The following is a 115,343-nucleotide window of genomic DNA, read 5'->3' on the forward strand; positions in this document are numbered from 1 at the left end:
TCATCATCCCGCCGATGGGCAACGAGACCATCAACATGCTCAAGACCACCGCCTACGTCTCGGTGATCCCCGCCCACGACCTGATGTCCAACATCCAGGACGTGTACGCGCAGAACTACCAGGTCATCCCGCTGCTCGTGGTCGCCGCCCTGTGGTACCTCGCCCTGACCACCGCCCTCAGCGTCCCCCAGGCCTGGCTCGAGCGCCGCTACGGCCGCGGCACCGGCCGCGGCTCCCACGTCTCCCCGCTGCGCCGGATGTTCGTCGGCGTCGCCGACTTCCTCCCGTCGAACCGCAACCGGAAGGGCTGATCAGATGGCCCAGCCCATGGTGCACGCCCGGGGCGTGCGCAAGCACTACGGCAAGGTCGAGGTCCTCAGGGGCATCGACCTCACCGTCGAACGCGGTCAGGTGTGCTGCCTGCTCGGCCCCTCCGGCTCCGGCAAGTCCACCTTCCTGCGCTGCATCAACCACCTGGAGAAGGTGGACGGCGGCCGGCTCTCGGTCGACGGCGACCTGGTCGGCTACCGGCAGGCGGGCAACCGGCTGCACGAGCTGCGCGAGTCGGAGGTGGCCGAGCGCCGCCGGGAGATCGGCATGGTCTTCCAGCGCTTCAACCTCTTCCCGCACCTGACCGCGCTGCAGAACGTCACGGAGGCGCCGGTCCGGGTCGCCCGGACGAACCCCTCGGACGCGAGGGCCGAGGCGCAGCGGCTCCTCGACCGGGTCGGCCTCGGCGATCGTGCCGACCACTACCCGGCGCAGCTGTCGGGCGGCCAGCAGCAGCGCGTCGCCATCGCCCGGGCACTGGCGATGAAGCCGAAGCTGATGCTGTTCGACGAGCCCACCTCGGCGCTCGACCCGGAGCTGGTGGGTGACGTCCTCGACGTCATGCGCGACCTCGCCGCGGACGGCATGACGATGGTCGTGGTCACCCATGAGATCGGCTTCGCCCGCGAGGTCGGCGACACGGCGGTGTTCATGGACGAGGGGGTCGTCGTGGAAGCCGGCGACCCGCGCAAGGTCCTGGTGGACCCGGAACAGGAGCGCACCAAGGCGTTCCTGTCCAAGGTCCTGTGAGCGCCCCCGCCGAACCGGCGAGCCGCACGGGCCTGGCCGAGCTTTCGGCCGCCGCGGCGGAGGTCCTTCCCCGCTACCTCGACGACCTCGCCGAGCTGGTCGCCGTCGACTCCGGGTCCCACAACGCCGACGGCGTGAACCGGGTCGCCGGCTGGTTCGAGCGCCGCCTGCGGTCGGTCGGGTTCACCACCGAGCGCATCGCCCCCGACGAGATCGACGGACGGCGGTTCGGGGACGTCCTCGTCGCCCGGCTCGCCGGCTCCGTGCCGGTCGAGGACGGGGGAGCGCGGATCGTCCTCGTCGGGCACATGGACACCGTGTTCGAGGACGGCACGGCCGCCGCCCGCCCGTTCGAGGCCTCCCGGGACCTCGCGCACGGGCCCGGCGTCAGCGACGACAAGGGCGGCCTGCTGGCGGGTGTCACCGCTGCCGAGCTCCTCGTCCGCCACGGCCGGACGGCCTTCGCCGAGCTGGTCGTCCTCGCCACCCCGGACGAGGAGATCGGCTCGCCGGCCAGCCGGGCGTTGACCGAGCGCACCGCGGCCGGGGCGGACTACGCGCTCGGCCTGGAGTGCGCCCGCGAGAACGGCGACCTGGTCATCGAGCGCAAGGGCGTCGCGGACCTGCTGGTGACCGTCACCGGCCGGGCCGCCCATGCCGGGATCGAGCCCGAGCGCGGCGCCAACGCCGCCCTCGCCGCGGCCCACCTGGTGGTGGCGCTGCAGGCGCTCAACCGCCGCTGGCCCGGCGTCACGCTCAACGTCGGGGTGGTGCGGGCGGGCACCCGGACCAACATCGTGTGCCCCGAGGCCGAGCTGCAGGTCGAGGTCCGCGCGGCGACCACCGCGGGACTGGCCACGGCCATCGCCGAGATCCGCCGGGTCGCCGCGCGCACGGCCGTGGAGGGCACCGCAGCCCGGGTCGACCAGCTGGACCTGTGCCCGCCGATGGAGCACACCCGGGAGGCGGCCGGCCTGCTCGCCGTCGCCCTGCGGACGGCCGCCGACCTCGGCCTGCAGGTCCACGGCGCCTCCACGGGCGGCGTCGGCGACGCCAACTTCCTCTCCGGCCTCGGGGTGCCCACCCTCGACGGCCTGGGCCCGGTCGGCGGCGCCGACCACACCCCCGAGGAGTGGCTCGACACCTCCAGCGTGCCGCCCCGGATCGCCCTCCTGGCCGCGCTGATCGAGCGCCTCGGTCGTCGCTGACACCCGGCGACCGACACCCCCGGGCCCGATCCGCTCCGGCCCCCATGGCCGGCCCGCCGGGCTCCTCGCCCGAACCCGAGCGGGTCACCGTCGCCGGGTGGGCGCTTCCCGTGGCGCCCGCCCGGCGATGCACGGTTCCGATCCCAAGACCCCTGGAGTTCCCCGGATGAACCGACACCTGCGCACCCGCAGCGGGCGCACCGCCCTCACTCCACCCCGCCGCGGACTGATCCCACGGCCCCGCGGACTGATCCCACGGCCCCGCGCCGCCCCGCGCCGCAGAGGCACTCCCGCTCGGTGATCTCCGCAGCCCGGCACTTCGCTAGGCTGCGGAGACAGGTTCCGCAGCGCACCACCCACGATCCACCCGCAGCCGGGAAGGGAAGCCCCGCCCATGCCCACCGTCACGCTCGCCGAGGACATCCGCCAACGGCTCGGCGACTGCAGCCCCGCCGAGCGCAAGGTCGGCAGGATCCTGCTCGCCGGGTGGCCGGCCGCCGGATTCGAGACCATCGCCACCCTCGCCGAGCGTGCCGACGTCAGCGCCCCCACCGTCATCCGGTTCGTCAACCGGCTCGGCTACCGGGGCTTCCCCGACTTCCAGGCGGCGCTGCGCGCCGAGCTCGACGAGCGCCACGCCTCGCCCGTGACCCTCTACACCAGCGGCAACTACGGCAACGCCGGAGCGGACACGGCCGACCCGCGGGCCGGCGCGGCCGGGCTACTGGCCCACAGCCGCGAGGTCTTCACCGCGGCCGTCGACCGGACACTCGCCGAGGTCACCCCGCACGACCTCGACCGCGCGGTCCAGCTGCTCGCCGACCCCAAAAGGCGCATCACGCTCGCCGGCGGCCGCTTCACCGACCTCTTCGCCCAGTACCTGGGTCTGCACCTGATGCAGGTCCGCGACAACGTCCGCTTCCTCCCCGACCGGGCCGTCGAGCGCACCGCGCTGCTCGCCTCGCTCGCCCGCCGCGACGTCCTCGTCGTCTTCGACTACCGCCGGTACGAGGAGGACAAGGTCACCGCCGCCGAGCTGGTCCGGGAGGCCGGTGGCCGCGTCATCCTGTTCACCGACACCTGGCTCTCCCCGGTGAGCACCCACGCGGAAGTCGTCTTCTCCAGCCAGATCGGCGCCCCGTCCCCGTACGACAGCCTGGTGCCCACGCTCGCGGTCGTCGAGAGCGTGGTCGCCGGACTGATATCGGAGCTCGGCGACCGGGCGCACGAGCACATGCGGCACAGCGAGGAGATCGCCAACCGCGCCGGCCTCACCTGACCGCTGCCTCCGGGGGAGCCGTTCGCACGGTCAGCCGACGGGGGGTCCCGGAGCCGGCGCCGTCCGCGCCGGACCCGGCCGGGCCGCCCGGGAGCGCCGCGCAGCCCGTGTCCCTTTCGCTGCACCAACGCGGCATGTGGGCGGGGGACGCCGTCCGTCGCAGCATGGGGGGTCGCAACTGCATCCGGTCGGGAGGGACACCCGTGATGATCGAACCGGTGACACGCGCGACGCCGCGGCGGGTGGGCTTCCCTCTGCTGTCGCAGTACTGGCGCAACGTGCTGTTCCTCCACTGGCCGGTCAACCCCCGGGCCGTCGCGCACCTGATGCCGCCGGGCGTGGTCCCCGACGTCTGGAACGGCACCAGCTGGGTCGGCCTCGTCGCCTTCGGCATGGAGAGGCTGGGGCCCGGCCGCTCGGGCGGAGTGCCCTGGTGCGGGACCTTCCCCGAGGTCAACGTCAGGCTGTACTCGGTGGACGGCCAGGGTCGCCGGGGAGTGGTGTTCCGCTCACTCGACTGCCCACGGCTCGCCGCGGTCCTCGTCGCCAGGGCGGCATTCGGTCTGCCCTACCGCTGGTCACGCACGCACTGGACGGCCGACGGCGACGTGCTGCACCTCGCCAGCCGGGTGCGGAGCCCTTCACGGCACCCGGCCGCCTGCGTGCTCGCCGCCGGCATCGGTCCGCGGCTCCAACCTCCGGGCCCGCTCGCCGACTTCCTCACCGCACGGTGGGGTCTCCACACCCAGGCCCTCGGCCGCACCGTGTACCTGCCGGTCGAGCATCCGCAGTGGCCCCTGCACGAGGCCGCCGTCCTGCAGCTGGACCAGGATCTCGTCCGGTCCGCAGGCGTCGAGGTCGACGGACCGCCGACGAGCGTGCTCTTCTCCCCGGGAGTACCGGTGAGGTTCGGCCCCTGGACCCCCTGACCTCGCTCCGCGGTCCTGTGCTGCTCAAGACGGCGGCGGGCGGTGCATCGAGGCGCCAGGCGGCCGGACCGCCCAGGGGAGCGGCCCAGGGCCCCCGTCGGTGCGAGCTCCCCCCCGCCCGCCGGGAACCGTCGAGGTCACCGCCGTACGGTGATGCCGTCGCTGCTCCGGTCAGCCCGCCGGGCGGGAAGACCCGCCGCCGGGGCGGTGCTGAAGGTCGATCGGGTTCTCCCCGTCGTTCGGAGGCAGGGTCGGAGCGGGCACGGTGCTCGGCGCCGTTGCGACGGGAGCACGGCTGCCTGCGGGTGCGGACCCCGGCGAGGCCGTCCGGGTCGGGGCTGCGGTGCTCCCGGGAGGCCGGAGGGCGGTCGTTCCTGCACCCGTCGAGGGCGACCCCGGTGCCGGTGCCGGTTCGGCGGGAGCCCCGGTGGACGTGGGGCTGCGGATGTCCGCCGCCGCCTGGGCCGTGCTCCGGGCGGGAGAGGTGGGCGAGGTGGTGGGTGTCGGCGACGCACCGCCGCCGGATCCGCAGGCCGGGGTCAGAAGCAGCAGGAGTGCGCCGGCCGGGGCGGCGAGGGTTCTCTTCACGGTCGGGCGTCTCCGGTCTCCTACGGTCCCGGGTTTGGACGTTGGTGGTGCCGCGCCGGTTCCGGAACGCCGGTGCCCGGCCCGCTCGGGGTGAGCGGGCCGGGCACCGGTCGGTCCACGCCGGAGGCGGTCAGTCCTGGTCGTCGTCACCCCGGTTGGCGTCGTCCTCGTTGAGGGCGCGCAGGTTGACGGCCCAGATGCCGCGCCCGAAGGTGGCAGCGTAGAGCTTGCCGTCGGGGCCGGTCTTCAGCTGCTGGACGGAGGTGGTGGGCAGTTCCTCCCCGAGCACCGAGAAGGTGGTCTCGCCGGGCGCGCGGTAGAACGCGGCCAGGTCGGTGCCCAGGGCGAGGCCGCCGTCGGGCAGGAGCTTGACCGAGGTGGCCGGGACGTCGGGCAGGTTGGCCGAGACGTCGGTCCAGGTGGCGCCGCCGTCACGGGTCTCGAAGAGGTGGCCGACACCCGCGCCGGGGCCCTCGGTCCACGTCCGCGAGAAGCCGTTGAAGGCGACGAAGACGTGCCGGGCGTCCTTCTCGTCCACTGCGAAGGAGGAGATGTAGCGGTTCGGCAGGGTGCCGTCGACCGGCAGGTCGAGCTGGTGCCAGCCGGTGCCGTCGGTCCTGCCGACCGCGATGCCGCGGCTGAAGCCCTGGTTGTTGCAGGGGCCGCACCAGCCCGCGTACACCGTGCCGTTGACGGTGGCGACGGCCGTGGCGACGTGCCCGGCGCCCAGGTCGTAGGCGCTGGTCCACTCGCTGCCGCTGCGGATCGCGTAGCCCTTGTGCTGCACCCAGACGTGCCGGCCGCCCGCGATCCAGGTGCCGACGTCCTTCGGGTCACTGGTGATCGGCGCGATGAAGCGGGCGGAGCCGGTGTCCTTGTCGGGCGGGGCGACCTCGTACGAGGTGGCCTTCGACGGGTCGGTGGACCAGCTGCCGTCGTTGACGGCGCAGTTCTGGGTGACCCACACGTCGAGGTAGACGTACTCCTCGGCGATGTTGCAGCCGTTGTCCGGGTCGACCAGGGTGTCGGCGCCGTCGCCGCCGAAGTCGGAGCCCATCACCTTGTCGTGGGCGCGCAGGACGGACTCGCCGTTGTCCTGGAGGCCGCCGCTGACGACGACGCCCTTGCCGGTGCGGTCCGCCGGGTCCTTGCCGACGCCGACCGAGTAGTACTGGAGGGTGTCGATGGTGCCGTCGGCGAGGGACTTCCAGTCCTTGGCGTGCCCGCCGGAGTCGACCGCGCCGTTCACGGGGCGGGAGTAGATGCCGCCGTCGTTGCCGACGTACACGCTGGTCTTGCCCTTGTACGAGCCGATGGCGACGGCGTGCTGGTCGGGGTGGGTGGTCGGTGAGCAGTCGCCGGTCTGCTTGGTGGGGTCGATGCTCCAGCACGGGAACGGGAAGTTCCAGTAGGGGCCGGGGACGGTCCAGGTGGAGCCGCCGTTCCTGGTCTCCAGCACCTCCTCCAGGCCGGCGTACAGGTGGTCCGGGTTGGCCGGGTCGACCTGGAGGAACTGGTTGTACCAGGACTGGATGCCCGGCTGGTAGCCGGGGCCCTGGAGGGCCGAACCGGAGTTCTTGATCTTGTCCTTGTCCGCGATGAGCGTCCACGGGCCGGACGGGGAACCGGACTTGGAGACGTAGATGCCCTTGAGACCGGTGTCCGGGTTGTGCGCCATCACGTCCGGCGACTGGTCGATCGCGTAGTAGCGCGAGCCGTCCGCCGAACGGGCGAAGGTCACGTTGCCGACGTTCGCCGCGTCCGTCGGAAGCTCACCCAGCGAGGCCACCCGCTGCCAGCTGCCGTCGGCGGCCTTGCTGTAGAAGCCGTTGTAGGTGTCGCCGCCGCGCCAGCCGACCGCCAGGATCACCTTGGACGGGTCCTTGGAGTCGATCGCGATGTCGTTCGCGATGTTCTTGTAGGGCGCGCTCGGGTCCTTGGCCTTCGAACCGCCCGGCAGGTAGTCCGGGTTGGGCGCGAACTCCAGCGTCCACGGGCCGGAGAGGTCGGTGGTGGAGTGACTCCACACGCCCCTGCTGGTCGCCGCCCACACCGTGCCGCCGCCGAAGCGCAGCGCGTGGACGATCGTCGACTCCAGCTCGGCGCCACCGACCCGGTTGCCGGGCTGGAACCGGCCGTGCTTCGGGTCGGCGAGCACGTACACGCCGGTGCCGACGTACGAGGTGGCACCCGTGTTCGACTCGCCGGTCGCGTACCAGAGCCGCCCGCCGCCGTCCAGGTTCAGCGTGCCCGTCGACAGCGACGGCAGGTTGTCCGCGATCGGCTCCCAGGCGCCGCCGCCGGTGCTGGAGCGGAAGACACCGCCGTTGGCGCCGCCCGCGTACACGTAGCCGTCGTCGTCGGCCGCGATACCGGTGATGCGGCCGGTGACGTTGCCGGCGCCGCCGCTGGAGTTGGAGTTGACGTCGCGGTACCGCGGATCGTCGGAGTTGTACGGCTTCTTGGTGACGTGCTTCCAGGTGCCGTCGGTGTGCGGCATCGACTGGAGCTGCGACCAGGCCGCGCCGTAGGCACCGGGTGCGACCACGCCGGGGGCCGTGCGGGCCTCGGTGTACTGCGCGACGCCCTCGGCGGAGTTCTCCGCCTCGTCCGCGCCGCCGTCGCCGTCGCCGCCGGGGGTGTCCGCCTTGGCGGAGAAGGCGGGCGAGGCGGTGCCCGTGCCCTGGACCTTCTCGGCGTGCTTCTGGCCGACCCGGGCCTGGTGCTCGGCCTGGTGCGGGCGCGGCTTGGGCGGCTCGGACGCGGCGAGGGCCTGGGTGGTGGTCAGTCCGAGCGCGGTCAGGGTGACGGCGGGCAGCAGCAGCCGTCGGCGTTGCCTGTTGGGCACGATGATGGTCCTCCCCATGCGGCGGGTCGCGCGGTCGCGCGGCTCCGGCGGATCCGGTCGAAGCTTCGCGGGTCGTGCCAGCCGGCGTGAAGGGATCGCGCATAACGAATCTCTAAAACCAAGTCAGTTGAGAGAGTTGAAGCGAAACAGAAGGCCCCGCCCTCCCGCGAGCGCGGCGGGAGGGCGGGGTGGGAACGGTCGGCGGCGGACGGTCGCGGGCGGAGTCGGAGTCCCTGCCCGGTCGGGCGCGGTGCGGAGCACCGGGCCCCTACGCGCCGTCAGAGACCGAGGATGCGGGCGGCGTTCTCCTTGAGGATCAGGGGGCGGACCTCCGGCTTGACGCCGAGGGCGTCGAAGTCCGCCAGCCAGCGATCGGGAGTGACGACGGGGTAGTCCGAGCCGAACAGCACCTTGTGCCGGAGGAAGGAACCGGCGGCCTTCACGAGCTGCGGCGGGAAATACGTCGGCGACCACCCCGACAGGTCGATGTACACGTTGGCCTTGTGCGTGGCGACGGAGATCGCCTCGTCCTGCCAGGGCACGGACGGGTGCGCCAGGACGATGGTCAGGCCGGGGAAGTCGGCGGCGACGTCGTCCAGGAGCATCGGGTCGGACCAGCGCAGTTTGATGCCGCGCCCACCGGGCAGGCCCGCGCCGATTCCGGTCTGCCCGGTGTGGAACAGGGCGGGGACGCCCAGTTCCTGGATCGCCTCGTAGAGCGGGTAGTGCTCGCGGGCGTTCGGCGCGAAGGCCTGGAGGCTCGGGTGGAACTTGAAGCCGCGGACGCCGTGGTCGAGGACGAGCGAGCGGGCCCGGGCGACGGCGTCGGGCCGGTGCGGGTCGACCGAGCCGAACGGGATGAGGACGTCGCGGTGGGCGGTCGCCGCCTCGGCGATCTCCTCGCTGGACAGGGCGGGATGGCCCAGGCCCGTGGTGGCGTCCACCGTGAAGATCACCGCGGCCATGCGGCGCTCGCGGTAGTACGCGGCCAGGCGCTCCACGGTCGGTGTGCGGTCCTGGCCGGACCTGAAGTAGGCGGCCGAGGCGTCCATCAGCTCCGCGTCGAGCGCGAGGTGGCCGTGGGCGTCCTGCTCCACGTGGACGTGGAAGTCGATGGCGACCGGGTCGGCGGGGTTCATCGGAGTGCTCACAGGTGGTCGGTCCGGTTCTTGGCGTCGAGGAGGAGGGAGAGGAGGGCGTCGCGTTCCGCGACGAGGTCGGCCTCCGCGGCTCCGGCCAGCTCGTCGACGACGCCTTCGGCTATCGCGCGCGTCAGCTCGGGCGTGAGTCGCGGGGCGCCGAGGTCGGCCCACCACTCCTCCATGGGCGGGCCGAGGTGCTCCAGGACGTGCGCGATGCCGCCCCGGCCGCCCGAGAGGTGCTGGTTGAGGAAGGGCCCGAGCAGTGCCCAGCGCAGGCCGGGGCCGTGGGCGACGGCCGCGTCGATGTCGGCGACGCTCGCCGCGCCGCGCTCGACCAGGGAGTACGCCTCCCGCCAGAGCGCGGCCTGGAGGCGGTTCGCGACATGGCCCGGCAGTTCCCGGCGCAGCCGGATCGGACGGCGGCCCAGACTGCGGTAGAAGCCCATGGCCTCGTCGACGGCGGCCTCGCCGGTCCGCTCGCCCGGTACCACCTCGACCAGCGGGATGAGGTGGGGCGGGTTGAACGGGTGTCCCACGAGGACCCGTTCGGGATGAGCCGGGCAGGCCCGCTGGATCCGCGACGGCAGCAGCCCGGAGGAACTGCTCGCCAGGATCGTCCCCTCCGGGGCGGCGGCGTCGAGGACGGCGAAGATCTCGTCCTTCAGGTCGGGACGCTCCGGGCCGCTCTCCTGGACGAAGTCGGCGTCCGCGACGGCCTCGGCGAGGTCGGGGGTGAACGACAGCCGGCGCTGGTCGGCGGCGACGGCCGCCCGGAGCCGCTCCTGCGCGCCGGGCGCGGGATCGCTGGCGACGACCTCGTGCCCGTACAGCAGGAAGAGCGTGGCCCAGGATGCCCCGATGACTCCGGTGCCGACGACGGCGACCCTCACGACGCACTCCCGCGCGCGGTACCGGCGGCCCGCCCGGCGGCGTACGCGACGAAGGGGTCGAGGGAGCGCGGGTCGGCGAGGACGTCGGCACCGAAGACGGACTGGGGAGGCGCGCCGAGCAGGATCCGCTTGACCGGCACCTCGAGCTTCTTGCCGGTGCGGTTGCGCGGGACGGCCGGCACCCGCTCGATCACGTCCGGGACGTGCCGCGGCGACAGTGCCGACCGCAGCGCGCGGGCGATCCTCGTACGGAGGGCGTCGTCCACCTCCGCGGGGCCGGAGACGAACAGCAGCAGCTCCCCGTTGCCGCCCTCGGGATCCTCGATGTGGACGACGAGACTGTCCTCGATCTCGGGAAGGTCCTCGACGACGGCGTAGAACTCGGCGGTGCCGAGCCGGACCCCGCCCCGGTTGAGGGTGGCGTCGGAGCGTCCGGCGACGACGCAGTGGCCCTCGGGCGCGAACCGGACCCAGTCGCCGTGCCGCCATACGCCCGGGTACTCCTCGAAGTACGCGGCCCGGTAGCGGGAGCCGTCGGTGTCGCCCCAGAAGCCGACGGGCATCGACGGCATCGGCTCGGTGATCACCAGTTCGCCCAGCTCGCCGACGACCCGCCGGCCCTCGCCGTCGTAGGCGTACGCGGCGACCCCGAGACAGGGGCCGGAGATCTCCCCGGCGCGCACGGTCTGGAGCGGGCTGCCCTGGAGGATTCCGGTGCACACGTCGGTGCCGCCGCAGCCGACGTTGAGGAGGACCTGCTCCCCGAACTGCTCGGCCACCCAGCGGAAACCGTCGGCGGCGAGCGGGCTGCCCGCCGCGCCGAGCTGCCGCAGGCGCGACAGGTCGAACTCCTCGGCGGGCCGGATCCCGGCCTTGCGGCAGGCCATGAGGTAGCCGGGGCTGACGCCCATCAGCGTCGTCCCCGTCTCCTGCGCGATCCGCCACTGCTCGCGCAGGTCGGGATGGACCGGATTGCCGTCGATCATGACGATCGAGGCGCGCACGAGCAGCGCCGAGACCAGGGTGTTCCACAGCATCCAGGCGGTCGTGCTGAACCAGAGCATCCGGTCGCCCGGCTTGAGGTCCCAGCTCAGCGCGTTGTTCTTCAGGTGCTCCAGCAGGATCCCGCCGTGCCGGTGGACGATCGCCTTGGGGATGCCGGTGGTGCCGGAGGAGAAGAGCACGAACAGCGGATGGTCGAACGGCACGGGCTCGAAGGCCGGTTCGGCCGGTGCGGCCAGCAGCTCCGGCCAGCCCAGCGCGTCGGGGAGGGCGTTCGGTCCGTACGGGACGTGGACGACCCGTTCGACGGTGGGCAGCCGGGAGGCGATCTCCGCCACCTCGGTACGGCGGTCGACGTCCCGCTCCCCGTAGCGGTAGCCGGCGACGGTCAGCAGCACCTTCGGTTCGAGCTGGGCGAACCGGTCCACCACGCTGCGCGGGCCGAACTCCGGGGCGCAGGCCGCCCAGACCGCGCCGATGCTCGCGGTGGCGAGGAAGGCCACCAGCGTCTCCGGGATGTTCGGCAGGTAGGCGACGACCCGGTCGCCCTTGCGGACCCCGAGGCGCAGCAGCCCGGCGCGGGCCCGGGCGACCTGGTCACGGAGCTCGCCGAAGGTCAGTTCGATCGGTGCCCGGGTCTGGGAGCGGGCGACGACCGCGACGGCGTCGAGGTCCTCCTCGCGGCCGAGCGCGTGCTCGGCGTAGTTGAGGGCGGCGCCGGGGAACCACTCCGTGTCCGGCATCGACCTGCGGCCCAGGGTGGCCGTGGGCGGGGTGTGGGGGCGGACGTCGAAGTACTCCCAGATCGACGACCAGAAGCCGTCCAGGTCGGTGACGGACCACTGCCACAGGCTGTCGTAGTCCGGGAAGCTCAGCTGCCGCCGGGACTCCAGCCAGCGGAGGTAGCGGCCGATCTCCGACGCGTCCCTGGCCGAGGGGCCGGGGGCGCTGAGGATCTCGCTCATCGGGCGTCCTTCCCGTGGGAACCGTGTGCGGCGGAGACCTTCGCGGCGCGGCCGTCGAGGAAGGCGCGCATCCGCTCCTGGGCGTCGTGGCTGCCGGCCGCGACGGCCGACATGAGGGATTCGAGCAGCAGGCCGCCGGCGGGCGAGGCTTCGGCGATCCGGGGGAGCGCCTGGAGGACGGCGAAGTTGGTCAGCGGTGCGTTGGCCGCGATCCGCTCCGCGAGCTCCAGGGCCCGGGCGCGCGCCCCGCCCTCCTCGGTCAGGTACTGCGAGAGTCCGGCGGCCTGGCCCTCGGCGGCGTCGAGGACGCGGCCGGTGAGCATCATGTCCGCCATCCGGTGGGCGCCGATCAGCCGGGGGATCCGGACGGAGCCGCCACCGCCGACGAAGAGTCCGCGCTGTCCCTCGGGCAGCGCGTAGAACGTGGACGGCTCGGCCACGCGGATGTGCGCGGCGGCGGCCAGCTCCAGGCCGCCGCCGATCACCGCGCCCTTGAGCGCGGCCACCACGGGCACGCGCCCGCCCTCGATGGTGTCGAAGACGCGGTGCCACATGAGGGAGTGCTCCAGCGCCTCCTCGGTGGACCGCTCGGTCAGCTCGGCGAGGTCGAGTCCGGCCGAGAAGTGATCACCCTCGGCGTCCAGGACGACGGCTCGGACGTCCGTGCCCGGCTTCCGGAAGAACTGCTCGACGCCCAGCACGGTGGCGTCGTCGAGGGCGTTGCGCTTGGCCGGGCGGCGGAGCGTCAGGATCGCCACCCCGTCGCGGCGGTCGATGGAAAGCGTGGTCAAGAAGGGCTCCTCGATTATCAGGAATCCTGAGTATCGAAGAGCGTCTCGCCGACAGGCAAGGGGATCGGGCTAGAATTTTCGACAGGTTTCCTGATGACGGTGGGAGGGCTTGTGACGGACGTGGCTCCGCCGTCGTTGCTGTACTCGGTGAAGCAGGTCGAGCTGGCCACCCGGGCCCGGCTCGACGAACTGCTCAAGCCTGCGGGCGTCACCGCGCTGCAGTACACCGCCCTGACCGTGCTCGAGCGCCGGGACGGCATGTCCTCGGCAGAGCTCGCCCGCAACTCCTTCGTCAGACCGCAGTCCATGTCCGACCTGGTCGGCGCGCTGGAGCGGCGGGGCCTCATCGCCCGGTCCCCGGACCCGGCGAGCCGGCGCCGCCACGTCATCAGCCTGACGGAGGAGGGCCGCACCCTGCTGGCCCGCTATGACCCGGCCGTCCGGGAACTGGAGGAGGAGATGCTCACGGGCTTCACGGCCCGCGAGCGCACGGCCTTCCGCGCCTACCTCAACCGCGCCCGCGAAGCACTCGGCTAGCCGGGGCGACCCTGCTACCCGATCGGCCGCATGCCCCTGGCGCGGGCGATCCCCGACGCCGTGTCGGAGGCCAGGAGGTCGAGGACCTCGCGGGCCCGGCCCGGTCGGCCGGACGAAGCCAGGACGCCCCCGCTGAAGACCGAGTCGATCGCGGTGTCGCCCGGCAGCGGGCCGACGACGACGACGCCTGGCAGGTCCGTCAGCTCGCTGCGCTGCTGGAAGGCCAGGTCGGCCCGGCCGGACGAGAGCAGGCTGCCGGCGGGCACCCCCGCCGGAGCCTGCACAAGCCGCTCCGAGAGCGCGCCGGTGAGCCCCAACCGGGTGATCAGCCCGATGAGAGCGGTCCCGCTGGGACCGGTGGAGTACGCGACCGCCGTCGCGGCCAGGAGCGCGGCCCGCAGGTCGGATTCCGAGTCGAGCGCCGGTACCGGCGCCCCGTCCGGTACCGCGGCGACGACCTGGGAGACCCACAGCGGGCGCACCGTGCCCCTGAGCACGAGTCCTTCCTCCTCCAGTTCGGCCAGTGCTCCTGCGGCGAGGACGAGCAGGTCGGCCTCGGCGCCCTCGCGCACCCGTCGTGCGACCTCGACGCCGCCTGCCGACTCGAAGCGCACCGGGATGCCGCAGGTGCGCCGGAGGTGTTCGGAGAGGTCGGCCAGGACCGGCCGCGTCGCCATCGAGGACAGCCCGCAGATCTCTTGTGTCACATCGCCTCCTTGGGATCCGGCAGCCGGTACGACGCGTGCCAGGGGGCTCGGCGCCGGTCTGCGAGACTGGCCGGATGATCACACCCCGGAGCACGGCGGCCGGAAAGGTCCTCGAGGTCCTCGCGGCCTTCGACCGTGAGCACCCGTCGCAGACACTGTCGGAGATCGCTCAGCGTACGGGCTTGGCCTTGAGCACCACGCACCGCGTGGTCACGGAGCTGGCGGGCTGGGGAGCGCTCGAACGCGCGGAGGACGGATCGTGGCACATCGGGCTGCGCCTGTGGGAGATCGCCTCGGGGTGTCCGCGGACCCAGATCCTGCGCGACGCGGCCCTGCCGTTCATGCAGGATCTCTACGAGGCGACCCATGAGAACGTCCAGCTCGCGGTGCGCGAGGGCACGGAGCTGGTCTTCGTGGAACGGATCGCGGGGCACGGGTCGGTCGAGGTGGTCACGATGGTCGGGTCCCGGTTTCCCGTCGGATCCACCGGGATGGGCCGGGTGCTGCTGGCGCACGCGCCCCGGGAGATCCAGGAGGAGGTCCTTTCGTCGCCGCTCCGGGCCTGGACCCAGCACACCGTCACCGACCCGAAGACGTTGCGGACGCAGCTGGACCGGATCCGCCGAGAGCAGGTCTTCGTCAGTGACCGGCAGCTCTCGGAACGCTCGGTCGCGGTGGCCGCGCCGGTGCGGATCGGCCGCGCCGGCCCGGTGAGCGCCGCCCTGGGGATCGTCATCGCGGCGCGGGGCGCGAGCCGTGCGCGCGGGCTGCGCGAGCCGCTGCTGAGGGCCGTGCGGGGGATCTCCGACGAGCTCGGCAGGCGGGCCCGCACGACGGCCTGACCGGCGGCCCGCACGACGGCCTGACCGGCGGTCTGGCCGGCGGCGGCTTCCGCCTGGCGGAAGGAGCGGCGACGCGGAGGGTGCCCGGATGTCAGCGTTCGGGGTGTTCGCAACCCCGCACCACCGCTCAGGAGATGCCATGGCCGACGCCATCGTCGACACCGTCGCCTCGGTCCCCGTCGCCGTCGTCGGCGCCGGTCCGGCCGGACTGATGCTGGCCCACCTGCTCGGGCGAGCCGGGGTGGAGACGATCGTGCTCGACACCCGCACCCGGCACGAGATCGAGACGACGCACCGGGCCGGCATCCTCGAAGCCGGCGCTGCCCGGGACCTGGTCGAGACCGGCGTCTCCGAGCGGATCCTGCTCGACGGCCACGAACACGAGGGCGTCGAGCTCCGGTTCGGCGGCCGGCCGTACCGCGTCGACTTCCGGGAGCTGGTCGGCGCGTCGGTGTGGCTCTACCCGCAGACCGACGTGTTCGTGGACCTGGCCGATGCCAGGGAACGGGACGGCGGCACGGTCCACTTCGGAGTCGGCGACACCGAGGTCCTCGACATCACGACCGGCACCCCGCGGGTCCGCTGGACCGCGCCGGACGGGACCCGCCACGAAGTCCGGGCACGGTACGTGGTCGGCGCCGACGGCTCGCGCAGCATGTGCCGCGATCTGGTGCCCGAGGACCGGCGGGCGCGCTACGGCAAGGAGTACCCGTTCGCGTGGTTCGGCATCATGGCCGAGGCTCCGACGAGCGCGCCCGAGCTGGTCTACGCCCACTCCGAGCACGGGTTCGCGCTGATCAGCCAGCGCACCGAGACCGTGCAGCGGATGTACTTCCAGTGCGCCCCCGACGAGTCCGTGGACGCCTGGCCGGACGACCGGATCTGGGAGACGCTCCAGGCCCGGGTGGCCGGTGAGGACGGCTTCCGGCTCAAGGAGGGGCCGGTCGTCGAGAAGACGGTGCTGCGGTTCCGCTCCTTCGTCCAGGAGCCCATGCGCTGGGGCTCGATGGCGCTGGCGGGCGACGCCGCGCACACCGTACCGCCGACCGGCGCCCGCGGGCTGAACCTGGCGCTGCACGACGTGAAGGTCCTCGCCGGCGTCCTGCTGCGGGCGCTCGGCGGCGAGGGCGCGGCCGCGCTGGACGACTACCAGCCGCGCGCCCTCCAACGGGTCTGGCGGGCACAGAACTTCTCGTACTGGATGACCCGGCTGCTGCACACCGCGCCCGGCGCCACGCCGTTCGACCTGCGGCGCCAGCTCGGAGAGCTCGACAACGCGGTGGGCACCCGGGCCGGGCGGACCTTCCTCGCCGAGCAGTACACCGGCTGGCCCGCCGCAGCCCAGGACTGAGCCGGACCCCCTCAGGAGAGCACGCATGATCATCGACTGTCACGGCCACTTCACCACCGCACCACCGCAGTTGGCGCACTGGCGGGACCGGCAGGTGGCCGCGGCCGGCTCCGCCGGCGACGCCCCCGACCCCGCCACCCTCGGCATCACCGACGACGACCTGCGCCAGGCCGTCGAGGGCAACCAGCTGCGGCTCATGGACGAGCGCGGCAGCGACCTGACGATCTTCTCCCCGCGGGCCAGCTTCATGGCCCACCACATCGGCGACTTCCAGGTCTCCTCGGTGTGGGCGCGGATCTGCAACGACCTGGTCCACCGCGTCAGCGCGCTCTACCCCGACCGGTTCGCGATGGGCGCGATGCTCCCGCAGTCGCCCGGCGTCGACCCCGCCACCTGTCTGCCCGAGCTGCGCCGAGCGGTCGAGGAGCTCGGTGCGGTGACGGTCAACCTCAACCCCGACCCCTCGGGCGGCAGGTGGACCGCTCCGCCGCTGACCGACCGCAGCTGGTACCCGCTCTACGAGGCGATGACCGAGTACGACATCCCGGCCATGATCCACGTCAGCACCTCGTGCAACCCCGCCTTCCACACCACCGGGGCCCACTACCTCAACGCCGACACCACGGCGTTCATGCAACTGGTCCAAGGCGATCTGTTCGCCGACTTCCCGACGCTGCGGTTCGTGATCCCGCACGGCGGCGGCGCGGTGCCCTACCACTGGGGGCGGTTCCGCGGCCTGGCGACGGCGCTCGGCCGGCCGGACCCCGGAACGCTGCTGGACAACGTCTTCTTCGACACCTGCGTCTACCACCAGCCCGGCGTGGACCTGCTGACCCGGGTCATCCCCAGCCGGTCGGTCCTCTTCGCCAGCGAGATGATCGGCGCGGTCCGTGACGTCGACCCGCGCACCGGTCACCACTTCGACGACACCAAGCGGTACGTCGACGCCACGCCGCACCTCTCCGACGAGGAGCGGGCCGCCGTCTACTCGGGCAACGCCCTGCGCGTCTACCCCCGCCTCGCCGCCCGCCTCGCCGCGGCCGGCCGCTGAACCCAGGAGAGCGAACGCATGGAGCACACCGAGATCGGCGTCGTCCACACGGCGGTCACCCGCGCCGCCCCCGAGGCGGTCGCCGCCCTGTCAGCCTTCGGCGTGGCGACGATCCACGAGGCCATGGGCCGGGTCGGACTGATGCGTCCCTACCTGCGCCCGGTCCACCCCAAGGCCCGGTTGTGCGGCACGGCGGTGACCGTCCTGCTGCAACCCGGGGACAACTGGATGCTGCACGTCGCCGCGGAGCAGATCCGCGAAGGTGACGTCGTGGTCGCCGCCTGCACGACCGAGAGCGAGGACGGGTTCTTCGGCGAACTGCTCGCCACGTCCTTCCGCGCACGGGGATGCAGGGGCCTGGTCATCGACGGCGGCGTGCGCGACGTCGCCGACCTGGAGGCGATGGACTTCCCGGTCTTCGCGCGGGCGGTCAACGCCAAGGGCACGGTGAAGGCCACCCTCGGCTCGGTCAACGTGCCGGTGGTCTGCGCCAACGCACTGGTCCGGCCCGGAGACGTCGTCGTGGCGGACGGCGACGGCGTCGTCGTGGTGCCTCGCGAGCGGGCCGCCGACGTCGCCGAGGCCTCGGCCGCGCGCGAGGCGGGGGAGGCGGGCAAGCGCGCGAGGTTCCGCGCGGGCGAACTCGGCCTGGACCTCTACGACATGCGCGGCCCGCTGGGCGCGCTCGGGCTGCGGTACGAGGACTGAGGATGACCACGACCTTCGAGAAGACCCCCGGCTGGCTCGACTGGTACACCGGTCCGAGCCGCCCGGCTTACCACCTGCCCCCGGGCGCCGTCGACGCCCACTGCCACGTCTTCGGGCCGGGCACGGAGTTCCCGTTCGCTCCCGAGCGCAAGTACACGCCGTGCGACGCGTCGAAGGACCAGCTCTTCGCACTCCGCGACCACCTGGGCTTCGCCCGCACCGTCGTGGTCCAGGCGACCTGCCACGGCGCCGACAACAGTGCCATGGTCGACGCCCTGCGAGCGGCGGGAGGCCTGGCCCGCGGGGTCGCGACGGTGCGTCCCGGCATCGCGGACGCGCAGCTGCGGGAGCTGCACGAGGCGGGTGTGCGCGGGGTGCGGTTCAACTTCGTCAAGCGGCTCGTCGACGCGGCGCCGCAGCAGGACCTCCGGGACGTCGTCGAGCGGATCGTACCGTTCGGCTGGCACGTCGTCGTCTACTTCGAGGCCCCCGACCTCCCCGACCTGCGTGAGTTCCTCCTCTCGATCCCGGTGCCGCTGGTCGTCGACCACATGGGCCGGCCCGATGTCACCAAGGACCCGTACGGCCCGGAGTTCGAGGCGTTCCTGGACTTCATGCGGGCCCGGCCCGACATCTGGTGCAAGGTCACCTGTCCGGAGCGGCTATCGGTGAGCGGCCCGCCGGCCCTCGACGGGGAGCGGACGGCCTACCGCGACGTCGTCCCGTTCGCCCGGCGCGTGGTCGAGGAGTTTCCCGACCGGGTGCTGTGGGGCACCGACTGGCCGCACCCCAACCTCACCGACCACATGCCCGACGACGGCCTGCTCGTCGACTTCGTGCCGGCGATCGCGCCGACGCCGCAGCTGCGGCACGGGCTCCTCGTCGACAACCCGATGCGCCTGTACTGGCCCGAGAAGGACTGAACCGTCCCACGAACGGAGGACCCACCCATGTCGCTGGACAAGAGCTACAAACTGGTCCCGGGGACGACCGTCTTCGACGCCGAGCAGTCGGCCAAGGGCTACCACCTCAACCAGTTCTGCATGTCGTTGATGACGGCCGAGAACCGGCACAGCTACCTCGCCGACGAGCGCGCCTACCTGGACGCGTGGCCACTGCGGGAGGAACAGAGGCGGGCGCTGCTCGACCGCGACCTCAACGCCGCGATACGTGAGGGCGGCAACATCTACTTCCTCGCCAAGTGGGGCGCTACGCTGGGACTTTCGTTCCAACAGATGGCCGGCTCGATGACCGGCATGACCGAGCAGGACTACCGCGACATGATGGTCGCCGGCGGCCGCTCCGTCGCCGGCAACCGGATCGATCACGCCGTCCTCGAAGCGGCTCACGCCGACCGGACGCCGCCGGCCGAGCACGCCGTGATCACCGGCGCCGTCTTCACCTCCCACGTGCCCGCGATCGGCGCGGCGATGGACCACCACAAGACCGACGAGCCCTACTGGCGGCCCGTCTTCGGCGGCTACGAGTACTCCAGGCGGTGGGAGCGGGAGAACCTCCCCGACGTGGTGTTCCTGGTCTACAACGACCACGCCACCGCCTTCGACCAGGCGGTGATCCCGACCTTCGTGCTCGGCACCGGCCCGGTCTACCCGACCGCCGACGAGGGCTACGGACCCCGGCCCGTCCCGGGCATCGAAGGCCACCCCGACCTCGCCGCGCACATCGCGCACTCGCTCATCAGGGACGACTTCGACCTCACACTCGTCAACGAGATGAGCGTCGACCACGGCCTGACCGTCCCGCTGTCGCTGATGTTCGGGGACGTCGAGGCCTGGCCGTGCAAGGTGATCCCGTTCCACGTCAACGTGGTGCAGTACCCGGTGCCCTCGGGCGCGCGGTGCTTCCGGCTCGGCCAGGCGCTGCGCAGGGCGATCGAGTCCTACGACCGGCCACTGAACGTCCAGGTGTGGGGAACCGGCGGCATGAGCCACCAGCTCCAGGGCCCCCGGGCCGGCCTCATCAACCGGGCGTGGGACAACGCCTTCCTGGACCGGCTGGTCGAGGACCCGACCGGCCTGGCGCGGGTGCCGCACCTGGAGTACGTCGAGGAGGCGGGCTCGGAGGGCATCGAACTGGTCATGTGGCTGATCGCCCGCGGTGCGATGAGCGACATCGACGGAAGCGGCGAGATCGAGGTCAAGCACCGCTTCTACCACGTCCCGGCGTCCAACACCGCCGTGGGACACCTGATCCTGGAGAACCACCCGCGGGCCGCGGTGCCCGCCGTGAAGGAGTGACATGACTGACGACCGGACCGTCCGGATCGCCCTCGCGGGAGGCGGCGCCTTCGGTGCCAAGCACGCGGCCGCGCTCAGGCGGATCGAGGGCGTCGAGGTGACCGCTGTCGTGAGCAGCTCCCTCGACAGCGCCCGGAAGTTCGCCGAGGAGCAGGGCGTGGGGCGAGGCGTCGCGACGCTGGAGGAGGCGCTGGCGATGGACGACGTCGACGCCGTCATCCTCGCCACGCCCACGCCGATGCACGCCGCGCAGACGCTGGCCTGCCTGGAGGCGGGCAAGCACGTCCAGGTGGAGATCCCGCTGGCCGCCTCGCTCGCCGACGCCGAGGCGTGCCTGGCCGCGCAGCAGCGCACCGGGCTCGTCGCGATGGTCGGGCACACCCGCCGCTTCAACCCCAGTCACCAGTGGGTGCGCCGGCGGATCGAGGCCGGGGGGTTCCGGATCCAGCAGATGGACGTGCAGACGTTCTTCTTCCGCCGCACGAACCTCAACGCGCTCGGGCGGCAGCGCTCCTGGACCGACCACCTGCTGTGGCACCACGCCGCGCACACCGTCGACCTGTTCGCCTACCAGACCGGCTCGCCGATCGTGCAGGCCAACGCGATCCAGGGGCCGATCCACCCCGAACTCGGCATCGCGATGGACATGTCGATCCAGCTGCGCGCGGCGAACGGAGCCATCTGCACCCTGTCGCTCTCGTTCAACAACGACGGGCCGCTCGGCACCTTCTTCCGCTACATCGGCGACACCGGCACCTACCTCGCGCGCTACGACGACCTGGTCACGGGCAAGGACGAGCCGATCGACGTGAGCGGCGTCGACGTCTCGATGGACGGCATCGAACTGCAGGACCGCGAGTTCGTCGCCGCCATCCGCGAGGGCCGGGAGCCGAACTCCTCCATCGCCCAGGTGATGTCCTGCTACCGCACGCTGGCCCGCCTGGAGACGCAGCTCGCCGCCGCCCCGGGCGCGTGAGCGCGGCGCCGTGGGCGGCGCCCGGCGCCGCACCGCTCGGGGCGCGGTACCGACGACGCCGGTACCGCGCCGCGAGCCCACCGGCGATCCTCTTCGAGGAGCGGCCGCCGTGCCGGTGCCCGGGCGTCCGCCGGTCGGCGGGTCAGGGCCGGGCCGGCGGCGCGAAATCGCACGGCACGGTCCGGTGCAGGCCCAGCAGCCGAAGCACCTTCGCGGGCTGTCGGGAGACGCCGCGCAGGAGCAGCCGGGTGCCCGCTGCCAGGCGCCGGTTCACCTGCAGGAAGGCGTTCGCCCCCGAGCTGTCGCAGAAGCCGACCGCGGAGAGGTCGAGCACGAGCTCGTGATCGCCTTCGCCTGCCAGGCCCAGCAGCGACGGGATCAGCTCGGATGCGGTGAGCACGTCCAGTTCGCCGGACAGCCGTAGGATCAAGCCGCCCGTCACCGGGGCGGGTGCGGTCCTGACCGCCTCTGCCGTTGTGCTCACCACAACCTCCTGGAAGTCTCGTCGTCCATGGCGGCCTGTCCGGCCGTGCGGTCGCCCTCGGGGCGGGTGGTCTCGTGCCGCACCGAAGCCGATCAAGGGGTGGGCGGTACGCGGCAGATCCGTTCGGGCCCGAGTGGGTGGGCCAGTGGTCCCTGCATCGAGGTGTTCCGCAGGCCGGGTGCCGGTGCGGAACTGCCAGGGTTGTGTGGTGTGGATGGACGGGGCGGCGCACGCGGCAGCGAGGAGGATCCGGTGGACGGGAGCCGTGACATCGCGGCTCCTGACGAGCCGTGCGGTCATGGGGGGTGGGTCGTCCCCTTCAGAGGCGCCGAAGTGGCTGAGCGTGGTCGGCACGGTCAGCCCGTCCGGTTGTCGCGTGAGGCCCGGCCGCTCCACACGGGCTCCAGCAGTGCCCAGGAGTGTTGCCAGGCCAGGTCGGCCCGGCGGTCCAGGGCGTCCAGGCGGATGCCGAGACCGGCGAGGACGAGGACGCCGAGGCTTCCGAGGAGGAACAGCCCGAGGCAGGCCGCCTTGGCGGCGACGGCGGCCGATCCGAGCGGGGGAGCCACGGAGTGGCCGGCGTCGTCGACCCAGATGCCGACGGTCGAACCGGGGGCCGTGCCGCCCGGTACCGGGACGTCGCCCGTGGTGCGCTGCCCGGTGGGGTCGGCCCAGGCGGCATCAGCCTCGTACCGCCACCCGCCGTTGTGGGCGCCGGACTGTCGCCGCGCCGGAGTGAGCACGACCGCCTCGACCTGGTGGAGGCGGGCGGCCGTCACCGAGGCCTGGTGCCGGACAACGGTGAAGTCGGCCGCCGCCGCGCCCGCGCCGCCGAGCACGGCGAGTCCGATGCCGAGGACGGCCAGTGCCAGGGCCCGGCTGCGCGAGCGGTCGATCGGGCGGACCATCGGGTTCAGGTCCTTCCCCAGCGCCTGCCGGAGGTGGCGGCGGAAGGGCGGTAGCGGGTCGGCTTGCTCGGGTGCGGTGGTCATTCCCGGTACTCCTTCGTGGACGGTCTGGCAGGTGGCGGCGTCCGGAGGGCGCTCGATCTCAGGAGTGGGGGATGACCGCCACCGGGACGGTGGAGTGGTGCAGCACGGCGTGCGCGACGGGCCCGAGCAGCGCGCCGACGTGATGACGGCGCTCGCGGCGGCCGATGACGACCAGCTCGGCACCGGCGGCGGCGTCCAGGACGGCCCTCGCCGCGCTCCCGAGCCGGATGTCCTCGACGACGTTGACGCCAGGGTGGCTTGCGCGCTGGCCGGCGAGGTGCCCGGACAGCACGGCGGACTCCGTCCTCTTCTGTGCCGGGAGATCCACGGGTGGCGGGACGACTCCTCCGAAGGCCCAGGCCGGGACCGGCTCCCAGCCGTGGACGGCGCGCAGGGTGGCGCCGCGGCGTTCCGCCTCGGTGAAGGCGAAGTCAAGGACGGCTTCGCCCGGTTGGCGCGAGTCGATCCCGACCACGATGTCGCCCGTAGCACGGGCGACATCGTGGTCGGGAGACCTTCCGCTGACGAGGACCGTGGGGACCGTGGCGCGGGCGGCGACCGCGAGGGAGACCGAGCCGACCAGCAGTCCGGCGAATCCCCCGAGCCCTCGGGTGCCGAGCACCAGCATCTCCTGGCCGGCTGCTTCGGCGATCAGGCCGTCGACCGGGTCGTCGGGCCGCACGGCGACCTCCACCGCCAGGCCCGGGTGGGCGACGCGGATGCGGTCGGCGACGCGGGCGAGGGCGTCGAGCGCGGCGGGCCTGAGGTCACCGGAGTTCGACCGGTCCACGTTCTCACCGCTCAGCCAGGGCCAGACGTGGAGAAGGCACAGTGCCGATCCCAGTCTCTGAGCCTCCTGCGCAGCCCACACGGCGGCGGCCTCGCTCTGAGGTGAGCCGTCGAGGCCCACCAGGACCTGTCGTGTCGTCACGATCGCTCCTCACTTGACGCTTCGGTAGGGCTGGGTGCCGACCGGCTGTGCACAAATCTCCCGTCGGGCCGAGCGGGAGCCAAGGGACTGACGGGACCCGGTGGTGGGCCGGTGGTCCCTGTGGGGCGCGGCGGACGGTGCGTCGCGCGCCGGTGCGCGCCGTGCCCCCACCTCCCCGCAGGGCCGGCAGTCCCCTCTCCGGGGTCGTACGTCCCGGCGGCGGGCCGCCCCCGTCGGGCCCTTTGCCGGCGTCAGGGAGCGACAGGGACCACCGGCCCCTCCCCTCAGGCGGAGTATGGCCTGTTCGGCCCTGCGCCGACGCAGGCCGCAGGGTGACGATGAGGGCCTGTCCACAGTCGGCGGTCGGTCGAGCCGGCAGATCCGGAGGGGAGCGCAGGGGGGCCGAACGTTAGGAGATCAGCACCATGGAGCTACCCGTCGTCGTCGGAATCGACGGCTCCGAAGCCGGCCTGGCCGCTGCCGACTGGGCCGCCCGCGAGGCGCTGCTGCGCGGCTGCCCGCTGCGCGTCCTGCACGCGCTGCCACTGATGCCTCATCTGCTCCCCAGTTGGTCGGCAGGACGGCAACCCGACCCGGGCGCCCTGCTGCACGAGGTCCGCCACATCCTGGCGGTGCGCTACCCGCAGCTGGAGACCCGCACCGACGAGGTTCACGACATCGCCACCGCAGCGCTGGTGGCCGCCGGGGAGGACGCCGAACTGCTCGTCGTCGCCGCCCGCGGCGCCGGCGGCTTCCCCGGACTGCGCATCGGGTCCACCGCCCTGCACCTGGCAGCCCGAGCCGGCTGCCCGACCGTGGTGCTCCCCGTGGACCCGCCGGGTCCGGAACCGCGCGAGCACGTCGTGCTCGGGCTGGACGCCCGCCGACCCGCCGAGGCGGCTCTGGAATTCGCGTTCGCCGCCGCGCACCGCCACCGAGTGCCGCTGCACGTCGTCCACGCCTCGGTGGCCGGCGCCCCGGACGACGAGACCGAACTCCTCGCCCGTGCCTTCGAACCGTGGCAGGCCGCCCATCCGGAGGTCGAGGTCGTCGCGGACACCTGGTGCACCGGAGCGGGCCCGGCACTGGTGGAGGCGTCGGCCAAGGCCCGACTGCTGGTGTTGGGCAGGCGGCCCGCAGCTCTGGCCGGCTCGCTCGGTCCGGTCGGTCACGCCGTCCTGCACCACGCCGCCTGCCCGGTGGCCGTGATCGCGGAGGCGTGAGCGGGACCTTCGGGCCGTGCCCGGGCTGTTCGGCCCCTGTGGCCGGTGCCCGGCAGACCGGGAGCCTTGGGAGAGGACGTCAGGTCGCGTGCAGCAGCGCCGCGACCGTCGAACGAGGAGGAGCGTCATCATGTCGCACGCCGTAGTGGTCGGAGTCGACGGATCGGAACCGAGCAAGGCCGCGGCCGAGTGGGCCGCTCAGCAGGCCTACCGCAGTGGCCGGCCGCTGCGGATGATCCACGCCGGGGCAGCGGAGCCCTTTGCGCCCACGGAGCCCGACGGCGGCGGCGAGCCCCTTCCGCAGCCGGTGCTCGCCGTGCGGGACCACATCGCGCGCGTGCTGCCGGGTCTGGAGACCACCTGCCGGCACCTCCCCGGCAATCCGGCGTACGTGCTGGCGGCTGCCGGCGGGCGGGACGGCCTGCTCGTCGTCGGCTCGCGCGGCTCAGGCGGGTTCACCGGTCTGCTGGTCGGCTCGACCGCGCTGCGCACGGCGACGCGTGCGCATTGTCCCGTGGTCCTGGTCCGAGCCGGGGCGGACGGACAGGGGGCCGCCTCCGGTGACGTGGTGGTCGGGCTGGACAGCGCTCTGCCCGGTGGCGAGGTGCTCGCCTTCGCCTTCGAGCAGGCCGCCGCGCGTGGCGCGACGCTACGGGCGCTGGAGAGCCGGACGCTTCCCGCCGGGCCGTACGTGACGGAGGCCCCGGTGGGGCAGCGTGAGATCAGGGAGTCCATGGCGGCGGCGGAGCTGGTGCGTCTTCAGGACGCGCTGGCGCCCTGGCGCGAGAAGTTCCCCGAGGTCCGCGTCGAGGCCGAGGTGACGGCCTGGCCGGCCGGGCGGGCCCTGGTGGAGGCGTCGCGGGGAGCCTCGTTGACGGTGGTGGGCCGCCGGACGTCCGGGCTGCACGCGGCCGCACCGTGGCTGGGCGGAGTGGCCCACGCCGTCGTGCACCACGCGCACAGCCCGGTGGCGGTCGTGCCGCACGACTGAGCCGTCCGCGCCGGTGGTGGCCGTGGCGCCGGCCCGCAGGTCGGCGCCACGGCCACCACCGGCGTTCCGGGCGCCGCCGGGCTCCAAGGTGCAGGGCTCCGGGGCGCCGGGGCCGGGTCGTGCGGGTGGAGCGGGGAGGCGGGTGGCGCCCGCCTCCCCGGGGCGGGCGTCAGCCGCCGTGACTGCGGAGCGTCTCCTTGACCTTGGCGATCGCGAAGCCCCACCCCTGCTCGACGGTCGGCTTGCCGGGGACCGCGAGTTCCCGGGGGTTGGTCAGGACGTCGAGCACCACCGGTCCCGGCGTCTCGAAGGCCCGCCGCACGCCGTCGAGCAGTTCGGAGGGGCGGGTGACCCGGATGCCGGTCAGGCCGAGAGCGGTGGCGACCGCGCTGAAGTCCGGGTTGTCCAGCTCCGTGCCGAACTCGGGGAGCCCGGCCTGCTCCTGCTCCAGTTTGACCATGCCGAGGCGGCGGTTGTCGAACACCACGAGCTTCACCGGCAGCCGGTGGGTCCGGATCGTCATCAGGTCGCCGAGGAGCATGCTCAGGCCGCCGTCGCCGCAGAACGCCACGACCTGCCGGTCGGGGGCCCAGAGCTGCGCGCCGATGGCCTGGGGCATGGCGTTGGCCATCGAGCCCAGGTTGTACGAGCCCAGCAGCCGCCGGCGGCCGTGCATGGTCACGAACCGGGACAGCCAGACGGTTGCCATGCCCGTGTCGGAGGTGAAGACGGCGTCGTCGCTCGCGCATGCGTTCACGGCGGCGGCCAAGGCCTCCGGGCGGACGTCGTGGGCCCGGTTGTCCAGCGCGCTGCGCAGGCGGCCGAGCAGGTGGTGGTCGTGGTCGGGGTCCGCCAGCCGCCGCTGGCCGGCGGTCCACTGCTCGAAGCGCTCACGAGCCGCTTCGAGGTGGGCTCGGTCCGCGACGGGCCGCAGGTGCGGGAGGAGGGCTCGGAGGGTGGCCCCGGTGTCGCCCGCCAGTCCCACGTCGAGGGGCACCCGGCGGCCGAGGTGGCGTTCGAGGAGGTCGATCTGGACGACCTTGCGGCCGGTGGGGTACCAGTCCCGATAGGGGAAGTCCGTGCCGAGCATGATCAGGGTGTCGCAGGCGTCCAGCGCCCCGGCGGCTGCGGGGTTGCCGATCAGACCGGTCTGTCCGACCTGGTAGGGGTTGTCCCCCTCGAATCCCTCCTTGGCCTTGAGGGTGAGGATCATGGGTGCGCACAGGCGTTCGGCGAGTTCCAGCACCTCCCCGCGGGCCTCCCTGGCGCCCTGGCCGACCAGGAGGGTCACCCGTTCGGAGGTGTTCACGAGGTCGGCGGCTTCCCGGATGCCGGCGTCGTCGGCGCGGGTGACCGGGCGGGCACGCAGGAAGCGGGCAGGGCGGTCGTCCGCCACCTCCTGGTCCCCCAGGTCGCCGGGGACCGTCAACACCGCCACGCCACGCTCGCTGATCGCGCAGCGGACGGCGGTCTCCAGCATCCTCGGCAGTTGGTCCGGCGAGGTCACGGTCGCCCGGAAGACCGCGACGTCCCGGAACAGCAGGTCGTTGTCGACCTCCTGGAAGTAGTCGCTGCCCAGCTCGGCGGAGGGGACCTGTCCGGCGATGGCCAGCAGCGGGGTCCGGCTCTTGGCCGCGTCGTACAGTCCGTTGAGCAGGTGCACCGATCCGGGCCCCACGGTACCCATGCACACGCCCAGGGTTCCCGACAGCTGGGACTGGGCGCCGGCCGCGAAGGCCGCGGCCTCTTCGTGGCGACAGCCGATCCAGTCGAGGCCTTCGGTGGTGCGGATGGCGTCGGTCAGCGGGTTCAAGGCGTCGCCGACGACGCCGAACACATGGCGTACACCCAGCTCCTGCAGGGCGTCGACGATCACGCGGGCGACGGTACGTGCCACGGGGTTTCCCTTCGGGGTGTCAGACGGTGAACCGGTCGGGGTGGGCGGCCTCCCAGTCGGGTGCCCAGGAGCGGGGCGGGTCCTGGAGCAACTGCCCTGGCGCCAGCCAGGGATGGAGGTCCGCGTACGAGCGGATGGTCTGCGGGTCGATGCGGCGCTGGAGCATGTGCGGCTGCAGCTGGGAGGGGTCGTCGACTCCCATGGCGGCCATGATCTGCAGGGCGCTCTTGACGGTGGCCTCCTGGTAGCGCCGCACGCGCTGGGACTTGTCGCCCACGTGCAGGGCGCGGGCCCGCCGCGGGTCATGAGTGGCCACGCCGACGGGGCAGGTGTTGGTGTGGCAGCGCTGGGCCTGGATGCAGCCGAGGGCGAACATCATGGCCCGGGCGGCATTGGTGTAGTCGGCCCCTTGGATCAGCCGCTTCACCAGGTCGCTGCCGGTGGCGACCTTGCCGCTGGCGCCGATCCGGATCCGGTCGCGCAGACCGGTACCGACCAGCGCGTTGTGGACCGTCATCAGGCCCTCGGTGAGAGGCAGTCCGACGTGGTCGGCGAACTCCAGGGGGGCTGCTCCGGTTCCGCCCTCCGCTCCGTCGACGACGATGAAGTCCGGTGCCACCCCCTCCTCCAGCATGGCCTTGCACACCGCGAGGAACTGGCTGCGCGAGCCGACGCAGAGCTTGAACCCGGTCGGTTTGCCGTCCGCGAGCGCGCGCATCCGACCGATGAAGCGCACCAGTTCGCGCGGGGTGGTGAAGACCCGGTGGTGGGGCGGGGAGACGACGGTCCGTCCCTGCGGGACGCCGCGGACCTTCGCGATCTCCGCGTCCACCTTCGGCCCGGGCAGGACGCCGCCGATTCCCGGCTTGGCGCCCTGGCTGAGTTTCAGCGACACGCACCTGACCTGCGGGTGCGCCGCCTTCTCGGCGAACAGAGCGGGGTCGAAGTCCCCGTTCCCGGTGCGACAGCCGAAGTAGCCGGTACCGATCTCCCACACCAGATCGCCGCCCGGCCGCAGGTGGTACTCGGACAGCCCGCCCTCGCCCGTGTCGTGGGCGAAGCCGCCCATTGCGGCACCGGCGTTCAGTGCCAGGACGGCGTTGGCCGACAGCGAGCCGAAGCTCATCGCGGACACGTTGAGCAGCGCCATGTCGTACGGCCGGGTGCAGTCCGGGCCGCCGATCCGGACCCGCGGGGCGCGGGTGGGCACGGCGACCGGGGCCAGCGATGGTACGAGGAACTCGCGCCCGCTCGCGTACAGGTCGAGTTCGGTGCCGAAGGGCTCCTCCGCGTCGATCCCTTTGGCCCGCTCGTAGACGATGCTGCGGGTGTCGCGGTCGAACGGGCGCCCGTCCACGTTCCGCTCGATGAAGTACTGCTGCAGCTCAGGCCGGATGCCCTCCAGGGCGAACCGCAGATGTCCCAGCACGGGATAGTTGCGCAGCACCGAATGCCGAACCTGCAGCAGATCGGCCGCGGCGAGGGCCGTCACCGCCCCCAGGGGAACGACCGCCAGCCACCACCAGGGTGACACCACGAAAGCCGCCGCCGCAGCGACGGTCGCCCCGCACACGATCCCGGCGATCCACAGAAGTCTCAGCACGAGTGCCGTCTATCCCCGATCACCGCCCGCAATCCCGCGCCGTCCCGGAGCTCGTGACGAACGCCCGCGGGCGCTGAGAGCCGGGGACCGGCCCTCAGGCCGGGTGCAGGCCGACGGCGCAGGCGGCCGGTCCTGACGGCCTGCCTGCGGCGCTCGTGCGCGTCTGTCAGCGCACGCGTACCCCGATGAGGCAGGTGTCGTCGTCGGTGTCCGCGTTGGTGTACCGCAGGAGCAGGTCGAGCTGCCGCTCCAGGTCCGGCGATTGCCCGCTGTGGTCGGGCCGCTGGGCGACGGCCAGCAGATTGTCCAGGGACTCCTGGACCGAGCGGTCCCTGCGCTCGATGAGGCCGTCGGTGTACATCATCAGGGTGTCGCCGGCCTTCAGCTGGACTTCCGCCTCCTCGTACTCGGCCTGGTCGATGGCGCCGAGGAGGATGCCGCCGGCGGTCGGCAGGGCGGTGGCGCGGCCGTCACGTACGAGGACGGGGGGCAGGTGGCCGGCCCGGGCCCAGCGCAACTGCCGGCTCCCGGGTTCGTAGAGGCCGCAGACGGCGGTGGCGGTGACGTCGTCGGTCAGGTGGTGGGTCACCGTGTTCAACCACGTCAGCAACTGGGCGGGGCCCGCGCCGGTGGCGGCCAGTCCGCGCAGGGCGTTGCGCAGGGCGACCATGCCGGTGGCCGCTTCGATGCCGTGGCCGGCCACGTCGCCCACGCACAGCAGCACCTGGCCGTGGGGGAGCACGACGGCGTCGTACCAGTCGCCGCCGACCAGGTGCTCCTTCTCGGCCGGGCGGTAGCGCACGGCGACGCGCAGGTCGTGGAGATCGCGGGGGCCGCGGTTGGGCGGCATGATGGCGTGCTGGAGCTGGAGGGCGAGGCGGCTGCGTTCGGCGGCCTGCTCCGCGGTCTGGGCGAGCTGGTCGCGGGTGGCGGCCAGGGCCACCTCGGTCCAGTGCTGGGCGGAGACGTCCTGGTAGGCGCCGCGAACGGCGATGAGGCGGGAATCGTCGTCCAGCACGGGTTCGGCGACCACTCGGATGTGGCGGGCGACGCCGTCGGGGCGCCGGAGACGGAAGGCCGTGGACGCGGGTCGCCTGTGGTGCAGAAGGGTGCGCAGGAATCGGCCGATGGAGTGCTCGTCGTCCGGGTGGGCGTGGGCGGCGAGCTGCTCCAGGGGGATGGGCTGCGCGGTGGGCGGCAGGCCGTGGAGGTCGTAGAGGGTGTCGTTCCAGGCGATCTCGTGGGTCAGGAGGTTCTCTTCGAAGCCTCCGATGCGGCCCAGGCGCTGCGCGTGCTGGAGGAGCCTGGCGACCCTGGGCGTGCCTTCGTCGAGGTGCCACAGGACGACGATGTGGTCACCGGACCGGGAGATGCTGACCTTGGCCTCGGTGGCGAGGGGTACACCGTCGACGATGGCGGCCAGTCGCATCCGGTCGGCACGGAAGGGCTCGCCGGTTGCGAGGACGTGCTCCACCTTCTCGAACAGGCCGCCGGGCTCGGCGGCCAGGGGGTAGGCCTCCAGGAGCCGGTGGCCGGCCACAGCGCTGCGCGGGCGCCCGGCGAAGTCGACGAACCGGACGTTGACGTGGCGGATTCGGAACCCGACCTGGTCCGGGGTCTGGCCGAGGATCGGTTCCAGGACCATGCACGGATCGTTCAGCCCGTCGGTGAGCTCCACGAGTTCGGTCAGCCGACGGTCGGCGGCCGGCCCGGCCGGCCCGGCCGGCCCGGCCGGACCCTGCGCCGGCGAGTCACCGCCTTCGACGACGGTGGCGCACAGGTTGGCGAGGACCTCGAACTGCCGCTGCACGGGTTGGGGCTGCTCGGGCAGCGGTCCGGCCCAGCAGATCTCCAGGGCTCCGATGATCCGTCCGCCGGAGCCGGCGGGCAGGACGACCCGTCCGCCCGTCAGGTCGCGCAGCCCGATGGACGGCAGAGCGGCGCCGGACAGGGTCTCGTAGCGGATGGGCGCCCGGTGGTCGAGCGCCTGCCGTGCCGGGGTGGGGACCCCGGGCGGTACGTGCCGCCACCGGCCCGACTCCTCGGCGGTGAAGCCGGCGCTGCCGGCCAGGGACAGCGACTGGTCCGGGTTGGCCGCCCAGATCGCCACCGCCTTGGCCTGGAGCGGGCGCAACGCGTGTTCCAGGATCGACCGGGCCACGGCGTGGGCGTCCTGGCCGGCGAGGGCGCCGGCCTCCGCGGTCCGCAGGCGCAGGCCCACGGACGGGGAGGCGGGCCGGGCCACGGCGTCCACGAAGTCCCGGGCGAGCTCGGCGATGTGGTCGCGGGAGGCCTTGTTGACCAGGTCGGCGGCCAGTTCGAGGGGCGTGATCCGGGCCTGTTCGGCCAGGCTCTTCAGCTGGTTGGCCGCCTCGGTGGGGCTACAGCCCAGCCGCTCCACCAGGACGCCCTTGGCCATGTCGATCAGGGCCCTGCCTTCGGCCTGGGTCTGGGCGTGCTGCAGTTCGCGGCGCAGCCGCTCGACGGTGTCGGCGAGGCGGCCGACGGCCGCGGAGTCGGGCGGGTCGCCCCCGGGCCGGCGCCGCGGTTCGTCCGCTGCAGGCCGGCCCGGTACCCGCCGTGCCGGCAGGCGGAGGGGGGCGGTGTCCGGCTGGTCGCCGGTGTTGCCGGGCTCGTGGGTGCTGAGCACGCTGGTTCCTCGGTGTGCGGGCGTCGGTGGATGGCCGGTGCGGCGGGCGTCAGGACGCGAGCTGCCGCTTGATGCGGGCGATCAGGTCGCCCGCGTCCACCGGTTTGGTGACGTAGTCGGAGGCACCGGAGGCCAGGCTCTTCTCGCGGTCGCCGACCATCGCCTTGGCGGTGACGGCGATGATCGGCAGGCCGGCGTGCTCGGGCATGGCGCGGATGGCGGCGGTGGCCGCGTAGCCGTCCATCTCGGGCATCATGACGTCCATCAGGATCACGTCGATCTCGCCGTGCGCCGCGAGGGCGTCGAGAGCGGCCCGGCCGTTCTCGGCCTGGAGCACCCGCACACCGTGGAGTTCGAGGATCCCGGTGAGCGCGTAGAGGTTGCGGTCGTCGTCGTCGACCACCAGCACGGTACGGCCCGCGAGTGCGTCGTCGGGGTCCTGGCCCGTGGCTGCCGGGGACCCTTCCGTGCGGACCAGCGGAAGCACGTCACCGGGCTGGTCCGCGCTCAGGTGCAGGGTGATCCGCTCGCGGAGCTCGTCGAGGCTGGAGATCAGCTCCAGGGGCTGACTGGCGGCGTACGCCTGCAGGGCGCTCTCCTGCTCGCTGCTCAGCCGGCGGTTGTTGTGGGCCAGGACCGGCACGCCGTGCAGCCCCGCGTCCCGGGCCATCTCGTCGAGGAAGCGCAGTGCGGCGCCGCCGGGCAGGTCGACTTCGAGGACGACGCCGTGGCAGGGCGTGCTGGCCAACGCCGCCGCGGCTTCCGAGGCGCCGATCGCGGTGATGATCTCCACCGTGGGCCGCGGGTCGCCGAGGCCCGCATGACCGGCCAGGTCACTGACGGCGCTCTCCGCGACCAGCGACAGCAGGCCGTGCGGCCGTTCCTCGATCACCAGCAGCCTCTTGGGCGGTGCCGGATCGGTGCCGGGCGTAGCGGTGGTGTGCGGGTCGAGCGCCTCCGTGCCGGCGGGCTCCTCGGACCCGCCGGGCTGCGGCAACGCGCGGCCGGCCTGGGCGCCCAGCTCGTCGAAGTCGGGCCGTGCGGCGGGCAGGTAGAGCGTGAACGTGCTGCCCTGGGCCGGGGTGCTCTCGGCGGTGATGATGCCGCCGAGCAGGAAGGCGATCTCGCGGCTGATCGACAGGCCCAGGCCCGTGCCGCCGTACTTGCGGCTGGTGGTGCCGTCGGCCTGCTGGAAGGCACCGAAGACGGTCTCCAGGTGCTGCGGAGCGATGCCGATCCCCGTGTCCACCACGCGGAAGGCGACCACGGGGCTTCCGCGGCGCGCCGCCTCGGGCGCCTGCGACTCCTCCACCAGTTCGATGCGCAGTTCGACGCTGCCCTTCTCGGTGAACTTGACGGCGTTGGAGAGCAGGTTGCGCAGCACCTGGCGCAGCCGGTAGTCGTCGGTGAGCAGTTCGGCCGGTACGGCGGGTTCGGTGTGGACGCTGAAGGACAGGCTCTTCTGGCTGGTCATCGGCCGGAAGGTGGCCTCGACGTAGTCCAGCAGCTTGCGCAGCGGGATGCGTTCGGGGTTGATGTCCATCTTGCCGGCCTCGACCTTGGACAGGTCGAGGATGTCGTTGATGAGCTGGAGGAGGTCGGAGCCGGCGGAGTGGATGATCCCGGCGTACTCGACCTGCTTGGCGGTGAGGTTGCGGGTGGGGTTCTGGGCGAGCAACTGGGCGAGGATGAGCAGGCTGTTGAGGGGGGTGCGCAGCTCATGGCTCATGTTGGCCAGGAACTCCGACTTGTACTTGGAGGCCAGGGAGAGCTGGTGGGCGCGGTCCTCCAGCTCCTGCCGGGCCTGTTCGATCTCCAGGTTCTTGGTCTCGATGTCACGGTTCTGCGCGGCCAGCAGCTCGGCCTTCTCCTCCAGCTCCGCGTTGGAGGACTGCAGTTCCTCCTGGCGGGCCTGCAGTTCCTCGGAGCGGGCCCGCAGTTCGGCGGTCAGGCGCTGGGACTCGCCGAGGAGTTCGTCGGTGCGGGCGTTGGCGACGATGGTGTTGACGTTGACGCCGATCGCCTCCCGCAGCTGCTCCAGGAAGTCACGGTGGACCTGGGTGAAGCGGTGCACGGTGGCGAGTTCGATGACGCCGAGGACCTGCTCCTCGGCCACGATCGGCAGCGCGACCAGGTGGACGGGCTCGGTGCGGCCGAGGCCGGAGGTGACCTTGATGTAGTCGGCCGGGAGCTGGTCGACGGCGATGGTGCGCTTGCTGCGGGCGGCCTGGCCGACCAGGGACTGGCCGAGCCTGAACCGGGTTCCGGCGCCCTCGTCCGGGTGGGCGTAGGAACCGATCAGGTTCAGGTAGGTCCCCTCGCCGGTCTCCTCGGCGAGGTAGAAGGCGCCGTACTGGGCGCCGACCAGGGGAGTCAGCTCGTCCATGATCAGCTCGGCGACGACCGCCAGGTCGCGCCGGCCCTGCATCAGGCCGGAGATGCGCGCGAGGTTGGACTTCAGCCAGTCCTGGTCCTCGTTGGCGCGCGTGGTCTCGCGCAGCGACTCGACCATGAAGTTGATGTTGTCCTTGAGGTCGGCGACCTCGCCGGAGGCGTCCACGGTGATCGATCGGGTCAGGTCCCCGGCCGCCACGGCGCTGGCGACCTCGGCGATCGCGCGAACCTGGCGGGTCAGGTTGCCGGCGAGCTCGTTGACGTTCTCGGTGAGCCGCTTCCAGGTGCCGGAGACGCCCTCGACCTCGGCCTGGCCGCCGAGGCGGCCCTCGCTGCCGACCTCGCGGGCCACTCGGGTGACCTCGGCGGCGAAGGAGGAGAGCTGGTCGACCATGGTGTTGATGGTCGTCTTGAGTTCGAGGATCTCGCCGCGAGCGTCGACGTCGATCTTGCGGGTCAGGTCGCCCTTGGCGACCGCGGTGGTGACCTGGGCGATGTTGCGCACCTGGCTGGTGAGGTTGTGCGCCATGAAGTTGACGTTGTCGGTGAGGTCCTTCCACGTCCCGGCGACGTTGGGAACGCGGGCCTGGCCGCCGAGAGTGCCCTCGGTGCCGACCTCCCTCGCCACGCGGGTCACTTCGTCGGCGAAGGCCGAGAGCGTGTCGACCATGGTGTTGATCACGCCGGCGAGGGCCGCGACCTCGCCCTTGGCCTCGACGTTGATCTTCTGCGACAGGTCGCCCTTCGCCACGGCCGTGGCGACCTGCGCGATGGAGCGGACCTGACCGGTGAGGTTGGAGGCCATCACGTTGACGTTGTCGGTCAGGTCCTTCCAGGTGCCGGAGACGCCCCGGACGGTGGCCTGGCCGCCGAGGTTGCCCTCGGTGCCGACCTCGCGTGCCACCCGCGTGACCTCGTCCGCGAACGCCCCGAGCTGGTCGACCATCGTGTTGATGGTCTCCTTCAGCTCCAGGATCTCCCCGCGCGCGTCGACCCGGATCTTCTGCGACAGGTCGCCCCGAGCGACCGCGGTCGTCACCTGCGCGATCGAGCGGACCTGTGCGGTCAGGTTGTCCGCCATGACGTTGACCGACTCGGTCAGGTCGCGCCAGGTGCCCGAGACATCGCGGACGTCGGCCTGACCGCCCAGCCGGCCCTCGGTGCCGACCTCGCGGGCGACGCGGGTCACCTCGCCGGCGAATGCACCGAGCTGGTCGACCATCGTGTTGATGGTGTCCTTGAGTTCCAGGATCTCGCCGCGCGCGTCGACGCGGATCTTCTGCGAGAGGTCGCCCTTCGCCACGGCGGTGGCCACCTGGGCGATCGAGCGGACCTGTGCCGTCAGGTTGCCGGCCATGAAGTTGACGGAGTCCGTCAGGTCCCGCCATGTCCCGGAGACGCCCTTGACGTCCGCCTGGCCACCGAGGATCCCCTCGGTGCCTACCTCGCGGGCGACCCGGGTGACCTCGTCGGCGAACGCCCCGAGTTGGTCGACCATCGTGTTGACGGTGTTCTTCAGCTCCAGGATCTCCCCGCGCGCGTCCACGGTGATCTTCTGCGACAGGTCGCCCCGGGCGACCGCCGTCGTCACCTGGGCGATGTTGCGGACCTGGTCGGTGAGGTTGCCGGCCATGAAGTTGACCGAGTCCGTCAGGTCGCGCCACGTCCCCGCGACACCGGGTACCTGCGCCTGGCCTCCCAACCGGCCCTCGCTGCCCACTTCGCGGGCGACCCGGGTGACCTCGTCGGCGAACGCCGAGAGCTGGTCGACCATCGTGTTGACGGTGTTCTTCAGCTCCAGGATCTCCCCGCGCGCAGCCACGTCGATCTTCTGCGAGAGGTCGCCCTTCGCCACGGCGGTGGCCACCTGGGCGATGTCGCGGACCTGGCTGGTCAGGTTGCCGGCCATCGCGTTGACCGAGTCCGTCAGGTCCTTCCAGGTACCCGACACGCCAGGCACCTCGGCCTGGCCGCCCAGCTGGCCCTCGGTGCCGACCTCGCGCGCCACCCGGGTGACTTCCGAGGTGAAGAGCGCGAGCTGGTCGACCATCCCGTTGAAGACGGTGGCGATCTCGCCCAGCAGCCCGTCGGCGTCCCCCGGCAACCGGGTGCCGAAGTCACCGTCGCGCACCGCCGTCAGACCCGCCAGGAGCTGGCGCAGCTCCGGCTCGCCCACCTGCGCCGGCGACGGGGCCCGTCGCTGCGGAACGGTCGTGGACTTCGTCGAACCAGCCATCGAACGCCTCCTCGGTAGAACGCCCGGCCCCCAGGCTGGTGCGCCGTAGCGGTGCGCCTGCACGCCCCCGGCGAATCCGCCCGGAAGTGAACGTACCGGCCAGGAGGCTATCCCAGCCCGCGTCCCGTATGCGAACCGCGCCCGTGATCGGCGGCGCGCGGTCAGGGGAAGGCCACGGGGGCGGTGCCACGCCGGCGGCGTGCGGCGACCCGGGGCGGCGGGGCGAAAGCCGGGGCGACTGGAGCGAGTCAACTACTCGCAGGAGGAGGGCCGTTGTCGCCCTCTGCCGCGGACCGGCGGAAGTCGACGCTCCTCGCAGGGCTTGAACGCGGCCGAGGTGGCGTAGGAGGTGCCGGCGCGGCGGTCCGCACCGGTCAGCGGGGAGCGTCGTCGCCGAAGGGGGCCGTGATGCCGCGCCGCCACAGGCGCCGGGTACGGGCCACGGTGCTTCCCGTGCAGAAGGCCAGATGGAGGGTCGAGGAGACGCGGTCCGCCAGTCGGCTGTGGCGCGCGCGCTCCAGTTGTGCCCCGACGGCCCCTGCGGCGCTGAGGATCCGTGGGCTGCCGTTGCGTGCCTTCTCGCGGGCGCGAGCACGGCCGGCCCGTACGGCACGTGCGGTCAGACCGGTGATGCTGTCGAGCGAGCTCATGGTGATTCCTTCCGGTTGACGGGGTGCGGCGCTGCGGGGCGCATCGAGACGATGCGCCCCGCAGCGGAATTGGCGGCTCAGGAGCGGGCGGACTACCAGCGGTACCAGCGGCCGCGGCTGCCGGAGGCACTGGTACCGCGGGCGACGAAGCCGAGAAGCCAGACGACGAGGACGGCGATGGCGACCCACCAGAGGATCTTGATGGCGAAGCCTGCCCCGAACAGGACGAGAGCCAGCAGGAGAACGAGAAGAAGGGGAACCATGGTGATTGACCTCCAGGTCGGGTGATGGCCTTCGGCTTCCCCGACCCCGCCCGGGTATTCCCGCGAGTTCGTGCGGCCGGGGCGACTTCGCTGCACCGGGGCAGTCCCGGCCGGCCGGAGACGGGCACCCGGCGGAATGCTGGTCGGTGGCCGTGCGGGCCCACCGGCGCGGGAGTTGGCGCTGCCGGCCGACGGGAGCCTGACCGGCCGGCAGCGCCGCGCATGCCCGTGTCCCGCCGGCCCCGCCACGATGACGGTATGACACCGACAGGAATGATCCGAGCGGGTCGGGGCAGGCGGCGTCCCGTCAGCTTCGACGAACCGGAGGTCGGCATGAGTGCCAGCGACAAGATCGAGAACATCGCGGAGAAGGCCAGGGGCGCGGTCAAGGAGGGTGTCGGAAAGGTGACCGGCAACGAGCGCGTGGAGGTCGAAGGCAAGGCCGACCAGGCGAAGGCGGACATCAAGCAGGCGGGCGAGAAGGTCAAGGACGCCTTCACGGACTGACCATTCGCGCCGGGGTGGTGGTGCCGCCGTACGCCGGCCTCACCACCGCCGTCACGCCGCCGCGCCCGGGGCCGCACGACACTTCGGCGCGGCGGCGTCCGGCACCCTGCGTCAGCGAGCAGTCGCCGTCCGCGCACCCCGGCTCACCAGGAACTCGTCGCGACCGACCCGACCGGCGGGGCGACGGTGAAGCAGATCGCGGCCCGCTGGGAATTCGCCAACCCCCGGCACGTTCGCGCTCCTGCGCCACGACGCCTACGGCGAGCCCCCCAGCCACACCCTGCGCAGCTGAGCACCCTGCCCGCCGCCGCAGGCCGGCCCGCCCACGACTGCGGGGCGGTTCTCCGCTGCGCCGCGGCCCGGCGACCCGCTTCGCGGCGCCGGCATCACGCCGGCTGCGGTGTGGGAAGCTGGAATCCCCCGGTCGTCGCGGGAAGGTCAGGGTTCCGGGTTGTGCGGGGAGGCTGATGTGGCGCGGGAGCGGATGGTGCTCGGGGACGTGCTGGCGGCGGCCGAGGCGGCGGCGCCGGTGGACTCCCTGGACGTGGTGGCGCGCGACCTGCGTGAGCGGTTCGACGCGCGGTACGTCTCCTTCCTGTTCCTCGACCTGATCGGCCAGAGCGTGGTGCGGGTGGCGGAGGCCGCCACCACCTTGCACGGGCGCGGCACCGAGCGGATCCAGCTCACCGGCAGTCTCTTCGAGCAGGTCCTGCGCACCCAGGGACTGGTCCGCGCCCAGGACGACGCCGTCGGGCACGGGCACCGGGTGATCGCCCCCGTCACCAACCGCGGCGACGCCATCGGCTTCCTGGAACTCTCGCTGCCCGAGTCCACCGACATCAGCGACGACACGCTGGAGCAGGTGGAGCAGGCCGCCCACGCCCTCGCCTGCATCGTGGTCACCGACCGCCGCTTCACCGACCTCTACCACGGGGCCCAGCGCACCGCCCCCGTCAGCCTGGCCGCCGAGATCCAGCGCCAGCTCCTCCCCACCGCGCCCTGCTGCGAAGCCGCGCAGTTCACCCTGGCCTGCGCCCTGGTGCCGGCTGAGAGCGTCGCCGGTGACACCTACGACTACGCGCTGGACCGCGAGACCCTGCACCTGTCCCTGACCGACGCGATGGGCCACGACCTCAACGCCGCGCTCATCGCCACCATCCTCGTCAACGCCTCCCGAGGCGCCCGCCGCGTCGCGACCTCCCTGGCCGAGCAGGCCGACCAGGCCCAGCACGCCCTCCTCGAACACAAACCCGGGGTGCTGGCCACCGGCCAGCTCCTGCGGATCGCCCTCGACGGAAGCGCAGCGCAGCTCGTCAACGCGGGCCACCCGCACCCGCTGAGACTGCGCAAGGGCACCGTCGAAGAAGTCCGCCTGCGCCCAGACCTGCCCTTCGGCATCGAGGCGCAAGGGCGGTACGGGGTGCAGGACATCGACCTGCGCCCCGGCGACCGGCTGCTGCTCTACACCGACGGGATGCAGGAACGCCGCGCGGAGTCCGTCGACCTGCCCGCCCTCCTGGCCGCCACCGCCGCCGAGCACCCGCGCGAGGTGGTGCGCGCCCTGGTCGCCGCCGTCACCGACGCCTGCGACGGCAAGCTCCAGGACGACGCCACCGTGATGTGCCTCGACTGGCACGGCCCCACCACCAAGGGACGCCACGCCCACGCCGGCGCCGACATCAAAGGCGGTCCGTGACCACCCCGACCTCCGCGCCTGTCACCGAGGCCCCAGGGCGCGACGGAACCCCCTCGCCGTGGTCGAGGACGCACACAGCGCCTCGGCCATGGCCCGGACGGACAGCGGCCCGCCTGCGCCGACCGGGGTTTCCAGGGCCTTGCAGGCGCACTCGCTCAGCGTGCTGCTCGGCAGATCGACGGTAGACCCACATCCCCGCCTTGACGGTCCGTCCTGCTCCTCCAGTGCACGGGTCGCTGAGTCAGGACTTGTGGTCGAAGACCGCCGTGACGGGCGCGTGGTCGCTCCAGCGTTCGGCGTGGGAAGCGGCTCGTTCGACGTAGGCCTCGATGGCCCTGTCCGCCAGACCACTCGTGCATACGATGAGGTCGATTCGCCAGCCGGAGTCGTTGTCGAAGGCGCGGCCGCGGTAGGACCACCAGGTGTAGGGGCCGGTGCGGTCGGGGTGGAGGGCGCGGACGACGTCGACGTAGCCGGCCTCGTCGTAGACGCGGGAGAGCCAGGCGCGCTCCTCGGGGAGGAAGCCGGCGGCCTTCTGGTTGGCCTTCCAGTTCTTGAGGTCCTCCGGGCGGTGGGCGATGTTCCAGTCGCCGCAGACGACGACCTCGCGGCCTTCGGCGGCGGCCCGGGTTCGGAGCCCGGTGAGGTGGACCAGGAACTCCGCCATGAAGCGTTCCTTCTCCTCCTGGCGTTCGGTGCCGACTTCGCCGGAAGGGAGATAGAGGCTGGCCACGGTGAGGCCCGGAAGGTCGATTTCCAGGTATCTGCCCGAATTGTCGAATTCCGTCGATCCGAAACCGACCGCGGTGCGCGACGGCTCCTGCCGGGACAGCACCGCGACGCCCGCCCGGCCCTTGGCGGCCGACGGGGCCCAGACCGTGTGCCAGCCCTCCAGGTCGCGCAGTTCCACCGGCAGCTGCTCGGGCTCGGAGCGGACCTCCTGCAGGCAGATGACGTCCGCCTCGGTGGCGGCCAGCCACTCGATGAAGCCCTTCTTGGCGGCCGCGCGGATCCCGTTCACGTTGACACTCGTCACCACAATCACCCGGGAAGCCTATCGGGGCCCACGGCCCCGGCCGGCGACGACGCGTCCGGTCGCCGGTCGCCGGTCGCCGGTCGCCGGTCGCCGGTCGCCGGGACGTCCGGGCGTCGGAATGTCGGTGTGACGTGAACGCGGCATGAATCCCGGTGGCAACCGCACCAACCGCCGTCATTGGTCTTGACCATCTCCGGACGCAGCCCCTAGGGTCGCTTACTGCAAAGACCTTTAATAAAGAAGGACGGATAAAGCCCGCTCTCCCACCTGCCGCAACAGCGGACAGCGGGCCGGCATCCGCCCTCCTTTCGGTAGGGCGGACAGAGGACGACACAGGTGGAGGCCACGGTGGGGACGACAGGGGAGCTCTCGACGGTTCCGGAACCGAAGTACTGGCACTTGCGCACGGTGCTGCTCCGCGCCATCGAGACGGAGTTCACCACCGGCCAGATCCTCCCGAACGAGCGCGAGCTCTCCGCCCGCTTCGGCGTGGCCCGGGCCACCCTCCGACAGGCGCTGGACCAGCTGGAGCTGGAAGGCCGGCTGGTCCGCCGCCGCGGCATCGGCACCCTGATCGCCGCCCCGCGCGTCGGCGTCCCGGTCAACCGGCACGAGGAGGGCTGGCCGGGCACCGCCCGAAGCCAGGCCTGGCGCATCGTCGACTGCACCACCGCCCCGGCAGCCCCCCAGCTCGCCAAGGCGCTGGGTGTCGCCGAGGGCGCCACCGTGCACACCGTGCGCCGGGTCCGCATGGTCCAGGGCCAGAACATGGCCACCGAGTCGCTGCACGTCCCCGCCGCCGTGCTGCCGCACCTGCCCGGCTTCCGGGCGGAGAGCGACCGGGCCCGCTCGGTGCTGCGCCAGCTGGAGCGCCTGGACGTCGACGGCGAGTCCCGCTCGGTCGAGCTGGGCGTCGCCGAGGCCGGGGAGGCCGCCCTGCTGGAGCGCCCGCCGGGCTCGCCGGTCCTGGTGATGACCACCCAGTACGCGGCGGCCGGCCGCCTGGTCGCCATCGCGGTCTCCACCTACCGCGCCGACACCTGCAAGCTCACCTTCGGTGAGACCGGTCTGGTCGAGGTCACCCCCGTCGCCGCCTCCTCCGAGGTCCGCAGCGCCTCCTGAGCCACCTCCCGACACCCTCGGGCCGCGGGCCCGGACGCACCCACAGGCGTCCGGGCCCGCGGCTGTCGGGGCGTTTGCCGGGTGAGGCGTAGAACGGCGCCGCACCGGGCCGGCGTACACCGCCCCGCCTCGGGTCGGGCCGCTCAGCTCCGGTGCGGGCCGCTCAGCTCCGGGCGCCGGTGCCCGTCGGGGGATCGACGGCGAACAGCTGCTCCTCGACCTGGTCCAGTGCCACCCGCAGGGCGCCCGTCGCGACCACCTCCGAGCCCAGCGCGGCCAGTGCCACCTCGGGTGCGCGCAGAGTGAGCTGGGCCAGGCGCTCGCGCAGTGGCTCCAGGACGCCGTCCAGGCCGGCCGCCCAGCCGCCGACCACCACCAGCTGCGGGTCGATCGCCAGCACCAGTGCCGCCACCCCCTGCACCAGCCGGGTCAGGAAGCGGTCCATCGCGACCTGCGCCACCTCGTCGCCCTCGCGGGCCAGCTTCAGCACCCTGGCGACGGCGGCCTCGTCCAGCGGGTTGAGCGGCTTGCCGGTGGTGGAGAGCAGCCGCTCGGGGGTGACCTCCTGGCCGAGCAGGTGCAGTGCGCCGATCTCGCCGGCCGCACCGCCGAATCCGCGGTGCAGCCGGCCGTTGATCAGCGAGCCGGCGCCGGGGCTGAGGCCGGCCATCACGAACACCACGTCGTCGGCGCCGATCGCCGCGCCCTGCCAGTGCTCGGCGATGGCGGCGAGGTTGGCGTCGTTCTCGATCATGACCGGGCAGCGGAACGAGCGGCGCAGCCGAGCGCCGAGGTCGAGGCCGGTCCAGCCGGGCATCGCGGTGCCGAGCTGCACCGTGCCGTCCCGGTCGACGATGCCGGGGGTGCCGACGCCGACCGCCCAGAGGTTGTCGCGGGAGACGCCGGCCTTGCGCAGCGCGTCGGTGACCACCGCGCGGACGGCGGCCAGCCGTTCCTCCGCGTCCAGGGCCTCCTCGACGGGGCGGTAGTGACGGCCCACCACCTCGCCGGTGAGGTCGGCGAGGACCACCCGGACGTCGTGGACTCCGATCTCGATGCCGAGGATGTGCCCGGCCTCGGCGCGGAACCGGAACCAGCGGGCCGGCCGGCCGCGCCGCCCGCCGCCGGGCTGGCCGCCGTTCTGCGGCTGCTCGACCTCGGCGACCAGGCCGGTCTCGACCAGGCCCTCGATCACGCCCTCCACCGTCGGCCGGGACAGCCCGGTGTCCCCGACCAGCTGAGTGAGGGTCACCGCATGGCCTGCCCGCAGCGCCCGCAGCGTCACCGCCGCATTGATCCGCCGCAGGAGAGAGGAGTCCCCACCGGTGAGTCGATCCGCCAAGACGCTGCCCTTCGCCGTTCGCGCGACTGCCCTGGCGCGCGTGCCGAGTGCGCGGTGACCGCCGGATGCCGACCACCGAGGGTCGACGCCGAGTGTCCCGCGAGAGTCCGCCGCCCGGCGCGCCGGCGCGGCAGCATCGGGGCCGCCTGCGCCAGGCCGGAGGGCATGTGCCGGATGCTACCCGGGCGCCACCGGGACGGGCGAGCATCCTCGCAGCTCACCCAGGCTTCGGTATCGAAATGGTACGCACCGGGTGGCGGTGGGTGATCCGGCCCGCCGCCGCCCCGGCACGGTCCTGGGATCGAGCCGCACCGAGCCGCACCGAGGCGGGCCCGGGCGGACGGGGCGCGGCGGTACGGGGAGGAGACGGGACCCCGGGGCGGTCCGCGCGAGCGCCGCAGAGCCTCTATGCTGCGGGCATGCCGAACGAGACGCACACGGTCCATCCGGGAGCAACTGCGGTGTCGGATCGAAGCTTTGTGCGGAGAGAGACCCGGCCCACGCCCGTCCCCTTCGTGCCCGAGGTGACGCTGCACATGGCGGAGGACGCCATCGCGCTCTGGGAGACCACCGAGGAGGCGCGCGGCGGGATCGGCATGCCGCCGCCGTTCTGGGCGTTCGCCTGGGCCGGCGGGGTCGGGGTCGCACGGTACGTGCTCGACCACCCGGAACTGGTGGCCGGGCGGAGGGTGCTGGACCTCGCGGCCGGCTCGGGACTGGTGGGGATCGCGTCCGCGCTGCGCGGTGCCCGCTCGGTGCGGGCCGCCGAGATCGACGCCTACGCGGTGGCGGCGATCGAGATCAACGCGGAGGCCAACGGCGTCCGCGTCGACGCCGCGGTGGCGGATCTGCTGGACGGGGACGGCGCGCCGGCCGAGGTGGTGCTGGCCGGGGACGTCTTCTACGAGCGGGCGATGGCCGCCCGGTTCCTCCCGTTCCTGGAGCGGGCGCGGGCCCGCGGCGCCGAGGTCATCGTCGGCGACCCCGGACGGGCCTACCTGCCGCGCGGGCGGTTCACCTCCCTGGCGGCATACGAGGTGCCGGTGGTGGCCGATCTTGAGGACGCGGCGCTCAAGACCACCACGGTCTGGCGCCTCGACCCGCCGCGCGGCTGACTCCCCGCAGGGCGGTGCGGCGGACGGGCGGTCCGCACACCGGAATTCCCGGCAGGACGGTCTGACGCCCTGGTAGACACGCCTGCATGACCGATCACCTGAGCGGGCACCCGAGGACGGGCCCGAGCGCCGACCTGCCCGGCGACGCAGCCGGAGAGGTGGCCCTGCGCGCCGCCACGCCCGAGGACATCCCCGCCGTGCTCGACCTCTGGGGGCGCGCGGCCAAGGGGACCAGCATCACGGACGACGCGGACGGCGTCGCGGGTCTGCTCGCCCGGGATCCGGAGTGTCTGCTCCTCGCGACCGGCGCCGACGGCGCCGTGGTCGGCACCGTGATCGCCGGCTGGGACGGCTGGCGTTGCCACCTCTACCGCCTCGCCGTCGACCCCCACCACCGCCGCCGGGGCATCGGTGCGGCCCTCCTGGCCGCCGCCGAGTCCCGGTTCGCCGCGCTTGGCGGGCGCCGTGCCGACGCGATGGTGCTGGACGACAACGCCCTCGGCCACCGCACCTGGCAGGCGGCCGGCTACGGGCCCCAGCCGGAGTGGACCCGCTGGGTGAAGCCGCTGGAGGGCCGGGTGTAGCCGCCGGCCCGGCACCGGTCGGTGCCGGGCCGGCGGTCGGCGCGCGCGGACGGGCGCGGGGAAGCGGGCGCGGCGAACGGGTGGGCGCGCCGACCGGTGCCGGCGTGGCGAAGGCGGCTCTCAAGCCTCCGACGGGCTCGGCGCGTACCGGTTGGCCGGCCGGGCGAGCCCGAGGTGGCCCCGGAGGGTCTGCCCCGTGTACGCCGTCCGGAAGGCACCCCGCTGCTGGAGCTCGGGGACCAGCCCGCGGGTGATCGCGGCGAGGTCGTGCGGCAGGCGGCCCGGGCGCAGGCGAAATCCGTCGAGTCCGGCCGTCCGCCGGTCGAGCAGCAGGTCGGCCAGCTCGGACGGCGTGCCGGTGAAGATCTCCGCGTCGGAACGGAGCGGTGCGCCGTCCAGCTCGTCCAGCCGCTCCTTCTGGCGGGCGGCCTCGCCGGGGCGGTCGTCCAGGAAGACCAGCAGGTCGGCGAAGACCTTGAGCGGCAGGTCGGCGGGCCGGCCGACGACCGCCTTGGCGGTTTCCAGCTCGGCCAGGATGGCCGCCGCGCCGGCGTCGGAGTGGGGTGTGACGAAGACCAGGTCGGCCCCCCGGGCGGCCAGCTCGTACGGGATGCTGGCGTGGGCGACGACGGCGACCGGCGGCTGTCCCTGGGGCGGGCGCGGGGTGATGGACGGGCCGCGGACGGAGAAGTGCTCGCCGGTGAAGTCGATCGGGTGGAGCCGGTTCCGGTCGAGGAAGCGGCCGGTCGCGGCGTCGCGGACCACCGCGTCGTCCTCCCAGCTGTCCCAGAGCCGCCGGACCACCTCCACCACGTCGGTGGCCTCCGCGAAGAGCGGGGCCAGCCGCTTGGCGATCAGCTCGGAGTCGCGGGCGTCGTCGGCGGTGAGCGCCGGCGTGGTGCGGCGTCCGAAGTGGGCGGCGTCGTCGGCGCGGAAGGACAGCTGGGGCCGCCATCCGGCCCGGCCGAGGCTGGTGAAGTCGAGGGTGGCGAGGGCCGTGGAGAGGTGGAACGGCTCGGTGTGGGTGACGTTGGTGGTCGGTATCAGGCCGATCCGCGAGGTCAGGGGGGCGACCCGACTGGCGATCAGGACGGCGTCGAGGCGGCCGCGGACCTGGTCGGTCCGCTCGTCCGGACCGGTGATGGCCGCGCCCTGCAGGGCCAGGGTGTCCTCGATGGTGACCAGGTCGAGCAGCCCGTGCTCGGCCTCGGTGACCAGGTCGGCCCAGTAGCCGGCGGTGAAGAGCTCGCCGGGACGGGCGTCCGGGGCGCGCCAGGCGGCCGGGTGCCAGCCGGCGCCGTCCAGGGCGACGGCGAGATGCAGTTGCGGCGACGGCGCCTGCGACGGCTGCGACTGGGGCCGGCTCATGCGGTGGCCTCCTGGATCGGTCGGCGGGTTTCGGGCAGCTCCGGGCGGGCCTGCGGCTGGGCGGGCCGGGCCGCCGTCAGGCCGAGGTGGTCGCGGAGCGTGCTGCCGGTGTACTCGGTGCGGTGCACGCCCTTCTCCTGGAGCAGCGGCACCACCCTGTCGACGAAGTCGTCCAGCCCGCCGGGGACGACGTGCGGGGCGAGGATGAAGCCGTCGGCGCCGTCGTTCTGCACGAACGCGTCCATGGCGTCGGCCACTTCGCGCGGCGTGCCGACGAAGTTCTGCTTCCCGGTGACCTCGGTGACCAACTCGCGGATGCTCAGCCCGCGTTCGCTCGCCAACGTGCGCCACTTCCGTACCGTCCCGGCCCGGTCGACGCGGAAGATCGAGTGCCCCTGGAGCAGCAGGCTGTCCGGGTCCGGGTCGATCTCGGGCAGCGGGCCGTCCGGGTCGTAGCCGGAGAGGTCGCGGCCCCAGAACGCCTCCAGGTAGGAGATGGCCTTCTGCGGGCTGATCCGCTTCCGGCGGAACTCGGCGGCCTGCTCGTGCGCTTCCTCGGTGGTGTCACCGAGCACGAAGGTGACGTAGGGCAGGATCTTCAGCTGCTCGGGGGAGCGGCCGTACGCGGCGAGCCGGCCCTTGACGTCGCGGTAGAACTGCTGGGCCTCGGCGAGTTCGCTGTACTTGCTGAAGATCACGTCGGCGTCGGCGGCGGCGAACTCCCGCCCCTGGGCGGACTCGCCAGCCTGGATGATCACCGGCTGACCCTGCGGGGACCGCGGCGTGTTGAACCGGCCGGTGATGTCGAAGTGGCGGCCGCTGTGGGCGAAGCGCCCCGCGCCGGGCCGGAGGAAGTGGCCGGCCGCCGGGTCGGCGAGCACGTCGCCGTCGGCCCAGCTGTCCCACAACTCGCGCGCGGTCTGCAGGAATTCGGCGGCGCGGGTGTACCGGTCCGCCTCGGCCAGGAAGCCGCCGCGGCGGAAGTTCTCCCCGGTGAACTCGTCCCAGCTGGTCACCACGTTCCAGGCGGCCCGGCCCTCGCTCAGGTGGTCCAGCGACGCCAACCGCCTTGCCACCTCGTAGGGTTCGTTGAAGGTCGAGTTGACGGTGGCGGCGAGCCCGATCCTGGACGTGACGGCCGCCAGGGCGCTCAGGACGGTGAGCGCCTCCGGCCGACCGGCGACCTCCAGCTCGTACAGCTCGCCCTTGTGCTCGCGCAGCCGCAGGCCCTCGGCCAGGAAGAAGAAGTCGAACCTGCCCCGCTCGGCGGTGCGTGCCAGATGGGTGAACGACGCGAAGTCGATCTGGCTGCCGGCCCGCGGGTCGGACCAGACGACCGGGTCCCCGATGCCGGGAAGAATCGTGGCGAGGTGGATCTGCTTGGCGGGCACGACGAACGATCGCCTCCTGTCAGCCCCTCGGCCGGGCCCGGTGGCCCGGCCCTCGGCGAGGACACGCCCATCCTGCGCAGGCCCCACGGAGCGGGGCAACCGTTGCAACCAACTGTTCACGGAGCGAAACACGGTGCCGCGCACCGGCGTTGGCCGAAATCCGCCGGCCCGGGGGACGCTGTCGGCGGGCCGACCGCAGCACCGCGCCGGGTCGCCGGGGGGGGCTAGGAGCCGGTCACGGGTGGCTGAGCGCGTAGGTGCGGAAGGTCGCCAGCAGCGGCAGCACGTCCGTCTTGCTCGGTTCCTCCGTCACCGCCCGCATGGCGTCGATGACCGTGCGGGCGATCACCTTGGTGACCGCCAGGTCGTCGGCCGCGGCCGCCTCCCCCCAGGCGCACAGGGTCTGGGCCAGCAGGGCGCTCATCCGGGCGCCGATGTTGGAGCTCACCGCGTCGGTGAGCTCCTCCAGTTCCTCGTCGGTCATGCTGGAGCGCAGCCCGAAGGCGAGTGCCATCAGGGTGTCGATGGCGTGCTCGCCGTAGGCCGCGACCAGGGCCGGAAGCGCCCGTTCGCCCGGGCCGCCGGCGGCCAGCGCGGTCAGTGCCTCGTCGTCGTCCTTCCACGCCGCTTCCAGCGCGGCGAGGGCCCGGAGGGCCTCGTCTACCGTCAGGCCGTCTGTCATGCCGAGAACGGTATTGAGCCCGGCCGGGCCGGCGACGCGCCGGGCGTGGATTCTCACTCCTTCGAGCGACACCGGCCCGGATTCCGCCGCCGCGCTGCCGCCGTGCTCCTCTCCGGAGCCCGGGCCGCGTGGTCCCCCGCTACCCGGGAGCGTTCGCGGCGGCGAACTCCGCCGCGTCCCAGCCGCCGTGCAGCTCCGGGGCCAGCGCGGCGTACGCCAGCGCCGCGAAGTCCCCGGCGCCGGCCGCCCGTTCGGGCAGGGCGCCGAGCAGCGCGGCGCCGGCCGCCTTCGGCAGGTCGGCCAGGTTGCAGCGGTCGGCGAGGCCGGGGGAGCCGGGCCAGGCGCCGATGACCACACCGAAGAGCGGCAGACCGCGAGCGGCGAGCGCCTCCGCGGTGAGCGCCGTGATGTTGAGGGTGCCGAGACCGGCCGTCGCCACCAGCAGGACCTCCGCCGGGAGGCCGAGCGCCCGGACGGCTGCCGCCTGGTCGGCGAGGGTGCGGCCCTCCTCGTCGTAGCGGACCAGCAGGCCGCCGGCGCCCTCGACCAGCACCAGGTCGTGCCCGTCGGCGAGTTCGGCGACCGCCGCCGCGGCCCGGTCCGGCGACAGGTACGGCCGGCCCGATCGTCGCGCGGCCGTGTCCGGGGCCAACGGCTCGGGGTAGCGCACGAGTTCGCGCGTCGTCAGCGGGGCACCGACCAGCCGGGTCACCTCGTGGACGTCTCCCGGCTCGTCCGGGCCGACGCCGGTCTGCCCGGGCTTGAGCACTGCGACCCGCCGGCCCGCGCGGACTGCCGCGGCGGCCACGGCCGCGGTCGTCACCGTCTTGCCGACCTCGGTACCGGTGCCGGTCACGAAGAGGATCCGGGCGCTCATCCGGCCACCGCCGCCGCCGTCACCGCGGCCGCGATCCGCGCCACGTCCTCGTCCTCCGTCACGTACGGGGGCATGGTGTAGATCAGGTCCCGGAACGGGCGCAGCCAGACACCCTCCCGAGCCGCCGCCTCGGTGGCCGCCACCATGTCCACCGGATGGTCCAACTGCACCACCCCGAGGGCGCCCAGGACGCGCACGTCCCGTACGCCCGGCAGCTCCGCCGCGCCGGCCAGGCCGGTCCGCAGGCCGGTCTCGACCCGCTTCACCTCGACCTGCCAGTCCTGTCCGAGCAGCAGGTCGATCGAGGCGTTGGCGACGGCCGCGGCCAGGGGGTTGCCCATGAACGTCGGCCCGTGCGCCAGCACCGGCATCTCACCGCGGCTGATCCCGTCCGCGACCGCGCTCGTGCAGAGCGCCGCCGCCATGGTCAGGTAGCCGCCCGTCAGCGCCTTGCCCAGGCACATCACGTCCGGCGAGACGCCCGCGTGGTCGGCCGCGAACAGCGCGCCGCTGCGGCCGAACCCGGTGGCGATCTCGTCGAACACCAGCAGCACGCCGTGCCGGTCGCACAGGTCGCGCAGCATCCGCAGGTAGGCCGGCGAGTGGAAGCGCATCCCGCCCGCGCCCTGGACCACCGGTTCGACGATCACGGCCGCCAGTTCGTCGGCGTGACGCGCCATCAGCGCGTCGAACCGCGCCGCGTAGTCCTCGTCCAGCGGCGCGTCGAAGCCGGCCGGCGGCTCCGGCGCGAAGAGCTGGCCGGGCAGCACCCCGCCCCAGAGGTGGTGCATGCCGCCCTCGGGGTCGCAGACCGACATCGGGTGGAAGGTGTCCCCGTGGTAGCCGCCGCGCCAGGTCAGCAGCCGGCGCTTGGCCGGGCGGCCGACGGACTGCCAGTACTGCAGGCACATCTTCATCGCCACCTCGACCGCCACCGAGCCGGAGTCGGCCAGGAAGACGTGCTGCAGCGGCTCCGGGGTGATCTCCACCAGACGGGCGGCCAGCCGGACGGCGGGCTCATGGGTGAGCCCGCCGAACATCACGTGGCTCATCCGGCCGAGCTGGTCGCGCACGGCCGCGTCCAGCACGGGGTGCCCGTAGCCGTGCACCGCCGCCCACCAGGACGACATGCCGTCGATCAACTCCGTTCTGCCCGCGACCGGTCGGGCGAGCCGCAGTCGCACCCCGGACGCGGACTCGACCACGTACGGGGTGACGGTGCCGGGCATCGGACCGTACGGGTGCCAGACGTGCGCCCGGTCGAGGGCGAGCAGGTCATCGGTGGGCAGGTGGGCCATGGCGGTGGAGCTCCTCGGGTTCCCGTGCGGTTGCGGTTCCGGTTGCGGTACGGCGATCAGGCGTTCGGCGCCAGCTCGGTGCCGGCGCCGCGGCGGCGGACCCGGACCAGGTCGCTGCGCAGCTCGCCGTTCGGGTTCCCGTCCGCCGCCCCGCCGTCCGCCGCCCCGCCGTCCGCCGCCCCGCCGTCCGACGCCCCGCCGTCCGCCGCCCCGCCGTCCGACGCGCCCGCGGCCGGCGCCTCGTCGCGCGCCGGTTCCGCACGGTGGCCGCCGCAGGGACCGCAGCCGTGCCCGCCCTGGGCGTCGCCCGGAGCCTCGGCCGGGCCGCCGGCCGGCTCCTCGCCGTGCCCGCCGCACGGGCCGCAGCCGCCGCCGGCCGTCCCGCACGCGCCACCGGCTGCGGCGGCGGCCGCGACGTCGGCGCGGTGGCGCGGCAGGGTGGCCTCGCCGGCGCCCTCGACCTCGAAGCCCGCGTCCTTGATCATGTCGAGGTCGGCCTGCCCGGCCTGGCCCTCGCTGGTCAGGTAGTCGCCCAGGAAGATCGAGTTGGCGAGGTGCAGCCCCAGCGGCTGCATGGTGCGCAGGTGGACCTCACGGCCACCGGCGATGCGCACCTCGGTGTCCGGGTTGACGAAGCGGACCATCGCCAGGATGCGCAGGCAGCGCTGCGGGGTGAGGTTCCACTCCTTGGCCAGCGGCGTGCCCTCGAACGGGATGAGGAAGTTGACCGGCACCGAGTCCGAGCCCAGCTCGCGCAGCGCGAAGACCACGTCGACCAGGTCCTCGTCGCTCTCGCCCATGCCCGCGATCAGGCCGGAGCAGGCCGACAGGCCGGCGCCGTGCGCCTTCTGCACGGTGTCCACCCGGTCCGCGTAGGTGTGGGTGGTGGCGATGTCGCCGTAGGTGCCCTCGGAGGTGTTCAGGTTGTGGTTGTACGCGTCGGCGCCGGCAGCCTTCAGCCGCTCCGCCTGGTTGTCGGAGAGCAGGCCCAGGCAGGCGCAGATCTCGACGGCGGGGTCGGCCTCCTTGATCGCCGAGATGGTGTCGGCCACCCGGTCGATGTCACGGTCGGTCGGCCCGCGGCCGCTGGCCACCAGGCAGACCCGCTTGGCGCCGCCCGCGACGCCCGCCTTCGCCGCCTCGGCGGCCTGGTCCGGCTTGAGCCAGGTGTACTTGAGGATCTCGGCCTTCGAGCCCAGCCGCTGCGAACAGTAGGAGCAGTCCTCCGGGCAGAGGCCGCTCTTCAGGTTCACCAGGTAGTTGAGCTTCACCCGGCGGCCGAACCACCGCCGGCGCACCCGACCGGCGGCCGCGACCACGTCCAGCAGCTCGTCGTCGGTGGTGGCGAGAACGGCGAGCGCCTCCTCGCGGGTGGGGGCTTCCCCGCGCAGGCCCTTGGCGGTGAGGGTATCGAGCAGATCCATGGGCCTGATCCTGCCTGGTGGCCGACGGCGGACGCCAGAGGAAACCCGCCAGAAGATCCCCGGGAGGATGTGCGAGTTGTCACAGTGTCGCCGCTCACGGTAGTGGCGCACGTCACTCCGGGGTCCGCTGCGGTTACCGATCGGTAGTCAGATGTGGCCGCAGACCGCCCACCCCGTGATCTGCGACACCTGTGACCTGCTTAGAATCTCCGCCATGACCACGCAGGGGGAGCGCACCCCGTCCTCGGGAGACCTGTCCTCGGAAGACCCGTCATCGGGAGACCACGGAATCGACCACCTGCCGTCCGGGACGTACCGGCGGCCCAGGAGGAGCATCGCGCGCCGCGCGGTGGGGTGGGTCGTGGTGGTGGGGGTGGTGGCGGCCGGCGGCTGGATCATCACCCGCCCGACGCCCGGCGACTACATACCCGGGCTCGGCCCCTCCAGGAAGGACGCCAGCAAGACCCCGCCGGTCGTCGGTACGCCGGCACGGCGCACCGTCGCCGACCCCGAGGGCCTCGACGTCGACACCCTCTTCCCCGCCCAGCGGCTGGTGGAGGCCGGTGGCTACAAGGGCAAGCGCTCCGGCGTCCGCCAGGGCGAGAACTGCACCGAGGCACTCCAGGACCGCACCCAGGACGTGTTGCGCGAGACCGGCTGCCAGGGCTACCTGACCGTCAGCTTCGCGGGGCAGGAGAAGCCGGTGCTCAGCAGTGTCACCGTGCTGCGCTTCGCCGACCAGGCCGGCGCCGCCAAGGCCGCCGACGCGCTGCGGGCCAAGCCCGGCGCCCTGGCCTTCATCCTCCCCGACGCCACCACGGCCCGCCCGCCGGCCGCCGGGGCCGCCCAGCGCGGTACGGAGGGGCGTGTCGAGGCCGTCGGCCGGCACGTGACCGTCACCAGCTCCCGGCTGCCCGAGGCTCACACCCCCGCGGCGTCGGCCCCCGGTACCGGTACGGGCTCCGCCACGCCGCTCACCGTCCCGTCCGCCCCGGCGGCGAGCCCGGAGCAGATCCTCGACGAGGCCACCAGGGCGGTCTCCTACGCGGCCGGCTCGCCGTTCGCCTGGATGTAGCCGCCCGGGCGGTGCCGAAGCGCCGCCCGCGCCGCCGGCCAGGACCTCCGGTGGCCTCCGGTGCCTTGTGCTGCACCTCCGGTGCCCTTCGGAACAACGCAGGACGGCGGGGCCCTACGCCCGTGGGCCCCGCCGTCCTCCCACGCTCACCCTCCGGCGCGCGCCGACGGGCCGGCGTGCGGACGGGCACCGCCGCGCCGGCCCCGCCCGCGAGCGGACCTCAGCCGCCCAGCCGGTCCACCGCCGTGACCCGCAGGACGGCGCGGCCCTCCTCGTCCGATCCGTACAGGTCGACCTCGGCGCTGATGCCCCAGTCGTGGTCGCCCTCCGGGTCGTCGAAGATCTGCCGCACCCGCCAGGCGGAGTCCTCCTCCTCGATGATCAGCATCTTCGGGCCGCGCGCGTCCGGACCGGTACCGAGGTCGTCGTACTCCTCCCAGTACCCGTCCATCGCGTCCGCCCAGCGATCCGCGTCCCAGCCGTACTCGCCGTCGAGCTCCGCGAGTTCCTCGTAGTGCTCCAGCGCGCAGAGCTCCACCCGGCGGAACATCTCGTTGCGCACCAGCACCCGGAAGGCCCGGGCGTTGGCCGTCACCGGCGCCGGCTTGTCGTCCAGCGCCACCTCGGCGGCCTGCGGGTCGGTCGGGTTGGCCAACTGCTCCCACTCGTCCAGCAGGCTGGAGTCGACCTGGCGGACCAGCTCGCCCAGCCAGGCGATGACGTCCCTGAGGTCATCGGTCTTGATGTCGTCGGGGACGGTCTGCTCCAGCGCCTTGTACGCGCCGGCCAGGTAGCGCAGCACGATGCCCTCGGTGCGCGCCAGCTCGTAGAAGCCGACGTAGTCCGAGAAGGTCATCGCCCGCTCGTACAGGTCGCGGACCACGGACTTCGGCTGCAGCTGGTGGTCGCCGATCCACGGGTGCGCCCGGCGGTACACCTCGTAGGCGTGGGTGAGCAGTTCCTCCAGCGGCTTCGGGTAGGTGATCTCCTGGAGCCGCTCCATCCGCTCCTCGTACTCGATGCCGTCGCGCTTCATCTCGCCGACGGCCTCGCCGCGCGCCTTGTTCTGCTGCGAGGCCAGGATCTGGCGGGGGTCGTCGAGCGTCGCCTCGACCACCGAGACCACGTCCATCGCGTAGGAGGGCGAGGCGGGGTCGAGCAGCTCGAACGCGGCCAGGGCGAAGGTGGAGAGCGGCTGGTTGAGCGCGAAGTTCTCCTGGAGGTCCAGGGTGAGCCGGACGATCCGGCCCTCGGCGTCCGGCTCCGGCAGCCGCTCGACGATGCCGCCCTCCAGCAGCGAGCGGTAGATGGCGATCGCGGAGCGGATGTGCCGGCGCTGGGCGGCGCGGTCCTCGTGGTTGTCGGTCAGGAGCTTGCGCATCGCCTCGAAGGCGTTGCCCGGCCGGCCGATCACCGAGAGCAGCATCGCGTGGCTGACCTTGAACCGGGAGACCAACGGCTCCGGGTCGGCGGCGATCAGCCGCTCGAAGGTCTCCTCGGACCAGCCGACGAAGCCCTCCGGCGCCTTCTTGCGGACGATCTTGCGCTTCTTCTTCGGGTCGTCGCCGGCCTTGGCGACCGCCTTGTCGTTCTCGATCACGTGCTCCGGCGCCTGCGCGACGACCTGCCCCACGGTGTCGAAGCCGGCCCGGCCGGCCCGGCCGGCGATCTGGTGGAACTCCCGGGCGCGCAGGATGCGCACGCGGGTGCCGTCGTACTTGGACAGCGCCGTGAACAGCACCGTGCGGATCGGCACGTTGACGCCCACGCCGAGCGTGTCGGTGCCGCAGATCACCTTCAACAGGCCCGCCTGGGCGAGCCGTTCGACCAGCCGCCGGTACTTGGGCAGCATGCCTGCATGGTGCACGCCGATGCCGTGGCGCACGAACCGGGACAGGTTGCGGCCGAACTTGGTGGTGAAGCGGAAGTTGCCGATCAGGTCGGCGATGGCGTCCTTCTCCGCCTTCGAGCACATGTTGATGCTCATCAGCGACTGCGCCCGCTCGACCGCCTCCTTCTGCGTGAAGTGCACCACGTAGACCGGTGCCTGACCGGTCTTCAGCAGCTCTTCCAGGGTGTCGTGCAGGGTGGTGCGCCGGTACTCGTAGAACAGCGGGACCGGCCGGGTCGCGGAGCGCACCACGGTGGTGGCCCGCCCGGTGCGGCGGGCGAGGTCGTCCTCGAAGCGGCGGACGTCGCCGAGCGTGGCGGACATCAGCAGGAACTGCGCCTGCGGCAGTTCGAGGAGCGGGATCTGCCAGGCCCAGCCCCGGTCCGGCTCGGCGTAGAAGTGGAACTCGTCCATCACCACCTGGCCGATGTCGGCCCGGTGCCCGTCCCGCAGCGCGATCTGCGCCAGCACCTCGGCGGTGCAGCAGATGATCGGGGCGGTCGGGTTGACGCTCGCGTCGCCGGTCATCATGCCGACCTGCTCGGTGCCGAACACCTTGCAGAGGTCGAAGAACTTCTCCGACACCAGAGCCTTGATCGGCGCGGTGTAGAACGTCCGCTTGCCCTCGGCCAGCGCCGCGAAGTGCGCGCCGGCCGCCACCAGGCTCTTGCCCGAGCCGGTCGGCGTCGCGAGGATCACGTTGTTCCCCGACACCAGCTCGATCAGTGCCTCCTCCTGCGCCGGGTACAGCGTGATCCCGCGCTCCTCCGCCCAGGCGGCGAACGTCTCGAAGAGAGCGTCGGGGGTGGCGGGCTTCGGCATCAGGTCAAGGAGGGTCACCCGGCTATCTTGCCTGCTCGCCGCCGCCCCGGGCAAAGCCCGCCCCTTACCGGCCCCGCCCCGGCGACACCGGGCCGGGCCGTGCGCGCCACCGCGCGGGAACGGTGGGCGGGGCGCCCACCGGACCGAGGCCCTGGCAGTGCTCGCCGACGATCGCCCGCTGCGCCGTCCGCCACGCGATGCCGACGCGCGATGCCGACGCGCGATGCCGACGTGCGAGGCCCGCAGCGGGCGATGCCCGCTTGGGGTTCGGATCCGGTCTCTTCGCTCGGCGCCCACCTGCCGGCCCGTCGCCGGTGTTGGCGGGCTGGGAGCCGCCTCGTAGCCTGCCATCGGGGCCTCACCGTGTGCCGCGACGCACATTGCCCGGGCCGCGCCGGACGTGCCAGAGTGCCGACCATGGCCCACCGCACCGCGCCCGAACCGCCCGCCCTCGTCCCCGCGGCCCCGGAAGAGGTGCCCGCCCCGGGCGCCGTCTTCGACTGGCTCGACGAGACGGCCGACCTGCGCGCCCGCGCCGGCCTGACCCGCACCCTGCGCAGCCGCCCCGCCGACGACCCCGTGATCGACCTCGCCGGCAACGACTACCTCGGGCTCACCCGGCACCCCGCCGTCACCCGGGCCGCCGCCGACGCCGCGCTCCGCTGGGGTGGCGGCGCCACCGGCTCCCGCCTGGTCACCGGCACCACCGCCCTGCACACCGAACTCGAAGGCGAACTCGCCGAGTTCTGCGGCGTGGAGGCGGCCCTGGTGTTCTCCTCCGGCTACACCGCCAACCTGGCCGCGCTCACCGCGCTGACCGACCCCGACACCCTGATCGTCTCCGACGCCTACAACCACGCCTCGCTGATCGACGGCTGCCGGCTCGCCCGCGGCGACGTCCACCGCGCGCCCCACGACGACCCCGACGCCGTCCGCGCCGCCCTCGCCGGACGGACCCACCGGCGCGCCCTGGTGGTGACCGACTCCGTCTTCTCCGTCGACGGCAACGCCGCCCGCCTGCCGGAACTCTCCGCCGCCGCTCGGGCCCACGGCGCCGCCCTGCTGGTCGACGACGCGCACGGGCTCGGCGTCCTCGGCCCCGGCGGCTCCGGCGCCCTGGCGGCCGCCGGCCTGGCCGGCGAGCCGGACACCGTCGCCACCGTCACCCTGTCCAAGTCGCTCGGCTCCCAGGGCGGCGCGGTCCTCGGCCCGCGCCGGGTCATCCGCCACCTGGTCGAGACCGCCCGCACGTTCATCTTCGACACCGGCCTCGCGCCGGCCGCCGCCGGCGCCGCCCTCGGCGCGCTGCGCCTGCTGCGCGCCGAGCCGCACCGCGCCGAACGCGCCCGCGAGGTCGCCCGCACCCTCGCCGACCGGCTCACCGCCGCCGGCCTGCAGGCCTCCGCCCCGGACGCGGCGGTCGTCTCGGTGCGCGCCCCCGGGCCCGAAGCCGCGGTCGCCTGGGCCGCCGACTGCCGCCGGGCCGGACTCGCCGTCGGCTGCTTCCGTCCGCCGTCCGTCCCGGACGGCGTGTCGCGCCTGCGCCTCACCGCTCGTGGTGACCTGACGGATGCTCAGATCGCTGACGCGGTGCGGACCATCGCCGCGCTCGCCCCGGCCGGAGCGCACCCGGCCTGAGCCGGGGACGGAGTGGGGCCCCGGGGCCGGTCGGCCCCGGCGCCCCGCGCCGGCTTCGCGGTCCCGCTCAGAGTCCGGCCAGCTCCAGCAGGAACGCCGTCTCCGTGTCCCGCCGGCCGGCTGCGGCACGCGGGACGGCCACCATCACCGCGCCCACCCGGCACCAGGCGAGCACGCGTTCCGGGTCCGAGCCCGGAACCCTCGCCGCGAGGGCTGCGATCCGCCGCTCCAGTCCGGGCCGGTCGGCGACTCCGTCGATCGCCCAGTCCACCAGGTCGAAGTCCGGATCCCCGAGCGACGGCCGGGGATCGATCGCGACCGGCCCGGCCGGGCCGTCCAGGACGTTGCCCGGGTGCAGGTCGCCGTGGACCAGCGCCGTCGGGCCGCCGTCGGCCAGCTGCGCGGCGAGCGCCCGGGCCCGACCGATCGCCGCGGCCGTCGCGGCCCCCGGTGCCCCGTCCGCACCCGGTGCCCCGCCCGACACCCGCCGCTCGGTGAGGTCGAACAGGAACCCCACGCGCTCCGCCAGCGTCCCCAGCGCGAGCCCGGCCACCGGCACCGACCGCAGTGCGCCGAGCAGCGGCGTCACCTCCTCCGGGTGCCACACCCGCTGCCGCAGCGTCGTGCCGGGCGGCACGTCGGCCAGCAGCAGGGCGCCCGCGGTCGGGTCCTCCTCCAACACCCTTACCACCGAAGGGAGTCCGGCCCAAGCCCGTAGCGCCACCGCCTCCTGCCGGGCCACCTCGGGGTCGGGGGTCAGCTTCAGCCAGACGCTCGCCCCGCCGTCTCCGGCGGACCGATCGTCCCCGGGCCCGTTCCCGCCGTCCCGGAATCCGTCTCCGCCGTCCCGGATCCCGTCCCTGCGCGTACAGCGGAAGACCCGGGCCGTCCCGCCCCCGCCCGCCGCGCGGACCGTCAGGCCCCAGCGCCCGGCCAGCTCCGCCACCAGGCCCGGCAGCGCGTCGCACCAGGCCTGCGCCGACGCGCCGAACCGCACCGCCAACCGTGCCCGCACGTCCGCCGGCACCGCTGCCACGTCCGCCGGCACGGCGGTCTCCGCCGCCGACGCCCCGTCCACTCCCACCGGAACCCCTCCGCTCCGCCCAACCGCCCCGGCACCGCACGGCACCGCACGGCACCTCGATGCACCGCGCACCCGTGCCCGGGCACCGCACCCCAGGGCGCGTCCGATCGAATGATCGAATGATCGAAAGCCATCAGCCTACGCGGCTGCCCAGCCCGAGTGATCAGGATTTCCGCGCCCGGCTGGGCTGCACGCGCCTCGGCTCACCCGCAGCCTTCGGATGGTCCGGCGGGTACGGCAGCTCGCCCAGCCCCTCGTCGCGCAGCTGCCGCTCGTACAGCTCCAGCAGCCGGTCCAGCCGGAACGCCTGGTCGTCCATCTCCGCCTGCAGGTCGCCGACCTCGGCGAAGCGGGCGGGCAGCGTCCGCAGGTCGAAGTCCTCCGGCGCGGCGTCGTCCAGCTCCTCCCAGCGCAGCGGCGCCGAGGCCGTGCCCCGCGGCCGGGCGCGGAGCGAGTACGCGGACGCGATGGTCCGGTCCCGGGCCATCTGGTTGTAGTCCACGAAGATCCGCTCGCCGCGCTCCTCCTTCCACCACGCCGTGGTGACCCGGCCCGGCAGGCGCTGCTCCAGCAGCCGGCCCAGTGCGATCACCGCGTGCCGCCCGTCGGTGAACGTCCACCGCGGCTCCAGCGGCACGTAGACGTGCAGGCCGCGCCCGCCCGAGGTCTTCGGCCAGCCGCGCAGCCCGAACTCCTCCAGCAGCCCCCGCAGCTCGTGGGCGGCCCGCACCGCGTCGCGGAAGTCCGTCCCCGGCTGCGGATCGAGGTCGATCCGCAGCTCGTCCACGTGGTCGGTGTCGGTGCGCCGCACCGGCCAGGGGTGGAAGGTCAGGCAGCCCAGGTTGGCGGCCCAGAGCACCGCGGCCGGCTCGGTCGGGCAGATCTCGTCCGCCGAGCGGCCGCTCGGGAAGCTGATCCGCGCCGTCGGCAGCCACTCCGGCAGGCCCTTCGGTGCGCGTTTCTGGTAGAAGAACTCGCCCTCCACCCCGTCCGGGAACCGCTGCAGGGTGGTCGGCCGGTCCCGCAGCCCGCGCAGCACCCCTTCGGCGACCGCCAGGTAGTACTGCGCGACGTCCATCTTCGTGAACCCGCGCTCCGGGTAGTACACCTTGTCCGGATTCGACAGCCGGACGCTGCGCCCGGCGACATCCAGTTCCACGGCCGATCCCGATCCCATGCCATTCACGCTAAGCGCGCCCGGCCCGACGCGCGCCCCGGAACGGTTGGCGCGAGGATCGGAGCCATGGACCTGCCCGTGATGCCGCCGGTGGCACCGATGCTCGCCAAGTCGGTCGCCAAGATCCCGCCCGGGATGCAGTACGAGGCCAAATGGGACGGCTTCCGCACCATCGTCTTCCGCGACGGCGCCGAGGTGGAGCTCGGCAGCCGCACCGGCAAGCCGCTGACCCGGTACTTCCCCGAGGTGGTCGACGCGCTCAAGCGCGAGCTGCCGCCCCGCTGCGTCCTCGACGGGGAGGTGGTCATCGCCCGGGACGGCCGGCTGCGCTTCGAGGAACTGCTGGAGCGGATCCACCCGGCCGCCAGCCGGGTGCGGATGCTCGCCGAGCGGACCCCCGCGTCCTTCGTCGCCTTCGACCTGCTCGCCCTCGGTGACCGGTCCCTGCTCGACGAGCCGCTCTCGGCCCGCCGCGCCGCCCTGGAGGAGGCCCTGGCCGGCGCCGCCGACCCGGTCTTCACCGCCCCCGCCTCCACCGACCGCGACGTGGCGCAGAGCTGGTTCGCCGAGTACGAGGGCGCCGGCCTCGACGGCGTGGTCGCCAAGCCGCTCGACCAGCCCTACCGCCCGGGCGAGCGCACCATGTTCAAGATCAAGCACGAGCGGACCGCCGACTGCGTGGTCGCCGGCTACCGCGAGCACAAGAGCGGTCCGGTCGTGGGCTCCCTGCTGCTCGGCATCAACGACGCCGAGGGCCGGCTCCAACACGTCGGCGTCTGCGCCGCCTTCTCGATGGCCCGCCGCCGCGAACTCGCCGAGGAGCTGGCCCCGTTGCGGATGGACGACGCCACCGGCCACCCCTGGGGCGGCTGGGCCGACGAGGCCGCCCACGCCGATGCCCGGCTGCCCGGCGCGGTCAGCCGGTGGACCGGCGGCAAGGACCTCTCCTGGGTGCCGCTGCGCCCGGAGCGGGTGGTCGAGGTGGCCTACGACCACATGGAGGGCACCCGGTTCCGGCACACCGCGCAGTTCCGCCGCTGGCGCCCCGACCGGACGCCGGAGAGCTGCACGTACGCGCAGCTGGAGGAGCCCGTCTCCTACGACCTGGCACGCGTCCTCGGCGGCTGACGGCTCACCCGGGCCCTCCCCCCCCCGGGCCCACCCCGCCCGCGCCCGCCGGCCCGGACCGTCCACCCCGCCCGCGCCCGCCGATGCGCCCCGGTCCGGACCCCGTCGCGGGGCCCGGACCGGGACGGCTCGGGCGGTCAGGTCTCCGCGAGCGCCGGGCTGGAGGCCGGCGCGGACGGCGACCCGCTCGACGGCGCGACCGGCAGCGAGTACACGTTCCCCGGCGAGACGATCTCGGTGATCGCCTGCGCGAACAGCGTCGAGGGCGCCGAACCCCGGTACGCGATGTCGGTGTTCAGCAACACCACCAGCGTCGCCTGCGCCGACGGCAGGTAGACCGCCACGCTCTGGTAGCCCGGCAGCGAACCGTTGTGCCCGATCCAGCCGTGGTTCACGAACACCCCCAGCCCGTAGCCGAGGCCCGGATCGCCCGACGGCGGGGTCTGCAGCCGCTCGGCCTGGGTCGCCGGCTTCAGCAGCGTGCCGGTGGCCAGGACCTTCGCCCATTTCTGCAGGTCGGGAAGGTCCGAGATCATCGCTCCCGCGGCCCAGCCCCAGGACGGGTTCCAGTCGGTGGCGTCCTCGATCGCGCCGCTCTGCGTCTGGTTGGTGTAGCCGCGGGCGTGCGGCTGGGGGAACGCCGCGTCGACCGGGAAGACCGTCCGGCCGAGATCGGCCGGCTCGAACACCTGCTGTTCCAGGAAGGCGCCGAGCGGCTGTCCCGAGACCTTCTCCACCACCAGGCCGAGCAGGATGGTGTTGGTGTTGGAGTACTCGAAGTCCGTGCCCGGCGGGAAGTCCGCCGGGTGCGCGAAGGCGTAGGAGAGAAGCTGCTGCGGCGTGAACTCCCGGTGGGGGTCGGCCAGCAGGGCCTGCACGAAGCCCTGGTCCGAGGTGTACGGGAAGAGGCCGCTGCGCATGTTCGCGAGCTGGCGCAGGGTGATCGCGTCCCCGCCGGGCACCTCCGGGACGTACTTGGAGATCGGGTCGTCCAGACCGACCCGGCCCTGGTCGACCAGCCGCAGCACCCCGGTGACGGTGAAGGTCTTGGTCTCGCTGCCGATCCGCATGTTCAGCCCGGTCACCATCGGGATGCCCGCGATCTTGTCGGAGACCCCGAAGGCCCGGATGTAGCTGTCCCGGGGGGTGGTGAGCGCGACCATCACGCCGGGAACGGAGGCCTGGTTCAGCACCCGCTGCACCGCGGCGTCCAGCCGGGCCGTGACGGCCGGGGTCAGCTCGGCCACGGTACCCGGGGCCGAGGGCGAGCCCGAGGTCGACGGGGAGAACGTCGGCGAGCCGGTGGGGGAGACGGTCGGTGAGGGGCTGAGCGCGGCGGGCACGGCGGTGGCCGTCCCCGCGGTCGCCGTCCCGGGCTCGGCACCGCCGGAGCAGCCGGCGCCGGCCAGTAAGCCGGCCACACCCACCGCCGCCGCGGCCGCCCGCCCGGTACGGCTGCGGAGTGCGGGGGACGGGCGTCGTCGTGGACTCGTCATCGTCGAGGCGCCTCTCTGGGCTTCTTCGGGGCCTGGGCCCCGCCGGGCCGGGACTTCTCGGGGCCACGACCTCTCGGGGGCCCCGCCGTGCGCTCCTCCCGGGCTGGACGGACCCGGAGCCCCGGCCGGACGGCGCCGGAGCGGCGCTCCACGAGGCCGTGGGGGAGCGCTCCCGACCGTATGCGCGCCGCGGAGCGGCCGCGCGCCGACCGCCGCGCGGCTCGACCGAACGGACCCAACCCTCAGCCGCCCGCCCCAACCCCGCTGGCGCCCCCGCGGCGGACTCCGTACGGGGTGAGCGGACTGCGCAGCGGGCGGACGAGCAGGCCCTCCGGTCGGGCGGCCCTCCGACGCCCAGTAGGGTGCCGGACGGGGGCCGGGGCAGGTCGCACGCGGGACGCGGCACCCGCCGGCGCCGAACGGGCGCGTGCCGGGCGAGCCCGCGGGAGGGGAGGCGGACTTGTTGCACTGCGAGGCGGTCGGCAAGCGGTACGGCGCCGGGCGGTGGATCCTGCGCGACGTGGACCTGCGGATCGCCCCGGGAGAGGTCGTCGCCGTCACGGGCGGCAACGGCTCCGGCAAGTCCACGTTGCTGCGGATCCTGGTCGGCGTCAGCCGGCCCACCACCGGCCGCGTCACCGGGCGCCCGCGCGAGATCGGCTACGTGCCCGACCGCTTCACCGCCCACGAGCGGCTCACCGCCGCCTCCTACCTGGCCCACCTGGGCCGCATCCGCGGCCTGTCCACCGCCGCGGCCCGCGACCGGGCCGACCTGCTGGTCGACCGGCTCGCCCTGGTCGGCGGCCGGGAGGCGCCGCTGCGCACGCTCTCCAAGGGCAACGCCCAGAAGGTGGCGCTCGCGCAGGCGCTGCTCGTGCCGCCCGGGCTGCTCGTCCTCGACGAACCCTGGTCCGGGCTGGACGCCTCCGCCCACGGCGTGCTGGGCGAGCTGATCGACGAGGTCGCCGCCGACGGCGGGGCCGTGGTCTTCACCGACCACCGCGAGGCGGTCGCCGCCGCCCACGCCGGCCGCGGCTACGCGGTGGCCGGCGGTCGGCTGACCCGGTACGGGGGCACCGGTGCCGCCGGGCGTGCATCCGTCGCCGGCGCGACGGACACCGAGGAGGTCGTCGAGCTGGTCCTGACCGCTCCTCCGGCCGGCGCGGTCCCGGCGGGGCCGGACTGGGCCGTCCTGCCCGGCGTCCTGCCGGCGCCGCACCCCGCTCCCCACACTGCTCCGCACATCGCTCCTCCCACCACTCCGGGCTCCACCCCGCGCGTCGACGGCGACCGGGTGGTCCACGTGGTCCGGGCCTACCGGCGGCACTCCGACGGCGCGCTCCTCGCCGCGCTCCACCACGGCTGGTCGGTGCGGTCGGTGCGGTCGGTCGGGGCGGTGCGGACCGTCCCACCGACGCATGGCGAGAGGTCCGCCACCGAGGCCGGAAGGGAAGACCGGTGACCGCGATCGTCCGCTACCTCTCCACCACCCTGCTGCTCTCCCAGCGCTACCTCGCGCCGGTGCTGGTCTTCACCGGCCTGGTGACCGTCCTGACCAGCAGCGACGCCGGCCCGCTGACCGCCACCTACGGCGCGTCGGCGGGCGCCATGCTGCTCGCCGCCACGTGGCTCACCACCACCCTCGTCGGCTTGGAGGACCGCGCCCACCGCGCCGTCCTGGTCGTCAACGCCGGCGATCCCCGTCGCGTGCTGCTCGGCTCCGTCTGCACCGCCGTGCTCTGGTGCCTGCCGCTGACCGCGGCCGGGCTCGTCCTCCCGCTCCTCGTGGGCACCCACCGGCCCACCGGCGCCGACCTGCTGCTCGGCACCGAGGCCCAGTTGACCTGCGCCGTCACCGGTACGGCGGTGGGCCTGCTCTGCTCCCGGCTGGTCTTCCGCCGCCAGGGGCACGCGCTGCTGACCGCCCTCGGCCTGCTGCTCGGGCTGACGGTGGCCAAGGGCCTGCCGCCGGTCAACGTGCTGCTCTCCGACCTGGCGACCACCCCGCGCTCGGCCGACCTGCTGACGTCCGGCGCCGGCCTGCTCGCCCTCGCCGCCGGCCTGCTCGCCGGCGCCGCGGCACTCGCCCACGCCGTCCACGCGCGCCGGAGCTGAGGCGGCGCGGCGTCCCGACGTCCGTCGCGTCGCTCGCGTCGTGCTGCACGCGTCGCCCGGCCGCACGCGCCGCCGGGCCGTGCGCCCCGGCCATCCCCGGCCGTACGCCGCCGCGCCCCGCGCGCTCGGCCGAACGAGTGGCCACCGGCACGCCGCGGGCCCCGCGCGCCCCTGCTCGGGCACGATCGTTTAGCCCAGCTGTGGCGGCCCTTAAGAATTCCTCGATGGACCGCACCCGCTCCCACCAGGCAGATTGCTGCGTGCCCGGTGCGAGGCAGGCGGCAGCCGCCACCCGTCGGGCCCCGTCGGCCTGCCCACCGCAGGCCGCCCCCCTCGTGCGTCAGGAGCCGTCGCAGTGAAGGCACTCGTCAAGCAGAAGTCCGAGCCCGGGCTCTGGCTGGTGGACGTCCCGAAGCCGGTCATCGGCCCGGGCGAGGTGCTGATCAAGGTGCTGCGCACCGGTATCTGCGGCACCGACCTGCACATCCGCAACTGGGACGGCTGGGCGCAGCAGACCATCAGCACCCCGCTCGTGCTCGGCCACGAGTTCGTCGGCGAGGTCGCCGAGCTCGGCGCCGGCGTCACCGACATCTCCGTCGGCGACCTGGTGAGCGGCGAGGGCCACCTGGTCTGCGGCAAGTGCCGCAACTGCCTGGCCGGCCGCCGCCACCTCTGCCGCAACACGGTCGGCCTCGGCGTCGGCCGGGACGGCGCCTTCGCCGAGTACGTGGCCCTGCCGGCCTCCAACGTCTGGGTGCACCGGGTGCCGGTCGACCTCGACGTGGCCGCGATCTTCGACCCGTTCGGCAACGCCGTGCACACCGCGCTCTCCTTCCCGCTGGTCGGCGAGGACGTGCTGATCACCGGTGCGGGCCCGATCGGCATCATGGCCGCGGCGGTCGCCAAGCACGCCGGCGCGCGCAACGTGATGATCACCGACGTCTCCCCGTACCGCCTCGACCTGGCCCGCGAGGTCGGCGTCACGCTCGCCCTGAACGTGGCCGAGCACACCATCGAGGAGGGCCAGCAGAAGCTCGGCCTGCGCGAGGGCTTCGACGTCGGTCTGGAGATGTCCGGCCGCCCCGAGGCGATGCAGTCGATGATCGCCAACATGACCCACGGCGGGAAGATCGCCATGCTCGGCCTGCCCGCCGAGCAGTTCCCGGTGGACTGGGCGTCCGTCGTCACCTCGATGCTCACCATCAAGGGCATCTACGGCCGCGAGATGTTCGAGACCTGGTACGCGATGTCGGTGCTCCTGGAGGGCGGACTCGACCTCTCGCCCGTGATCACCGGCCGGTACGCCGCCTCCGACTTCGAGGCCGCCTTCGACGACGCCGCCAGCGGCCGCTGCGGCAAGATCATCCTCGACTGGACCGCCTGAGAAGGCCTCCGGACCGCCCGAGACCGTCTGACACCCTGTAGGGAGACACCGTGTTCGACAACGTGCGCGCCGACATCGCCGCCACCCTCGACGAGATCCGCGAGGCCGGCCTCTTCAAGCCGGAGCGGGTGATCGGCACGCCGCAGAGCGCCGCCGTGACCGTCACCGGCGGCGGACGCCCGGGCGAGGTGTTGAACTTCTGCGCCAACAACTACCTCGGCCTGGCCGACCACCCCGAGGTGCTCACCGCCGCCAAGGACGCCCTCGACCGCTGGGGCTACGGCATGGCCTCGGTCCGGTTCATCTGCGGCACCCAGGACGTGCACAAGGAGCTGGAGGACCGCCTCTCCGCGTTCCTCGGCCAGGAGGACACGATCCTCTACTCGTCCTGCTTCGACGCCAACGGCGGTGTCTTCGAGACCCTCCTCGACGACCGTGACGCGGTGATCTCCGACGCCCTCAACCACGCGAGCATCATCGACGGCATCCGCCTCTCGAAGGCCCGCCGCCACCGCTACGCCAACCGCGACCTGGCCGACCTCGAGCAGCAGCTCAAGGAGACCCAGGACGCCCGGCGCCGGCTCATCGTCACCGACGGCGTCTTCTCCATGGACGGCTACGTCGCCCCGCTGCGCGAGATCTGCGACCTCGCCGAGCGCTACGACGCCATGGTGATGGTGGACGACTCGCACGCCGTCGGCTTCGTCGGCCCCAACGGGCGCGGCACCCCCGAGCTGCACGGCGTGATGGACCGCGTCGACATCATCACCGGCACCCTGGGCAAGGCGCTCGGCGGCGCCTCCGGCGGCTACGTCTCGGCGCGCCGCGAGATCGTCGCCCTGCTCCGCCAGCGCTCGCGGCCGTACCTGTTCTCGAACTCGCTCGCCCCGGTGATCGCGGCGGCCTCGCTGAAGGTGCTCGACCTGGTCGAGCGCTCGACCGAGCTGCGCGAGAAGCTGGCCGCCAACACGGCGCTGTTCCGCTCGAGGATGACCGAGGCCGGCTTCGAGATCCTGCCGGGCGACCACCCGATCGCCCCGGTGATGATCGGTGACGCGGCCAAGGCGGGCCGGCTCGCCGAGCTCCTGCTGGAGCGCGGCGTGTACGTGATCGGCTTCTCGTTCCCGGTCGTCCCGCACGGCCAGGCCCGGATCCGGGTGCAGCTGTCCGCGGCGCACTCCACCGAGGACGTCGAGCGCGCCGTGGCGGCCTTCGTCGACGCGCGCGCCGCGCTGGGGGAGTAGCCGCCCCCGAGCTCCACCCGGGGCTCACCTGCGAACGCCCGCGGCCCGTCCGCCGCGGGCGTCCCCCGACGCCCGTGGCCCGTCCGCCCGGAACCGGACGTGCCACGGGACCAAGCCGCCGTGCGGCGGAGGCCGGACCGGTCCGCCTCCGACGCACGGCACACCAGACCACCTGCCCCACCCTCCCGCCGGGAGTGGGAAGTCGGCCCGTCCGACTTCCCACTCCCAAGGCGGCAGCGGTGGGCGTCGTGCTTCCGGGGCCTCCCGGCGTCCGCCCGCCGAGCGCGCGGCGTCTCGCGGGCCACCCGGGCGGCGCCGCCCGGGGTGCGGGGTGGGCGCCGACGGCCGAGAGTCGGCAGGAAGGCCGGGCGACCGCCGACCCGCGACCGCGGGCCGGCGCACGGGCCCGGATCCGGGCACCCGCGTCGGCGCCGTCCACCGGATCGGGCCCGCGGGCGCGGCGAGAGGAGCGGGATGCCCCCGAGCAGGGCGGTGCCGGGATCCACAGCCGGATCCCCGCCCGGGCTGCGCCGGGTCAGGGCCCCCGCCGTGCTCGTCTCCTGCTGGGTGGTGGCACTCGCGGCGACCGCTGCCGCCACCTGGACCACCCTGGGCGACGCCGCCGGGGACCGGCCGGCACTTCCGCTGCCGGTCGGCGCCTGGCCCTCCACCGCCACCCGGGTCGGCCTGCTGATCGCCGCCCTCGCCGCCGTCACCGTGCTCGGCGCTCTGATCGGCCGCAACCCGCCGCCCGGCGCCCGCGCCCCGGGCGGGCTCTGGCCGCTCGCCGCCGCGGTGTTCCTGATCAGCGCCGAGCTGCGCGGTCACCCCGCCGACGCGGTGCTCGGCGTGACCACCGCCGCCCTCGTCCTGCTCGATCTCCTGCCACGCGGGCTTCTGCCACGCAGTCGTCGGCCCCGCGGACTCCGGCCACGCCGGGCCCTGCTGCACCGGGGCTCGCCCCACCGAGGCTGGCCCCACCGAGACTGGCCCCACCGAGGCCGGCCCCACCGGGGCTCGTCGCCGGACGGCCCGGAGTGCCGTCCTCCCACCAGGCCGCACGCCTTCCCGTGCGGCGTGGCGCTCGGCGTCGCCATCGCGCTGCACCCCGCCCTGGTGCTGTTCGCCGCGGCCCTCCCGCCACCGCCCGCCGGGCGGCCGACCACCCGCCTCGCCCGGTCGGCCCCCGCCCTGACCGCCCTCGCCGTGGCCGCCCTGCTCCTCGCCGTCGCGCAGCTCGCCGACCCCGCCACCGCCAGCGCGTTCCGCCACCGGCCGGCCGACCACGGCGCCATCGGCGACCCGGGCAACGAGACCGCACTCGGCGTGCTGACCCGCCTCGGCCTGCACGGCCCGCCGGTCGTCGCCCTCTGGATCGCCGCCGCCGCGACCGCAGCCGTGCTGGCGGTGCGCCGCGGCCGCGCCCTGGCCCGCGACCGCCAGCACCTGCTCGCCGCCGGCGTCGTCGGCTGCGCCACCCTGATCGTCGCCCCCGTCGCCGGCCCGGCCGACCTCTGCTGGCTGCTGCTCGCCGCCACCGGCCGCCTCGGGCGCCGCCCCGAGGACCGCGCCCTCTGGCCGGTCGTCGCCGTCACCGTCGCCCTGCTGCCCAGCACTCTGCTGGACCCCGGCATCGAACCGGTCAGCGGCTTGCTGCTCCGCAAGGCCCCCACGCTGCTGGCCCTCGCCGCCGCCACCGCCCTGCCGTTCCGCCGGCGCGACGACCCGCTCTGGCATCTGTCCCGCACCCCCGCCCCGCCCCCGCAACGCCGGCCCCTGCTGCGCGGCGTGCCGATCCTGCCCGCGCGGCTGCGAACGGTGTCGCGTCCGAACCTCGTCCTGGAACTGGTCCTCATCCAGGTCGGCTACGGCGTGTACTCCTACATCCGCAACGCCGTCCCCGACCGCGTCGCCACCGCCACCGACCACGCCCGTTCCCTCTACGGGCTGGAGCAGACCCTGCAGCTGGACATCGAGCCCGCGATGAACGGCTGGTACCTGCGCAGCGGAGACGACCTGATGCGCGCGGCGCAGCAGTACTACACGACCATGCACTTCACGATGGTGCTGCTGGTCCTGGTCTGGCTCTACACCCGGCACCCGGTCCGCTACCGCACCGGCCGGACCGTCCTGTTCGCCGCCACCGGCCTCGCGCTGCTCGGCTTCTGGGGCTACCCGCTGGCTCCGCCCCGCCTGGTGCCGGAGCTGGGGCTGCGCGAGAACCCGGCCGGCGCGCCGGAGGAGGCCCCGCTCGGAGCGTTGACCGCGCTCACCAACCAGTACGCGGCGATGCCGTCCCTGCACATCGGCTGGGCCTGCTGGTGCGCGCTCGCGGTCGCCACCACGACGCGCCGCCGCTGGCTCCGGGCGGTGACGCCGCTGTATCCGGTGGTCACCTTCGCCGTGGTGGTGGCCACCGCCAACCACTGGGTGCTGGACGCGGTCGGCGGGGTGGCGGTGCTGCTGGCCGGCTGCGTGGTCCAGTACGCGCTGACGGGCAGGCTGCTGCTGGACCGGGAGCCGGCTCTCCCGGTGCCGCGGCCGGTGCCCACCGCCGCCCCGGTGGACGGGTTCGCGGCCCGCGACCGGCCCGACCCGCCGAGTCGGCCCGGGGGGCCCGGCGGGCCCGGCGGGCCGGGTGGGCCGGGTGGCCCGGGTGGGCGCCGAACCGGTCCGCCCGAGCGGCCGGACCGCGGGGACGGCTGACGGGTCCGAGCCGGCGCGCCCGCCGCCGCCCCCCGCCCCCCGCCCGCCGCCCGCAGCCCCCGCCCTCACCGGCGATTCCGCACAGTCCTGGCACCCGGCCCGGCCACCCGTGCCGCGCTGGCAGAATTGGCGTGTGATCGACGCAAGACGGCTGCGGACCCTGCGGGCCGTGGCGGACCACCGGACCGTGACCGCCGCCGCGGCCGCCCTCTACCTGACCCCCTCGGCGGTGTCCCAGCAGCTGGCGGCGCTCGAACTGGAGACCGGCCACCACCTGCTGGCCCGCGAGGGCCGGGGCGTCCGGCTCACCGCCGCCGGCGAGATCCTGCTCGGCCACGCCGACGTCGTCCTCGCCCAGCTCGAACGCGCCGAGGCCGACCTCGCCGCCTACTCCGCGGGCGTCTCGGGCGAGGTCACCGTCGCGTCCTTCGCCACCGGCATCTCGCTCGTCCTCGCCCCGGCCATCGGCACCCTCGCCGTCCGGGCGCCGGGCGTGCGCCTCAAGGTGCTCGACGCCGAGGGCGACGCCAGCCTCCCGATGGTCCTGGACGGCCGCGCCGATCTGGCGGTGGCCGTCGAGTACCGGGGCGCGCCCCGGGCGGACGACGCCCGCCTCACCCGCGTGCCGCTGTACGCGGAGCCGTTCCAGGCGGTCCTGCCGCTCGGCCACCCGCTGGCCGGGGACGAGGGCCCGATCGCCGTCGCCGACCTCGCCGACGAGCCGTGGATCGGCCCGTACCCCGGCAACCCGTGCCACGACGTGGTGCTCCTCGCCTGCGAGCACGCCGGCTTCCAGCCGCGCCTGGTGCACTCCTCCGACGACTTCCGCGCCGTGGTCGCCCTCGCCTCCGCCGGGGCGGGCGTCGCGCTGGTGCCCCGCTCGGCCCTGCTCGGGGTGGACCTCGGCCGGGCCGCCGTCCGGCCGGTGGACAGCGCGCTCGCGACGCGCCGCGTCTTCGCCGCGGTGCGCGCCGGAGCGGACGGGCACCCCCTGATCCGTCCGGTTCTGGACGCCCTGGCCGAGGCGGCCGCGGCCACCGCCTGAGCACGCCGTCCCCGCCGACGGGGGGCCGACCGGTGTGTCCGGCCTCCCGGCCAACCGGCCGCTGACACGCTGTGCCCGGTCGGCCGCCGCCGGCCGAGCCGCGTCCGCGGCCACCGCCTCGCCTCGGGCCCGCCCCGGGCTTTGGCCTGCGGCTCCCGGTCCCTGGCATGATCGATGCATGGTCGAACGAGTCATTGCAGCGTGTGACGGAGCAGCCAAGGGCAACCCGGGCCCGGCGGCCTGGGCCTACGTGGTCGCGGACAGCGCCGGGGTGCCGCAGCGCTGGGAGTCCGGAGCGCTCGGGCGCAGCACCAACAACATCGGCGAGCTGACGGCGCTGCAGCAGCTGCTGATCGCGACGGACCCGGCGGTGCCGCTGGAGGTCCGGCTCGACAGCACGTACACCCGCGACGCCGTGACGAAGTGGCTGGCCGGCTGGAAGCGCAACGGCTGGAAGACCGCCGCGGGCAAGCCGGTGGCCAACCAGGAGCTGATCCAGAGCATCGACGCGCTCCTGGAGGGCCGGGACGTCACCTTCGTCTACGTCGCGGCTCACCAGGTCGACGGCGACCCGCTGAACGCCATCGCGGACAAGGCCGCCAGCGACGCCGCCCGCACCCAGGAGAGCGCCGCCGGGACCGCCGCCGACCTCCCCGTCCCCGACCCGGTGTCGGCCCCGGCCTCCCGCCCCGCCCGCGCGGCCTCCTCCGCTGCGGCGGCGAAGAAGAGGACCGGCTCCGGTGGCTCCCGCACCCTCGCCGCCCGGTACCCCGGCACCTGTCCGTGCAGCCGCCCCTACGCCAAGGGCGACAAGATCACCAAGGTCGGCAGCACCTGGGGCCACCCCGAGTGCGCCCCCACCCCGGCCTGACCCCACTCGGCCGGACCCTGCTCCGCCCGGCCCTGCTCCGCCCGGTCCTGCTCCGCCCGGTCCTGCTCCGCCCGGCCCCGGCTCGGGGCAGGCCGGGAGGCGCCCACCCGCCCGACCCCGTCGGGAGGCCTGCGGCCGGCAACTCCCCGGCGGCTCCGGGCTCCGGAGATCGGCGCATAGGGTTGGGGCGGCTGATCACGTTCGCGAGGCTGGAGATGTCATGAGTGAGAACGCTGCGCCCGATGCCCTGCTGCCGGTCGGGGTGATCGGACTCGGTGACATCGCGCAGAAGGCGTACCTGCCGGTCGTCGCCGCGCTGCCGGGGCTGGACCTGCGGCTGATGACGCGGGACCGGACGAAGCTCGACCGGATCGGCGACGCCTACCGGATCGGGGCGGGTGAGCGGTTCACCGATCTCGGGGAGCTGATCGGCAGCGGGATCCGGGCGGCGTTCGTGCACGCGGCGACCGAGCAGCACGTGCCGATCGTCGAGCAGCTGCTGACGGCCGGTGTCCACGTGTACGTCGACAAGCCGCTGGACTACACGATCGACGGGGCCCGGCGGCTGGTGGACCTCGCCGATCGCAGCGGGCGTTCGCTGGTGGTGGGGTTCAACCGGCGTCACTCGCCCGGGTACCTGCTCGCCAAGGAGCGACCGCGCGATCTGATCGTGCTGCAGAAGAACCGCGAGGGCCTGCCGGAGGCGGCCCGGAGCCTGGTCTACGACGACTTCATCCACGTGGTCGACACGCTGCGCTTCCTCGTACCCGGGGAGATCGAGCAGGTGGACGTGCGCTCCCGGGTGCGGGACGGCCTGGTGGAGCACCTGGTGCTGACGCTGGGCGGGGAGGGGTTCACGGCGCTGGGGATCATGAACCGGGTCTCCGGGTCGGCGGAGGAGGTCCTGGAGGTCTCCGGCGGCGACTCCAAGCGCGAGGTCCGCAACCTCGCCGAGGTGATCGACCACCGCGGCCAGCCGACGTTCCGGCGGCGCGGCGACTGGGTCTCGGTGGCGCGGCAGCGCGGGATCGAGCAGGTCGTGCTCGCCTTCCTGGACGCGGTGCGCGGGGGCAGGGTGCTCGACGCCCACGACGCCCTGCGGACGCACGAGTTGTGCGAACTGATCGTGGAGCGGATCGAGGCGGGCTGAGCCGGCGCGCGCGATCGGTGGGGCGGGCGGGCGGCCCGAGCCGGTGCCCAGGTGACTCGGTGAGCGGCGAGGAGGCGGGCCACCGGGGGCTGTGAGGTGCAGCCGCCGGTGGCCCGCCGCCTTTCGCGTGGACGGAGGACGCCCCGCAGGCGCGGCAGCGGCGGCGCATTTTCTGTTATGCCAATTGACACAACATCAAATCCGCGCCTACTGTCCTGCCCATGGAAGAGACCAGAGGGCGCGGTCGCCCCCGGAAGGACCCGGAACGGCTGGCGCGGTGGACGCCCCCCGAGGGCTGGTCCCGGCTGGTCGCCTGGATCTCGCCCGAGGAGAAGAAGGCGCTGAAGCGGGTCGCCGTCGAGGCCGAAGTCCCGGTGGCGGACCTGGTCCGGGCGCTGGCGGGCGGTCTGGCGGCCGGCGCCATCACGCACGAGGAACTGATCGGTCACGTCAGGAAGGGCCTGCACGTCATGGAGAAGATCCCCACCCTGTTCGAGCGGGACGCCGACTTCCGGGTCGTCGACCGGCCGCGCCCCGAATGCGCCTGGGTGTTCGACGGAGAGGGAGCCCCGACCGAGAAGCTGGACGGCACCAACGTCCGGCTCACCGTCCGGGGCGGTCACCTCGTGCGGGTGGAGAAGCGCCGCAACCCGAGCAAACTGCAGAAGCAGCAGGGCATCACGGACGGCTGGTACGTCGACACCGCGGAGGACGCCGCCGAGGACAGGTGGATCCTCGCCGCCGCCCGCAACACCGACGTCACCGCCTGGCCGGACGGCGAGCACTCCTGCGAGGCGCTCGGCCCCCGCATCCAGGGCAACCCCCTGGATCTGGACGACCACCGGTGCGTGCCGTTCAACCTGGAGGTCCCCGTCTACCAGGACGTGCCGCGCAGCTACGCCGGCCTGCGCGACTTCCTCACCGGGCTGGACAGCCGGTTCGCCCCGGGCACCCTGGCCGAGGGGATCGTCTTCCACCACCCGGACGGGCGCCGCGCCAAGATCAAGCGCAAGGACTTCCCCCGCGCTGCCTGAGCACGGGCGGGGCCGGTCCGGACGAAGAGGGAGCGGGCAGTCCGGACCCCCGGGCTCCCGGGGGTCCCCGCCCCCGCTGGATGGTGCGTCAGCTTCCGGACGGGGGGCCGGCGATGAGGTCGAGGAAGTACTGGCGCTTCGGAAGGGCGGCCGGCAGGGGGTAGTCGAGCAGGACGTGCAGGTTGCAGGCGGCGAGGGTGTAGGCGTGCAGGAGCAGGTCCGCGGTGGTGTCGGGGCCGAGCTTGCGGAGCACGGTCCTGGTGGTGCGGCTCCGCTCCGTCCGCTCCTTCCAGAGCGCGCGCTGCTCCTCGTCGCGGCCGAGCAGGTCGAGCACCGCGCCGGCCCGGGCGGCCCGGGCGGCGCGCTCCGGCTCCTCCCCGGCGCCGGCGGCGCCGGCCGCGTTCGCGTACGCGTCGGCCACGCGGTACGGGGACTGCGCGATGTGGACGAGTGCCCCGACCGCGCCGCCCTCCTGCACCGCACGGTCGGACCCCCGCACCAGCGCACTGCGGCGGTGGTTGGTGCTGACGTCGTACATCACGCTCTTGATGCGGATCAGCGCGAGCAGCTCACCGATCAGGGGGATGCGCGACGCACGGAACGGCTCCCACGTCATCCCGGCCGAGGCGTTGACCACCAGGATCTCGTCGACCCCGTACTCGGCGGGCGGGTGGACGGGCCGGCGGGCCCGCTCCTCCAGCCCCACCAGCCACTGGTCGGCCATGTTGTCGTACACCCCGCCGTCCGTGAGCACCAGGTCGGCGCCGGCCGGCGCGCCCCCGACGGCTTCGCCCCCGGCCGTGAAGTAGTGCCGGTCCGTGGGGAGGCGGCGGACGGCGAAGGCGCCCGGCAGGCAGGCCGAGGCCTGGACCGCCGTGGAGAGCGGGAGGCCACCCGGCTCACCCGCACCGAAGCGGAACCCGTAGACGAACGCGGGGGAGAAGTAGAAGTGGTCCCCGCTCTGCAGCTCGGTCGTGCAGAAGACGTGGTCGACGGAGCGCCGCACCTCGGCGAGGCCGGTGGGAGCTCCGTCGTGGTGGAAGAACTCGCGCGCCAGCGCCTTGTCCACGACGACGCTGCGCCGTTGGAAGTACAGCAGCGCACCGGCCAGGAGCAGCAGCCCCGCGGCGAGGAGGACGCCGGAGACGAGGCGGAGGCCTTCGACTGCGGTGGCGACCACGCCGCCCAGCAGGACCAGGAGCGCCAGGCCGGCGAGGGCGAACAGCGAGCGCACGTAGCGGTTGGTGGACGGCCCCCAGAAGAACAGGCCGGTCCGGGCGCAGTGACGGATCAGCGGGCGGACGCGTTCGGCGAAGTCCGCGCCGGGGTCCTGCCGGAAGTCGGTCTCGTGGGCGACCACGCCGTTGGCGACCGAGCCGCCGGACACCGAGGAGATCGCCACGACGTCCTTGTGCCGACCGGTGTCGGCGAGGTAGAGCAGGGCGCCGATGCCCCACATGGTGGCGCGGTAGCCGCCACCGGAGATGGCCACACCGATGCGGGTCATGGTCAGACCTCCACGGTCGTGCCCGCTGCCGCCGTCGCCGGATAGACCGCGGTGTAGTGGCGCGCGCGCTGTCGCGCGGGGTCGGCCCACGGCTCCGTCGTGCGGCTGCGGTAGTTGAAGACGAGCTCGGCCCGCCCGGTGTCGGCGTCGGGGCCGGCAGCGTGGGGCGGGTCGGCCCCGTCGAGGCGGTCCACCGCCGCGAGCATGCGGTCGATCGCCTCCGGGTCGGGGTGGTTGAACTTGTCCCCGTTGGTCGAGACGAGGAAGCGGCGGGTGTCGAGCCTGGACAGCAGGACGTCCGTGACGTTGGCGGCACTGCCGTGGTGCGGGACCTTGAGCGCGTCGACCGTGAGCCTGGTGCCGCCGAGCTGCTTCAGCAGCCGGTCCACGCCGCGGGCGAGGACCTCCCCGTGGCCGTCGCCGGTGAGCAGCAGCCGCTTCCCGTCGTGCTCCAGCAGGAAGGCGATGCTGGAGCCGTTCGGCACGGACGCGTCCAGCCGTCCGCCGCCGAGGAGATCGGCGGCGAGGCCGCGCAGACTCCTCCGGTGGGCCAGGCGGTCCAGCGCCTCGTCGGGCTTTCCGGGGGTCACGCCGAGGCCCCTCACCACCCGGTCCCACTCCTTCAGCAGCTTGTCCAGCTCGGGCCGCCCGGGACCGACCAGGGTCGCCCGGGCGCCGCCGGGCAGGTCGACGGCCGGCGCCGCGCCCTGGGCGCGGAGGCAGACGGCGTGCGGCGGCTTCCCGGGCGCCGCCCGCCCGAAGGCCGCGTTCCAGCACAGTTGCTGGCTGCCGATCAGCGCCTGGAGCATCTCGCCCTGGTCGGCGCCGAGCAACCCGGCGGGCTCGGAGATCTGCGGCCAGCCGTTGAACCACACGTCGTCGATCGCGAGCTTCAGCGCGACGCGGTCCTGAAGGAGGCGGATGACCCCCTCGATGTGGTCGGCGTCCACGTGGGTGGCCACCAGGACGTCCAGGTGGCGGCTGCGCGGCGGCAGCCGTCTCACCCGTTCGAAGACGGCCTCGTAGGTGGCGCTCGGTCCGGCATCGACCAGCATGCGGTGGACGTCCGACCCCTTGCCGGGCCATTCGACCCACAGCGCGTCGCCGTGCGCGGCGGGCAGCATCTCCACGGTGATCACGGTTCACCTCCCTGCCGGCTGCCGACCAGCCAGCGGGCGTCGCCGAAGGCCACGACGGCCATCGCGAGCGTGTAGCCCAGGGTCAGCAGCCGCCGCCGGATGTCGCGGACCAGTTCGCCGATGCTCCTGTTCTCCTGGGTGTTCTCGGCGAGCATCACGGCGGCGATGCCCGCCATGACCGCCGCCTGCCGACCGAGCGTCGGTACGAGCGTCCCGACCACGACCGGGGCGCTCTTCTCCAGGAACCTCGCTGCCACGTTCTGCCAGCTGATGTCCTCCTGGGCGGTGTTGCAGCCCAGCAGCATCACGATGGGGCCGGTCCCTCGGTCGTGCAGCTCGGACACGATGTCCCGGCGGTCGATCCGGAGCGACGGCAGCCTGCTCGGGCGGCTCTTCTTGCCGATCTCCAGGACCGGGGCGAATCCTTCGTCGCGTGCGTTGTGGGCCACGGCCAACAGCAGGGCCGGGCCCTCCGCCCTGACGACCTCCCGCCACTTCTGCCAGCTGTTCGCGGTGTACACGCCGTCGTTCCCCAGCGAGCCCCGCAGGGTGCCGACCGCGCCGTCCCGGTCGGCCCCCCGGACGACCTGGCTGGCCGCGAAGAGCACGCTGTTCACCGGGCGCAGCGCGCTGGCGGCGTCCGGCGGGGAGGCTTCGACCACGGTGTGATCGAGCCGGGCGCGTTCCACCCGGCGCTCGATCACCATGCGGACGCCCCAGAAGCCGAGCGGGCAGACCGTCCTGCGGCCGTTGGCGGTGGGGCGGCGGGTGGGGCGGCGGGTGGGGCGGCAGGAGCAGGTCCCGGTCTCGAGGGCACGCTGCCACCCGGTGCAGAGCCGGGCGGTGTCGGAGGGGTAGCCGTAGTCGTAGACGAACTCCAGCGGCCAGAGCTCGGCCGCTTCGGCCGACACGACCTGGAGCGACGCGGCCTTCCCCAGATCGCCGTGTCCCAGCTGCTCCAGCCGCTCGAAGAGGAAGCTGCCCTGCTGGGCGAGGCCGCGGAGCAGCCGGTCCGGTGCGGCGGGGCCCGGCCCCTCGGCGACGGCGTCCGCGTCCACCGCCGCCCGCAGGTTGTCCCGGATCCTGGCGCGCAGCTCGTCGAGGTCCTTGATCCGCACCGAGGCCTCGCTGCCTCCGGTCACGATCACGGCCGTCTCGTCGTCGACGATCCGGATCACCGCCTCCGAGTCGCGGCCGTCCGGACTCGGCACCTCGGCGAGCGAGCTGAACGCCTCGCCGTTGATCGTGATCTCCCGTCCGTCGACGGCTTCGTCGGTCGCCCCGACGGGACCGCTGATCTCCAGCCGCTGCAGCTGGCGGTTCCGGTGGAAGACCCGGGCGGTGCAGCGGATCTCCGGCTCCTGCGCTCCGACCTCGACGGGGAAGACGGCCTCGCTGGAGGCGCCCCGCCGGGGGAGGGTGATCTTCATCGGCTGGTGGAGGAACGCGTCGTCCCGCTCCTCGTCGAGGACGACGGTCAGGCGTGCCTCCCCGCCCCGGAATTCCACGTTCTGCTCGGGGAACTCCGTCGCCAGTGCGTGCCACTCGGCGCTGACCGGGCCCACCCGGATGTGGACGTCGTTGACGGCGGCCGCGCGGAAGGCGTGCAGGCGCCGTTCGCCGGACTCCTGGTCGCTGACGAGCGCCTGGAGGAAGCGGGCGTTGGTGCGGCCCGGGGCCACTCCGACGCGGTGGAGTTCGCGGAAGGCGTCGGCGACGGCTCCCCCCAGCCTCCTCCCGGAGAAGCGGGCGGCGGCGGCCTCCACGGCGATCCCGTGCGTGAGGTCGGTGACCAGGGCCGGCCGGTCGGGGAGGTTCAGCTCCCGCACGACGTCGCCGTCGAACTCGATCGGCTCCGCCCGGCGGTCCGCGAGCACGCGGGCCGCGGAGTCCGCGTCCCGTACGGCGTCGGAGACGGCACGGCGCTCGGCGAGCCCCGGGTGGGCGACCGTCAGCCACGAGCCCGCGCGGCCCGCCGCCTCGTCGAGCGGGAGGTTGTCGGAGAGGTTGCGGACGAGCCGGTCGAGCCAGTCGACGGCGTCGGTCGCGGAGAGGTCGGCGACGACCCAGCCGGCGGCGCCCAGATTGCGCGCGGCCGCGTCGAGCAGGGTCAGTTCGTGCCGGTCGGGCGGCCGGGGGCCGCACCAGGCGAGACAGGCGGCGCTGAGGCCGCCGCCGGTGCTCAGCGCGTCGAGTTCGGCGCCGCTGGCGACGGCCAGGACGTCGCAGTCGCCGTCCTGTTCTCCGAGGGTGTACGCGTCGATCAGCGGGGCGATCCCCGCGTCGTGGGACAGGACGTCGAACAGGCCCTCGGCCGCCCCGGGGGTGACGGTGCAGACCCGCAGCGGCCACGACCAGCGGGGCTCCGGCTGCAGCGTGTCGTCCGCGACGAAGACGGCGCCGAGTGCGGGACGCGCCTGGCCTAACCGCGTCACCAGCGCGTGCCGGCCCGCCCGCGGCACGCCGTGCAGCGCGAGCCGAACGGGCTCGCTTCCGCCGCTCGCGGACTCGGTCCAGGTGCGGCTCAGGTCCAGCTGCAGGTCGAGGTCGTCGAGCAGCCGTGCGGGGAGGTCGGCGGACCAGTGCCAATCCCACGGCCGCCCCGGATCGGGCAGGTCGAGCGTGACGCGGCCGTCCCGCGCTCGGGCCCCGGCCCGGCCGCTCCAGTCCACGACACCCGCGACGGCCAGGGCCTCCGGGCTGACGGAGAGGATGTCGTGCAGCTTCACCATGGGAGACCTCCCCAGTGGCTCCGTGGGGAGGCCGGCCACCGCTCAGGTCGGTCTCCCGACACCTCCCACTCTGCCACGGATCGGGCGCGGTGGACCGGCCGGATCCGGAGCGGGTCGGCGTGACGGAGGACGGGCGACGGGTCGCCCTGCCGAACCCCGGACCGTCGGTCACCGAGAGGCGGGCGGTCCACGCGCGGTCGACCGGCTCGCCCGTCGGGGCCGGCCCTTTCGCCCGGGCGGTGCCGTCGCGTGCCCGCCCGCTCCCGCCCGGTCGGCCGCCGCCTGATCGGGGCGCTCCCGGGGAGCCGGGGCGCTCCGGTCCCGTGATGCCGGAGGGGCCGTGACGCGGCGTCGGACCAGCGCGGACTGCAGCACGGTAGCGTTACGTTGAGGTGTCATGTACGCTGCGTGTCGCTGGTTGAACAGAAGGCGGGCCTGGTCGCCACTCCGTGGGGGGAGTCACGTCCAGGCCCGGTCGCCGGCCAGGGCCCGGTTGCGCTCGTGGGGGAGCTTCAGCCGGGCCCATCGGTGGGCTAACGAGGTCATGCCCATCCTGACGGTGTTTCAGTCATGACAACTTCCACGACATGTCCGGGACGACGTCCGAGGTGCCCCTCCCGGGTGCCGCCGCGCCTCGCGACGGACCACCGCGGAGCGGGCGACGTTCCCGCCGGAGCCCCGCCCACGCCGTCTACCAGATGTCCGCGTCCCCGTCCCGGCCCGCGTCCGGGTCCTCGTTCAGGGCCGGCCGCGCGGCCGCCGCCGGCGGGCCCCCGTACAGGTCGTCGTCCGCACCGTAGAGGTCTCCGTCAGTGCTGCGGGTCGATTCGAAGCGGGTGCCGTGGCCCTCGCCCTCCGAGCGCCCGACGAAGAGGTCGTCGGGGGCCGCTTCGTCCATCTCGGACAGGGGCTCGAACCTGTCCTGCTGCTCGTCACCGGTCATCTGCACTCCTCCGTCGATGCCCAGGGCTTCTTCCGTTCCCCGGCCCGGGTCCTTCGGCCGGGGAACCGACGAGCGCGTGCCGGTCAGCCGCTGTGGCCGCCCGAGGCCGCCGCGCTCTGCGCGGTGGGCCACTTGAACTCGATCTCCAGCTCGATCTCCCCCTCACCGACCTCGACCTCGATCTCGGTCTTCAGTTCCTCGGGGACCCGCAGGGTCATCGTTCCGGGGCCGAGATCGAGCTCGGCGTTGCCGCCGTGCCGCAGGGCCGCCGCGAGTGCTTCGAGCTGATCGGCGGCTTCGAGGCGGGACAGCGAACGCTTCTGCTCGAACTTGAGGTCCTTCACGGCACGCTCCAATCCACGGGGAACACTCCTCGCCCTTCCAGCCTGCGCTCCTCCGGCGGCATCCGCACCTCGTCGGCCGGGTCGCCGCGGTGCGGGCGGGGCGGACGTGCCGCGCGAGCGCGACCACGTCGAGGGGGCGCGCGGCCGTACCGGCGGCGGCCGGCGGGCGGCGGCCGGCGGGCGACGGGCCCTACGGTGCGTCGGCCGGATCGGCGGCGCTGACGGGCACGTCCGGGTGCCGGAACCAGGAGCCCTGCACCGCCCACTGGACGATCATCAGCACGACGCCGATGGCGAGGGCGCCGATGCCGATCACGGTGACGCCACCGGTCTCGCCGAAGACCGGCAGGTCGATCGAGGTGGCGCCGTAGTCGGGGTCGGCGTAGACGTCGAAGGCGCCGTAGCAGAAGAAGTACAGCAGCATCAGGCCGCCGGCCAGCGGCGCGAGGCCCTTGAGCAGGAAGTCGCGGACGCTGCGGGTGAGGACCTTGCGGTAGTACCAGACGCAGGCGAAGCCGGTGAGGCCGTAGTAGAAGGCGATGGCCAGGCCCACCGAGGCGATCGAGTCGGCCAGCACGTTGCCGCTGATCGCGGTGAGCAGCACGTAGAAGGCGATCGAGGCGACGCCCATGCCGACGGTCGACCAGGTCGGGGTGAGGTGCCGCGGGTGGACCCGCGCGAACTCGGTGGGGATGGCCTTGTGCGCGGCCATCGAGAAGGTGGTCCGGGCGGTCGGCAGGATGGTGGTCTGGGTGGAGGCGGCGGAGGACGTCAGCACCATGAAGATCAGCAGCTTGGTCAGGAAGAAGCCGAAGCCGGTGGTGCCGAAGACGGCGCCGCCCAGGGAGGAGAGCACGTCCCCCGAGTTCTCCTCGTTGCCGAGCCCGATCCCCTCGGTGCCGATGCCCGCGAAGGCCTGGGCCGAGGTGGACACCAGCGCGTAGATGAGCAGCAGCAGGACGGTCGAGATGACGGCGGCGCGGCCGGGGGTGCGGGCGGCGTCGGCGGTCTCCTCGTTGACCGAGACCGCGGTGTCCCAGCCCCAGTAGATGAAGACGGCGGCCAGGATGCCGGCGGTGAAGGCGGTGGACGAGGCGACCTCGAAGGGGTTGAACCACGAGGCGTCGACCTCGATCGCGGTGGCGGGCGGGTTCTCGCCGTAGACCTTGACCAGCGCCGTCACCGACAGCAGCACCAGCATCACGACCTCGATCGCGAGCAGCCAGCGCTGCAGGGCGGCGGAGATCTCGATGCCGATGTAGCAGATGGCGGTCATCACGACGATCCAGACGACCCCGGCCACGGTGGTCCACGCCGTGCTCTCGGCGAGGCTGTTGAAGCCGAACAGCCGGAATCCGTACACACCGGCGATCTGCGCCAGGTTGGCCATCACGATGATGTCGGCCGCCACGATCCCCCAGCCGCCCAGCCACCCGGTGCGCGGCCCGAAGGCGCGTGCGCCCCAGGTGAACGTGGTGCCGCAGTCCGGGTCGGAGGCGTTGAGCTCCTTGTAGGCGAAGGCGATCAGCAGCATCGGGATGAAGGCCAGGATGGTGATGATCGGCGCCTGCAGTCCGACGCCGACCACGATGATGCCGAGCGTGGCGGCGAGGCTGTACGCGGGCGCGGTCGAGGCGAGGCCGATCGCGACGGACGAGACCAGGCCCAGGGCGCCGGTCTTGAGGCCCTTCTCGCCGGCCCGGGAGCTCACCACGGTGGGCGCGGCCGGCGGGGGCGCAGGGCGTTCTCCAGGGGGGCCGTTCATCGTTCCCACCTCCCGATCCTGTGCGCGTCCGGGGCGCGGAGGCACCAGCGGGGAGCCGGACCACCTCAGCGTACGACGGGTGGCCGGGCCCTTCCCGTGGGATCGTCCGAGCGGGTGGCGGGGTGGCGGGGTGGCGGGGTGGCGGGGTGGCGGGGCGGCCGGGTGGCGGGGTGGCCGGATGGCCGGGTGCGGGCGGTGGCACCGCCCGCACCCGGCCCGGGTCGGTGTGACCCGTCGGCCGTCAGCTCGCGATGCCGCAGTACTGCTGCTGCTTGCCGATCGCGCGGTACATGCAGTCGGCGGTCTCCACCAGCCGCAGCACCGCCTCGCGGTTGCGGCTGGTCTCGCGCCCGATCACCTCGTCCGGCGGGTAGAAGCCGCTGCTCCCGTTGGGCCCGGGGTACATCTCGAAGGTGTAGGCGAAGATCCGGTGCGCGCCCCACAGCCAGTCGTCGATCGAGCCGTCCGTGATGTAGAGGTCGCTGGACTGCTCCGGGGTGTAGCCGTTGGTGCCGGCCATGGTCCGGCCGAAGGCGGCGAAGGTGTCGGCCTCGTCGGCGGTCATCCCGGTGGCCGTGTCGGCGGTCGTCCAGCCGAACGGCCAGAGCACCAGCTCGCTGTACGTGTGGAAGTCGATGGCCGCGGTGATCTGCTGCTTGCCGCCGACCACCCGGCTGCGGACGAAGTCGGCGACCACCTTGGTCTCCCGGGCGGACTCGGGGGCGGCGCCCCGGTAGGTCTCGCTGGAGGTGGAGCCGGAGGAACCGCCGCAGCAGCCCCACCGGTAGTCCCAGTTGCGGTTCAGGTCGGTGCCGACGTTGCGGCTGCCGCTGTTGGGCTGGCGGTCCTTGCGCCAGCTGCGGTAGCGCCCGGTGGCGATGTCGTACTCGCCGCCGTCCGGGTTGAGGTCGGGGACGACCCAGATCTCGCGGCTGTTCACGGCGTTCGCGATCCGGCTGTCGGTGGCGTACTTGTCCCCGAACTCGTGCAGGAGGTAGAGCGCCATCTCGACGGTGAGGTGCTCACGGGCGTGCTGGTGGGCGGTGAACAGCACCTCGGGCTCGTTCTCGTCCGTGCCGACGTTGTCGCTGATCTTGACGGCGACGATCGGTCGGCCCTCGTACGAGGTGCCGATGACCCGCTTGCTCATGATGTCGGGGTGCGCCGCCACGACGGCGTCGATGTCGGCCGAGGCCTCCGCGTAGTTGTGGTAGCCGGAGTCGGACGAGGGGAAGTCGTCGATCGCCGCGCCGACGGTCTTCGCGGCCGGGTCCTCGGCCTGCGCCGGGCCCGGCAGCTGGGCGGGGGACCAGCCGAGCGCCCGCAGCCGGGCGAGCTCGGCGGGAGAGGCGGGGACCACCACCGAGTCGGCCCGGACGGCGTCGACGGAGGCGCCGGTCGCGGCGATGGCGGTGCGCTCGGCGACGGTGCGGGGGCCGTCGACGACGTACTGCCGGGCGGTGTCCTCCTGGTCGGCGGCCGTGGCGGCCGCACCGGCGGTGGCCGGGCGCGCGGTGGCCTGGGTGGTGAGCGGAGATGCGAGGGCGAGGGCCAGCAGGACGGCGGTGACCGCGGCGGGCTTCCCTCGGCGGGGCAGTCGCATGACTGTCCTCCTGTGGGGGGTCCGTAGGGACGGAACGGGGAGGAAGTGCGGCGCGCCAGCATGATGGTCCGTCAGTGTCATGTGTTCGTCAATGGCCTTGGCGTGGACAGGACTTCACCGGGGGAGTGCCGCCGGCGGTGCGGGCGTGCGGGCGGTGCAGACCGCGGGCGTGCGGGCGGTGCATCCGCGGGCGGGCGCACCGGGTCCACGGGCGCCGACGCCGCAGGTGAAGGCCGGTCGCGCTCCTCGCACCGGACCGCCCGCCCGGTGGCGGAGTCCGCGGCGGCCGGCCCGTCAGCGGTACCAGGTGCGGATGGCGGTGGCGGCCTCGCGGACGTCGGCCTGCCCGTCGCGGATCCGGGTGGCGAGGTCGACCGCGGCCCCGGGCTCCGCGGTGACGGTCACGCCCGAGGCGCTCAGGTAGGAGGCCGCGACGACGGCGGCGTAGTGCTCGTTGGCGAACTCCAGCGCCGGGACGCGGATGAGCTGGTGCATCAGGGCGGCGGCCCGCTGGTGCAGTTCCCCGTACACGGGCACGCCCATGACCTCGTCGGCGTGGCGGGCCACCGCGGCGGCGAGGGTCCCGTAGTCCGTGACGTCCGGATCCGCCTGCAGGTGCTCGTGGGCGATCTCCAGCAGCCAGGCCCGGTCGATACGCAGGATCACGCCGCCTCCGCTCGGTGCTCGGCTCGGTGGCCCCGGCCGTCCTGGGGGCGTTGAGCTGTTCCGTCAGCGAGCAGCGTAGCCATGCGTACCGGTCGCTACAACTTCCCTCCGGTCGCCCCGCCGGCGCAGTGGACCGGCGGTCGGGTGGGGGCGGGCGTGAACGGTGTTCCGTCCAGTGACCAGTGGGGGTCGGGGGCGATGCCGAGGGCGCAGTAGACGTGGGCCGCGACGTCCGCGTGGCGGAGGTCGGCGGGCACCGTTCCGGGTGGGATGTCGGGGCCGCAGGCAGCGATCCACGCGGTGCGGACGGCCTCCGAGCGCCCGCCGTGGCCGCCCTCGTCGCGGTGGCCGTGGTCGGTGACCACGATGACGGTCCAGGCTTCGGTGGCCCGGGCGGGGCGGCGGCGGAGGGCGGCGAGGAGGTCCCCGAGGCGGCGGTCCGCGGTCTCCACCGAGCTGCGGTACTCCGGTCCGCAGCCGAGGAAGTGGGCCGTCTCGTCGACGGCGCCCAGGTAGACGAAGCCGGCGTCGAGATCCGTTCCGGCGGCGAGGAGGCGGGCGGCCTCGGCGGTCACGCTCTCGTCGCACTCCTCCCAGGCCTCGGGTGTGTCGGCGGTCGGCGCGATGTAGGCGAGCCGGCTGGGCGCGGTGAACAACGGGCCGCCGTCCCGGGCGAGGAACATCGGGGTCCACCCGCCGATCGCGAGCGTCCGCAGGCCCTGCTCGTCGGCCAGCCGGGTGGTGAAGTCGGGGAAGACGTCGAGGCGGTTGCCGTCGAACCGGTTGCCCCAGATGCCGTGCTTGGCGACGCCGACCCCGGTGACGACGGTGGCCCAGCAGGGGCCCGACATCGTCGGCGTGACGGCGTCGATCTCGACCCGGCCCAGGAAGCCGGCTGCGGCGACCTCGTCGAGGTGGGGGGTGTGCAGCGACGGCAGCAGATCGAAGCGGACGCCGTCGATGCCGACGACGAGAACCCGTCGGGTGTTCATCGGTGGAAGCTCCCGGGTGTGGCTGGTCGGTGGCGGACACGGTCGGGGCGGGGAGAGGGCCATCGGGCGGGCGAGCGCGTCAGTCGACCCGGCGCAGCCGGATCAGACGGCTGGCGTAGTCGCCGGCGGGCAGGCCGGGATCGATGCCGCGGCTCCGGAGGGCGGCGCCGCCGTGGAGCCGGCCGGTCTCCAGGTCGCGGTAGCGCGCCGCGGGGTCGAGGGCGGGCAGGCGCAGCGGGGCGGGCCGGTGGCCGAAGCGGGTGGTCGGCCGCCAGGCGAGCAGGGCGTGCTCGGCGCCGTCACGGGCCGCGTAGTGGACTGCGGTGAGCCCGTCGTGGCCGGTGAGCCGGTACTGGCGGCCGTGCTGCACGAGCGGCCGGATCCGCTTGTACTGGTCGACCAGGTCGGCGGCCTCCGCGAGCTCCTCCCTCGTCCACCGGGTGAGGTCGCCGCCGAGGCCGAGCGCCCCGGCCATGGCGACGTGGAAGCGGAAGCGCAGGGGTGTGCTGCGGCCGGTGATGCCGTTGGGGGAGTCCGTGACCCAGGCGGCCATGGACTGGGCCGGGAAGAGCTGGCTGAAGCCGTGTTGGACGGAGATCCGGTCGACCGGGTCGGTGTTGTCGGAGGTCCAGGCCTGGTCGGTCCGGGCGAGGACGGCGAGGTCGACCCGTCCGCCGCCCCCGGCGCAGGCCTCGATCCGCAGGCCGGGGTGGTCGGAGCGCAGTCGGTCCATGATCCGGTGGACGGCCCGGACGTGGTCGATCCAGAGCCGGTCGGGATCCGGGTGGCCGGCCCAACCGGCTTCGGTGAAGGGGCGGTTGGCGTCCCATTTGAGCCAGTCCACGTCGTTCTCGGTGACCAGCCGGTCGAGCGTCGAGTGCACCAGGGCCTCCACCTCGGGGCGGGCGAGGTTGAGCACGAGCTGGTGGCGCAGCTCGGTCGCGTCCCGGGTGGGTGCGTGGATCACCCAGTCGGGGTGGGCGCGGTACAGGTCGCTGTCGGCGTTGACCATCTCGGGCTCCACCCACACGCCGAAGGCCATGCCGTGGCCGTGGACGTGGTCGGCGAGTGGCCGCAGGCCGTCGGGGAAGGCCTCCGGCCGGGGCGTCCAGTCGCCGAGGCCGGCGCGGTCGTCGGTGCGGGCGCCGAACCAGCCGTCGTCCAGGACGAAGAGCTCGACGCCGAGCCCGGCGGCGAGGTCGGCGAGGCGGCACTGGCCCGCCCGGTCGACGTCGAAGCCGGTGGCCTCCCAGGAGTTGTAGAGGACGGGCCGGTCCCGGTCGGGTCCGGGCAGGACGGTGGAACGGAGGTGGTCGTGCCAGGCGCGGCTCGCCCCGCCGAAGCCGTCGGGGGTGTAGAGGCCGGCGAAGACCGGGGTGCTCATCGTCTCGCCGGGTTGCAGGGCCCAGCTGAGTCCCTCGTGGCCGAAGCCGCCCGTCCAGGTGGTGCGGCCGACCGGGTCGCGGTGCACGGTGATCCGCCAACTCCCGCTCCAGGCCAGCGCGGTGCTCCAGACGTCGCCCCGCTCCTCGGTGGCGGTGCCGTCGTCGAGCGTCAGCCAGGGGCTCGCGTGGTGGCCGGTGAGCCCCCGGCGGCTGGTGAGGACGGTCTCGGCGACCGGAAGGCGGTCTCGGTGCAGCTGGAACTCGCTGGACCAGCCGCCCACCAGATGGCCGAGCCGGTAGTCGGGCAGCGGCGGCGCCGTCCAGGACGCCGAGTCCAGGCGCTGGACCGTGATCGGGCCGGAGCCGCTCCCCGGGGTGCCGGTGTGGGTGAGTTCGGTCCAGCGTTCGATCACGTCGCTGCCGAGGTGCACCCGGTAGCAGAGATCGGCGGTCAGCGGGTAGCGACGGTCCGTCAGGTGCAGCCGCAGCTCGCCGCCGTCGATGCGGTGGCCGAGGAAGCGCCACTGGGCGCCGACGGTGCCGTCCGGGAAGCGGACCTGGAGGCCGGCCGGGCCGAAGCGGGCGCCGGTCTGGATGCCCAGTTCGTCGGCAGCCGCCTCGTCCTCGAAGCTGCTGTCCGCGGGGGAGTGGGGGTGCGGCAGCTCCGGGGCTTCGAGCTCGGGCCCCCAGTGGACGTGTCGGGGGCTGCCGTCGGCGCCGACGCGTACGGCGTAGACGCTGTTCGGGGTGCGCAGGACGGCGAGGCCGAGGGCGGTGTCGAAGGAGACGGCGGAAGGGGCGGAAGGCACGGATGTCCCCCAGAGAGGAGGTGGGTGATCGGACCGGGGGCCGGAGCGCGGAACAAGCCGTCCGGGCGGGCCTGGTGCGGCGACTGACGGCACGGAGGTGGCCCGAGATTAGGCCCGGCGGACCGCCGAAATCAATACTGGAAGAAGTTATTTATTTGCCGTAGGTTGCACGGGTGTTTCCGAACCATGCGCAACCTCTGGTCACCGCGCCGGCCGAGACGTCGGTGCTCGCCCTGCTGCTGACCGAAGGCCCCCTCAGCCGGGTCGAGTTGGCCCGCCGCACCGGCCTGTCGTCCACCGCGGTCACCAAGGCCGCGCGGCCGCTCATCGACGACGGCTACCTGCACGAGCTCCCCCCGGAACGCACCGCCCCGGGCGCCGGACGGCCCGTCAACCCGCTGGCCGTCACCGTGGACCGGGAGTTCTTCGTCGGGGTCAAGATCAGCGCCGAGGCCCTCTTCGGCACGGTCTGCGACCTGCGGGCCGGCATGCGGGCCACGGCAGACCTCCGGCTGGGCGAGGACCGCGGCCCGGAGGCCGTGTGCGCCCTGGTCGGCGAACTCGTCGAGCGCCTGCTCGACGCGGACCCGACGTTCCGGGGGCGCACCCGCCACCTCGGCATCGCGGTCTCCGGCGACGTCGACCGCGCCGCCGGCCGGGTCCGCTACTCCGTCCTCCCCGGCTGGCGCGACGTTCCGCTCGCCGGGGCGGTGGCGAGGTCGACCGGCCTGAGCGTCACCGTGGAGAACGACGTCAAGGCGCTCACCGCCGCCGAGCACTGGTTCGGCGAGGGCATCGGCACCGAGTACTTCGCGCTGGTCACCATCGGCGCGGGGATCGGCTCCGGTCTGGTCGTCAACGGTCAGCTGATCGCCGGGGCGTACGGGGTGGCCGGCGAGATGGGACACATCTCCATCGACCCGGCCGGTCCGGTCTGCCACTGCGGCCAGACCGGTTGCGTGGAGGCGATCGCCTCCAGCGACGCCATCCTGGCCGCGGTCCGCACCGCCACCGGTGACACGGACCTCGACTTCGACGGTGCCGTTCAGCTCGCCCGCGGCGGTGACCCCGCCGCCCGCGACGCCTTCGCACGGGCCGGCCGGGCGATCGGTACCGGCATCGCCACCCTGGTCAACCTGCTCGGCCCCGAACGGGTCGTCGTGACCGGGGAGGGCCTCGACACCTACGACCTCTTCGGAGTGCACATCAGGGAGGCCTACGCCGCGCACTGCTTCAAGGCCGCGGCGAAGTCCCCGCTGACCCTGCGCCCGCTCCCCTGGGAGGAGTGGGCCAGAGGAGCCGCCGTCCTGGGCATCCAGGCGCTGTTCCCGTAACACCCGGCACCACCCGGCCCCGCGCCCGCGGGAGCAGGCCCGTCCACCGTCCCGTCGCAGCGGAATCCCGGCCGGTGCCCGTCGAATGCCTGGCAGCAACCGACGGCGGACACCGACCGGAACGGACACACCCACACCCACCCTCGAGGATGCGATATGAGCGCACACAGATCGCAGCTTAGCCGACGCGGATTCCTCAGCGGCTCGCTGCTCTTCGTCGCCGGCGCCGCGGTCGGCTGCAGCACCGACCCGACCGGCGGCGGCTCCTCCGGCGCCAGGACCACGTTGAACGTCTGGTACCACGCCTACGGCGAGGCCGGGACCCAGCAGGCCGTCACCCGGTACGCCGAGACCTTCACCAAGGCCCACCCCGACATCGCGGTCAAGGTCACCTGGGTCCCCGGCGACTACACCAGCAAGCTCAACGCGACCCTCCTCACCGACGGCGCGCCCGACGTCTTCGAGATCGGCGACTTCAACGCGGGCATGGCCCGGCGCGGCCAGACGGCCCCGCTCGACGACCTGTACGGCGCCGCCAAGGCCGACTTCAACCCGGGCGACCTCGCCTACCTGACCGTCGACGGCAAGATCCACGGCGTCAAGATGATCGACGACGTCGTGATGCTGTACTACCGCAGGAGCGTCCTCGCCAAGGCGGGCATCAAGCCTCCCACCACCTTCGACGAGCTGGCCGCCGCGGCCAAGGCGCTCACCACCAAGAACGGCAAGGGGCTGTTCGTCGGCAACGACGGCATCGGTGAGACCCCGTCCATGGCGGTGCTCTCGAACGGCGGCGACCTGGTCGCCGGCGGCAAGGTGGCCTACGCCTCCCCGCAGGCCGTCGAGGCGGTCACCGGCCTCAAGCGGCTGCACGACGACCAGTCCCTGCTGCTCGGCTTCACCACCGACTGGTGGGATCCGTCCGCCTTCACCCAGGACGTCGTCCCGCTCCAGTGGTGCGGCCTCTGGGCGATGCCCGCGATCAGGACCGCGCTCGGCGACGACTTCGGCGTCCTGCCCTGGCCGGCCTTCAAGCCGGGCGGCAGCCCGGTGCTGCGGGTCGGCGGCTGGACCGGCTGCGTCAACGCCAAGGGCAAGCACGTGGACGCGGCCAAGAGGTTCGTCCAGTGGCTCTGGGTCGAACAGACCGACCTCCAGAAGGACTTCGCGGAGAGCTACGGCTTCCACATCCCGCCGCGCACCTCGGTCGCCGCCTCCGCGGCCAAGCTCGCCCAGGGCACCGCCAAGGAGACCGTCGAGCTCGCCGCCAAGTACGGCAGGAACAACCCGAACACCTGGGACACCGCGGTCGCCACCCCGTTCAACGCGGCCGCCGCCAAGATAGCCGCCGGGCAGGGCGACCCCGCCCAGCTGCTCACCGATGCGGCCAAGCAGGCCCAGACCGCCGTGGACAAGCAGCTCGGCGGATGAGCGCCACCTCGGACACCATCCGGCGCTCCCGGCGCGCCGGGCGCCCCGCGGTCGTACCGCGGGGCCCCGCCCGGCCCCGCCGCCCCGGGCGTGCCGACCGGCGCGCCTGGGGAGCGTTCGCCCTGCTCGTCGGCCCGATGCTGATCGGCCTCGGGATCTTCAAGTACGTGGCAATCGGCTGGAGCTTCCTGCTCAGCCTCAGCGACGCCCACGGCACCATCGCCCTCGGCCACTGGGTCGGCCTGGACAACTACCGGCAGCTGCTCGCCGACCCGGCCTTCCGCTCCTCGTTGGTCCAGATCGTGCTGTTCACCCTCGCGATCGTGCCGGTCACCTTCGCCGTGTCGCTCGGCCTCGCGCTGCTCGTGCACCGCGTCCGGCGCGGCCGGGCGGTGGTGCGCACCGCCTTCCTGATCCCGACCGCCGTGTCCTACGTCGCGGCCTCGCTGCTGTGGAAGATGTGCCTGTTCAACGGCCTGCCGGCCGGCGTCGCCAACACGGTCGGCGGCTGGTTCGGGACGGCCGCCGTCCCCTGGCTGCAGACCACCGACCCCCCGCTGTACTGGATCGTCCTGGTCAGCCTCCGGCTCTGGCTCCAGGTCGGCTTCTACATGGTGCTCCTGCTGGCAGGTCTGCAGGCCATCCCCAGGGACGTGTACGAGGCCGCGGCCCTCGACGGCGCCACCGGCTGGCGGCTGCTGCGGCGGATCACCCTGCCATTGCTGCGCAACACGTCCGTCGCGGTGCTGATGCTCCAGTTCATCGCCGCCTTCCAGGCCTTCGACGAGTTCTACAACCTGTTCAACAGCGGCCTGTCCGGCACCGGCACCGCGCCCGTGCAGACCCCCCTGGTCTACCTGTACAACACCGCGATGGGCGCCCAGAACTACGGCCTCGGATCGGCGGGCGCCTTCGTCCTCACCGCGCTGATCGTGGGCGTGACCCTGGTCCAGGGCCGGATGACCGGCTTCGGCAAGGGAGGGGAGTGAACCGGCCATGACGACCAACCCGTTGAAGCGCCTGCGCCCCGGCGCACGCGGACTGCTGGTGGGCCTGCTGACGGCGGTCTTCCTGGCGCCGTTCTACCTGATGCTGCGCAACGCGCTGATGGACTCCAGGAGCCTGACCTCACCCGAGTGGACGTGGTGGCCCTCGCCCATGCACTGGGAGAACTTCACCGCGCTCTTCGACGACCCGGCCCTGCACCTGGGCCGGGCCCTGGGGAACTCGCTGCTGATCGCCGGGATCACCGCCCCCGTCTCGACGCTCCTGGCCTCCGCCGCCGGGTACGCCCTCGCGCGGATCCCGGTGCCCGGACGCGGTGTGCTGCTGGCCCTGGTGGTGGCCACGCTGATGATCCCCGGCTCGGTCACCTTCGTGCCCACGTTCGTGGTGGTCGGCTCGATGGGCGGGGTCAACACGCTGTGGGGCATCGTCGCACCAGGCCTGTTCAACCCCTTCGCCGTCCTGCTGTTCCGGAACTTCTACCTGCAGTTCCCGTCCGAGATCGAGGAGGCCGGACGGCTGGACGGCCTGGGCTGGCTGGGGCTCTACCGCCGGATCGCCCTGCCCAGTTCGGGCGCCATGCTCGCCTCGCTCGGGGCGCTCGCCTTCATCGACAGCTGGAACGCCTTCCTGTGGCCGCTGGTCATCGGGCAGGATCCGTCGGCCTGGACCGCCCAGATCGCGCTGTCCACCTTCCTCACCTCGCAGACCATCAACCTGCCCGGCCTGTTCGCCGGCGCGGTCGTGACCGTCGCCCCGCTGGTGGCGATGTTCCTCATCGCCCAGCGGTACATCGTCGAAGGCATCGCCACCAGCGGCCTCAAGGGCTGACCCCTCCCAAGCGCCACCGGTCACCCCGTCACACCGGCACCCCGTCACCTCGGCCCCGCGGCTCTGCGGCCCCGGGGCCCGGGGCTCTGCACCACGCTCCTCTCCCTCGTCCACCCCACCCGGAGAGAACCGTCATGAGAACCGTACGATCCGCCACGCGCGGAATCCCCGCGCTGCTCGCCGCCGCCGCCCTGCTGGGCGTGGCCGTCCCCGGCCCGGCCGCCGCGGCCCCCGCCACCGCCGCCACGTCCGCCCCGGTCGCCCTGACGGGCGCGCAGCTGTCCGCCTCCTGGACCGGTCCGCTGTCCACCCGGGGCCGCTACGTCGTCGACGCGCACGGCGACCGCTTCAAGCTCAAGTCCGGCAACTGGGCCGGCGCCCAGGGCACGTACCAGGGGAGCGGCGACGTCGGCGACGTGAACAACCACCAGGCCCACCAGAAGTCGAACAACATCCCGCTGGGGCTGGACCGGACCCCGATCGCGCAGATCATGGCCGACTTCCACGCGCTCGGGATCAACAGCGTCCGGCTCCCGTTCGCCAACGCGATGATCCACGACCCGGCCGCGGTGCCGGACTCGGCGGTCGCCGCCAACCCGGAGCTGAAGGGCAGGACCCCACTGGAGGGGTTCGACGCCGTCGTGGCGGCGCTGACCGCCGACGGCTTCGCGGTGATCCTCAACAACCACACCACCACGTACCGCTTCTGTTGCGGCCTGGACGGCAACGAGCGCTGGAACAGCGGCCAGTCGACACAACAGTGGGTCGACGACTGGGTGTTCATGGCCAAGCGCTACCGGGACGACAAGCGGGTGGTCGGCGCCGACCTGCGCAACGAGGTCCGCCGTGACACCTGGAACGATCCGAACTGGGGCTGGGGCGACGACCACGACACGTACACCGCCTACGAGCAGGCCGGAAACGCGATCCTGCAGGCCGATCCGGACCTGCTGATCGTCATGGAGGGCATCAACTGGCAGGGCATCCCGGCCTCCCTCTTCTCGTACGAGCGGCCGAACCTCAAGCGGGTCGCCACCCTCTCGCACACCCTGATCGACTCGAACAAGCTGGTGTACTCCGTGCACTTCTACGGCTACACCGGCCCGTCCAACACCGGTGCGGGCAGTGGCTGGGGAGCGACCGACGACCCGCGCTACGAGGACTTCACCCCCGAGAAGCTCGCCGAGGTCGTGAAGGAGGAGGGGACCTTCGTGACCGAGGAGGGCAAGCACTACACCGCCCCGGTGTGGGTCAGCGAGTTCGGCGCGGCCGGGCGCGACTCCACCGACGCCAAGGAGCAGGCCTGGTTCAGGAACTTCACCGACATCCTGGTCAAGACCGACACCGACTTCGCCGTCTGGCCGCTGGTCGGCTGGACCGACGCCGCGGGCAGGCCGCAGGACAACTGGGCGATGCTCACCTACGACGCCGCCGGGAGGCGGCTCGGCATCGAGGACGGCGGCGACTGGCGCGCCACCGACTGGAACAAGCTCGTGACCGCCCCCGGCCGGAGCGGAGCGGTCGCCCCGGTCGACCACTGGAACATCGTCGACATCGACCACGGCGACTGGAACCTCTCCCGCACCATGCTCGCCAGGGCCGACTGGAGCCCGGGCGACCACAAGGGCAACTGTCCCGACACCGAGCGCCTGGTCGGCCTCAGTCGCAGCTACGGCCGCGGGCTCTGCACCGACGTCGCCGAACCGCGCAAGGCGGCGGGCGCCTGGGAGAAGGTCGACGGCGAGAAGTACGTCCGGCAGGGCGACTGGGCGTCCGGCTACAACAAGGTGCAGTGCCCGGTGAACAGCTTCGCGGTCGGCTACAGCATGAACGGCCCCGCCATGGTCTCGTTGCTGTGCGCGCCCTCCGCCACCCCGCTGCCGACCAACGGCCGCACGCTCTGGTTCGACCGCGGCAACAACCCCGACACCGCCTGGTCGGTGCACGGGAACTGGGCCGAGGACGACTACAAGGGCATGTGCGCCGACAACGAGTACGTCGCCGGCGTGGCCATGACCTGGGCGTGGGCCCAGCGCGGCCGGCCCGACGCCCTGCTCTGCCGCCCCCTCACCTGATCCACCCCCACCGATCGGCTAGGAGTACCCCGGTATGCCACGACTGGAGATCGCCGACGACGGCTTCCGCCTCGACGGCCGACCCCTGCGCATCATCTCAGGCGGACTGCACTACTTCCGCGTCCACCCGGAGCAATGGGCCGACCGGCTCCGCAAGGCGCGGCTGCTGGGACTCAACACGGTCGAGACCTACGTCCCCTGGAACCTCCACGCCCCCCGACCCGGTGAACTCCGGCTGGACGGAGGTCTCGACCTGCCCCGCTTCCTCGGCCTGGCCGCCGCCGAGGGCCTGCACGTGCTGCTCCGGCCCGGCCCCTACATCTGCGCCGAGTGGGAGGGCGGCGGCCTGCCGTCCTGGCTGCTCGCCGAGGAGGGCATCCGGCTGCGCAGTCGCGACCCCCTCTTCCTCGGCGCCGTCGACGACTACCTCGCCGACCTCCTCCCCCCGCTGAAGCCGTACCTGTCCACCCACGGCGGCCCGGTCGTCGCCGTCCAGCTGGAGAACGAGTACGGCGCGTACGGCGAGGACACCGGCTACCTGGCCGACCTCGCGGAGCTGCTGCGCGCGCACGGCGTCGACGTCCCGCTCTTCACCTGCGACCAGCCCGCCGACCTGGACCGCGGCGGCCTGGACGGGGTGCTGCGCACCGCGAACTTCGGCAGCCGGGTCGAGGCCGGCCTCGCCGAGCTGCGGCGGCACCAGCCGACCGGCCCGCTGATGTGCTCGGAGTTCTGGATCGGCTGGTTCGACCGCTGGGGCGGCACCCACACCACCCGCGACCCGGCCGACGCCGCCGCCGACCTGGACCGCCTGCTCGCCGCCGGAGCCTCCGTCAACATCTACATGTTCCACGGCGGCACCAACTTCGGCTTCACCAACGGCGCCAACGACAAGGGCAGGTACCGGCCGACCGTCACCTCCTACGACTACGACTCGCTCCTCGACGAGGCCGGCGACCCCACCCCCAAGTACGAGGCGTTCCGCGAGGTCATCGCGAAGTACGCGCCCGTGCCCGCCGAGCCGGTGCCCGCCCCGGGCCGGAAGCTCGCCCCCGTGACCGTCGAACTCGACTCCGGTGCCGGCCTGTTGGACCAGACGCAGCGGCTCGGCCGGGCGGTCACCGCCGACCGTCCGCTGAGCATGGAACAGCTCGGCCAGGCGTTCGGCTTCGTGCTGTACGAGGCGACCCTGCCGGAGGCCGGTCCCGCCGTGCTGCGGATCGACGAGGTCCACGACCGCGCCCAGGTGTTCGTCGACGGGCAGCCCGTCGGCGTCCTGGAGCGGGAGGACCACGAGCACGCCCTCGGCTTCGCCGTCCCGCGGCGGGGCACACGCCTGTCCGTCCTGGTGGAGAACCAGGGCCGGGTCAACTACGGGACCGGCATCCACGACCGCAAGGGCCTGCTCGGCCGGGTCACCGTCAACGGCGAGGAGCCGGCCGGCTGGTCCAGCCGCCCGCTGCCTCTGGAGACCCTCGAAGGCCTCGCCTTCACCCCCGTCGCACCGGTGGTCGGCCCGGCCTTCCACCGGGGCCACCTGCACCTGGACGAGCCGGCCGACTGCTACCTCGCCCTGCCCGGGTGGACCAAGGGCCAGGCCTGGGTCAACGGCTTCCCGCTGGGCCGCTACTGGTCCCGCGGCCCGCAGACCACCCTGTACGTCCCCGCGCCGGTGCTCCGTGCTGGTGACAACGAGATCACCGTGCTGGAGCTCCACGCCTCCGCCGCGTCCACCGTCGAGCTGCTGGACCGGCCCGACCTGGGCCCGACCCAGGACTGAGACTCACCCGGGTGGCGGGGGCGGGCACGGTCGGCTGGCCGGCTCGCCCCGTCCGGCCGGCCTCCTCCTCGCCCGACCCGCCGACCTCGCAATTGGTCCAGACCTATTGACGGAGTCTGCCACCCCTCCTACGATCCGGACCGGCACAGCCCCACATGTCCCCACCTCACCCGGAGCCGGGCGTCACGCCCCCACGCGCTGGTCATGCCCATGGCGCTCGGCGGGAAGGGAGCACAGCATGTTCCGTCGGAGGTCGCGTACTCCACGCCTGTCGGGCGTTCTCCGCCCCGCTCCGGATCCCGGTCGCCCGCAGGGCGATCAGGCCGGGAACGAGCCGCTCCGGAGTCCTCGCCTGGGGGCGCGCGTGGCGCGTGCACCGCAGGTGAACCGGGTCGGCCCCGCCGAGCGCGGACCGACCGTCCTGCGGCGCTCCCTCGCCGCGGTGAGCGCCGCCGCCGTCGTCGCCGGCGGCATCGCCGTGGCCGGTTCCGTCACAGCCGGGGCTGCCACGCCCAACCTGGTGACCAACGCCGGATTCGAGGACGGACTCTCCGGCTGGACCTGCTCCGGCGGCTCCGGCGTGGCCGTCGGCAGCCCGGTCCACGCCGGAGCCGCCGCACTCCGGGCGACGCCGACCGGCCAGGACGACGCCGAGTGCAGCCAGACCGTCGCCGTGCAGCCGAACTCCCAGTACACGCTGAGCGCCTACGTCCAGGGCAGCTATGTCTACCTGGGCGCCTCCGGAGCCGGCGTCACCGGCGCCCCTTCCACCTGGACGCCGAACAGCCCGTCCTACGGCCCGCTCAGCGTCGGCTTCACCACCGGGCCGAACACCACGTCGGTGACCGTCTACCTGCACGGCTGGTACGGGCAGCCCGCGTACTACGCGGACGACGTCGCGCTCACCGGTCCCGGCGGCAGCAGCCCCACACCGACCACCACCGCTCCTCCGACCACCACCGCTCCTCCGACCACCACTGCTCCTCCGACCACCACGCCGCCGGGCGACACCTGCCCCACGAAGCCCAAGCCGTCGGGCAAGGTGCTGCAGGGCTACTGGGAGAACTGGGACGGCGCCGCGAACGGCGTCCACCCGGGCATGGGCTGGGTCCCCATCACGGACAGCCGGATCGCCGCGCACGGCTACAACGTCATCAACGCCGCCTTCCCGGTGATCCTCTCGGACGGCACCGTGCTGTGGCAGGACGGCATGGACGCCGGCGTCAAGGTCTCGACCCCCGCCGAGATGTGCCGGGCCAAGGCGGCCGGGTCGACGATCCTGATGTCGATCGGCGGTGCCGCCGCAGGCATCGACCTGAGCTCCGCCACCGTCGCCGACCGGTTCGTGGCGACCGTCGTGCCGATCCTCAAGAGGTACAACTTCGACGGGGTCGACATCGACATCGAGACCGGCCTGTCCGGGAGCGGCGACATCAACACCCTCTCCGCCTCCCAGGCCAACCTGGTGCGCATCATCGACGGCGTGCTCGCCCGGATGCCCGCGGGCTTCGGCCTGACGATGGCGCCCGAGACCGCGTACGTCACCGGTGGGAGCGTCACCTACGGGTCGATCTGGGGCGCCTACCTGCCGATCATCAAGAAGTACGTCGACAACGGGCGACTGTGGTGGCTGAACATGCAGTACTACAACGGCAGCATGTACGGCTGCTCCGGCGACTCCTACCAGGCCGGGACCGTCCAGGGCTTCACCGCGCAGACCACCTGCCTCGACAGCGGCCTGACCGTCCAGGGCACCACCGTCAAGGTGCCGTTCGACAAGCAGGTGCCCGGTCTGCCGGCCCAGCCCGGTGCGGGTGGCGGCTACCTGGCGCCGGGCCTGGTCGCCCAGTCGTGGAACGCCTTCGGTGGTGCGCTGAAGGGGCTGATGACGTGGTCGGCCAACTGGGACGGCTCGAAGGGCTGGACCTTCGGCGACAACGTGAAGTCGCTCCAGGGTCGCTGACGCCCCGCTGAGTCCCGCACGGCCGGCCGCCCCCCCCTGCGGTGGCGGGTTGCGGAGACCGTAGGCTGCCTGCTTCCGGCGATCGCCGGAAGCAGGCGGTGGGCACCAGGACGGGGGACGGCATGGGGTACCGGATCGAGCGGATCGGGACCGAGGACTGGGAGCACCTCCGGCGGGTGCGGCTGGCGCAGTTGCTGGACACGCCGATGGCGTTCGCGGAGACCCACGCGACCGCGCTCGCGTTCGGCGAGGACGAGTGGCGTTCGCGGACGGCGCGGGTCAACGAGCCGGGCTGCATCGGCCTGGTGGCCGTGGACGAGGCCGGCGAGTGGGTCGGCACGATGATCTCGTTCGCCTCCGGGCCGGGAAGCGCCGTGCTGGTCGGCGTCTGGGTGGATCCCGGGCACCGGGGCCGCGAACGCGGGGTTGCGGACCGCCTGCTGGACGGCATCGTCGCGTGGGCGCGGACCGCGGCCGGGGCGCGCCGGCTGGTGCTGACCGTGCACGAGGACAACCCGCGGGCGACGGCCTTCTACGAGCGGCGCGGCTTCGCGTTCACCGGTGCGTCCGAGCCCTACGTGCTGGACCCGGACAGCCGGCTGGCCGAGATGGTCCTGCCGCTCGACTGACGCAGTGGCGGCGGCGTGGGCGCGCACCGGTCCGCAGGGTCGTGCCCGCTCCGCCCCGACGGCTCCCGGTGACCGGCCGGTAGGCGCCCTGTCAGCCGCGCCCCGGGCCGGCCGGGCAGCCCGGCCCCGGCTCGGCGCGTCCGCCCGACCGGCCCCGGAAGGGAGCCCCGGCCTCCGGGGGCGTCAGGCCGGGACGAGTGCGTCCCACTGCTCCCGCGTCGGGCCGTCGTGCGTCGGCGCGAAGTCCGGGCGGGCGGCCAGCCAGGCGGTGACGTGCCGGTCCACCTCCTCGGTGCCGTAGGCCTCGTCGGCCGGTTGCAGGAGGTGGCGCACCCGGGCGCGCGCCCTCATCACGACGGGATCGTCGAAGGCGCAGGCGGCCAGGGCGGCGGCCCGCCGGTCCGGCGGCGGAGCGCTCTCGGCGAGGCGCTGCTCGTTGACGCGGTCGGCCGCCACCTGCTCGTCGAACCACGGGCGGAGGGTCCGCGCGGCCCAGTCGTGGTACCAGGCCGGGTCCACGGCGATCCGGTCGACGTGGGTGGCGAGGTACTGGGCGGCACGGAGGCCGAGGGCCACGCCGTGGCCCAGGGTGGGGTTGGTGTGGACGAGGCTATCCCCGGCGTTGACCAGCCCGGTGACGACGGGTCCGTCGGCGTCGGCGAGGGAGGTCCAGCGGTTGTCCAGCCCGGCCATCGCCAGGACGGCCGACCGGGGTTCGGGCGCCAGGTCGAGCCAGGCGGCGCAGGCGGGGAAGCGGCGGGCGGCGGCCTCGAACACGGCGGGGTCGGTGAGCGCTCCGCGGGTCGGATCGGTCGTGGAAAGCACGATGTTCACCGCGAACGTGTCGTTGTCGGACGGGAAGACGCCGGCGAGCGCGAACGGTGCGGCGGAACCGGTCCTCACCTGCCCCGGGTCGCGCGGGCCCTCGGCGCGCAGGCGGTACCAGCGGCACAGGTAGGCGATCCCGGCGCGGTGGCTGTCGACCACGGGGCGGCGGCAGCCGGCCGCGACCAGCCAGGCGGGAACCGGGGAGCGGCGACCGGACGCGTCGACGACGAGGTCCGCCCGGTGCGTCTGCCCGTCCGCCTGCACGCCGGTGACCCGGACGGGCCGGCCCTCGCCGAAGGTGAGGGCGCGCACCCGGCAGCCGAGCCGCACGTCGACGGCGGGCTCCCGCCGTACGGCCGCGGTCAGGGCGGCCTCCAGCACGATGCGGCGGGTGCGCAGGGTCACCAGCTCCTCGTCGCCGGCCCGGTGCGGCGGGTGCTCGGCGAACCAGTCGAAGTCGTGGTACTCCCGGGCTCCGCGTGCCAGCAGGTCCGCGTGGACGTCGGGGGCCTCGGCGCGCAGCACCGTGCGGACGGGGGCGAGGAACGAGTGGGGTTGCACGGCCTGCGGGACCCGGGGCCTGCTCCAGCCGAAGAAGTCCCGGTCGAGGTCCTCGCCGGCGTCCCGGGCGTCCTGTTCGAACAACGTGACCGCATGGCCACGCCGGCCGAGCATGAGCGCCGTCCCCAGCCCGCTGATACCTCCGCCGATCACTGCAACCCGCGCCACTGGCTCCCCTTCGCGTCGTGTTGCGGAGCGAGCCTACTACCCGGTGATCTTGGGCGGGGACCGGCCCCGGACCGTCACGGACGGGTCCGCACCGGGGCCGGCACCAAAATCCGGTTGACGTGCGGGCAATGATGGGAGCGTGATCTCCGAGGAGCGCGCGGTCGAGCTGGTCAACGCCCTGCTGGCGCGGAAGCTGCCGACCTGGGAATGGGCGAGGCTGATTCCGGAGCTGGTGGTCCACGCCGTCGAGGAGCGGTCGGTCGGCTGGCTCGCCTACTGGACCACGCCGGAGGCCGCCCGCGACCCCGCTCGGCGAGGCACCCTGCACGGTGGCCCCTACCTGGTCGACCGGGAGGACGGGAGCATCCACTGGGTGCCCGGCATCGACTGGCACGACGACTGGGAGGAGCGCTACCTCCGGGACGTCAAGGGCATCAGGCTGCCCGACCCGCTCGCCGCCGAGGTGCGCCGCCTCGCCGCCTCCGCCGGGACCGCCGCCGCCATGCAGCACCTGCGCAAGGCGGCCCCGCGGATCGGTCTGCAGGAGGCCAAGGCCTACGTGACGATCGTCGGGGACGGCAGCGAGCCGCCCGAGGAGCTGGCGGTTCTCACCCGCAAGCCACGTCGCTGGGGCGAACCGGACCCGATCGAGACGGTCGCCGGCCCGGTGCTGTAGCGGCCTGCGCATCGGCCCCTCACGAGGGCCCGCGGCCGGTAGCGTGCCGGTATGACAAATGATGACGCCTTGATGACGGTGGGACAGCTGGCCTCGGCGATGGCTGCGTTGGGTCTGTACGAGGGCGACAACACGCCGGCCGAGCACGCCGAGTACGCCGCACAGGCCGGCGGTGTCGACGTCTACCGGCTGCGGCTGCTCAACGCTCTGCTCGGCTCGGTGCAGAGGGAGGTGATGCTCGCCGACGGCGTCGAGATGGCCGATGAAGTCCAGCAGGTCGTGTGGGGCGATCACCTGGAGTCCGCCAAGGCCGCGGACGACACGGTTGCCCAGATGGTCTTCGCGCGCTGGCAGACCTGGCGGGCGAGCCTCCCGATCATGGGGTTCGCCGAGTTCGAGGAGACCGGGCCGCTGCCGGTCGCCGCCGCGCACGCCTCCGAGGCGCTGCAACTGCTGCTCGGCTCGTACGGCGCGCTCCTCAAGGCGTTCGAGGCCGACGACGTCCAAGCCGCCGCCGCCCAGGCCGAGGTGCTGGAGCGGGCCGGGGAGATGCTGCAGTCCGCCGTCCGGAACACCGACCGAATGCTGGAGATGCTCAGGAGCATGGGCCGGTAGCCGTCCCGACCGGGCGCCCGGGAGGGCCGCTCGGCGGCCGGCAGAAAACAAGCAGGCATGATTGCTTTTTCTTCCCGGCGGTGCCACGCTGCTGCGCGACGGCGAAGGGTGGCGGGTGGTGGGCCACCGGTGGGGAGGTGGGCTGTGCGGTCGGAGGCGGTGCTGCGGGTCGGGAACGCGTCCGGGTTCTACGGGGACCGGTTCTCGGCGGTGCGGGAGATGCTGACAGGCGGGCCGCTGGACGTGCTCACCGGCGACTACCTGGCCGAGCTGACCATGCTGATCCTGGCCCGGGACCGGATCAAGGACCCGGCGACGGGATACGCGAAGACCTTCCTGCGGCAGATGGAGGAATGCCTCGGGCTGGCGCTGGAGCGCGGGGTGCGGATTGTGGTCAACGCGGGCGGGCTCGCGCCGGCCCGGCTGGCCGGGGCCCTGCGGGACCTGGCCCGGCGCCAGGGGTTGAATCCGGCCGTCGCCCATGTGGAGGGGGACGACCTGCTGCCGCGCAGCGCCGAACTCGGACTGCCGGAGGGCCTGTTGGCGGCCAACGCCTACCTCGGGGCGTTCGGCGTCGCCGAGTGCCTGAGGGCCGGGGCGGACGTGGTGGTCACCGGCCGGGTGACCGACGCCGCGCTGGTCGTCGGGCCGGCCATCGCCCGCTTCGGGTGGGCGGCGGACGAGCTGGACGCGCTCGCCGGGGCCGTGGTGGCCGGGCACGTGCTGGAGTGCGGCGCGCAGGCGACCGGGGGCAACTACGCGTTCTTCCGCGAGCACGACGTCACCCGTCCGGGCTTCCCGATCGCCGAGCTGGAGGCCGACGGCTCCAGCGTCATCACCAAGCACCCGGGCACCGGCGGCGCCGTCACGACCGGCACGGTCACGGCCCAACTCCTGTACGAGACGGGTGGTGCCTGCTACCTCGGGCCGGACGTCACGGCCCGACTGGACAGCGCCCGGCTCACCCAGGAGGGCCCCGACCGGGTGCGGATCGACGGCGTGCGCGGCGAGACGCCGCCGCCGACGCTGAAGGTGGGGCTGAACAGCCTGGGCGGATACCGCAACGAGGTGGTGTTCGTCCTCACCGGGCTCGACGTCGAGGCCAAGGCGGCACTGGTGCGGCGACAGCTGGACGCGGCGCTGCCGCCCGAGGCGCGGCCGGCCGAGCTGCGCTGGACCCTGGCCCGCACCGACCACCACGACGCGGACTCGGAGGAGGGTGCCTCGGCGCTCCTGCGGCTCACCGCCCGGGACCGCGACCCGGCCAAGGTCGGGCGTGAACTGGGCAAGGCTGCAGTGGAGCTGGGTCTCTCCGGCTACCCCGGCTTCCATCTCACCGCCCCGCCCGGGCCGGGCGCGCCGTACGGGGTGTTCACCGCCGCGTACGTCGACGCCGAGGAGGTGGCACACACCGCCGTGCTCCCCGACGGGGATCGGGTCGCGATCGCGCCCGCACCGCGGAAGGCCACCTCGCCGGTGCCCTGCGCGGACGACCCCGGCGCAGGACTCCTCGACCCCGGCGCGGGAGTCCCCGCCCCGCCCCCGGCCGGCCCCACCCGCCGGGCGCCGCTCGGCCTGGTGGCGGGTGCCCGCAGCGGGGACAAGGGCGGCGACGCCAACCTCGGCGTCTGGGCCCGCGACGACGCCGGATGGAGCTGGCTCGCGCACACCCTCACCATCGACCTCATCCGTCAACTCCTGCCCGAGACAGCAGACTTGCCGATCGAACGGCACCTGCTCCCGAACCTCCGCGCGGTCAACTTCACCATCACCGGCCTGCTCGGCGAGGGCGTCGCCGCCCAACACCGCTTCGACCCGCAGGCCAAGGCCCTGGGGGAGTGGCTCCGCTCCCGCCACCTCGACATCCCGGAGGCGCTGCTGTGACCGTCCTGCCCACCCGCCTCGACCCGGCCGGCGCCGACCACGCCGAGCACCGCGCCGCGATGCTCGGCAAGCTCGCCGACCTCGATGCCGAGCACGCCAAGGCGCTGGCCGGCGGCGGACCGAAGTACGTCGAACGGCACCGCAGGCGGGGCAAGTTGCTGCCCCGCGAACGGATCGAGCTGCTGATCGACCAGGACTCCCCGTTCCTCGAACTCTCCCCGCTCGCCGCCTGGGGCAGCGACTACCCGGTGGGCGCCGCCCTGGTGACCGGCATCGGAGTGATCGAGGGTGTCGAGTGCGTGATCACCGCGAACGACCCGACCGTGCGCGGCGGTGCCAGCAACCCCTGGACGCTCCGCAAGGCGCTGCGCGCCAACGAGATCGCCCTCACCAACCGCCTCCCGCTGGTCAATCTGGTCGAGTCCGGCGGGGCCGACCTGCCCAGCCAGAAGGAGATCTTCATCCCCGGCGGGGCCCTCTTCCGCGACCTCACCCGCCTCTCCGCGGCCGGGATCCCCACCGTGGCGGTGGTGTTCGGCAACTCGACGGCCGGCGGTGCCTACGTGCCGGGGATGTCCGACCACACCGTGATGGTGAAGGAACGGGCGAAGGTCTTCCTCGGCGGACCGCCGCTGGTGAAGATGGCCACCGGCGAGGAGTCCGACGACGAGTCGCTGGGCGGGGCCGAGATGCACGCCCGCACCTCCGGGCTCGCCGACCACTTCGCCGTGGACGAGCCGGACGCGCTGCGCCTGGCCCGCCGGGTCGTCGCGCGCCTCGACCACCGCAAGCCGGGCCCCGATCCGGACGTCCACGCCGAGCCGCCGAAGTACGACGAGGAGGAACTGCTGGGCATCGTCCCGGGCGACCTCAAGGTGCCGTTCGACCCGCGCGAGGTGATCGCACGGATCGTCGACGGCTCGGACTTCGACGAGTTCAAGCCGCTCTACGGGACGAGCCTCGCGACCGGCTGGGCACGGCTGCACGGCTACCCGGTCGGCATCCTGGCCAACGCGCAGGGCGTGCTGTTCAGCGAGGAGTCCCAGAAGGCCGCCCAGTTCATCCAACTCGCCAACCAGCGCGACATCCCGCTGCTGTTCCTGCACAACACCACGGGCTACATGGTCGGCAAGGACTACGAGCAGGGCGGCATCATCAAGCACGGCGCGATGATGATCAACGCTGTCGCCAACTCCCGCGTCCCGCACCTGTCGGTACTGATGGGCGCCTCGTACGGGGCCGGTCACTACGGCATGTGCGGGCGGGCGTACGAACCGCGGTTCCTGTTCGCCTGGCCGAGTGCCAAGTCGGCCGTGATGGGCCCGCAACAGCTGGCCGGTGTGCTGTCGATCGTCGCGCGGCAGTCCGCGGCGGCGAAGGGGCAGCCGTACGACGAGGACGCGGACGCCGCGATCCGGGCCGTGGTCGAGCAGCAGATCGAGGCGGAGTCGCTGCCGGTCTTCCTCTCCGGACGGCTCTACGACGACGGCGTGATCGACCCGCGCGACACCCGGACGGTGCTCGGCCTCTGCCTCTCGGCCGTCCACAACGCCCCGGTCGAGGGCGCCCGCGGCTACGGCGTCTTCCGGATGTGACGGCACCTGCGCCCGGCGTCCGTGCCCCGCACCCGGGCCCGGCGCGACGCCCGCACCGGTCGAACGCCGAGCCGCCCGAACGCCGAGCGGCCGAGCCGCCGAGCGCCGAGCTCCGAGAAGCCACACGCGACACGCGACATGCGAGGAACCCTGACGTGATCACCAACCTGCTGGTCGCCAACCGCGGCGAGATCGCCCGCCGGGTCTTCCGCACCTGCCGGAGCCTGGGCATCGCCACCACGGCGGTCCACTCCGACCCGGACGCCGACGCCCCGCACACCCGCGAGGCCGACGTGGCCGTCCGGCTGCCCGGCGCCGCGCCCGCCGACACCTACCTGCGCGGCGACCTGATCGTGAAGGCCGCCCTGGCGGCCGGTGCCGACGCCGTCCACCCCGGCTACGGATTCCTCTCCGAGGACGCCGAGTTCGCCCGCGCGGTGATCGACGCGGGCCTGGTCTGGGTCGGCCCGCCGCCGGAGGCGATCGCCGCGATGGGATCCAAGACCGCCGCCAAACGCCTGATGGCGGCGGCCGGAGTCCCCGTGCTGGACGCGGTCGCCGAACCCGTCGAGGCCGACCTGCCGCTGCTGGTCAAGGCGGCCGCCGGCGGCGGCGGGCGCGGCATGCGGGTGGTCCGGCGGCTGGACGAGCTGGCCGACCGGCTCGCCGCCGCCCGCGCCGAGGCGGCGAAGAGCTTCGGCTCCGACGAGGTCTTCTGCGAGCCCTACCTGCCGACCGCCCGGCACGTCGAGGTCCAGCTGATGGCCGATGCGCACGGGACGGTGTGGGCGGTCGGCGACCGCGACTGCTCGCTGCAGCGGCGGCACCAGAAGGTCGTCGAGGAGGCGCCGGCCCCGGGCCTCGCCGACGAGGTGCGCGCCGCCCTGCACCGGGCCGCGGCCGACGCCGCCCGGGCGATCGGCTACACCGGCGCCGGGACGGCCGAGTTCCTGCTCGCCGCCGACGGGCGGTTCTTCTTCCTGGAGATGAACACCCGCCTCCAGGTCGAGCACCCGGTGACCGAGGCGGTGACCGGGCTCGACCTGGTGGCGCTCCAACTCGCCGTCGCCGAAGGCGGGGAACTCGCCGAGCACCCCCCGGCCACGGTGGGCTGCGCGATCGAGGCCCGCCTCTACGCGGAGGACCCGGCACGGGACTGGCAGCCTTCGACCGGGACCATCCGGCGCTTCGACATCCCGCTGCCGTACGAGGAGTTCGGTGGGCGCGGGCTGCGGCTGGACTCCGGCGTCGAGCCGGGCAGCGAGATCACCGTGCACTACGACGCCATGCTGGCCAAGCTGGTCGCCTGGGCGCCGACCCGGGCGGCGGCCGCCCGGCGCCTCGCCGACGCGCTGAGCCGGGCCAGGGTGCACGGGCCGGCCACCAACCAGGAGTTGCTCGTCCGCGCCCTGCGCCACCCAGCCTTCCTGGCCGGGGACGTGCACACCGCGTTCCTCACCGAGCATGCGGCCGAGCTGTACGCCGCCGACCGGGACGCCGACGAGGCGGAGGCCCGACTGGCGGCGCTCGCGGCCGCGTTGGCCGATGCCGCCGAGCGCCGGTCCGGTCGCGCGCTGCCGTCGGGCTGGCGCAACCTGCCCTCCCAGCCGCAGACCAAGCGGTACGCGGCCGCCGACGGCGCCGAGATCGAGGTCCGGTACCGGCTCGGCCGCACCGGGTTGGACGCCCAGGGCCACCCCGGCGCCGAGCTGGTCTCGGCCACGCCGACCCGGGTCGTCCTCACCACCGACGGCCTGCGGCGCGGCTACGACGTGGCCCGCTACGGCGACCGCGTCCACGTGGACGGTCCGACCGGCGGCACCGTGCTCACCGCGTTGGGGCGGTTCCCCGACCCCGCCGACCACACCGACCCCGGCGCGCTGCTGGCCCCGATGCCCGGCACGGTGGTACGGACCGCCGCTGCCGTCGGCGACACCGTCAAGGCCGGGCAGCCGCTGCTCTGGCTGGAGGCGATGAAGATGGAGCACCGCGTGGCCGCCCCGGCCGACGGCGTCCTCACCGAACTGCGCGCCACCCCGGGCCTGCAGGTCGAACTCGGCGCCCTGCTCGCCGTCGTCCAACCGCACCGGCCGAGCTAGCCGCGTCGGCCGAGCCGGCCACGCCGGCCGCGACATGCCTGGACCGGCCGGGGCACGCACGGACCCCGGGCAGGCACGGACCGGCCGGGGCACGCACGCATCGGCCCGACGCACCCGCACCGCCCCCGACCTCACCGCCCCTGACCCAACCGCCCCCCACCCCATCGCCCCCGACCCCGAGGCCCGCCCACACCCGACCCCCGGAATCCCGCACCGCCCGGAAGGACGTACCGCCCGTGTCCGCACCGCGCACCACCACGCCCACCGTCGGCAGCCGGCTCATCGAGACGCCCGAGCGCCAGGCCCTGCGCCGCGCCGTCGCCGAACTCGGGAACCGCTACGGCTCCCCCTACTTCCTCGGCAAGGCCCGTGCCGGCGAGGCGGCCGACGAGCTCTGGGCCGAGGCCGGCAAGGCCGGCTACCTCGGGGCCAACCTGCCCGCCGAGTACGGCGGCGGGGGCGGGGGCATCACCGACCTCGCCATCGTGCTGGAGGAACTCGGCACCGCTGGCTGCCCGTTGCTGCTGCTCGTCGTCTCCCCGGCGATCTGCGGCACGGTCATCGCCCGCTTCGGCACCGAGGAGCAGAAGCGCCGGTGGCTGCCCGGACTCGCCGACGGCACCCGGCGGATGGCCTTCGGCATCACCGAGCCGGACGCCGGCTCCAACTCCCACCGCATCTCCACCGTCGCCCGCCGCGACGGCGGGGACTGGCTCCTGACCGGCCGGAAGGTGTTCGTCTCCGGCATCGACCACTGCGACGCCGTGCTGTTCGTGGCCCGGACCGAGGACGCCCGGACCGGCAGGCTCAAGCCGGCCCTGTTCGTCGTACCGCGCCGGGCGCCGGGCTTCGAGTACCGGGCGATCCCCATGGAGCTGGTGTCCCCCGAGAAGCAGTTCCAGGTCTTCCTGGACGACGTCCGGCTGCCCGCCGACGCCCTCGTCGGCGACGAGGACGCGGGGCTGCTCCAGCTCTTCGCCGGGCTCAACCCGGAGCGGATCATGACCGCGGCCTTCTCGCTGGGCCTCGCCCGCCAGGCGCTCGGCAAGGCCGTCGAGTACGCGAAGACCCGCACGGTCTGGTCGACGCCGATCGGAGCCCACCAGGGCCTGGCCCACCCGCTGGCCCAGTGCGCGGTGGAGATCGAGCTGGCGCGGCTGATGAACCAGAAGGCCGGTCTGCTCTACGACGAGGGTGATGACCTGGCAGCCGGCGAGGCGGCCAACATGGCCAAGTACGCGGCGGGCGAGGCCGCCGCCAGGACCGTGGACCAGGCGGTGCAGACCCTCGGCGGCAACGGGCTCACCCAGGAGTACGGGCTGGCCGCGCTGATCGCGGCGACCCGGGTGGGCCGGGTGGCACCGGTCAGCCGGGAGATGGTGCTCAACTACGTGGCCCAGCACACCCTCGGCCTGCCCAGGTCCTACTGAACCCCGCAGGGCCCGGACGCCGCAGCCGGGCGCGGCCGCCACCCGCCCCCCCGCCGGGCGCGGGAACCGTCGGACCCGCGCCCGCGCGGTGGCGGTGCCGGTCAGGACTCGGCGTTGCGTCCCGAGCGCCGGCGCAGCGAGCGGACGCCGAACCAGCCCGCGGTGGCGATCAGCGCGGCGCCGCCGAGCACCTCGCCGGTGTCCGGGCCGGAGGTGCCGCCACCGCCGGCGCCGACTCCGCCGACGGGGTGGGGCTCGGGGGAGTGGCTGGGTGAGCCGCCGTGGGTGCCGGGGGTCGGTGAGGGGGACGGGCTCGGCGACGGCGAGGGACTGGGCGAGCCGCTGGGCGGGGCGGTCGGCGAGGCGGTGGAGGTGGGCGAGGCGGTGGACGTTGGAGAGCCGGTGGCGCACCGCACCGTGAAGGTCTTGTGCTTGGCGCTGCCGTTCTCGCCGACGAAGGTCCAGGTGAGCTGGTAGTGGCCGTCCGGGAGGCTGTAGTTGCCGGTGCTGCCGGTGCCGTTGGTCAGCACGAGCGCGCCCGCGAGCACCAGGGCGTTCCCGGTCGGCGGTTGCTGCTCGATCGTCCAGTTGACCAGCGTGATGGTGTCGAAGTCGAACGCGTCCAGGTAGAACCGGCAGACCTGCGGGTCGTTGTTCCGACTGTCCACCGCGGTGGTGCTGTCGTGGATCTTGACGTCGCCGTTGTCGCCGGGTGCGGCGACCGCGAGCGGCGCCGAGGAGAAGGCGAGCGCGGCGGTCGCGGCGGTCGCGGCCAGGAGCCGGCGGGGCGCGGGCAGCTGTCGGGTGGTGCGTCTCACGGCGGGGTACTCCCTGGTCGGGGGCCGCGCTCGGGGGCGGGCGGCCATGCAGGAAACGGTCGGCGCGGCCGCCGGGCGCGGCAAGCGTGCCACGCGCGCGCCCCCGAACCTTCGTCACAATGGCGCAGTGGTCCGCCACTGTCCGTATGCTCCTGTCCCGCGCGCCCGGCCGGCGGTGCTCCGCGACCGTCCGCCGTCTGTTTGATGATTCGTCAACTACCTGCGAGGAGGCATGCCTTGGTGTTCCACAGCGAGTTCCCGGATGTCGCGGTCGTCGACCTTCCGATCCATGAGGCGGTCCTGGGCGGTGCCGACCGCTTCGGGGACCGGCCGGCCCTGGTGGACGGGGTCACGGGGGAGTCGGTGAGCTACGCGCGGCTCGGCGCGGCGGTGCGCCGGGTGGCGGCCGGCCTGGCCGAGGCAGGCGTGCGGCGCGGCGACGTGCTGGCGCTGTTCAGCCCCAACACGATCGGCTATCCGATGGCCTTCTACGGCGCCACCCGGGCCGGCGCCACGGTGACCACGGTCTCCTCCCTCGCCACGGCCGGCGAGCTGGCCGGCCAGCTCGCCGACAGCGGCGCCCGCTGGCTGGTCACCGTCTCGCCGTTCCTGGCCACCGCCCGGCAGGCCGCGGAGAAGCTCGCGGCCGAGGGCACCCCGCTGGCGGAGATCATCGTGCTGGACGGCGCCGAGGGCCACCGCTCGCTGGCCGACCTCCTCGCCGCCTCCGGCCCCGAGCCGGAGCCCGACCTCGACCCCGGCACCGACATCGCCGTCCTGCCCTACTCCAGCGGAACCACCGGCCTGCCCAAGGGCGTGATGCTCACCCACCGGTCGATCGCCACCAACCTGGCCCAGACCGACGCCCTCTACCGCCCCGCCGTGGGCGAGCGGGTCCTCGCCGTCCTCCCGTTCTTCCACATCTACGGCCTCGCCGCGCTGCTGAACCAGCCGCTGCGGTGCGGCGCCACCGTCGTCGTGCTGCCCCGATTCGACCTGGAGCAGTTCTGCCGGACCATCGAGGAGCAGCGCGTCCAGGCGCTGATCGTGGCGCCGCCGATCGCCCTGGCGCTGGCCAAGCACCCGGTCGTCGACCGTTTCGACCTCTCCTCGCTGGAGTACCTGCTCTGTGCGGCCGCGCCGCTGGACCACGAGCTGGCCGAGGCGTGCGCCCGCCGGCTGGGCCTGCCGCGGATCCTCCAGGGCTACGGGATGACCGAGCTCTCCCCGGTCACCCATGTGGTCTCGCCGGACGAGACCGACCCCTCGCCGGGCTCGGTCGGCCGGCTGGTGCCGTCCACCGAGCTGCGGGTCGTCGCGCTCGACGGAACCGGTGCCGGTGCCGGTGCGGACCTCGGCCCGGGCGAGCGGGGTGAGCTGCTGATCCGCGGCCCGCAGGTGATGAAGGGTTACTTCGGCCGTCCCTCCGACACCGCGGCCACCATCGACGCCGACGGCTGGCTCCACACCGGTGACGTCGGCTACGTGGACGAGCGCGGCTACCTGTTCATCGTCGACCGGGTGAAGGAGCTGATCAAGTACAAGGGGTACCAGGTCGCGCCCGCCGAGCTGGAGGCGTTGCTGCTCGGCCACCCCGGGATCGCCGACGCGGCGGTGATCGGGGTCGCGGACGCGGACGGCACCGAGCGGCCCAAGGCCTTCGTGGTCCGCGCGCCCGGATCCACCCTGACCGAGGAGGAGGTGACCGCCTTCGTGGCCGGTCAGGTCGCCCCGTACAAGAAGGTCCGGGCGGTGGAGTTCCTGGACGCCGTGCCCAAGTCCGCGGCCGGCAAGATCCTCCGCCGGGAGCTCCGGGCGCGGGAGGCCGGCCGCTGAGCCGTCGGCCCGTCGCGGTGGGCGTTCGCCCGGGGCGCCACCGGGCCAGCCCGTGGCGGGCGCCCGCCCGCCCCACGCGAAGCGGCGCCCGCCGCCGCCCGCCGCCGGCCGCGTCCGCACGCGCCCGCCCGCCGGGCCGCTCCCGCGGTCTGCGAGGATCGACCCCTGAGCACCGCCGCACGGACAGGACCAGTCGCCGCCGATGACCACCCACCCCGCCGCCCGCACCCCGCAGCAGGACCGCAGCCGCGCCACCCGGCAGCGGCTGCTGGCGGCGGCCGTCGACTGCCTCGCCGAGGTCGGCTGGAACGGCTCGACGGTCAGCGTCGTCGCCGAGCGCGCCGGCGTCTCCCGCGGCGCGGCCCAGCACCACTTCCCGACCCGTGAGGACCTCTTCACCGCGGCCGTCGAACACGTCACCGCAGAACGGCTGGCGGCCGTCCGCGCCCATGCGGACGAGCTGCCCGACGTCGGCCCGGCCCGGACGGAGGCCGTCGTCGACATGATCGTGCGCCTCTACACCGGCCCGCTGTTCCGCGCCGCCCTGCACCTCTGGGTCGCCGCCGCCACCGAGGAGCCGCTGCGCGAGCGGATCGTCGCCCTGGAGGGACACGTGGGCCGCGAGGCCCACCGGGCCACCGTCGAGTTCCTCGGGGCGGACGAGAGCGCCCCCGGCGTCCGCGAGACCGTGCAGGCCACCCTCGACATGGCGCGCGGCCTCGGCCTGGCCAATCTGCTCACCGACGACAGCGCCAGGCGATCCGGAGTGATCCGGCAGTGGGCGAGCGTTCTTGAGGGTACGCTGCGGCCGGTACGCCCATGACGCCCGTACACCAGGTGGGTCCGGCACGCCCCTGACCAAGGGGTCGCCGGGCGGCCGATGTCCGTGCAGTCTGGAGAAGAACCCCGGCCGGCACGGACCGCGAGGCCCCGCCCGGCCGGGCACGACCCGAACCGGGGTGCTGCCTGATCATGCACGGACAAGAGTGGGACGCGACCGAAGCCGCCGGCCCCGCGCCGGACGGAACCCCCGCACGCCTCGACGGCCACCGCCTGGTCCCGCTCGCCACCGCCCTGCTCCAGGACGACGGACTCATCCTGCACTGGAGCGAGGACGCCGAGGCCCTGCTCGGCTTCCCCGCCGACGAGGCCGTCGGCAGCTACGCCGCCCAGCTCCTCACCTCCGGCGACGACCGCCCGGAGGTGCTCGCCCTGTTCGAGCGCATCATGAGCGGAAAGGGCTGGTCCGGCATATTCCCCGTCCGGCACCGGGACGGGCACGTCGTCGAGCTGGAGTTCCGCACCTACCCGATCGCCGGACCAGCCGGCACCCTGCTGCTCCTCGCCACGGCCTCCGACACCGCGGCACTCCACCGGGTCGAGGCCGACCTCGCCGTCCTGGACGGCATCTTCGGCCAGTCCCCGATCGGCATGGCCGTCTACGACACCGACCTGCGCTACGTCCGGCTCAACAAGGCCCTGGCCCGGATGAACGGCGTCCCCGTCGAGGAGCACCTGGGCCGGCGGATCAGCGCCGTGCTGCCCGGCATCAACAGCGCCGAGATAGAACAGACCATGCGCCAGGTGCTCACCACCGGCCGCCCGGTGGTCGATGCCCGTTCGCACGGCCGCGTCCCCGGCGACCCCCGCCGCGACCGCGCCTGGTCCGCCTCCTACTTCCGGCTGCAGGACTCCACCGGCCGGGTCTTCGGGGTCTGCTCGTCCATCATCGACGTCACCGAACGGTTCCAGGCCGAGGCCCGCGCCTCCCGCGCGCAGGAACGTCTCGCCACCATCGCCGAGGCCACCGCCCGGATCGGCACCACCCTCGACCTGCAGCGCACCGCGGAGGAGCTGATCGAGGCCGTCGTGCCGCGCTTCGCCGACTTCGCCACCGTCGACCTGCTGGAACCGGTCCTGCGCGGCGCCGAGCCCACCACTATCCCGCTGGACCGGCCCGTCCAGCTGCGCGCCGTCGCCGTGGGGGAGTCCTACGAGTCCGGCCTGGCGCTCGCCGTCGACACCGTCGGCGAGGTCTCCGAGTACGCCCCCGACCGCAGCTACACGCAGTGCCTGCGCAGCGGCCGGCCCCTGCTGCGCTCGCACGTCGACGAGGAGGTGCTGCGCGGCCTGGTCGCCACCCCGGAACGCGTCGCCCCCGGGATGGCGGCCGGCATCCACTCGTACCTGATGGTGCCGATGACCGCCCGGGGGATGGTGCTGGGCGGCGCCGAGTTCATCAGGATGCGGAACCCCGAGCCGTTCACCGACGCCGACGTCGCCCTCGCCGAGGAGCTGGTCGCCCGCACCGCGCTCGCCGTCGACAACGCCCGGCTCTACCGGCGCGAGCGCGAGACCGCGCTGACCCTGCAGCGCAGCCTGCTGCCGCAGGAGATCCACCGCACCCTCGGGCTGGAGATCGCCTACCGCTACCTGCCCAGCAGCGTGGTCAGCGAGGTCGGCGGCGACTGGTTCGACGTCGTGCCGCTCTCCTGCGGCCGGGTCGCCCTGGTGGTCGGCGACGTCATGGGCCACGGCATCCGTGCCGCCGCCACGATGGGCCAACTCCGCACGGTGGCCCGCACCCTCGCGACCCTGGACATGCCGCCGGAGCAGGTGCTCACCCGGCTCGACGAAACCGCCTCGGGCATCGGCGAGGGCCAGTTCGCCACCTGTATCTGTGCCGTCTACGACCCGTTGGAGCGCACCGTCCAGGTCGCCTCGGCCGGCCACCTGCCCCCGGTCTGGGTCGGCCCGGACGGCACCTCCCGCAAGGTCGACGTGCCGCCCGGCGTCCCGCTCGGCGTCGGCGGGGTGGCCTTCGAGTCGATCGAGTTCGCCCTCCCGGAGGGCGCCATGGTCGCTCTCTACACCGACGGCCTGGTCGAGCGGCGCGGCCAGGACCTCGACGACGGCATCGACCAGCTCGCCCGCACCCTGGCCGGTCCCGGCCGCACCCTGGAGGAGACCTGCGACGCCGTCCTCGGCGCGCTGGTCACCGACGGCACCGACGACGACATCGCGATGATCATGGCCCGGGTGCTGCCGCTGCCCGCCGACCGGATAGCCACCCTCCCGCTCACCGGCGGTGGCCGCCTGCCCGGCAAGGCCCGCCGCTTCACCCGCACCACCCTGGACGCCTGGGGCCTGTCCGCGCTCTCCGACTACGCCGAGCTGCTGGTCAGCGAGCTGGTCACGAACGCCCTGCTGCACGCCGACGCGCCGCGCCGGCTCCGGCTCTTCCGCGACCGGGTGCTCACCGTCGAGGTCGCCGACGCCGGCGGGCAGACGCCCCAGCTGCGCCCGTTCGCCGAGCAGGACGAGGGCGGCCGCGGCATGTTCCTGGTCAGCGAGCTGGCCCAGCGCTGGGGCAGCCGGCTGACCCGGGACGGCAAGGTGGTCTGGGCGGAGCTGGAGCTTCCGTTCGGGACGGTCTGAGACCGCCGGCGCCGGGTGATCCGATACCGCCGGCGCCGGGAGCGCCGGGCCCCGGATCGCCGGCCCGGACGCGCGGATCCCCGCGTCCCTGCCGGGGACGCGGGGATCGACGGGCGACGGCGAGGGCTCCGCGGGCTGCGGCCGGGCCCCGCCGTCGGCTATGCGTCCGCCGTCACCCGCTCCGCGGGCTGCTGCGCCGACCGGCCGTCACGCGGTGCCGGCCGGTCGTGCTCCCGCGCCGCCCGCGGCAGCCCCCGCAGCAGGCGCCAGGCCAGTACCGAGGCGGCCAGCAGCGAGGCCCCGGCCAGCACCGCCGCGACGTTCATGCCGTGCACGAAGGCGCCACGGGCGCTCGCCAGCAGCGGCTCGGCCAGCGGGGCCGGCAGGCCGGCCGCTGCCTCCACCGCTCCGCCCAGCGACTCGCCCGCCCGCGCCGCGGCTTCCGGGTCGGTCCCGGCCGGGACGGCCAGCCCGCCGGCGTAGAGCGAGGTCGCCACCGAGCCGACCAGCGCGATGCCGAGCGCGGTGCCCAGCTCGTACGCCGTCTCGGAGACCGCGGAGGCGGCGCCGGCCTTGTCGGCGGGCGCGGCGCCCAGTACCAGGTCGGCGCCGAGCGTGTAGACCACGCCCTCGGCGGTGCCGACGATCAGGAAGGCGGCGGCCACCACGAGGTACGTGGTGTCCTGCTGCACCC

Annotated in this window: 89 protein-coding genes and 1 pseudogene (2 of these 90 cut by a window edge); 50 read left to right on the top strand and 40 right to left on the bottom strand. The window is 73.7% G+C overall.

Annotated features, from left to right (window positions below; translation table 11 throughout):
• The 5 genes from MCM47_RS29940 to MCM47_RS29960 all read left to right on the top strand — a co-directional run.
• Positions 1-311, top strand: partial view of an amino acid ABC transporter permease gene (locus MCM47_RS29940; protein WP_238864811.1) — the 3' end only. 646 nt of this gene lie to the left of the window's left edge; 311 of the gene's 957 nt are visible here — the last part of the coding sequence; the start codon falls outside the window, past its left edge; its stop codon occupies positions 309-311.
• A 4-nt stretch (positions 312-315) separates the two neighbouring features.
• A complete protein-coding gene (locus tag MCM47_RS29945; RefSeq protein WP_305068043.1) occupies positions 316-1,080 on the top strand; it encodes an amino acid ABC transporter ATP-binding protein in 765 nt (254 codons plus the stop codon).
• Positions 1,077-2,288, top strand: coding sequence for a M20 family metallopeptidase (locus tag MCM47_RS29950; RefSeq protein ID WP_238864812.1), 1,212 nt, complete (start codon positions 1,077-1,079; stop codon positions 2,286-2,288). The genes MCM47_RS29945 and MCM47_RS29950 overlap by 4 nt, the downstream gene beginning before the upstream one ends.
• 394 nt (positions 2,289-2,682) lie before the next feature.
• On the top strand, positions 2,683-3,567 hold the full coding sequence (locus MCM47_RS29955; RefSeq protein WP_238864814.1) for a MurR/RpiR family transcriptional regulator: 885 nt from the start codon (positions 2,683-2,685) through the stop codon (positions 3,565-3,567).
• A gap of 218 nt (positions 3,568-3,785) precedes the next feature.
• Positions 3,786-4,496 carry a YqjF family protein gene (locus MCM47_RS29960; RefSeq protein WP_238864816.1) on the top strand — a complete coding sequence of 237 codons (711 nt, stop codon included), beginning with the start codon at positions 3,786-3,788 and terminating at the stop codon, positions 4,494-4,496.
• 718 nt (positions 4,497-5,214) lie between these two features.
• Here MCM47_RS29960 and MCM47_RS29965 read toward each other — a convergent pair.
• The 5 genes from MCM47_RS29965 to MCM47_RS29985 form a co-directional block, all read right to left on the bottom strand.
• Positions 5,215-7,932, bottom strand: coding sequence for a glycosyl hydrolase (locus MCM47_RS29965; protein WP_374209234.1), 2,718 nt, complete (start codon positions 7,930-7,932; stop codon positions 5,215-5,217).
• A gap of 278 nt (positions 7,933-8,210) precedes the next feature.
• Entirely contained in the window at positions 8,211-9,071 is an 861-nt protein-coding gene (locus tag MCM47_RS29970) for an amidohydrolase family protein (protein ID WP_238865080.1), read from the bottom strand.
• Positions 9,072-9,079: 8 nt separating this feature from the next.
• On the bottom strand, positions 9,080-9,964 hold the full coding sequence (locus MCM47_RS29975) for a 3-hydroxyacyl-CoA dehydrogenase NAD-binding domain-containing protein (protein ID WP_238864823.1): 885 nt from the start codon (positions 9,962-9,964) through the stop codon (positions 9,080-9,082).
• Positions 9,961-11,931 (bottom strand): acetoacetate--CoA ligase, encoded by a 1,971-nt coding sequence (locus tag MCM47_RS29980; RefSeq protein ID WP_238864825.1) that lies wholly within the window; start codon positions 11,929-11,931, stop codon positions 9,961-9,963. Before MCM47_RS29980 ends, MCM47_RS29975 begins: the two co-directional genes overlap by 4 nt.
• A complete protein-coding gene (locus tag MCM47_RS29985; protein WP_238864827.1) occupies positions 11,928-12,722 on the bottom strand; it encodes a crotonase/enoyl-CoA hydratase family protein in 795 nt (264 codons plus the stop codon). Before MCM47_RS29985 ends, MCM47_RS29980 begins: the two co-directional genes overlap by 4 nt.
• Positions 12,723-12,815: 93 nt before the next feature.
• On the opposite strand from MCM47_RS29985, the gene MCM47_RS29990 reads away from it, so the two are divergent.
• A complete protein-coding gene (locus tag MCM47_RS29990; RefSeq protein WP_238864829.1) occupies positions 12,816-13,259 on the top strand; it encodes a MarR family winged helix-turn-helix transcriptional regulator in 444 nt (147 codons plus the stop codon).
• A 14-nt stretch (positions 13,260-13,273) separates the two neighbouring features.
• On the opposite strand, the gene MCM47_RS29995 is transcribed toward MCM47_RS29990, so the two are convergent.
• Complete coding sequence (locus MCM47_RS29995) at positions 13,274-13,966, bottom strand: substrate-binding domain-containing protein (protein WP_238864831.1); 693 nt, start codon at positions 13,964-13,966, stop codon at positions 13,274-13,276.
• Between the two features lie 74 nt (positions 13,967-14,040).
• On the opposite strand from MCM47_RS29995, the gene MCM47_RS30000 reads away from it, so the two are divergent.
• From MCM47_RS30000 to MCM47_RS30030, 7 genes are all read left to right on the top strand, one after another.
• Positions 14,041-14,808, top strand: a complete 768-nt coding sequence (locus MCM47_RS30000) for an IclR family transcriptional regulator (protein ID WP_238864833.1) — start codon at positions 14,041-14,043, stop codon at positions 14,806-14,808.
• A 139-nt stretch (positions 14,809-14,947) separates the two neighbouring features.
• Positions 14,948-16,159, top strand: a complete 1,212-nt coding sequence (locus MCM47_RS30005; protein WP_238864835.1) for a 4-hydroxybenzoate 3-monooxygenase — start codon at positions 14,948-14,950, stop codon at positions 16,157-16,159.
• 25 nt (positions 16,160-16,184) lie between these two features.
• Positions 16,185-17,210 carry an amidohydrolase family protein gene (locus MCM47_RS30010; RefSeq protein WP_238864837.1) on the top strand — a complete coding sequence of 342 codons (1,026 nt, stop codon included), beginning with the start codon at positions 16,185-16,187 and terminating at the stop codon, positions 17,208-17,210.
• Positions 17,211-17,228: 18 nt separating this feature from the next.
• Positions 17,229-17,918, top strand: coding sequence for a 4-carboxy-4-hydroxy-2-oxoadipate aldolase/oxaloacetate decarboxylase (gene ligK, locus MCM47_RS30015; protein WP_238864839.1), 690 nt, complete (start codon positions 17,229-17,231; stop codon positions 17,916-17,918).
• A gap of 2 nt (positions 17,919-17,920) precedes the next feature.
• Positions 17,921-18,841, top strand: coding sequence for an amidohydrolase family protein (locus tag MCM47_RS30020; protein ID WP_238864841.1), 921 nt, complete (start codon positions 17,921-17,923; stop codon positions 18,839-18,841).
• Between the two features lie 27 nt (positions 18,842-18,868).
• Complete coding sequence (ligA, locus tag MCM47_RS30025) at positions 18,869-20,176, top strand: protocatechuate 4,5-dioxygenase subunit alpha (protein WP_238864843.1); 1,308 nt, start codon at positions 18,869-18,871, stop codon at positions 20,174-20,176.
• 1 nt (position 20,177) lies between these two features.
• Positions 20,178-21,152: a Gfo/Idh/MocA family oxidoreductase gene (locus tag MCM47_RS30030; protein WP_238864845.1), complete on the top strand. Its 975-nt coding sequence runs from the start codon at positions 20,178-20,180 to the stop codon at positions 21,150-21,152.
• A 142-nt stretch (positions 21,153-21,294) separates the two neighbouring features.
• On the opposite strand, the gene MCM47_RS43510 is transcribed toward MCM47_RS30030, so the two are convergent.
• The 3 genes from MCM47_RS43510 to MCM47_RS30045 form a co-directional block, all read right to left on the bottom strand.
• Positions 21,295-21,636 (bottom strand): STAS domain-containing protein, encoded by a 342-nt coding sequence (locus MCM47_RS43510; RefSeq protein ID WP_238864847.1) that lies wholly within the window; start codon positions 21,634-21,636, stop codon positions 21,295-21,297.
• A gap of 356 nt (positions 21,637-21,992) precedes the next feature.
• Complete coding sequence (locus MCM47_RS30040; RefSeq protein ID WP_238864849.1) at positions 21,993-22,628, bottom strand: hypothetical protein; 636 nt, start codon at positions 22,626-22,628, stop codon at positions 21,993-21,995.
• Positions 22,629-22,686: 58 nt separating this feature from the next.
• Positions 22,687-23,559 (bottom strand): universal stress protein, encoded by an 873-nt coding sequence (locus tag MCM47_RS30045; RefSeq protein ID WP_238864850.1) that lies wholly within the window; start codon positions 23,557-23,559, stop codon positions 22,687-22,689.
• Between the two features lie 425 nt (positions 23,560-23,984).
• Here MCM47_RS30045 and MCM47_RS30050 point away from each other — a divergent pair, with 425 nt between their 5' ends.
• A complete protein-coding gene (locus MCM47_RS30050) occupies positions 23,985-24,782 on the top strand; it encodes a universal stress protein (protein ID WP_238864851.1) in 798 nt (265 codons plus the stop codon).
• Positions 24,783-24,912: 130 nt separating this feature from the next.
• Positions 24,913-25,773: a universal stress protein gene (locus MCM47_RS30055; RefSeq protein ID WP_238864852.1), complete on the top strand. Its 861-nt coding sequence runs from the start codon at positions 24,913-24,915 to the stop codon at positions 25,771-25,773.
• A gap of 169 nt (positions 25,774-25,942) precedes the next feature.
• On the opposite strand, the gene MCM47_RS30060 is transcribed toward MCM47_RS30055, so the two are convergent.
• From MCM47_RS30060 to MCM47_RS30085, 6 genes are all read right to left on the bottom strand, one after another.
• Positions 25,943-27,670 carry a thiamine pyrophosphate-dependent enzyme gene (locus MCM47_RS30060; RefSeq protein ID WP_238864853.1) on the bottom strand — a complete coding sequence of 576 codons (1,728 nt, stop codon included), beginning with the start codon at positions 27,668-27,670 and terminating at the stop codon, positions 25,943-25,945.
• A 19-nt stretch (positions 27,671-27,689) separates the two neighbouring features.
• Positions 27,690-29,270 carry an FMN-binding glutamate synthase family protein gene (locus MCM47_RS30065; RefSeq protein ID WP_255753007.1) on the bottom strand — a complete coding sequence of 527 codons (1,581 nt, stop codon included), beginning with the start codon at positions 29,268-29,270 and terminating at the stop codon, positions 27,690-27,692.
• A 169-nt stretch (positions 29,271-29,439) separates the two neighbouring features.
• On the bottom strand, positions 29,440-31,923 hold the full coding sequence (locus tag MCM47_RS30070; protein WP_238864855.1) for a SpoIIE family protein phosphatase: 2,484 nt from the start codon (positions 31,921-31,923) through the stop codon (positions 29,440-29,442).
• Positions 31,924-31,972: 49 nt separating this feature from the next.
• A complete protein-coding gene (locus MCM47_RS30075; RefSeq protein ID WP_238864857.1) occupies positions 31,973-36,553 on the bottom strand; it encodes a HAMP domain-containing protein in 4,581 nt (1,526 codons plus the stop codon).
• A 374-nt stretch (positions 36,554-36,927) separates the two neighbouring features.
• Complete coding sequence (locus tag MCM47_RS30080; RefSeq protein ID WP_238864859.1) at positions 36,928-37,203, bottom strand: hypothetical protein; 276 nt, start codon at positions 37,201-37,203, stop codon at positions 36,928-36,930.
• A 92-nt stretch (positions 37,204-37,295) separates the two neighbouring features.
• Entirely contained in the window at positions 37,296-37,466 is a 171-nt protein-coding gene (locus tag MCM47_RS30085) for a hydrophobic protein (protein ID WP_238864861.1), read from the bottom strand.
• Between the two features lie 333 nt (positions 37,467-37,799).
• Between MCM47_RS30085 and MCM47_RS30090 the strand changes: the two genes are divergently transcribed.
• Both MCM47_RS30090 and MCM47_RS30095 read left to right on the top strand, forming a co-directional pair.
• Positions 37,800-37,973, top strand: a complete 174-nt coding sequence (locus tag MCM47_RS30090; protein ID WP_238864863.1) for a CsbD family protein — start codon at positions 37,800-37,802, stop codon at positions 37,971-37,973.
• A gap of 469 nt (positions 37,974-38,442) precedes the next feature.
• Positions 38,443-39,669: a PP2C family protein-serine/threonine phosphatase gene (locus tag MCM47_RS30095; RefSeq protein WP_238864865.1), complete on the top strand. Its 1,227-nt coding sequence runs from the start codon at positions 38,443-38,445 to the stop codon at positions 39,667-39,669.
• A 241-nt stretch (positions 39,670-39,910) separates the two neighbouring features.
• Here MCM47_RS30095 and MCM47_RS30100 read toward each other — a convergent pair whose 3' ends face one another.
• Entirely contained in the window at positions 39,911-40,705 is a 795-nt protein-coding gene (locus MCM47_RS30100) for an exodeoxyribonuclease III (RefSeq protein ID WP_238864866.1), read from the bottom strand.
• A 348-nt stretch (positions 40,706-41,053) separates the two neighbouring features.
• Here MCM47_RS30100 and MCM47_RS30105 point away from each other — a divergent pair, with 348 nt between their 5' ends.
• Positions 41,054-41,827, top strand: coding sequence for a GntR family transcriptional regulator (locus MCM47_RS30105; RefSeq protein WP_238865083.1), 774 nt, complete (start codon positions 41,054-41,056; stop codon positions 41,825-41,827).
• A gap of 163 nt (positions 41,828-41,990) precedes the next feature.
• Here the strand turns inward: MCM47_RS30105 and MCM47_RS30110 are convergent, their stop codons facing one another.
• Entirely contained in the window at positions 41,991-43,169 is a 1,179-nt protein-coding gene (locus tag MCM47_RS30110) for an ROK family protein (protein WP_238864868.1), read from the bottom strand.
• A 515-nt stretch (positions 43,170-43,684) separates the two neighbouring features.
• Between MCM47_RS30110 and MCM47_RS30115 the strand changes: the two genes are divergently transcribed.
• Together MCM47_RS30115 and MCM47_RS30120 are read left to right on the top strand one after the other, a co-directional pair.
• Positions 43,685-44,284: a methyltransferase gene (locus MCM47_RS30115; protein WP_238864870.1), complete on the top strand. Its 600-nt coding sequence runs from the start codon at positions 43,685-43,687 to the stop codon at positions 44,282-44,284.
• An 86-nt stretch (positions 44,285-44,370) separates the two neighbouring features.
• Positions 44,371-44,868, top strand: coding sequence for a GNAT family N-acetyltransferase (locus tag MCM47_RS30120; protein WP_238864872.1), 498 nt, complete (start codon positions 44,371-44,373; stop codon positions 44,866-44,868).
• Positions 44,869-44,988: 120 nt separating this feature from the next.
• Here the strand turns inward: MCM47_RS30120 and MCM47_RS30125 are convergent, their stop codons facing one another.
• The 6 genes from MCM47_RS30125 to bioB all read right to left on the bottom strand — a co-directional run bounded on the left by MCM47_RS30125 (position 44,989) and on the right by bioB (position 51,908).
• Complete coding sequence (locus MCM47_RS30125; RefSeq protein ID WP_238864874.1) at positions 44,989-46,236, bottom strand: LLM class flavin-dependent oxidoreductase; 1,248 nt, start codon at positions 46,234-46,236, stop codon at positions 44,989-44,991.
• Complete coding sequence (locus MCM47_RS30130) at positions 46,233-47,627, bottom strand: NtaA/DmoA family FMN-dependent monooxygenase (RefSeq protein WP_238864876.1); 1,395 nt, start codon at positions 47,625-47,627, stop codon at positions 46,233-46,235. Before MCM47_RS30130 ends, MCM47_RS30125 begins: the two co-directional genes overlap by 4 nt.
• A 235-nt stretch (positions 47,628-47,862) precedes the next feature.
• Entirely contained in the window at positions 47,863-48,309 is a 447-nt protein-coding gene (locus MCM47_RS30135) for a hypothetical protein (protein WP_238864878.1), read from the bottom strand.
• Positions 48,310-48,448: 139 nt separating this feature from the next.
• A complete protein-coding gene (bioD, locus tag MCM47_RS30140; RefSeq protein ID WP_238864880.1) occupies positions 48,449-49,186 on the bottom strand; it encodes a dethiobiotin synthase in 738 nt (245 codons plus the stop codon).
• Positions 49,183-50,484 carry an adenosylmethionine--8-amino-7-oxononanoate transaminase gene (locus tag MCM47_RS30145; RefSeq protein ID WP_238864882.1) on the bottom strand — a complete coding sequence of 434 codons (1,302 nt, stop codon included), beginning with the start codon at positions 50,482-50,484 and terminating at the stop codon, positions 49,183-49,185. The genes bioD and MCM47_RS30145 overlap by 4 nt, the downstream gene beginning before the upstream one ends.
• A 56-nt stretch (positions 50,485-50,540) precedes the next feature.
• Positions 50,541-51,908 carry a biotin synthase BioB gene (gene bioB, locus MCM47_RS30150; RefSeq protein WP_238864884.1) on the bottom strand — a complete coding sequence of 456 codons (1,368 nt, stop codon included), beginning with the start codon at positions 51,906-51,908 and terminating at the stop codon, positions 50,541-50,543.
• A 214-nt stretch (positions 51,909-52,122) separates the two neighbouring features.
• Here bioB and MCM47_RS30155 point away from each other — a divergent pair, with 214 nt between their 5' ends.
• Complete coding sequence (locus tag MCM47_RS30155) at positions 52,123-52,983, top strand: hypothetical protein (RefSeq protein WP_238864886.1); 861 nt, start codon at positions 52,123-52,125, stop codon at positions 52,981-52,983.
• Between the two features lie 220 nt (positions 52,984-53,203).
• Here the strand turns inward: MCM47_RS30155 and MCM47_RS30160 are convergent, their stop codons facing one another.
• Positions 53,204-55,696 carry a DEAD/DEAH box helicase gene (locus MCM47_RS30160; protein ID WP_255753013.1) on the bottom strand — a complete coding sequence of 831 codons (2,493 nt, stop codon included), beginning with the start codon at positions 55,694-55,696 and terminating at the stop codon, positions 53,204-53,206.
• Positions 55,697-56,113: 417 nt separating this feature from the next.
• Between MCM47_RS30160 and MCM47_RS30165 the strand changes: the two genes are divergently transcribed.
• Positions 56,114-57,334, top strand: coding sequence for an 8-amino-7-oxononanoate synthase (locus tag MCM47_RS30165; RefSeq protein WP_238864888.1), 1,221 nt, complete (start codon positions 56,114-56,116; stop codon positions 57,332-57,334).
• Positions 57,335-57,401: 67 nt separating this feature from the next.
• Here the strand turns inward: MCM47_RS30165 and MCM47_RS30170 are convergent, their stop codons facing one another.
• Positions 57,402-58,418, bottom strand: a complete 1,017-nt coding sequence (locus tag MCM47_RS30170; RefSeq protein ID WP_238864889.1) for an aminoglycoside phosphotransferase family protein — start codon at positions 58,416-58,418, stop codon at positions 57,402-57,404.
• Between the two features lie 163 nt (positions 58,419-58,581).
• On the bottom strand, positions 58,582-59,595 hold the full coding sequence (ligD, locus tag MCM47_RS30175) for a non-homologous end-joining DNA ligase (protein WP_238864890.1): 1,014 nt from the start codon (positions 59,593-59,595) through the stop codon (positions 58,582-58,584).
• 66 nt (positions 59,596-59,661) lie between these two features.
• Between ligD and MCM47_RS30180 the strand changes: the two genes are divergently transcribed.
• A complete protein-coding gene (locus MCM47_RS30180) occupies positions 59,662-60,723 on the top strand; it encodes an ATP-dependent DNA ligase (RefSeq protein ID WP_238864891.1) in 1,062 nt (353 codons plus the stop codon).
• 137 nt (positions 60,724-60,860) lie between these two features.
• Here MCM47_RS30180 and MCM47_RS30185 read toward each other — a convergent pair whose 3' ends face one another.
• The gene (locus MCM47_RS30185) at positions 60,861-62,144 is read right to left on the bottom strand and encodes a serine hydrolase (protein ID WP_238864892.1); all 1,284 of its coding nucleotides are present in this window, start codon (positions 62,142-62,144) and stop codon (positions 60,861-60,863) included.
• A 538-nt stretch (positions 62,145-62,682) separates the two neighbouring features.
• Here MCM47_RS30185 and MCM47_RS30190 point away from each other — a divergent pair.
• The 9 genes from MCM47_RS30190 to MCM47_RS30230 all read left to right on the top strand — a co-directional run bounded on the left by MCM47_RS30190 (position 62,683) and on the right by MCM47_RS30230 (position 73,768).
• Positions 62,683-63,681, top strand: a complete 999-nt coding sequence (locus MCM47_RS30190; RefSeq protein WP_238865086.1) for an ATP-binding cassette domain-containing protein — start codon at positions 62,683-62,685, stop codon at positions 63,679-63,681.
• Positions 63,678-64,334, top strand: coding sequence for a hypothetical protein (locus tag MCM47_RS30195; protein WP_238864893.1), 657 nt, complete (start codon positions 63,678-63,680; stop codon positions 64,332-64,334). The genes MCM47_RS30190 and MCM47_RS30195 overlap by 4 nt, the downstream gene beginning before the upstream one ends.
• Before the next feature lie 355 nt (positions 64,335-64,689).
• Entirely contained in the window at positions 64,690-65,718 is a 1,029-nt protein-coding gene (gene tdh / locus MCM47_RS30200; protein WP_238864894.1) for an L-threonine 3-dehydrogenase, read from the top strand.
• A gap of 50 nt (positions 65,719-65,768) precedes the next feature.
• Positions 65,769-66,962, top strand: a complete 1,194-nt coding sequence (locus MCM47_RS30205) for a glycine C-acetyltransferase (RefSeq protein ID WP_238864895.1) — start codon at positions 65,769-65,771, stop codon at positions 66,960-66,962.
• Between the two features lie 474 nt (positions 66,963-67,436).
• Complete coding sequence (locus tag MCM47_RS30210) at positions 67,437-69,668, top strand: phosphatase PAP2 family protein (RefSeq protein WP_238864896.1); 2,232 nt, start codon at positions 67,437-67,439, stop codon at positions 69,666-69,668.
• Between the two features lie 133 nt (positions 69,669-69,801).
• Positions 69,802-70,713, top strand: coding sequence for a LysR family transcriptional regulator (locus MCM47_RS30215; RefSeq protein WP_238864897.1), 912 nt, complete (start codon positions 69,802-69,804; stop codon positions 70,711-70,713).
• A gap of 178 nt (positions 70,714-70,891) precedes the next feature.
• Complete coding sequence (locus tag MCM47_RS30220) at positions 70,892-71,584, top strand: ribonuclease H (RefSeq protein WP_238864898.1); 693 nt, start codon at positions 70,892-70,894, stop codon at positions 71,582-71,584.
• Positions 71,585-71,834: 250 nt separating this feature from the next.
• Positions 71,835-72,734, top strand: a complete 900-nt coding sequence (locus tag MCM47_RS30225) for a Gfo/Idh/MocA family protein (protein WP_305068046.1) — start codon at positions 71,835-71,837, stop codon at positions 72,732-72,734.
• A 221-nt stretch (positions 72,735-72,955) separates the two neighbouring features.
• Positions 72,956-73,768 (top strand): RNA ligase family protein, encoded by an 813-nt coding sequence (locus MCM47_RS30230; RefSeq protein ID WP_238864900.1) that lies wholly within the window; start codon positions 72,956-72,958, stop codon positions 73,766-73,768.
• An 88-nt stretch (positions 73,769-73,856) separates the two neighbouring features.
• Here the strand turns inward: MCM47_RS30230 and MCM47_RS30235 are convergent, their stop codons facing one another.
• From MCM47_RS30235 to MCM47_RS30280, 10 genes are all read right to left on the bottom strand, one after another.
• Positions 73,857-75,275 carry a patatin-like phospholipase family protein gene (locus tag MCM47_RS30235; protein ID WP_238864902.1) on the bottom strand — a complete coding sequence of 473 codons (1,419 nt, stop codon included), beginning with the start codon at positions 75,273-75,275 and terminating at the stop codon, positions 73,857-73,859.
• Between the two features lie 2 nt (positions 75,276-75,277).
• Complete coding sequence (locus tag MCM47_RS30240; RefSeq protein ID WP_238864904.1) at positions 75,278-76,414, bottom strand: ComEC/Rec2 family competence protein; 1,137 nt, start codon at positions 76,412-76,414, stop codon at positions 75,278-75,280.
• Positions 76,411-79,146, bottom strand: a complete 2,736-nt coding sequence (locus MCM47_RS30245) for a hypothetical protein (protein ID WP_238864906.1) — start codon at positions 79,144-79,146, stop codon at positions 76,411-76,413. Before MCM47_RS30245 ends, MCM47_RS30240 begins: the two co-directional genes overlap by 4 nt.
• 691 nt (positions 79,147-79,837) lie before the next feature.
• Positions 79,838-80,089: a hypothetical protein gene (locus MCM47_RS30250; protein ID WP_238864908.1), complete on the bottom strand. Its 252-nt coding sequence runs from the start codon at positions 80,087-80,089 to the stop codon at positions 79,838-79,840.
• Positions 80,090-80,172: 83 nt separating this feature from the next.
• A complete protein-coding gene (locus MCM47_RS30255; protein ID WP_238864910.1) occupies positions 80,173-80,433 on the bottom strand; it encodes an amphi-Trp domain-containing protein in 261 nt (86 codons plus the stop codon).
• A 190-nt stretch (positions 80,434-80,623) separates the two neighbouring features.
• Positions 80,624-82,198 carry an APC family permease gene (locus MCM47_RS30260; protein WP_238864912.1) on the bottom strand — a complete coding sequence of 525 codons (1,575 nt, stop codon included), beginning with the start codon at positions 82,196-82,198 and terminating at the stop codon, positions 80,624-80,626.
• 241 nt (positions 82,199-82,439) lie between these two features.
• A complete protein-coding gene (locus MCM47_RS30265) occupies positions 82,440-83,801 on the bottom strand; it encodes a M14 family metallopeptidase (protein ID WP_238864914.1) in 1,362 nt (453 codons plus the stop codon).
• A gap of 294 nt (positions 83,802-84,095) precedes the next feature.
• Positions 84,096-84,467, bottom strand: coding sequence for a fic family toxin-antitoxin system, toxin component (locus MCM47_RS30270; protein ID WP_238864916.1), 372 nt, complete (start codon positions 84,465-84,467; stop codon positions 84,096-84,098).
• A gap of 95 nt (positions 84,468-84,562) precedes the next feature.
• Complete coding sequence (locus tag MCM47_RS30275; RefSeq protein ID WP_308222512.1) at positions 84,563-85,459, bottom strand: alkaline phosphatase family protein; 897 nt, start codon at positions 85,457-85,459, stop codon at positions 84,563-84,565.
• Positions 85,460-85,538: 79 nt separating this feature from the next.
• On the bottom strand, positions 85,539-87,653 hold the full coding sequence (locus MCM47_RS30280) for an alpha-galactosidase (protein ID WP_238864918.1): 2,115 nt from the start codon (positions 87,651-87,653) through the stop codon (positions 85,539-85,541).
• Positions 87,654-87,826: 173 nt separating this feature from the next.
• Here MCM47_RS30280 and MCM47_RS30285 point away from each other — a divergent pair, with 173 nt between their 5' ends.
• The 9 genes and pseudogenes from MCM47_RS30285 (at position 87,827) to MCM47_RS30325 (ending at position 98,701) form a co-directional block, all read left to right on the top strand.
• The gene (locus MCM47_RS30285; RefSeq protein WP_238864920.1) at positions 87,827-88,987 is read left to right on the top strand and encodes an ROK family transcriptional regulator; all 1,161 of its coding nucleotides are present in this window, start codon (positions 87,827-87,829) and stop codon (positions 88,985-88,987) included.
• A gap of 156 nt (positions 88,988-89,143) precedes the next feature.
• Entirely contained in the window at positions 89,144-90,418 is a 1,275-nt protein-coding gene (locus MCM47_RS30290) for an ABC transporter substrate-binding protein (protein ID WP_238864923.1), read from the top strand.
• The gene (locus MCM47_RS30295) at positions 90,415-91,407 is read left to right on the top strand and encodes a carbohydrate ABC transporter permease (RefSeq protein WP_238864925.1); all 993 of its coding nucleotides are present in this window, start codon (positions 90,415-90,417) and stop codon (positions 91,405-91,407) included. The genes MCM47_RS30290 and MCM47_RS30295 overlap by 4 nt, the downstream gene beginning before the upstream one ends.
• A gap of 7 nt (positions 91,408-91,414) precedes the next feature.
• Positions 91,415-92,254, top strand: coding sequence for a carbohydrate ABC transporter permease (locus tag MCM47_RS30300; protein WP_238864927.1), 840 nt, complete (start codon positions 91,415-91,417; stop codon positions 92,252-92,254).
• 134 nt (positions 92,255-92,388) lie between these two features.
• Complete coding sequence (locus MCM47_RS30305; protein ID WP_238864929.1) at positions 92,389-94,329, top strand: glycoside hydrolase family 5 protein; 1,941 nt, start codon at positions 92,389-92,391, stop codon at positions 94,327-94,329.
• A 34-nt stretch (positions 94,330-94,363) separates the two neighbouring features.
• On the top strand, positions 94,364-96,109 hold the full coding sequence (locus MCM47_RS30310) for a glycoside hydrolase family 35 protein (RefSeq protein WP_238864930.1): 1,746 nt from the start codon (positions 94,364-94,366) through the stop codon (positions 96,107-96,109).
• Between the two features lie 238 nt (positions 96,110-96,347).
• Positions 96,348-96,962: pseudogene (locus tag MCM47_RS30315) on the top strand (carbohydrate binding domain-containing protein); the annotation flags it as partial.
• Positions 96,963-98,072 (top strand): chitinase, encoded by a 1,110-nt coding sequence (locus MCM47_RS30320; protein ID WP_374209236.1) that lies wholly within the window; start codon positions 96,963-96,965, stop codon positions 98,070-98,072. It begins immediately after the preceding pseudogene.
• Positions 98,073-98,170: 98 nt separating this feature from the next.
• On the top strand, positions 98,171-98,701 hold the full coding sequence (locus tag MCM47_RS30325) for an N-acetyltransferase (protein ID WP_238864931.1): 531 nt from the start codon (positions 98,171-98,173) through the stop codon (positions 98,699-98,701).
• A gap of 183 nt (positions 98,702-98,884) precedes the next feature.
• On the opposite strand, the gene MCM47_RS30330 is transcribed toward MCM47_RS30325, so the two are convergent.
• Positions 98,885-100,258, bottom strand: coding sequence for an NAD(P)/FAD-dependent oxidoreductase (locus tag MCM47_RS30330; RefSeq protein ID WP_238864932.1), 1,374 nt, complete (start codon positions 100,256-100,258; stop codon positions 98,885-98,887).
• A gap of 139 nt (positions 100,259-100,397) precedes the next feature.
• Here MCM47_RS30330 and MCM47_RS30335 point away from each other — a divergent pair, with 139 nt between their 5' ends.
• The 6 genes from MCM47_RS30335 (at position 100,398) to MCM47_RS30360 (ending at position 108,557) form a co-directional block, all read left to right on the top strand.
• Positions 100,398-100,934, top strand: a complete 537-nt coding sequence (locus tag MCM47_RS30335; protein WP_238864933.1) for a YrhB domain-containing protein — start codon at positions 100,398-100,400, stop codon at positions 100,932-100,934.
• Between the two features lie 51 nt (positions 100,935-100,985).
• Positions 100,986-101,549, top strand: coding sequence for a DUF6245 family protein (locus MCM47_RS30340; RefSeq protein ID WP_238864935.1), 564 nt, complete (start codon positions 100,986-100,988; stop codon positions 101,547-101,549).
• A gap of 219 nt (positions 101,550-101,768) precedes the next feature.
• Positions 101,769-103,433 carry an acyclic terpene utilization AtuA family protein gene (locus MCM47_RS30345; protein WP_238865089.1) on the top strand — a complete coding sequence of 555 codons (1,665 nt, stop codon included), beginning with the start codon at positions 101,769-101,771 and terminating at the stop codon, positions 103,431-103,433.
• Positions 103,430-105,028 (top strand): carboxyl transferase domain-containing protein, encoded by a 1,599-nt coding sequence (locus tag MCM47_RS30350; RefSeq protein ID WP_238864938.1) that lies wholly within the window; start codon positions 103,430-103,432, stop codon positions 105,026-105,028. Before MCM47_RS30345 ends, MCM47_RS30350 begins: the two co-directional genes overlap by 4 nt.
• A 155-nt stretch (positions 105,029-105,183) precedes the next feature.
• Positions 105,184-107,127, top strand: a complete 1,944-nt coding sequence (locus tag MCM47_RS30355; RefSeq protein WP_238864940.1) for a biotin carboxylase N-terminal domain-containing protein — start codon at positions 105,184-105,186, stop codon at positions 107,125-107,127.
• Between the two features lie 236 nt (positions 107,128-107,363).
• Positions 107,364-108,557 (top strand): acyl-CoA dehydrogenase family protein, encoded by a 1,194-nt coding sequence (locus tag MCM47_RS30360; protein WP_238864942.1) that lies wholly within the window; start codon positions 107,364-107,366, stop codon positions 108,555-108,557.
• A gap of 101 nt (positions 108,558-108,658) precedes the next feature.
• Here MCM47_RS30360 and MCM47_RS30365 read toward each other — a convergent pair whose 3' ends face one another.
• Positions 108,659-109,375: a hypothetical protein gene (locus MCM47_RS30365; protein WP_238864944.1), complete on the bottom strand. Its 717-nt coding sequence runs from the start codon at positions 109,373-109,375 to the stop codon at positions 108,659-108,661.
• 204 nt (positions 109,376-109,579) lie between these two features.
• On the opposite strand from MCM47_RS30365, the gene MCM47_RS30370 reads away from it, so the two are divergent.
• From MCM47_RS30370 to MCM47_RS42705, 3 genes are all read left to right on the top strand, one after another.
• The gene (locus MCM47_RS30370; RefSeq protein ID WP_238864946.1) at positions 109,580-111,211 is read left to right on the top strand and encodes a 4-coumarate--CoA ligase family protein; all 1,632 of its coding nucleotides are present in this window, start codon (positions 109,580-109,582) and stop codon (positions 111,209-111,211) included.
• Between the two features lie 202 nt (positions 111,212-111,413).
• On the top strand, positions 111,414-112,034 hold the full coding sequence (locus tag MCM47_RS30375; protein WP_238864947.1) for a TetR/AcrR family transcriptional regulator: 621 nt from the start codon (positions 111,414-111,416) through the stop codon (positions 112,032-112,034).
• A 149-nt stretch (positions 112,035-112,183) separates the two neighbouring features.
• Complete coding sequence (locus MCM47_RS42705; protein WP_305068044.1) at positions 112,184-114,649, top strand: SpoIIE family protein phosphatase; 2,466 nt, start codon at positions 112,184-112,186, stop codon at positions 114,647-114,649.
• 158 nt (positions 114,650-114,807) lie between these two features.
• On the opposite strand, the gene MCM47_RS30390 is transcribed toward MCM47_RS42705, so the two are convergent.
• Positions 114,808-115,343, bottom strand: the 3' end of a protein-coding gene (locus MCM47_RS30390; protein WP_238864948.1) for an MFS transporter. Its footprint extends 1,054 nt past the window's final position; only the last 536 of its 1,590 coding nucleotides appear in the window; the start codon falls outside the window, past its right edge; the stop codon is at positions 114,808-114,810.

The sequence above is a fragment of the Kitasatospora sp. A2-31 genome, assembly GCF_022288725.1.
In the GTDB taxonomy this organism is placed as follows: Bacteria; Actinomycetota; Actinomycetes; order Streptomycetales; family Streptomycetaceae; genus Kitasatospora.

What these genes read in the sequence shown, in the direction of transcription:
- MCM47_RS30075 (WP_238864857.1), bottom strand. Translation starts at nt 36,553, where the DNA reads ATGGCTGGTTCGACGAAGTCCACGACCGTTCCGCAGCGACGGGCCCCG.
- MCM47_RS30040 (WP_238864849.1), bottom strand. Translation starts at nt 22,628, where the DNA reads ATGACCACCGCACCCGAGCAAGCCGACCCGCTACCGCCCTTCCGCCGC.
- MCM47_RS30085 (WP_238864861.1), bottom strand. Translation starts at nt 37,466, where the DNA reads ATGGTTCCCCTTCTTCTCGTTCTCCTGCTGGCTCTCGTCCTGTTCGGG.
- MCM47_RS30250 (WP_238864908.1), bottom strand. Translation starts at nt 80,089, where the DNA reads ATGACCGGTGACGAGCAGCAGGACAGGTTCGAGCCCCTGTCCGAGATG.
- MCM47_RS30135 (WP_238864878.1), bottom strand. Translation starts at nt 48,309, where the DNA reads ATGACAGACGGCCTGACGGTAGACGAGGCCCTCCGGGCCCTCGCCGCG.
- MCM47_RS30275 (WP_308222512.1), bottom strand. Translation starts at nt 85,459, where the DNA reads ATGAACACCCGACGGGTTCTCGTCGTCGGCATCGACGGCGTCCGCTTC.
- MCM47_RS30155 (WP_238864886.1), top strand. Translation starts at nt 52,123, where the DNA reads ATGACCACGCAGGGGGAGCGCACCCCGTCCTCGGGAGACCTGTCCTCG.
- MCM47_RS30180 (WP_238864891.1), top strand. Translation starts at nt 59,662, where the DNA reads ATGGACCTGCCCGTGATGCCGCCGGTGGCACCGATGCTCGCCAAGTCG.
- MCM47_RS30000 (WP_238864833.1), top strand. Translation starts at nt 14,041, where the DNA reads ATGATCACACCCCGGAGCACGGCGGCCGGAAAGGTCCTCGAGGTCCTC.
- MCM47_RS30265 (WP_238864914.1), bottom strand. Translation starts at nt 83,801, where the DNA reads ATGCGACTGCCCCGCCGAGGGAAGCCCGCCGCGGTCACCGCCGTCCTG.
- MCM47_RS30125 (WP_238864874.1), bottom strand. Translation starts at nt 46,236, where the DNA reads ATGAGCCGGCCCCAGTCGCAGCCGTCGCAGGCGCCGTCGCCGCAACTG.
- MCM47_RS30300 (WP_238864927.1), top strand. Translation starts at nt 91,415, where the DNA reads ATGACGACCAACCCGTTGAAGCGCCTGCGCCCCGGCGCACGCGGACTG.
- MCM47_RS29945 (WP_305068043.1), top strand. Translation starts at nt 316, where the DNA reads ATGGCCCAGCCCATGGTGCACGCCCGGGGCGTGCGCAAGCACTACGGC.
- MCM47_RS30260 (WP_238864912.1), bottom strand. Translation starts at nt 82,198, where the DNA reads ATGAACGGCCCCCCTGGAGAACGCCCTGCGCCCCCGCCGGCCGCGCCC.
- MCM47_RS30220 (WP_238864898.1), top strand. Translation starts at nt 70,892, where the DNA reads ATGGTCGAACGAGTCATTGCAGCGTGTGACGGAGCAGCCAAGGGCAAC.
- MCM47_RS30310 (WP_238864930.1), top strand. Translation starts at nt 94,364, where the DNA reads ATGCCACGACTGGAGATCGCCGACGACGGCTTCCGCCTCGACGGCCGA.
- MCM47_RS30020 (WP_238864841.1), top strand. Translation starts at nt 17,921, where the DNA reads ATGACCACGACCTTCGAGAAGACCCCCGGCTGGCTCGACTGGTACACC.
- MCM47_RS30120 (WP_238864872.1), top strand. Translation starts at nt 44,371, where the DNA reads ATGACCGATCACCTGAGCGGGCACCCGAGGACGGGCCCGAGCGCCGAC.
- MCM47_RS30230 (WP_238864900.1), top strand. Translation starts at nt 72,956, where the DNA reads ATGGAAGAGACCAGAGGGCGCGGTCGCCCCCGGAAGGACCCGGAACGG.
- bioB (WP_238864884.1), bottom strand. Translation starts at nt 51,908, where the DNA reads ATGGATCTGCTCGATACCCTCACCGCCAAGGGCCTGCGCGGGGAAGCC.
- MCM47_RS30235 (WP_238864902.1), bottom strand. Translation starts at nt 75,275, where the DNA reads ATGACCCGCATCGGTGTGGCCATCTCCGGTGGCGGCTACCGCGCCACC.
- MCM47_RS30050 (WP_238864851.1), top strand. Translation starts at nt 23,985, where the DNA reads ATGGAGCTACCCGTCGTCGTCGGAATCGACGGCTCCGAAGCCGGCCTG.
- MCM47_RS30145 (WP_238864882.1), bottom strand. Translation starts at nt 50,484, where the DNA reads ATGGCCCACCTGCCCACCGATGACCTGCTCGCCCTCGACCGGGCGCAC.
- MCM47_RS30375 (WP_238864947.1), top strand. Translation starts at nt 111,414, where the DNA reads ATGACCACCCACCCCGCCGCCCGCACCCCGCAGCAGGACCGCAGCCGC.
- MCM47_RS30080 (WP_238864859.1), bottom strand. Translation starts at nt 37,203, where the DNA reads ATGAGCTCGCTCGACAGCATCACCGGTCTGACCGCACGTGCCGTACGG.
- MCM47_RS30345 (WP_238865089.1), top strand. Translation starts at nt 101,769, where the DNA reads ATGCTGACAGGCGGGCCGCTGGACGTGCTCACCGGCGACTACCTGGCC.
- MCM47_RS30210 (WP_238864896.1), top strand. Translation starts at nt 67,437, where the DNA reads ATGCCCCCGAGCAGGGCGGTGCCGGGATCCACAGCCGGATCCCCGCCC.
- MCM47_RS30160 (WP_255753013.1), bottom strand. Translation starts at nt 55,696, where the DNA reads ATGCCGAAGCCCGCCACCCCCGACGCTCTCTTCGAGACGTTCGCCGCC.
- MCM47_RS29980 (WP_238864825.1), bottom strand. Translation starts at nt 11,931, where the DNA reads ATGAGCGAGATCCTCAGCGCCCCCGGCCCCTCGGCCAGGGACGCGTCG.
- MCM47_RS30340 (WP_238864935.1), top strand. Translation starts at nt 100,986, where the DNA reads ATGACAAATGATGACGCCTTGATGACGGTGGGACAGCTGGCCTCGGCG.
- MCM47_RS29955 (WP_238864814.1), top strand. Translation starts at nt 2,683, where the DNA reads ATGCCCACCGTCACGCTCGCCGAGGACATCCGCCAACGGCTCGGCGAC.
- MCM47_RS30010 (WP_238864837.1), top strand. Translation starts at nt 16,185, where the DNA reads ATGATCATCGACTGTCACGGCCACTTCACCACCGCACCACCGCAGTTG.
- MCM47_RS30245 (WP_238864906.1), bottom strand. Translation starts at nt 79,146, where the DNA reads ATGGTGAAGCTGCACGACATCCTCTCCGTCAGCCCGGAGGCCCTGGCC.
- MCM47_RS30290 (WP_238864923.1), top strand. Translation starts at nt 89,144, where the DNA reads ATGAGCGCACACAGATCGCAGCTTAGCCGACGCGGATTCCTCAGCGGC.
- MCM47_RS30055 (WP_238864852.1), top strand. Translation starts at nt 24,913, where the DNA reads ATGTCGCACGCCGTAGTGGTCGGAGTCGACGGATCGGAACCGAGCAAG.
- ligA (WP_238864843.1), top strand. Translation starts at nt 18,869, where the DNA reads ATGTCGCTGGACAAGAGCTACAAACTGGTCCCGGGGACGACCGTCTTC.
- MCM47_RS30005 (WP_238864835.1), top strand. Translation starts at nt 14,948, where the DNA reads ATGGCCGACGCCATCGTCGACACCGTCGCCTCGGTCCCCGTCGCCGTC.
- ligD (WP_238864890.1), bottom strand. Translation starts at nt 59,595, where the DNA reads ATGGGATCGGGATCGGCCGTGGAACTGGATGTCGCCGGGCGCAGCGTC.
- MCM47_RS30030 (WP_238864845.1), top strand. Translation starts at nt 20,178, where the DNA reads ATGACTGACGACCGGACCGTCCGGATCGCCCTCGCGGGAGGCGGCGCC.
- MCM47_RS29970 (WP_238865080.1), bottom strand. Translation starts at nt 9,071, where the DNA reads ATGAACCCCGCCGACCCGGTCGCCATCGACTTCCACGTCCACGTGGAG.
- bioD (WP_238864880.1), bottom strand. Translation starts at nt 49,186, where the DNA reads ATGAGCGCCCGGATCCTCTTCGTGACCGGCACCGGTACCGAGGTCGGC.
- MCM47_RS30295 (WP_238864925.1), top strand. Translation starts at nt 90,415, where the DNA reads ATGAGCGCCACCTCGGACACCATCCGGCGCTCCCGGCGCGCCGGGCGC.
- MCM47_RS42705 (WP_305068044.1), top strand. Translation starts at nt 112,184, where the DNA reads ATGCACGGACAAGAGTGGGACGCGACCGAAGCCGCCGGCCCCGCGCCG.
- MCM47_RS30090 (WP_238864863.1), top strand. Translation starts at nt 37,800, where the DNA reads ATGAGTGCCAGCGACAAGATCGAGAACATCGCGGAGAAGGCCAGGGGC.
- MCM47_RS29990 (WP_238864829.1), top strand. Translation starts at nt 12,816, where the DNA reads ATGACGGTGGGAGGGCTTGTGACGGACGTGGCTCCGCCGTCGTTGCTG.
- MCM47_RS30165 (WP_238864888.1), top strand. Translation starts at nt 56,114, where the DNA reads ATGGCCCACCGCACCGCGCCCGAACCGCCCGCCCTCGTCCCCGCGGCC.
- MCM47_RS30370 (WP_238864946.1), top strand. Translation starts at nt 109,580, where the DNA reads ATGATTCGTCAACTACCTGCGAGGAGGCATGCCTTGGTGTTCCACAGC.
- MCM47_RS30305 (WP_238864929.1), top strand. Translation starts at nt 92,389, where the DNA reads ATGAGAACCGTACGATCCGCCACGCGCGGAATCCCCGCGCTGCTCGCC.
- ligK (WP_238864839.1), top strand. Translation starts at nt 17,229, where the DNA reads ATGGAGCACACCGAGATCGGCGTCGTCCACACGGCGGTCACCCGCGCC.